Source organism: Streptomyces sp. NRRL WC-3605 (genome assembly GCF_001509795.1).
GTDB lineage: Bacteria > Actinomycetota > Actinomycetes > Streptomycetales > Streptomycetaceae > Streptomyces > Streptomyces viridochromogenes.
Genome location: NZ_LLZN01000063.1, coordinates 1 through 115,343, shown reverse-complemented (window position 1 = coordinate 115,343; position 115,343 = coordinate 1). Strand labels below are relative to the sequence as shown.

General features: G+C 71.6%; 97 protein-coding genes and 2 pseudogenes (1 of these 99 running past the window's edge). 58 read left to right on the top strand and 41 right to left on the bottom strand.

Annotation, left to right across the window (positions count from 1 at the left end; genetic code table 11):
• From ADL34_RS20795 to ADL34_RS20785, 3 genes are all read left to right on the top strand, one after another.
• Positions 1 to 389: the 3' portion of a hypothetical protein gene (locus ADL34_RS20795; protein ID WP_062670456.1), read on the top strand. Its footprint begins 70 nt before the window's first position; only the last 389 of its 459 coding nucleotides appear in the window; the start codon falls outside the window, past its left edge; its stop codon occupies positions 387 to 389.
• Between the two features lie 366 nt (positions 390 to 755).
• Positions 756 to 1,079, top strand: a complete 324-nt coding sequence (locus ADL34_RS20790; protein ID WP_159038955.1) for a hypothetical protein — start codon at positions 756 to 758, stop codon at positions 1,077 to 1,079.
• A 20-nt stretch (positions 1,080 to 1,099) separates the two neighbouring features.
• Positions 1,100 to 2,053: an MFS transporter gene (locus ADL34_RS20785; RefSeq protein WP_234375061.1), complete on the top strand. Its 954-nt coding sequence runs from the start codon at positions 1,100 to 1,102 to the stop codon at positions 2,051 to 2,053.
• Here ADL34_RS20785 and ADL34_RS20780 read toward each other — a convergent pair.
• Positions 2,037 to 2,858 (bottom strand): VOC family protein, encoded by an 822-nt coding sequence (locus tag ADL34_RS20780; RefSeq protein ID WP_062670451.1) that lies wholly within the window; start codon positions 2,856 to 2,858, stop codon positions 2,037 to 2,039. The genes ADL34_RS20785 and ADL34_RS20780 overlap by 17 nt on opposite strands.
• Positions 2,859 to 3,162: 304 nt before the next feature.
• Here ADL34_RS20780 and ADL34_RS20775 point away from each other — a divergent pair, with 304 nt between their 5' ends.
• Entirely contained in the window at positions 3,163 to 4,014 is an 852-nt protein-coding gene (locus tag ADL34_RS20775) for a sulfurtransferase (RefSeq protein WP_107115687.1), read from the top strand.
• A gap of 158 nt (positions 4,015 to 4,172) precedes the next feature.
• Here ADL34_RS20775 and sepH read toward each other — a convergent pair whose 3' ends face one another.
• The 3 genes from sepH to ADL34_RS20760 all read right to left on the bottom strand — a co-directional run bounded on the left by sepH (position 4,173) and on the right by ADL34_RS20760 (position 8,170).
• On the bottom strand, positions 4,173 to 5,225 hold the full coding sequence (sepH, locus tag ADL34_RS20770; RefSeq protein ID WP_062670447.1) for a septation protein SepH: 1,053 nt from the start codon (positions 5,223 to 5,225) through the stop codon (positions 4,173 to 4,175).
• Positions 5,226 to 5,652: 427 nt separating this feature from the next.
• On the bottom strand, positions 5,653 to 6,972 hold the full coding sequence (locus ADL34_RS20765) for a D-arabinono-1,4-lactone oxidase (RefSeq protein ID WP_062670445.1): 1,320 nt from the start codon (positions 6,970 to 6,972) through the stop codon (positions 5,653 to 5,655).
• Positions 6,932 to 8,170, bottom strand: coding sequence for an MFS transporter (locus ADL34_RS20760; protein WP_062670443.1), 1,239 nt, complete (start codon positions 8,168 to 8,170; stop codon positions 6,932 to 6,934). The genes ADL34_RS20765 and ADL34_RS20760 overlap by 41 nt, the downstream gene beginning before the upstream one ends.
• 181 nt (positions 8,171 to 8,351) lie before the next feature.
• On the opposite strand from ADL34_RS20760, the gene ADL34_RS20755 reads away from it, so the two are divergent.
• The gene (locus ADL34_RS20755; RefSeq protein WP_062670442.1) at positions 8,352 to 9,479 is read left to right on the top strand and encodes a ferrochelatase; all 1,128 of its coding nucleotides are present in this window, start codon (positions 8,352 to 8,354) and stop codon (positions 9,477 to 9,479) included.
• A gap of 8 nt (positions 9,480 to 9,487) precedes the next feature.
• Positions 9,488 to 10,303, top strand: a complete 816-nt coding sequence (locus ADL34_RS20750; RefSeq protein ID WP_062670439.1) for an inositol monophosphatase family protein — start codon at positions 9,488 to 9,490, stop codon at positions 10,301 to 10,303.
• 62 nt (positions 10,304 to 10,365) lie between these two features.
• Here ADL34_RS20750 and ADL34_RS36405 read toward each other — a convergent pair whose 3' ends face one another.
• Entirely contained in the window at positions 10,366 to 10,539 is a 174-nt protein-coding gene (locus ADL34_RS36405; RefSeq protein WP_179199197.1) for a hypothetical protein, read from the bottom strand.
• A 434-nt stretch (positions 10,540 to 10,973) separates the two neighbouring features.
• Here ADL34_RS36405 and ADL34_RS20745 point away from each other — a divergent pair, with 434 nt between their 5' ends.
• The 4 genes from ADL34_RS20745 (at position 10,974) to ADL34_RS20730 (ending at position 14,535) form a co-directional block, all read left to right on the top strand.
• Positions 10,974 to 11,627 carry a response regulator transcription factor gene (locus ADL34_RS20745; protein WP_003993508.1) on the top strand — a complete coding sequence of 218 codons (654 nt, stop codon included), beginning with the start codon at positions 10,974 to 10,976 and terminating at the stop codon, positions 11,625 to 11,627.
• A gap of 6 nt (positions 11,628 to 11,633) precedes the next feature.
• The gene (locus ADL34_RS20740; RefSeq protein ID WP_062670437.1) at positions 11,634 to 12,893 is read left to right on the top strand and encodes a sensor histidine kinase; all 1,260 of its coding nucleotides are present in this window, start codon (positions 11,634 to 11,636) and stop codon (positions 12,891 to 12,893) included.
• A gap of 414 nt (positions 12,894 to 13,307) precedes the next feature.
• A complete protein-coding gene (locus ADL34_RS20735; RefSeq protein ID WP_005481602.1) occupies positions 13,308 to 13,604 on the top strand; it encodes a DUF4193 domain-containing protein in 297 nt (98 codons plus the stop codon).
• 13 nt (positions 13,605 to 13,617) lie between these two features.
• Positions 13,618 to 14,535 carry a hypothetical protein gene (locus ADL34_RS20730; protein ID WP_079034304.1) on the top strand — a complete coding sequence of 306 codons (918 nt, stop codon included), beginning with the start codon at positions 13,618 to 13,620 and terminating at the stop codon, positions 14,533 to 14,535.
• Between the two features lie 49 nt (positions 14,536 to 14,584).
• Here ADL34_RS20730 and ADL34_RS20725 read toward each other — a convergent pair whose 3' ends face one another.
• Positions 14,585 to 15,046: a DUF3093 domain-containing protein gene (locus ADL34_RS20725; RefSeq protein ID WP_062670436.1), complete on the bottom strand. Its 462-nt coding sequence runs from the start codon at positions 15,044 to 15,046 to the stop codon at positions 14,585 to 14,587.
• Positions 15,047 to 15,104: 58 nt separating this feature from the next.
• Here ADL34_RS20725 and ADL34_RS20720 point away from each other — a divergent pair, with 58 nt between their 5' ends.
• The 6 genes from ADL34_RS20720 (at position 15,105) to ADL34_RS20695 (ending at position 19,758) form a co-directional block, all read left to right on the top strand.
• Positions 15,105 to 15,689 carry a PaaI family thioesterase gene (locus ADL34_RS20720; RefSeq protein WP_062670434.1) on the top strand — a complete coding sequence of 195 codons (585 nt, stop codon included), beginning with the start codon at positions 15,105 to 15,107 and terminating at the stop codon, positions 15,687 to 15,689.
• Positions 15,686 to 16,246 carry a dUTP diphosphatase gene (gene dut, locus ADL34_RS20715; RefSeq protein ID WP_062670432.1) on the top strand — a complete coding sequence of 187 codons (561 nt, stop codon included), beginning with the start codon at positions 15,686 to 15,688 and terminating at the stop codon, positions 16,244 to 16,246. The genes ADL34_RS20720 and dut overlap by 4 nt, the downstream gene beginning before the upstream one ends.
• 1 nt (position 16,247) lies before the next feature.
• Complete coding sequence (locus ADL34_RS20710; RefSeq protein WP_062670430.1) at positions 16,248 to 17,006, top strand: DUF3710 domain-containing protein; 759 nt, start codon at positions 16,248 to 16,250, stop codon at positions 17,004 to 17,006.
• 157 nt (positions 17,007 to 17,163) lie between these two features.
• Positions 17,164 to 18,330: an alginate lyase family protein gene (locus ADL34_RS20705; protein WP_062670428.1), complete on the top strand. Its 1,167-nt coding sequence runs from the start codon at positions 17,164 to 17,166 to the stop codon at positions 18,328 to 18,330.
• A gap of 249 nt (positions 18,331 to 18,579) precedes the next feature.
• Entirely contained in the window at positions 18,580 to 18,978 is a 399-nt protein-coding gene (locus ADL34_RS20700) for an OB-fold nucleic acid binding domain-containing protein (RefSeq protein ID WP_063892338.1), read from the top strand.
• A 3-nt stretch (positions 18,979 to 18,981) separates the two neighbouring features.
• Positions 18,982 to 19,758: a DUF3159 domain-containing protein gene (locus tag ADL34_RS20695; protein ID WP_062670426.1), complete on the top strand. Its 777-nt coding sequence runs from the start codon at positions 18,982 to 18,984 to the stop codon at positions 19,756 to 19,758.
• Between the two features lie 77 nt (positions 19,759 to 19,835).
• Here ADL34_RS20695 and ADL34_RS20690 read toward each other — a convergent pair whose 3' ends face one another.
• Together ADL34_RS20690 and ADL34_RS20685 are read right to left on the bottom strand one after the other, a co-directional pair.
• The gene (locus tag ADL34_RS20690) at positions 19,836 to 20,513 is read right to left on the bottom strand and encodes a potassium channel family protein (RefSeq protein ID WP_062670424.1); all 678 of its coding nucleotides are present in this window, start codon (positions 20,511 to 20,513) and stop codon (positions 19,836 to 19,838) included.
• Positions 20,513 to 21,184 carry a potassium channel family protein gene (locus tag ADL34_RS20685; protein ID WP_062670422.1) on the bottom strand — a complete coding sequence of 224 codons (672 nt, stop codon included), beginning with the start codon at positions 21,182 to 21,184 and terminating at the stop codon, positions 20,513 to 20,515. Before ADL34_RS20685 ends, ADL34_RS20690 begins: the two co-directional genes overlap by 1 nt.
• 327 nt (positions 21,185 to 21,511) lie before the next feature.
• Here ADL34_RS20685 and ADL34_RS20680 point away from each other — a divergent pair, with 327 nt between their 5' ends.
• Entirely contained in the window at positions 21,512 to 23,560 is a 2,049-nt protein-coding gene (locus ADL34_RS20680; RefSeq protein WP_062670420.1) for an APC family permease, read from the top strand.
• Between the two features lie 148 nt (positions 23,561 to 23,708).
• A complete protein-coding gene (locus ADL34_RS20675) occupies positions 23,709 to 25,037 on the top strand; it encodes a class I SAM-dependent RNA methyltransferase (RefSeq protein WP_062670418.1) in 1,329 nt (442 codons plus the stop codon).
• A 438-nt stretch (positions 25,038 to 25,475) separates the two neighbouring features.
• On the opposite strand, the gene ADL34_RS20670 is transcribed toward ADL34_RS20675, so the two are convergent.
• Positions 25,476 to 27,056, bottom strand: a complete 1,581-nt coding sequence (locus ADL34_RS20670) for a SpoIIE family protein phosphatase (RefSeq protein ID WP_062739805.1) — start codon at positions 27,054 to 27,056, stop codon at positions 25,476 to 25,478.
• Complete coding sequence (locus ADL34_RS20665) at positions 27,053 to 27,583, bottom strand: methanogen output domain 1-containing protein (RefSeq protein ID WP_062670414.1); 531 nt, start codon at positions 27,581 to 27,583, stop codon at positions 27,053 to 27,055. The genes ADL34_RS20670 and ADL34_RS20665 overlap by 4 nt, the downstream gene beginning before the upstream one ends.
• 267 nt (positions 27,584 to 27,850) lie before the next feature.
• Here ADL34_RS20665 and ADL34_RS36160 point away from each other — a divergent pair, with 267 nt between their 5' ends.
• The 4 genes and pseudogenes from ADL34_RS36160 to ADL34_RS20645 all read left to right on the top strand — a co-directional run bounded on the left by ADL34_RS36160 (position 27,851) and on the right by ADL34_RS20645 (position 30,744).
• On the top strand, positions 27,851 to 28,255 hold the full coding sequence (locus ADL34_RS36160) for an ATP-binding protein (protein WP_062670412.1): 405 nt from the start codon (positions 27,851 to 27,853) through the stop codon (positions 28,253 to 28,255).
• A 227-nt stretch (positions 28,256 to 28,482) separates the two neighbouring features.
• Positions 28,483 to 28,839, top strand: coding sequence for an STAS domain-containing protein (locus tag ADL34_RS20655; protein WP_400093224.1), 357 nt, complete (start codon positions 28,483 to 28,485; stop codon positions 28,837 to 28,839).
• Positions 28,839 to 29,771, top strand: a complete 933-nt coding sequence (locus ADL34_RS20650) for an anti-sigma factor RsbA family regulatory protein (RefSeq protein WP_062670402.1) — start codon at positions 28,839 to 28,841, stop codon at positions 29,769 to 29,771. The genes ADL34_RS20655 and ADL34_RS20650 overlap by 1 nt, the downstream gene beginning before the upstream one ends.
• A 125-nt stretch (positions 29,772 to 29,896) precedes the next feature.
• Positions 29,897 to 30,744, top strand: a pseudogene (locus tag ADL34_RS20645) (RNA polymerase sigma factor SigF).
• A 330-nt stretch (positions 30,745 to 31,074) separates the two neighbouring features.
• Here ADL34_RS20645 and ADL34_RS20640 read toward each other — a convergent pair.
• A complete protein-coding gene (locus tag ADL34_RS20640; protein WP_062670400.1) occupies positions 31,075 to 31,314 on the bottom strand; it encodes a hypothetical protein in 240 nt (79 codons plus the stop codon).
• Between the two features lie 755 nt (positions 31,315 to 32,069).
• Positions 32,070 to 33,958 (bottom strand): annotated as a pseudogene (locus ADL34_RS20635) (amino acid transporter).
• A gap of 576 nt (positions 33,959 to 34,534) precedes the next feature.
• On the opposite strand from ADL34_RS20635, the gene ADL34_RS36740 reads away from it, so the two are divergent.
• The 3 genes from ADL34_RS36740 (at position 34,535) to ADL34_RS20620 (ending at position 38,963) form a co-directional block, all read left to right on the top strand.
• Positions 34,535 to 34,984 carry a DUF5994 family protein gene (locus ADL34_RS36740; protein WP_062670495.1) on the top strand — a complete coding sequence of 150 codons (450 nt, stop codon included), beginning with the start codon at positions 34,535 to 34,537 and terminating at the stop codon, positions 34,982 to 34,984.
• Between the two features lie 576 nt (positions 34,985 to 35,560).
• Entirely contained in the window at positions 35,561 to 37,516 is a 1,956-nt protein-coding gene (locus ADL34_RS20625) for an APC family permease (protein WP_420714272.1), read from the top strand.
• A 268-nt stretch (positions 37,517 to 37,784) separates the two neighbouring features.
• On the top strand, positions 37,785 to 38,963 hold the full coding sequence (locus ADL34_RS20620) for a PP2C family protein-serine/threonine phosphatase (protein WP_062670391.1): 1,179 nt from the start codon (positions 37,785 to 37,787) through the stop codon (positions 38,961 to 38,963).
• Between the two features lie 105 nt (positions 38,964 to 39,068).
• On the opposite strand, the gene ADL34_RS20615 is transcribed toward ADL34_RS20620, so the two are convergent.
• The 6 genes from ADL34_RS20615 to ADL34_RS20590 all read right to left on the bottom strand — a co-directional run bounded on the left by ADL34_RS20615 (position 39,069) and on the right by ADL34_RS20590 (position 45,329).
• Positions 39,069 to 39,767, bottom strand: coding sequence for an enolase C-terminal domain-like protein (locus tag ADL34_RS20615; RefSeq protein WP_324610574.1), 699 nt, complete (start codon positions 39,765 to 39,767; stop codon positions 39,069 to 39,071).
• Positions 39,764 to 41,608, bottom strand: coding sequence for a thiamine pyrophosphate-requiring protein (locus ADL34_RS20610; RefSeq protein ID WP_062670389.1), 1,845 nt, complete (start codon positions 41,606 to 41,608; stop codon positions 39,764 to 39,766). Before ADL34_RS20610 ends, ADL34_RS20615 begins: the two co-directional genes overlap by 4 nt.
• A 314-nt stretch (positions 41,609 to 41,922) precedes the next feature.
• Positions 41,923 to 43,092 (bottom strand): DUF3103 family protein, encoded by a 1,170-nt coding sequence (locus ADL34_RS20605; RefSeq protein WP_234375060.1) that lies wholly within the window; start codon positions 43,090 to 43,092, stop codon positions 41,923 to 41,925.
• Between the two features lie 210 nt (positions 43,093 to 43,302).
• Positions 43,303 to 43,581, bottom strand: a complete 279-nt coding sequence (locus ADL34_RS20600; protein WP_062670385.1) for a DUF3253 domain-containing protein — start codon at positions 43,579 to 43,581, stop codon at positions 43,303 to 43,305.
• A gap of 28 nt (positions 43,582 to 43,609) precedes the next feature.
• Positions 43,610 to 44,518 carry a PDR/VanB family oxidoreductase gene (locus tag ADL34_RS20595; RefSeq protein ID WP_062670384.1) on the bottom strand — a complete coding sequence of 303 codons (909 nt, stop codon included), beginning with the start codon at positions 44,516 to 44,518 and terminating at the stop codon, positions 43,610 to 43,612.
• A gap of 145 nt (positions 44,519 to 44,663) precedes the next feature.
• A complete protein-coding gene (locus tag ADL34_RS20590) occupies positions 44,664 to 45,329 on the bottom strand; it encodes an MSMEG_1061 family FMN-dependent PPOX-type flavoprotein (RefSeq protein WP_062670382.1) in 666 nt (221 codons plus the stop codon).
• A 135-nt stretch (positions 45,330 to 45,464) separates the two neighbouring features.
• On the opposite strand from ADL34_RS20590, the gene ADL34_RS20585 reads away from it, so the two are divergent.
• The 3 genes from ADL34_RS20585 (at position 45,465) to ADL34_RS20575 (ending at position 48,416) form a co-directional block, all read left to right on the top strand.
• Positions 45,465 to 46,391 (top strand): LysR family transcriptional regulator, encoded by a 927-nt coding sequence (locus ADL34_RS20585; protein WP_062670380.1) that lies wholly within the window; start codon positions 45,465 to 45,467, stop codon positions 46,389 to 46,391.
• Between the two features lie 286 nt (positions 46,392 to 46,677).
• On the top strand, positions 46,678 to 47,412 hold the full coding sequence (locus tag ADL34_RS20580; protein WP_062670378.1) for a HEAT repeat domain-containing protein: 735 nt from the start codon (positions 46,678 to 46,680) through the stop codon (positions 47,410 to 47,412).
• Positions 47,406 to 48,416, top strand: coding sequence for a HEAT repeat domain-containing protein (locus tag ADL34_RS20575; protein WP_062670376.1), 1,011 nt, complete (start codon positions 47,406 to 47,408; stop codon positions 48,414 to 48,416). The genes ADL34_RS20580 and ADL34_RS20575 overlap by 7 nt, the downstream gene beginning before the upstream one ends.
• Positions 48,417 to 48,444: 28 nt before the next feature.
• On the opposite strand, the gene ADL34_RS20570 is transcribed toward ADL34_RS20575, so the two are convergent.
• Together ADL34_RS20570 and ADL34_RS20565 are read right to left on the bottom strand one after the other, a co-directional pair.
• Positions 48,445 to 49,062, bottom strand: a complete 618-nt coding sequence (locus tag ADL34_RS20570) for a VOC family protein (RefSeq protein ID WP_062670374.1) — start codon at positions 49,060 to 49,062, stop codon at positions 48,445 to 48,447.
• Positions 49,063 to 49,142: 80 nt separating this feature from the next.
• On the bottom strand, positions 49,143 to 49,835 hold the full coding sequence (locus tag ADL34_RS20565; protein ID WP_234375059.1) for an SDR family oxidoreductase: 693 nt from the start codon (positions 49,833 to 49,835) through the stop codon (positions 49,143 to 49,145).
• Positions 49,836 to 50,265: 430 nt separating this feature from the next.
• Between ADL34_RS20565 and ADL34_RS20560 the strand changes: the two genes are divergently transcribed.
• The 4 genes from ADL34_RS20560 to ADL34_RS20545 all read left to right on the top strand — a co-directional run bounded on the left by ADL34_RS20560 (position 50,266) and on the right by ADL34_RS20545 (position 53,008).
• Complete coding sequence (locus ADL34_RS20560) at positions 50,266 to 50,655, top strand: cell division protein SepF (protein ID WP_062670371.1); 390 nt, start codon at positions 50,266 to 50,268, stop codon at positions 50,653 to 50,655.
• A gap of 96 nt (positions 50,656 to 50,751) precedes the next feature.
• A complete protein-coding gene (locus ADL34_RS20555; RefSeq protein WP_079034303.1) occupies positions 50,752 to 52,014 on the top strand; it encodes a biotin transporter BioY in 1,263 nt (420 codons plus the stop codon).
• Positions 52,011 to 52,361, top strand: a complete 351-nt coding sequence (locus tag ADL34_RS20550) for a nucleotide pyrophosphohydrolase (RefSeq protein WP_062670369.1) — start codon at positions 52,011 to 52,013, stop codon at positions 52,359 to 52,361. The genes ADL34_RS20555 and ADL34_RS20550 overlap by 4 nt, the downstream gene beginning before the upstream one ends.
• A gap of 176 nt (positions 52,362 to 52,537) precedes the next feature.
• Positions 52,538 to 53,008 (top strand): DUF6099 family protein, encoded by a 471-nt coding sequence (locus ADL34_RS20545; RefSeq protein ID WP_062670367.1) that lies wholly within the window; start codon positions 52,538 to 52,540, stop codon positions 53,006 to 53,008.
• Positions 53,009 to 53,046: 38 nt separating this feature from the next.
• Here ADL34_RS20545 and ADL34_RS20540 read toward each other — a convergent pair whose 3' ends face one another.
• Complete coding sequence (locus ADL34_RS20540; protein ID WP_062670365.1) at positions 53,047 to 53,232, bottom strand: hypothetical protein; 186 nt, start codon at positions 53,230 to 53,232, stop codon at positions 53,047 to 53,049.
• Positions 53,233 to 53,474: 242 nt separating this feature from the next.
• Between ADL34_RS20540 and ADL34_RS20535 the strand changes: the two genes are divergently transcribed.
• The 3 genes from ADL34_RS20535 to ADL34_RS20525 all read left to right on the top strand — a co-directional run bounded on the left by ADL34_RS20535 (position 53,475) and on the right by ADL34_RS20525 (position 58,572).
• The gene (locus tag ADL34_RS20535) at positions 53,475 to 54,398 is read left to right on the top strand and encodes an LLM class F420-dependent oxidoreductase (RefSeq protein WP_062670363.1); all 924 of its coding nucleotides are present in this window, start codon (positions 53,475 to 53,477) and stop codon (positions 54,396 to 54,398) included.
• Between the two features lie 149 nt (positions 54,399 to 54,547).
• Entirely contained in the window at positions 54,548 to 56,020 is a 1,473-nt protein-coding gene (locus ADL34_RS20530) for a 3' terminal RNA ribose 2'-O-methyltransferase Hen1 (RefSeq protein WP_062670361.1), read from the top strand.
• Positions 56,017 to 58,572 (top strand): polynucleotide kinase-phosphatase, encoded by a 2,556-nt coding sequence (locus ADL34_RS20525; protein WP_062670359.1) that lies wholly within the window; start codon positions 56,017 to 56,019, stop codon positions 58,570 to 58,572. The genes ADL34_RS20530 and ADL34_RS20525 overlap by 4 nt, the downstream gene beginning before the upstream one ends.
• Before the next feature lie 3 nt (positions 58,573 to 58,575).
• Here the strand turns inward: ADL34_RS20525 and ADL34_RS20520 are convergent, their stop codons facing one another.
• Positions 58,576 to 59,475, bottom strand: a complete 900-nt coding sequence (locus ADL34_RS20520) for an NAD(+)/NADH kinase (RefSeq protein ID WP_062670357.1) — start codon at positions 59,473 to 59,475, stop codon at positions 58,576 to 58,578.
• Positions 59,472 to 60,536: an SPFH domain-containing protein gene (locus ADL34_RS20515; protein ID WP_062670355.1), complete on the bottom strand. Its 1,065-nt coding sequence runs from the start codon at positions 60,534 to 60,536 to the stop codon at positions 59,472 to 59,474. The genes ADL34_RS20520 and ADL34_RS20515 overlap by 4 nt, the downstream gene beginning before the upstream one ends.
• A gap of 125 nt (positions 60,537 to 60,661) precedes the next feature.
• Here ADL34_RS20515 and ADL34_RS20510 point away from each other — a divergent pair, with 125 nt between their 5' ends.
• Together ADL34_RS20510 and argF are read left to right on the top strand one after the other, a co-directional pair.
• Positions 60,662 to 61,885 carry an arginine deiminase gene (locus ADL34_RS20510; RefSeq protein WP_062670353.1) on the top strand — a complete coding sequence of 408 codons (1,224 nt, stop codon included), beginning with the start codon at positions 60,662 to 60,664 and terminating at the stop codon, positions 61,883 to 61,885.
• 159 nt (positions 61,886 to 62,044) lie between these two features.
• Positions 62,045 to 63,052: an ornithine carbamoyltransferase gene (argF, locus tag ADL34_RS20505; RefSeq protein ID WP_062670351.1), complete on the top strand. Its 1,008-nt coding sequence runs from the start codon at positions 62,045 to 62,047 to the stop codon at positions 63,050 to 63,052.
• 10 nt (positions 63,053 to 63,062) lie between these two features.
• Here argF and ADL34_RS20500 read toward each other — a convergent pair whose 3' ends face one another.
• A complete protein-coding gene (locus tag ADL34_RS20500; protein WP_062670349.1) occupies positions 63,063 to 63,515 on the bottom strand; it encodes an ATP-binding protein in 453 nt (150 codons plus the stop codon).
• Positions 63,516 to 63,850: 335 nt separating this feature from the next.
• Between ADL34_RS20500 and ADL34_RS20495 the strand changes: the two genes are divergently transcribed.
• Entirely contained in the window at positions 63,851 to 64,678 is an 828-nt protein-coding gene (locus tag ADL34_RS20495) for an enoyl-CoA hydratase family protein (RefSeq protein WP_062670347.1), read from the top strand.
• Positions 64,663 to 67,023, top strand: a complete 2,361-nt coding sequence (locus ADL34_RS20490) for a bifunctional salicylyl-CoA 5-hydroxylase/oxidoreductase (protein WP_420714270.1) — start codon at positions 64,663 to 64,665, stop codon at positions 67,021 to 67,023. Before ADL34_RS20495 ends, ADL34_RS20490 begins: the two co-directional genes overlap by 16 nt.
• Positions 67,024 to 67,034: 11 nt before the next feature.
• Here ADL34_RS20490 and ADL34_RS20485 read toward each other — a convergent pair whose 3' ends face one another.
• Complete coding sequence (locus ADL34_RS20485; RefSeq protein WP_062670345.1) at positions 67,035 to 67,847, bottom strand: PaaX family transcriptional regulator C-terminal domain-containing protein; 813 nt, start codon at positions 67,845 to 67,847, stop codon at positions 67,035 to 67,037.
• A 15-nt stretch (positions 67,848 to 67,862) separates the two neighbouring features.
• Positions 67,863 to 69,476, bottom strand: a complete 1,614-nt coding sequence (locus ADL34_RS20480; protein ID WP_199835604.1) for an AMP-binding protein — start codon at positions 69,474 to 69,476, stop codon at positions 67,863 to 67,865.
• Between the two features lie 167 nt (positions 69,477 to 69,643).
• Here ADL34_RS20480 and ADL34_RS20475 point away from each other — a divergent pair, with 167 nt between their 5' ends.
• Together ADL34_RS20475 and ADL34_RS20470 are read left to right on the top strand one after the other, a co-directional pair.
• Positions 69,644 to 70,849, top strand: coding sequence for an acyl-CoA dehydrogenase family protein (locus tag ADL34_RS20475; RefSeq protein WP_062670343.1), 1,206 nt, complete (start codon positions 69,644 to 69,646; stop codon positions 70,847 to 70,849).
• Positions 70,846 to 71,244: a RidA family protein gene (locus ADL34_RS20470; protein WP_062670341.1), complete on the top strand. Its 399-nt coding sequence runs from the start codon at positions 70,846 to 70,848 to the stop codon at positions 71,242 to 71,244. Before ADL34_RS20475 ends, ADL34_RS20470 begins: the two co-directional genes overlap by 4 nt.
• A gap of 76 nt (positions 71,245 to 71,320) precedes the next feature.
• Here ADL34_RS20470 and ADL34_RS20465 read toward each other — a convergent pair whose 3' ends face one another.
• Positions 71,321 to 71,545 carry a DUF5999 family protein gene (locus tag ADL34_RS20465; RefSeq protein WP_062670339.1) on the bottom strand — a complete coding sequence of 75 codons (225 nt, stop codon included), beginning with the start codon at positions 71,543 to 71,545 and terminating at the stop codon, positions 71,321 to 71,323.
• A 237-nt stretch (positions 71,546 to 71,782) separates the two neighbouring features.
• On the opposite strand from ADL34_RS20465, the gene ADL34_RS20460 reads away from it, so the two are divergent.
• The 4 genes from ADL34_RS20460 to ADL34_RS20445 all read left to right on the top strand — a co-directional run bounded on the left by ADL34_RS20460 (position 71,783) and on the right by ADL34_RS20445 (position 77,676).
• A complete protein-coding gene (locus ADL34_RS20460; protein WP_062739804.1) occupies positions 71,783 to 72,238 on the top strand; it encodes a DUF6299 family protein in 456 nt (151 codons plus the stop codon).
• A gap of 361 nt (positions 72,239 to 72,599) precedes the next feature.
• A complete protein-coding gene (locus ADL34_RS20455; RefSeq protein ID WP_062670335.1) occupies positions 72,600 to 74,729 on the top strand; it encodes an ATP-binding SpoIIE family protein phosphatase in 2,130 nt (709 codons plus the stop codon).
• Between the two features lie 341 nt (positions 74,730 to 75,070).
• Positions 75,071 to 76,396: a hypothetical protein gene (locus ADL34_RS20450; RefSeq protein ID WP_062670333.1), complete on the top strand. Its 1,326-nt coding sequence runs from the start codon at positions 75,071 to 75,073 to the stop codon at positions 76,394 to 76,396.
• 206 nt (positions 76,397 to 76,602) lie between these two features.
• Positions 76,603 to 77,676 carry a hypothetical protein gene (locus tag ADL34_RS20445; RefSeq protein WP_062670331.1) on the top strand — a complete coding sequence of 358 codons (1,074 nt, stop codon included), beginning with the start codon at positions 76,603 to 76,605 and terminating at the stop codon, positions 77,674 to 77,676.
• 474 nt (positions 77,677 to 78,150) lie between these two features.
• Here ADL34_RS20445 and ADL34_RS34965 read toward each other — a convergent pair whose 3' ends face one another.
• Positions 78,151 to 78,567, bottom strand: a complete 417-nt coding sequence (locus tag ADL34_RS34965) for a class F sortase (protein ID WP_079034301.1) — start codon at positions 78,565 to 78,567, stop codon at positions 78,151 to 78,153.
• A gap of 217 nt (positions 78,568 to 78,784) precedes the next feature.
• Positions 78,785 to 79,624, bottom strand: coding sequence for a DUF4397 domain-containing protein (locus tag ADL34_RS20435; protein ID WP_062670486.1), 840 nt, complete (start codon positions 79,622 to 79,624; stop codon positions 78,785 to 78,787).
• 201 nt (positions 79,625 to 79,825) lie between these two features.
• On the opposite strand from ADL34_RS20435, the gene ADL34_RS20430 reads away from it, so the two are divergent.
• Both ADL34_RS20430 and ADL34_RS20425 read left to right on the top strand, forming a co-directional pair.
• Positions 79,826 to 80,428 (top strand): DUF4383 domain-containing protein, encoded by a 603-nt coding sequence (locus ADL34_RS20430; RefSeq protein ID WP_062670329.1) that lies wholly within the window; start codon positions 79,826 to 79,828, stop codon positions 80,426 to 80,428.
• Positions 80,429 to 80,433: 5 nt separating this feature from the next.
• A complete protein-coding gene (locus ADL34_RS20425) occupies positions 80,434 to 80,628 on the top strand; it encodes a hypothetical protein (protein ID WP_062670484.1) in 195 nt (64 codons plus the stop codon).
• A 4-nt stretch (positions 80,629 to 80,632) separates the two neighbouring features.
• Here the strand turns inward: ADL34_RS20425 and ADL34_RS20420 are convergent, their stop codons facing one another.
• The 3 genes from ADL34_RS20420 to argG all read right to left on the bottom strand — a co-directional run bounded on the left by ADL34_RS20420 (position 80,633) and on the right by argG (position 84,051).
• Entirely contained in the window at positions 80,633 to 82,162 is a 1,530-nt protein-coding gene (locus tag ADL34_RS20420) for a helix-turn-helix domain-containing protein (RefSeq protein ID WP_062670327.1), read from the bottom strand.
• A gap of 65 nt (positions 82,163 to 82,227) precedes the next feature.
• Positions 82,228 to 82,425 (bottom strand): DUF4236 domain-containing protein, encoded by a 198-nt coding sequence (locus ADL34_RS34960; protein WP_079034300.1) that lies wholly within the window; start codon positions 82,423 to 82,425, stop codon positions 82,228 to 82,230.
• A gap of 171 nt (positions 82,426 to 82,596) precedes the next feature.
• Positions 82,597 to 84,051 (bottom strand): argininosuccinate synthase, encoded by a 1,455-nt coding sequence (gene argG, locus ADL34_RS20415; RefSeq protein WP_062670325.1) that lies wholly within the window; start codon positions 84,049 to 84,051, stop codon positions 82,597 to 82,599.
• A gap of 271 nt (positions 84,052 to 84,322) precedes the next feature.
• On the opposite strand from argG, the gene acnA reads away from it, so the two are divergent.
• On the top strand, positions 84,323 to 87,040 hold the full coding sequence (gene acnA, locus ADL34_RS20410) for an aconitate hydratase AcnA (protein ID WP_062670482.1): 2,718 nt from the start codon (positions 84,323 to 84,325) through the stop codon (positions 87,038 to 87,040).
• A gap of 81 nt (positions 87,041 to 87,121) precedes the next feature.
• On the opposite strand, the gene ADL34_RS20405 is transcribed toward acnA, so the two are convergent.
• The 4 genes from ADL34_RS20405 to ADL34_RS20390 all read right to left on the bottom strand — a co-directional run bounded on the left by ADL34_RS20405 (position 87,122) and on the right by ADL34_RS20390 (position 95,251).
• Positions 87,122 to 88,315 carry a DUF2201 family putative metallopeptidase gene (locus tag ADL34_RS20405; protein WP_062670478.1) on the bottom strand — a complete coding sequence of 398 codons (1,194 nt, stop codon included), beginning with the start codon at positions 88,313 to 88,315 and terminating at the stop codon, positions 87,122 to 87,124.
• 347 nt (positions 88,316 to 88,662) lie between these two features.
• On the bottom strand, positions 88,663 to 89,880 hold the full coding sequence (locus ADL34_RS20400) for an AAA family ATPase (protein WP_234375058.1): 1,218 nt from the start codon (positions 89,878 to 89,880) through the stop codon (positions 88,663 to 88,665).
• Between the two features lie 81 nt (positions 89,881 to 89,961).
• Positions 89,962 to 91,332, bottom strand: coding sequence for a hypothetical protein (locus tag ADL34_RS20395; RefSeq protein WP_062670323.1), 1,371 nt, complete (start codon positions 91,330 to 91,332; stop codon positions 89,962 to 89,964).
• Between the two features lie 178 nt (positions 91,333 to 91,510).
• Positions 91,511 to 95,251: a GH92 family glycosyl hydrolase gene (locus ADL34_RS20390; protein ID WP_062670476.1), complete on the bottom strand. Its 3,741-nt coding sequence runs from the start codon at positions 95,249 to 95,251 to the stop codon at positions 91,511 to 91,513.
• Between the two features lie 417 nt (positions 95,252 to 95,668).
• Between ADL34_RS20390 and ngcE the strand changes: the two genes are divergently transcribed.
• The 9 genes from ngcE to ADL34_RS20345 all read left to right on the top strand — a co-directional run bounded on the left by ngcE (position 95,669) and on the right by ADL34_RS20345 (position 107,799).
• Positions 95,669 to 97,123: an N-acetylglucosamine/diacetylchitobiose ABC transporter substrate-binding protein gene (gene ngcE, locus ADL34_RS20385; RefSeq protein ID WP_062670321.1), complete on the top strand. Its 1,455-nt coding sequence runs from the start codon at positions 95,669 to 95,671 to the stop codon at positions 97,121 to 97,123.
• Positions 97,124 to 97,222: 99 nt separating this feature from the next.
• Complete coding sequence (locus ADL34_RS20380; RefSeq protein WP_062670319.1) at positions 97,223 to 98,152, top strand: carbohydrate ABC transporter permease; 930 nt, start codon at positions 97,223 to 97,225, stop codon at positions 98,150 to 98,152.
• 18 nt (positions 98,153 to 98,170) lie between these two features.
• Positions 98,171 to 99,106, top strand: a complete 936-nt coding sequence (locus tag ADL34_RS20375) for a carbohydrate ABC transporter permease (protein ID WP_062670316.1) — start codon at positions 98,171 to 98,173, stop codon at positions 99,104 to 99,106.
• Between the two features lie 194 nt (positions 99,107 to 99,300).
• On the top strand, positions 99,301 to 100,500 hold the full coding sequence (locus ADL34_RS20370; protein ID WP_062670473.1) for an ROK family transcriptional regulator: 1,200 nt from the start codon (positions 99,301 to 99,303) through the stop codon (positions 100,498 to 100,500).
• Between the two features lie 133 nt (positions 100,501 to 100,633).
• Entirely contained in the window at positions 100,634 to 101,734 is a 1,101-nt protein-coding gene (locus tag ADL34_RS20365) for a sugar ABC transporter substrate-binding protein (RefSeq protein ID WP_079034299.1), read from the top strand.
• Between the two features lie 177 nt (positions 101,735 to 101,911).
• Positions 101,912 to 102,703 carry an ATP-binding cassette domain-containing protein gene (locus ADL34_RS20360; RefSeq protein ID WP_055621981.1) on the top strand — a complete coding sequence of 264 codons (792 nt, stop codon included), beginning with the start codon at positions 101,912 to 101,914 and terminating at the stop codon, positions 102,701 to 102,703.
• Positions 102,700 to 103,995 (top strand): sugar ABC transporter permease, encoded by a 1,296-nt coding sequence (locus tag ADL34_RS20355; RefSeq protein ID WP_062670313.1) that lies wholly within the window; start codon positions 102,700 to 102,702, stop codon positions 103,993 to 103,995. Before ADL34_RS20360 ends, ADL34_RS20355 begins: the two co-directional genes overlap by 4 nt.
• Positions 103,996 to 104,223: 228 nt before the next feature.
• Entirely contained in the window at positions 104,224 to 106,152 is a 1,929-nt protein-coding gene (dxs, locus tag ADL34_RS20350) for a 1-deoxy-D-xylulose-5-phosphate synthase (protein ID WP_062670310.1), read from the top strand.
• A gap of 147 nt (positions 106,153 to 106,299) precedes the next feature.
• Entirely contained in the window at positions 106,300 to 107,799 is a 1,500-nt protein-coding gene (locus ADL34_RS20345) for an amino acid permease (RefSeq protein ID WP_062670308.1), read from the top strand.
• 39 nt (positions 107,800 to 107,838) lie between these two features.
• Here the strand turns inward: ADL34_RS20345 and ADL34_RS20340 are convergent, their stop codons facing one another.
• Both ADL34_RS20340 and ADL34_RS20335 read right to left on the bottom strand, forming a co-directional pair.
• A complete protein-coding gene (locus ADL34_RS20340; protein WP_062670306.1) occupies positions 107,839 to 108,210 on the bottom strand; it encodes a hypothetical protein in 372 nt (123 codons plus the stop codon).
• Positions 108,211 to 108,239: 29 nt separating this feature from the next.
• Complete coding sequence (locus ADL34_RS20335) at positions 108,240 to 109,145, bottom strand: NAD(P)-dependent oxidoreductase (protein WP_062670304.1); 906 nt, start codon at positions 109,143 to 109,145, stop codon at positions 108,240 to 108,242.
• Positions 109,146 to 109,240: 95 nt separating this feature from the next.
• Between ADL34_RS20335 and ADL34_RS20330 the strand changes: the two genes are divergently transcribed.
• Positions 109,241 to 110,257 (top strand): hypothetical protein, encoded by a 1,017-nt coding sequence (locus tag ADL34_RS20330; RefSeq protein ID WP_062670302.1) that lies wholly within the window; start codon positions 109,241 to 109,243, stop codon positions 110,255 to 110,257.
• A gap of 144 nt (positions 110,258 to 110,401) precedes the next feature.
• Here the strand turns inward: ADL34_RS20330 and ADL34_RS20325 are convergent, their stop codons facing one another.
• The 3 genes from ADL34_RS20325 to ADL34_RS20315 all read right to left on the bottom strand — a co-directional run bounded on the left by ADL34_RS20325 (position 110,402) and on the right by ADL34_RS20315 (position 115,250).
• Complete coding sequence (locus ADL34_RS20325) at positions 110,402 to 112,531, bottom strand: 3-hydroxyacyl-CoA dehydrogenase NAD-binding domain-containing protein (RefSeq protein ID WP_062670300.1); 2,130 nt, start codon at positions 112,529 to 112,531, stop codon at positions 110,402 to 110,404.
• Complete coding sequence (locus ADL34_RS20320; protein ID WP_062670298.1) at positions 112,528 to 113,754, bottom strand: thiolase family protein; 1,227 nt, start codon at positions 113,752 to 113,754, stop codon at positions 112,528 to 112,530. Before ADL34_RS20320 ends, ADL34_RS20325 begins: the two co-directional genes overlap by 4 nt.
• 215 nt (positions 113,755 to 113,969) lie before the next feature.
• Positions 113,970 to 115,250: a ribonuclease D gene (locus ADL34_RS20315; protein WP_079034298.1), complete on the bottom strand. Its 1,281-nt coding sequence runs from the start codon at positions 115,248 to 115,250 to the stop codon at positions 113,970 to 113,972.
• Positions 115,251 to 115,343: the final 93 nt, after the last annotated feature.

Genomic DNA, 115,343 nt, shown 5'->3' with positions numbered 1-115,343 from the left:
ACGGCGACGGCCCGCTGACCTCGGCCGGCCGCGACCGCGGCGCGGCCTACGCCCTGCGCATCGCCTTGGAAGCAGCCGTCGACGCGGCCCTCATGGCTGAGGAAGCCGGACTCGGCGGACTCCGCAGCATGCGCGCGAAACTGCTCTGCCTGCACCACTACGCCGGCCCCGCCCGAGCCCGCCGTGCCCACACCCTCTGGAACCGGCTCAGTGCCGCTTGCAAGTACCACCACGACGAACTCGGCCCGCCCCGCGCCCAGGTGCGACTCTGGCGGGCGGCCGTTGGAGTCCTTGTCACAGACCTCGCCGCGTGCGGAACGGCTGGGGAGTTCGCCCCGCAGCAAAGGGGCGGCGAGAATCCGCTCCCCGCAGAGGCGCCGACCCGCTGAGCTGAGCGGACGCGGACATCATAGGAAAGGCCGCCACCAGGCGTGACTCCTCTGCGCCGTGCAGCGGGGCGGTGGCTTCTTCCGTCAGCGCCGCGACCGATTCACAGACTCGTGATTGCCCTCCTGCTGTGCGAAGACCCCCTCGTCTGTGGTACGCGCACCGCATCTGGCAGGCTGCTGATCCTCCTCGCAGGAACCGCATAGGAGTGCGCTGTGGAGCTTCGACATCTTCTCGCTGTACAGGTTGCCTTGGCTGCCCTAACCCTGGCTTCCGGCTGCGCGTCCGGCGACGACGCGAGCGAGTCGCCCGGCCGTCCAGACTCTTCGTCCTCCCCGGACGGGGCGCGCCAGGCGGTGGCGGCGTATGTGGAAGCCCTGAACTCGCGCAGCGCCTCCCGGCTGATCGCCGTCGGGGGTGTGGAGGACGAGAAGTGGTCGAGGCAGGAGGCCGCGCGGATCCTCGCGGAGAGGGGCGGCCAAGGCTGGCGGATCGAGGACGTCCGGATCGAGCACGACATGGGACCGGACACCGGCTCGGCTCGGCTCAAGGCCATGGACAAGGCGGGGGAGGCCTGGCAGGACACCTTCACCGTGACCCGCGACAAGGGCGCCTGGCATCTCGTGGTCTTCACACATCAGCCCGGGGAGTCCGGTAAGGAGACCGCGGCCACCGAGAGACCTACCTCCTGAGATCCAGCAGCAGCTCGCTCATGGCGATCGGCTACCACGGCCGGACCCGGGTGCTGTCCTTCCGGATGGTGGTCCTCACCGTCGGCATCCTCGTCGGCGGCGCGCTGGCCCCGCTGCTCGCGGGTGAGGGCGACTCGGTCGGCCGGTACGTCGCCATGGCCGCCGTCCTCGGCGTCTTCACCGTCGTCTTCCAGTACGTCGGCATCGGCGGCGTCCGCGATCTGCTGCCCGCCCCGGACCTCGACCGGCCCGCCCCGGACCTCGACCGGCCGGACCCGGAACGGGCCCCGCACGGCCCGGCCCTCGCCCAGGCGCGGGACGTCCTGCGCGGCAACCGCCCCTTCCGCGTCCTCGTCTCCTGCTATCTCCTCGTCTCCACGACGACCCACCTCGTCCTCGCCGGGCTGCCGTACTACGCCCGCCACGAGCTGGACCGGCCCGGTTTCACCACGGTCCTCATGGCCGCGTTCGTCGCGCCCGCCCTGCTCACCACACCCCTGTGGTTCCGGCTGTCCCGGAGCTGGGGCAAGCAGCGCTGTCTGCTGCTGTGCCAGGGGCTCTTCGTCGCCGGGGCGCTCGGTCTCGCCACGGGGAGGGCGGCCGGACTGGTGGTCCCCGTCCTGTGCACCCTCGTGCTCGGGGTGTGCTTCGCGGGGCTCCAGCTCTTCCCGTTCTCGATGGTCCCGGACACCGTCCGCGCGGTCGGCGGCGAGACCGAACGGACCGGCGCCTACACGGGCGTCTGGACGGCGACGGAGGCGACGGGCGCCGCGGCAGGCCCCTATCTCTACTCGGCGGCCCTCGCCTTCGGCGGCTACGCGGCCGCGCGGGCCGGCGAGGAGGTCACCCAGTCCGGCGGCGCGCACACGGCCATCCTGCTCGGCTTCACGCTCCTGCCCGCGCTCCTCATGGCGGCGGCCCTCGCGGTGCAGTCCCGCTACCGGCTCGACGCCCGCTTCACGACGCCTCGTTGAGAGCGCTCGCCCTGCCCACCAGCGCGAACCGCGCCCCCTCCGGATCGGCCACCGTGGCGACGCGTCCGTGCCCGGTGTCGTGGGACGGGATCAGTGACCGTCCCCCGAGCGCGACGACCCGGTCGACCGCCGCGTCGGTGTCCGGCACGGTGAAGTACGTCAGCCAGTGGGGGCCCCGGTCCCGGGGCAGCGCGGTGCCGACGCCGTGGACGTCCGCGACGGGGCGGCCGTCGACGCTCAGGGTGACGTGGTCGGGCCCGTCGGCGCCGGTCACCTCCTCCTCGTAACCGAACACCGTGGCGTAGAACTTGGCGATGTTCTCGGACTCGAAGGTCCGCAGTTCGTTCCAGGCGGGGGTGCCGGGCACGCCGGAGACGGCCGCGCCGAGGTGGGCGGCGGCCTGCCAGATGCCGAAGACGGCGCCGGCGGGGTCGGAGCAGATCGCCATGCGCCCGGCCTCACCGGCGTCCAGCGGGCCCACCCCGACGGTACCGCCGCACATCCGTACCGACTCCGCGGTCGCGTCGACGTCGCGGGAGGCGAGGTATGGCGTCCAGGCGACGGGGAGATGGAGGTCGGGCGGCAGTTGGCCGATTCCGGCCACCTCGCGACCGTCGAGCAGCGCGCGCACATAGGGTCCGAGTTGCCGGGGGCCGGGCTGGAACTCCCAGCCGAACAGCTCTCCGTAGAACTCCTGGGTGGCGTCCGGCGCGTGCACCATCAGGCTCACCCAGCAGGGTGTGCCGGGCGCGTGCCGGGCGTGCGTCGCGCCGTTCGGGCCGGCCGACCCCCGTGCCTCGGTCATCGTCACTCTCTCCTCGGCCGCTGGCGCAGGCCGTGTCGCTTCCGCCGTCCGGACCCCCGAGCCGATGCTCGCACCACCGTGGCCGCGCGTGTCGCGGGCGCGCCGCCGCAGGACGGCCGGCGCCCGGAGGGCGCACCGTGGCGTCTGTGTGCGCGATACCGCCCGTTCCCGCGCGCGGGACGACGGATGCCGATCGGCTGTACAGCTTGTGCCCGATCCCGTACGCCTCGTGATCGGGCCTGTCCGGCGGGCAGATTAACGGGCGTGAGCCGCCGCGGCCACCCTGTGCGCGAGGATGGGGACCATGAACGCCATCATCTCCGCATCAGAACTGGCCACGGCCCTGATGGGCGACGACCCGCCGGTGCTGCTCGACGTCCGCTGGCAGTTGACGCTCGCCACGGCGTCCGGTGAACCGCCGTTCGACGGCCGGGCGGCGCACGCGGCCGGGCACATCCCCGGTGCGGTCTACGTCGACCTGGACCGGGAGTTGGCGTCCGAGCCCGGCCCGCGCGGCCGTCACCCGCTGCCGGACCTGGCCGGATTCGGACGGGCGATGCGGCGGGCGGGCGTGTCCTCGACGCGTCCCGTGGTGGTGTACGACGGCGGGCAGGGCTGGGCGGCCGCCCGCGCCTGGTGGCTCCTGGTCTGGACCGGGCACCCGGATGTGCGGGTCCTGGACGGCGGGCTGCCGGCCTGGGAGGGGCCGCTGGAGACGGCCGCACCGGCCCCGGCGGAGGGGGACTTCGAGCCGGTGCCGTCGGCGACGGGGCTGCTCGACGCGGACGGCGCCGCGGCGCTCGCGCGGTCGGGCGTGCTGCTCGACGCGCGGGCGGGGGAGCGGTACCGCGGCGAGGTCGAGCCGATCGACCCGGTCGGCGGGCACATCCCGGGTGCCGTGTCGGCGCCGACGAACGAGAACGTGGGCCCGGACGGTCGGTTCCTGCCCGCCGGTGAACTCGCCGCCCGTTTCAAGGAACTGGGCGCCGTCGAGGGCACGGAGGTCGGCGTCTACTGCGGCTCGGGCGTGTCGGCGGCCCATGAGGCGCTCGCGCTCGCGGTGGCCGGCATTCCGGCCGCCCTCTACGTGGGGTCGTGGTCGGAGTGGTCGGCCGACCCCTCCCGGCCGGTGGCCGTGGGCCCGGACCCGCAGTAGCGGCACGCGGCTCGGACATGAGCGAGGGCCGCGTCCATCCGACGCGGCCCTCACACAAAGGCGCTCACGCAAACGCGTTCACGCAAACGCGTTCACGCAAAGGCGAGCGCACGGCGGTGTTCGCACAAAGACGTTCGACGAGTGAACGCGCCCGCCCGCTACTCCTGCTTCTTCCTCCGCGTGCCGAACACGATCTCGTCCCAGCTCGGCACGGCGGCCCGGCGGCCCGGGCGGACACCGTCCGCCTCGGCCTGACGGTCCGTGGCGCCGATGAGCCGGTCGCGATGGCTGCCGACGGAGCGCGGCATGAGGACGTCCGCGTACGCGGACCCGGCCGACGCGGCGGGCGCCGGGGGCTCCTCGGCGGCCGGCTCGACCGCGGGCTCCTCCGGGTCGGGCTCGGTGGGCCGCTCCGGGACCACCAGGTCGCCGCGGAAGCTCGGCACCGCTTCCAGCAGGCTGGTCAGCGAGTCCCGTTCCTCCGTCATCTCCTCGGCCGGCTCGGACGCCTGCGCGGGCAGGCTCGGCCGCTCCAGCGCACGGTCCAGCGCGCGGTCCATCGAGCGCTCCTGGCGCTCACGCGGCAGCCGGGCGATCCGCGGCACGAACGGGAAGCTCGGCTCGGGCGCGGCGAGGTCGTCGGACTCGCCGATCAGCGAGCGCGCCTCGTCGTCGACGGCCTGGACGAGCCGTCGCGGCGGGTCGTACGTCCAGCTCGCCGAGTGCGGTTCACCCGCCACCATGTAGACCAGGAGCACTTCCCAGGTGCCGTCGTCGCGGCGCCACGAGTCCCACTGCACGGTGTCCTTGTCGGCGCCGCGCAGCAGCAGCCGCTCCTGGACGGCCTCGCCGAGCTGCGGCCCCGCCGCGTTCTCACCGGGGCGGCGCACCGGGGTCTTGCGGGCGCGCTCGGCCATGAAGGCGCGTTCGGCGAGCACGGGGCCCTCGAAGCGCCGGACACGGTCGACGGGGATGCCGGCGAGCTGGGCGACCTCTTCCGCGGTCGCACCGGCTCGTATACGCGCCTGGATGTCGCGGGGGCGGAGATGGCTCTCCACCTCGATCTCGATCTGGCCGAGGCGAGGACGGTCGCCGCGCACGGCGGCGCGCAGGCGTTCGTCGATCGGAAGGGTGTACTCCGTCGCGTCGGCAGCCTTCAGCACCAGCCGTGTGCCGTCATTGGAGACGGCCACGACACGCAGTTCGGGCATGGGGACCTCCCGGGTGGTGCCTGCCGACGTCACGTGCGTCGCTGCTTCCGCTAGTCGAGTGTGGCCTGCCCGGGTGCAGCCTGCCACAACCTTGCCGAGTTGCCCGGCGTGTCGGGCCAGGGCCCTGGATCGCCGTTATGGCACGGTTACCTATTCGCAACGCTAAGTGACGAACTCCGTCACCCTGTGCAACTAGCCCCCTCCCGGCGGTCCTTGAAGGCCACGGACGCCCAGGCGGGAGACCGGACCCAGGGCTCGCAACAGTACTCCATTCGGGCCACGTGCGTGGATTGGCACGCCGCCCAACTTCTGGCAAGAAGCGTGACTCGGCCGTCCGTTGAGCGCTTCGAGGATCTTGGACGTGGCGTACTTCACGCAATGCGCAGAAACGGAGGCGAATGGTCTCCTGTGGTGCGGTTGCCCCCGGTCAGGGCCCCAACACCCGGCGCAGGTAGTCGTTCTGGAAGAGGCGGCCGGGGTCCAGGCGGTCCCGCAGCGCGGTGAACTCGCCGAAGCGCGGGTAGACCTTCGCGAAGTACTCGGCGTCCCGTGTGTGCACCTTGCCCCAGTGCGGGCGCCCCTCGTGCGCGGTGAAGACGCGCTCGGCGGCGGTGAAGTACCGCTGGTACGGCGTGCCCTTGGCCATGTGGACCGCGATGTACGCGCTGTCGCGGCCGGACGCCGTGGACAGCGTGATGTCGTCGGCGGGGGCCGTGCGCACCTCGACGGGGAAGCTGACCCGCAGTCCCGACCCGTCGACCATGGCCCTCAGTTCGCGGAGCGTGTCCACGACGGCCGCGCGCGGGACGGCGTACTCCATCTCCACGAAGCGGACCCGGCGCGGCGATGTGAAGACCTTGTAGGGGATGTCCGTGTACGTCCGCGCCGACAGCGCCGTGCTGGAGATCCGGGCGATCGCCGGGATCGCGGCGGGTGCCGCGCGGCCCGCCCACTGGGCCGCCTGGAAGACGCCGTTGGAGAGGAACTCGTCCTCGAACCACCCCTTCAGCCGGGAGACCGGCTGCTCGGGGCCCGCGCTGCGGTTGTTGCGCTTGGTGTTGGTGTTGCCGGTGTGGGGGAACCAGTAGAACTCGAAGTGCTCGTTCTCGGCCCACAGTTCGTCGAACTCGGCGAGCACCCGGTCGAACGGCATCGGTTCCTCACGGGCCTGGAGCAGGAAGACAGGCTCCACGGCGAACGTGATCGCGGTGACGATCCCGAGCGCGCCCAGGCCGATCCGGGCCGCCGCGAAGACCTCCGGGTTCTCCCGCTCGGAGCAGCTGAGGACCGAGCCGTCCGCCGTGACCAGTTCCAGGCCCCGGATCTGGGCGGCGATCGACCCCGACTCGCGGCCGGTGCCGTGGGTGCCGGTGCTGGTGGCGCCGGAGACCGTCTGCTCCATGATGTCGCCCATGTTGGTGAGGGACAGGCCCTCGCGCGCCAGGGCCATGTTGAGCCGCTTCAGCGGAGTGCCGGCCTCCACCGTGACCGTCATGGCCTCCCGGTCGATGCGCCGGATACCGGTCAGCAGATGGGGACGCACCAGCACGCCGTCGGTGGCAGCGATGGACGTGAAGGAGTGGCCGCTGCCGACCGCCTTCACCTTCAGGCCGTCCTCGGCGGCCCGGCGTATCGCCCCGGCCAGTTCCTCCACCGACGCCGGAGCGACCTCCCGCGCGGGGCGCGCCGCCACATTGCCGCCCCAGTTACGCCACGTGCCGTTCTTCGCGCTCGCCGTGCTGCCCAACGGTGCCTCCCCGACGTGGCGCCGGCCTGCTGAGCCGGCGGTACCCCAGGAAACCGACCGCGACCGCGACGGCCCCGGACACCGCCGGGACCACGTACCCGGCGCCCGCTCCGGCGGCGTCGATCACCCAGCCGGCCACGGACGAGCCGAGCGCGACGCCGACCGCGAGCCCGGTGCTCACCCAGGTCATGCCCTCGGTCAGTTGCGCGCGTGGTACGTGCTGCTCGATCAGCGACATGGTCGTGATCATCGTGGGAGCGACGGCCATGCCGGCGACGAACAGCGCCACGGCCAGAAACGGCAGGTTCCCGACCAGTAGGAGGGGGATCATACTCACGGCCATCGCGCATATGCCCAGCAGCCAGCGAGGTTCGGGCGCCCCCTTGAACCGCAGCAGCCCGAAGACCAGGCCCGCCCCGCAGGAACCGGCCGCGTACAGCGCGAGCACCACGCTCGCCGCGCCCTTGTGCCCCTGCTCCTCGGCGAAGGCGACGGTGACCACGTCGACGGCGCCGAAGATCGCGCCCGTCGCCACGAAGGTGGCCACGAGCACCTGGAGTCCCGGCGCGGCCAGCGCGGTGCGCCCGCCCCGGCGTTCACGTGGGTGCGGCGCGGGCTCGGTCTCCCGCTGCGCGGTCAGCCAGAAGACGCCGACGGCCAGGAAGCAGCCGGCGAGCAGCGGCCCTGCCTCCGGGAACCACGCCGTGGACAGCCCGATGGAGATGATCGGCCCGAAGATGAAGCACACCTCGTCGATCACCGACTCGAACGAGTACGCGGTGTGCAGCTTCTCCGTTCCGCCGTACAGCGCGGCCCAGCGGGCCCGGACCATCGCCCCGACGCTGGGCACGCAGCCGATGCCGACGCAGGCCGCGAACAGCACCCAGTCCGGCCACGAGAAGTGAGCGGCGACCAGCAGCAGGGCGGCCGCCGCGAGCGCGAGCAGCGTGGCCGGGCGCAGCACCCGCCGCTGCCCGTGCCGGTCGACCAGGCGGGAGACCTGGGGGCCCGCCGCGGCGGCCGACAGCGCGATGGTCGCCGACAGGGCGCCGGCCAGGCCGTAGCGCCCGGTCAGCTGCGACACCATCGTGACCACGCCGATGCCCATCATCGACAGCGGCATCCGCCCGAGGAGGCCCGCGCTGGTGAAGCGCTTGCTGCCGGGAGCGGCGAACAGGGCGCGATAGGGGCTCGGCACGGCGGACTCCGGGCGGGCGGGAGCAGCTGACGGCGGCGGCTCGGCGGACGGAAAGGGTCTCGACACCGGTACGGATGTCCGACACGACGTACGAGTTAGGTGACCCTAACGTACTCGTCCGGCTGAGCCGGGCACCCGGTCGGCTGCCCCGCTGTCCGTACCGGATGACAGGATCGACCCCATGCCAGATCCGCGTGATGCCAGCCCTTACGACGCCCTGCTCCTGCTCTCCTTCGGCGGCCCCGAGGGCCCGGACGACGTGATCCCCTTCCTGGAGAACGTCACCCGCGGCCGGGGCATCCCCAGGGAACGCCTGAAGGAGGTCGGCGAGCACTACTTCGGGTTCGGCGGCGTGAGCCCCATCAACGCCCAGAACCGCGCCCTGCTGGACGCCCTGCGCAAGGACTTCGCCGACCACGGACTGGACCTGCCGGTCTACTGGGGCAACCGCAACTGGGCCCCGTACCTGACGGACACCCTGCGCGAGATGGCCGCCGACGGCCGCCGCCGCATCCTGGTCCTCGCCACCAGCGCCTACGCCTCCTACTCGGGCTGCCGCCAGTACCGCGAGAACCTCGCCGACGCGCTGGCCGCCCTGGAGGCGGAGGGCACGGAGCTCCCGCGGATCGACAAGCTGCGGCACTACTTCAACCACCCCGGCTTCCTGGAGCCCATGATCGACGGCGTGGTCGCGTCCCTCGCCGACCTGCCCGAGGGGGTGCGGGCCGGCGCCCACATCGCCTTCTCGACCCACTCGATCCCGCTGTCGGCGGCCGACACCTCCGGCCCGGTGGAGTCGCACGGCGACGGCGGCGCGTACGTCACGCAGCACCTGGACGTGGCCCGCACGATCGCCGAGGCGGTCCGCGAGCGCACCGGCCGGGACCACCCGTGGCAGCTCGTCTACCAGTCCCGCTCCGGCGCCCCCCACATCCCGTGGCTTGAGCCCGACATCTGCGACCACCTCGAGGAGCGGCACGCGGCCGGTGTCCCCGCGGTCGTGATCGCGCCCATCGGCTTCGTCTCCGACCACATGGAGGTCCTGTACGACCTGGACACCGAGGCGAGGGCCAAGGCGGAGGAGCTGGGCCTGCCGATGCGCCGCTCGGCCACCGTCGGCGACGATCCGCGCTTCGCCGCCGCGATCCGCGACCTCGTCCTGGAGCGGGCGGCCGTCGAGCGGGGCGCGGAGGTCAGGCCCTGCGCCCTCGGCACCCTCGGCCCGAGCCACCATCTGTGCCCTGCCGGCTGCTGCCCCGCCCGCACCCCCAGGCCCGCCGCGGCCGGTGCCGACAGCCCCTACGCATGAGGAGCCCCGTGACCGACGTCCAGCCCTCGGACCTGCTCGCCCTGGCCCGCGAGGCCGCCCGCCGCGCCGGTGACCTGCTGCGCGACGGGCGCCCGGCCGACCTCGCCGTCGCGGCGACCAAGTCCAGCCCGATCGACGTGGTCACCGAGATGGACATCGCGGCCGAGAAGCTGATCACCGACGTGATCTCCGGCCACCGCCCGCAGGACGGCTTCCTCGGCGAGGAGGGCGCCGCCACGGAGGGCACCAGCGGCATCCGCTGGGTCATCGACCCCCTGGACGGCACGGTCAACTACCTCTACGGCCTGCCGACCTGGTCGGTCTCCATCGCCGCCGAGCAGGACGGCGAGACGGTCGCCGGGGTGGTCGCGGCGCCCATGCGCGGCGAGACGTACCACGCGGTGCGCGGCGGGGGAGCCTGGGCGACGGGCCCCTGGGAGGGCGAGCGCCGGCTCACCTGCCGTCCCACGGCTCCCCTGGAGCAGGCGCTGGTGTCGACCGGATTCAACTACGTCAGCGAGGTCCGCACCCATCAGGCCGAGGTGGCCCGGCGCCTGATCCCGCTGCTGCGGGACATCCGGCGCTCGGGCTCGGCCGCGATCGACCTGTGCGATCTCGCGGCGGGCCGCCTGGACGGCTACTACGAGCGCGGGCTGAACGCCTGGGACGTCGCGGCGGGGGACCTCATCGCCCGGGAGGCGGGCGCGGTGACCGGTGGCCGCCCCGGTGAGCGCCCCTCACGGGATCTGACGGTGGCGGCCACACCCGGCGTCTTCGAGCCCCTCCAGCGGCTCCTGGAGGACTTCGGCGCCTGGCACGACTGAGCCGCCCGCACGCGCGAGGGCCCCGGTGCTGGATTCACCGGGGCCCTCGTGTGCCGAGGCGGTCAGACCGTGGTCACGCCGACCTCGACGCCGTGCTCGGCCGCGAGGCGGCGCAGGTCGTCGAGCTCTCCCTGCTCGACCTCGACGAGGAACTCGTCGCCCTCGTCGCGAGCCCGCGTCAGGTCGGACTCGGTCGCCTTTATGCGCTGCAGAAGTCCTGCGGTGAAAGCGTCCATGCTGCGCCCCCTCGTCCTGGGTCGTGGGTCGGTGGCACGGGGGTGTGCCGTCGGAAGGGGCGATCACGTCTCCAGTAGATGCCCAGCGCTGCCCGAGCCGGGCGGCGACGGTGCCGGACACCCACCACCACTCTGCGGAAGCGGATCATCCCGTACCGCACGTGGTGCGGCACAAGCAGAGCGTGATCGCGGGGTGTACATGCCGTCCTCCCCCTGCCGTCTTTCTCGGAAACCTCAACCCGCGCGAAAAATCTGGCATTCCCGCGCCGGTGCCCCGTCTTCCCTGGTCTCGCGCCGGCCCCCGTCGCCCCGCACCCGTCTTACCGCCGACTTATGGCCGAAAAGGGCAGGATGGAGGCCTACGGACCCGACCACACCCCTGCCCGCGCGCGCCGCCGCGCGCTACGCGGGTGGACACAGGAAGGACAAGCGACGTGCGCGTACTCGTCGTCGAGGACGAGCAACTGCTCGCCGATGCGGTGGCCACCGGACTGCGCCGGGAGGCCATGGCCGTCGACGTCGTGTACGACGGTGCGGCCGCCCTGGAGCGCATCGGCGTCAACGACTACGACGTGGTCGTCCTCGACCGCGACCTCCCCCTGGTGCACGGCGACGACGTCTGCCGCAAGATCGTCGAACTCGGCATGCCCACGCGCGTGCTGATGCTCACGGCCTCCGGCGACGTCAGCGACCGGGTCGAGGGCCTGGAGATCGGCGCCGACGACTACCTTCCCAAACCCTTCGCCTTCAGCGAGCTGATCGCACGCGTCCGTGCCCTGGGCCGCCGCACCAGCGTGCCGCTGCCGCCCGTCCTGGAGCGCGCCGGCATCAAGCTGGACCCCAACCGCCGCGAGGTCTTCCGCGACGGCAAGGAGGTGCAGCTCGCCCCGAAGGAGTTCGCCGTCCTGGAGGTGCTGATGCGCAGCGAGGGAGCCGTCGTCTCCGCCGAGCAACTGCTGGAGAAGGCGTGGGACGAGAACACCGACCCGTTCACGAACGTGGTGCGCGTGACCGTCATGACCCTGCGCCGCAAACTCGGTGAGCCGCCGGTGATCGTCACCGTGCCCGGCTCCGGCTACCGGATCTGACCGGCGATGGCAGCGACACCCGCACCGCCCGCCGCGCCACCCAAGCCGACGTGGGACCCGCGCAAGCCGGACCAGCCCTTCCCGTGGCTGCGCCCGACGATCCGCATACGGCTCACCCTGCTGTACGGCGGCATGTTCCTGATCGCCGGCATCCTGCTGCTGTCGATCATCTATCTGCTGGCCGCCCAGGCGCTGCGCACGGGCAACGAACCACTGTTCAAGATCGTCCAGTTCCAGGGCCTCAAGATCACCAGCAACAACTGCCCGGGGATCTCGTCGCTCAACTCGTCCGGCGACCTGTCGCTCGCCGAGTTCAACGACGCGATCAACGCGTGCATGGACCACGAGCGCAAGGCCGCCCTGGACAACCTCCTCAGCCGCTCGCTGCTGGCCCTGCTCGGCCTCGCCGTGATCGCCTTCGCGTTCGGCTACGCGATGGCCGGCCGCGTGCTCTCGCCGCTCGGCCGGATCACGCGCACCGCCCGCGCGGTGGCCGGCTCGGACCTGTCCCGCCGTATCGAGCTGGACGGACCGGACGACGAGCTGAAGGAGCTCGCCGACACCTTCGACGAGATGCTGGAGCGGCTCCAGCGGGCCTTCACGGCCCAGCAACGCTTCGTCGGCAACGCCTCGCACGAGCTGCGCACCCCGCTGGCGATCAACCGGACCCTCCTGGAGGTTCACCTCTCCGACCCGGGCGCGCCCGTGGAGCTCCAGCAGCTCGGCAAGACGCTGCTGGCCACCAACGAGCGCAGCGAACAGCTCGTGGAGGGCCTGCTCCTGCTCGCCCGCAGCGAGAACCAGATCGTCGAGCGCAAGCCGGTGGACCTCGCGGAGGTGGCCGAGCAGGCCGTCGACCAGGTCCGCGCGGAGGCCGACGCCAAGGGCGTGACGATCCGCGGCGAGCACAGACCCGCGGTCATACAGGGCAACGGCGTGCTGCTGGAGCGGATCGCGCTGAACCTGGTGCAGAACGCCGTCCGGTACAACGTGCCGGAGGGCGGCTGGGTGGAGGTCGCCACCGAGGTCCGGCACGGGCAGGCGGTGCTCGTCGTGACGAACACCGGGCCGGTGGTGCCGGCGTACGAGATCGACAACCTCTTCGAGCCCTTCCGGCGGCTGCGCACCGAGCGCACCGGCAGCGACAAGGGCGTGGGCCTCGGGCTGTCCATCGTGCGGTCCGTGGCCCGGGCCCACGGCGGGCACATCGCGGCGGAGCCAAGGGAGGGAGGTGGTCTCGTGATGCGGGTGACCTTCCCGGTCTGAGAGCATGTGCACCGACACGGGCCGACACACGGCACTCCGTGGGCTTGTTCGCTTTGCGCGGAATTTTCACACCGCCCCGGAAGGGAACCCGTGTGTGATCGATCACAAGGACGGTTTTCCGGCCATCTACTGTCCGTGATCATGTGACCGGTCGGAAAGCCGGGAAAATCCGGGTTTTCGGGGGTCCTGATCACGGGAAGTACACGGTGAGATGCCTTTGAACAGCGGCAATCGGACCGTGTACGGTCCCGTTCGCCATCCAAGCCGATCACTCTTGAGGAGTCCGGTTGGGTGTCGATTGAGTAACAGACCTTGATGTGAGGCAAAATCTCCGCCTCGGGTCGGGCACAAGTCCGGCCTCTCACGCGTTACGTGCGCTGGAGACACCGCAGACACCCAGAGGGGGAGAGCGACATGGCAACGGATTACGACACCCCACGCAAGACCGACGACGACGTCGATTCGGACAGCCTTGAAGAGCTCAAGGCCAGGCGTAACGACAAGTCGACCTCCGCAGTGGACGTCGACGAGTTCGAGGCCGCGGAAGGCCTGGAGCTTCCCGGAGCGGACCTCTCGAACGAGGAGCTGGCCGTCCGGGTCCTGCCCAAGCAGCAGGACGAGTTCACCTGCATGAGCTGCTTCCTGGTCCACCACCGCAGCCAGTTGGCCCGCGAGAAGAACGGCCAGCCGATCTGCCGCGACTGCGACTGAGGACGGGTCGGGCATGACCGGCTCGACCCCTCCTCGGAAGCGCCGCTTCCTGCGGGGAGCGGACCCCGGGCCGTCCGACGGCCCGCACGGCGCGCGTGACGGCGAGCGGGGCTCACCCGACCAGGGAGCCTCGCTCGATCCGGCGCCCGCCCCTGCTGTGCCCGACCCGGTGCGGGCTTCCGCGACCCGGCGCCGGGCGGCGGTGATGCGGGAAAGGGCCGCGCAAGGCGTCCGCAAGGGCGGCAGCCGCGCCCGAGCCGGCATCGGATACCTCGCCGACCGCCTCATCGAGTACGCCCCGCGCATCCCCGTACGCGACCTCGCGACACTGCGCCGCCAGTTCCCGGGCCTCGGCCCCGAGCAGCTCGCGGACAAGCTCGTGGCGGGCGCCGCGAACGCCAGTTCCACGGTCGGGGCCGGCGTCGGTGCCGCGGCGATGCTCCCGGTGCCGCCCGCGATGCCCACCGAACTGGCCGCCGAGATCACCGGCGTGGCCGCCATCGAACTGAAACTGATCGCCGAACTGCACGAGGTGTACGGCGTACGCCCGCCCGGCGGCCTCCGGGAGCGCAGCACCGCCTATCTGTCCTCGTGGACCGAGGAACGCGGCATCGACCCCCTCAAGCCCGTCACGATCAACGCGGCGCTGGGCGGCCAGATGAAACGCGAACTGCGTCAGCAGATCATGAAGCGCATGGTGCGCAACCTGCCGAACCTGATGCCCTTCATGGTCGGCGCCGCCGTGGGCGCGGTCATGAACCGCCGGGACACCAGAAAGCTCGCGGCACGCATCCGCGCCGACCTGCGCAAGGTCCGGGTGCCCTGGGAGGAGTTGCCGCAACTGCCGCCGCTGGAGCGGCCGGAGCAGCCCCTCGACCTGGACGAGATCCTGCCCGAGCGCGGCCACAAGGGGCTGGGCGGCCCGGCCTGAGCCCCCGGCGCGGCCGGCCGGTCAAACTTCCGCCTCCCGGAGGCAAAATCTAGGCCGCGGCCCGTGCCGTCCGGATCGCGTCCGCCAGCCGCTCCGGCTCCCGCGTCGACAGGTACAGGTACGGCGTCGGGTCCTCGGGGTCGGTGACCTCGACGCGCAGGGCCGTCGGGATGTAGGCCCGCAGCAGCAGGAAGGCGCGGGTGTCGGCCTTGTACGTCCGCCAGGCGCGCGCCTCCTCGCGGTCCAGGATCTGCGCCTCGCCGAGCGCCCGTACCGGGATCCGGGCGTCGCCCGCGATCAGCGCGTCGCCCACCACCCGGATGCGGACCGAGCCGTAGGAGCTGGCGACGACCGCCGCCGCGGCGGTGCCGCCGGCCAGGCCGACGAGCATCGGCAGGGTGCCGAACGGCAGCAGGATCAGGGCCAGGGAGAGCCCCACCAGGAACGAGACCAGCCACCACGAGCGTGGGGCGGTGAGACGTTCTTCGTACGGGGTGGCGGAGAGCTGCATGGATCCAAGCTTGGCACGGTGTCGGGACTCGGCCGACGCGCGGGTAAGGTCTGCGCCTGTGAGAGGTACTTCCCCAGCTCTTCAGCCTCCGGCCGACGCCGTGGAACCCGTACGGCACCCGGAGGCTCCCGCGCCCGGCGAGCTCCTGGGCGCGCACTACGGCGAGTGTTTCGGCTGCGGCGGCGAGCAGCCGCACGGACTGCATCTGGAGGCACGGGCGGGGGACGGCGTCAGCATCACCGCCGAGTTCACCGTGCAGCCCGCCCACCAGGGCGCCCCCGGCCTCGCGCACGGCGGCGTCCTCGCCACCGCGCTCGACGAGACCCTCGGCTCGCTGAACTGGCTGCTGCGCACGATCGCCGTGACCGGACGTCTGGAGACCGACTTCGTGCGGCCGGTCCCGGTCGGCACGGTCCTGCACCTGGAGGCGGAGGTGACGGCGGTCGCGGGCCGCAAGATCTACTCCACCGCCACCGGGCGGATCGGCGGCCCCGGCGGCCCCGTGGCGGTCCGCGCGGACGCCCTCTTCATCGAGGTGAAGGTCGACCACTTCATCGACAACGGACGCCAGGAGGAGATCCAGGCGGCCATGAACGACCCGGACCAGGTGCGCCGGGCCCGCGCCTTCGAGGTGAACCCGTGAGCCGCGCCCCCCTGGACGTCCTCATCCGGCGCGTCGATCCGGACGTACCGCTTCCGGCGTATGCGCACCCCGGGGACGCGGGCGCCGACCTGCGGACCACGGAAGGCCGCGAGCTGAAGCCGGGGGAGCGGGCCGTGCTGCCCACCGGGGTGTCCATCGCCCTGCCCAAGGGGTACGCGGCGTTCGTGCACCCCCGCTCCGGGCTGGCCGCCCGCCTCGGTGTCGCCCTCGTGAATGCCCCGGGGACGGTTGATGCCGGGTACCGTGGGGAGATCAAGGTGATCGTGGTGAATCTCGACCCGCGCGAGTCCGTGCGGTTCGAGCGCTTCGACCGGATTGCCCAACTGGTTGTCCAGCAGGTCGAGAGGGTTCGCTTCCAGGAGGTCGCGGAGCTTCCCGATTCGGCACGGGCCGAGGGGGGCTTCGGGTCCACCGGCGGTCATGCCGAGGTGGGCGGCGAAAGCGCCACAAGCGATACAGGCGATGGGGCCGCCGTTGGCGGCGCTACGGGTGGGAATCGATACGCTTCGGTCGTATCCGACCGGGAAGGACAGTGACGTGTTCGGACGTCGCAAGAAGAAGGGTGCCGCCGAGGACGCGGCCGGCGAGCCCGAGCAGGTCGTCGACATCGACACCGACGCGGACGACGACGGCACGCGCGAGCGCGTACGGCTCGAGCCGGGACCGCGTCCCGACGGGCCGTGGGACAGCTCCGAGGTGAGGGACCCCGGCGAGGGCCGAGTGGACCTGGGCGGCCTGTTCGTACCGGGCGTCGACGGCATGGAACTGCGCGTGGAGGTCGCGGGCGACGCCATCGTCGCGGCGACCGTCGTGCTGCGCGACAGCGCCATCCAGCTCCAGGGCTTCGCCGCCCCCAAGCGCGAGGGCATCTGGGGCGAGGTGCGCGAGGAGATCGGCTCGGGCATCACCCAGCAGGGTGGCATCGTCGACGAGGTCGAGGGCCCGCTCGGCTGGGAGCTGCGGGCCCAGGTGCCGGTGCAGCTGCCGGACGGCACGGGCGGTTTCCAGGTCGTGCGGTTCGTCGGTGTGGACGGCCCCCGCTGGTTCCTGCGCGGGGTGATCTCGGGCCAGGGCGCGGTGCAGCCGCAGGCGGCCGGCCTGCTCGAGCAGATCTTCCGGGACACGGTCGTGGTCCGCGGCGAGGGCCCGATGGCCCCGCGCGACCCGATCGTCCTCAAGCTGCCCGACGACGCCCAGATGGTCGCCGAAGGCGTCCAGCAGGAGGAGGCGGGTTCCCGCTTCTCCGGCGGCATGGGCCAGCTCCAGCGCGGACCGGAGATCACCGAGGTCCGCTGAGTCGGAGATCAGTCGAGGGCCGTACCCCCGGGGGTGCGGCCCTTTCTCATGCGTGAACCCTTGACGCCCTATTGGTCTGTACCTACCGTCTCGGCTCAGCGCGCCTGTTCATAAAGGCGCTTCGCGTTCACATACGAGAACGGAAGGCCCCCCACGCATGCGCAGAACCGCTCTCCTCGCCGTCGCCGCCGCCCTGCTCGCCACCGCCCTCACCCGGCCCGCCGGCGCCGCCCCCACGACCTTCGTCCACCCCGGAGTCACCGTCTCCCAGGCCCAGTTGGACTTCGCCCGCTCCCAGGTCCAGGCCGGCGCCCAGCCCTGGAAGGGCGCCTACGACCGGATGATGGCGAGCAAGTACGCGGACCTCAACCGCGCCCCCAAGCCCCGTGCCGTCGTCGAGTGCGGCTCGTACTCGAACCCCAACAACGGCTGCACGGACGAGCGCGAGGACGCCATCGCCGCCTACACCCAGGCCCTCGCCTGGTACGTCACCCGCGACGAACGGCACGCCCGCAAGGCCATCGAGCTCATGGACGCCTGGTCCGCCGTGATCAGGGACCACACCAACAGCAACGCGCCCCTCCAGACCGGCTGGGCCGGCTCCTCCTGGCCCAAGGCCGCCGAGATCATCAAGTACACCTACGGCGGGGGATGGGCGAACTCCGGCCGGTTCGCCACGATGCTGCGCACCGTCTACCTGCCCGAGATCATCAACGGCTCGAACTCCAACGGGAACTGGGAGCTGTCGATGATGGAGGCCGCCGTCGGCATCTCCGTCTTCCTGGAGGACAAGGCGTCCTACGACAAGGCCATGGCGAAGTTCCGCACCCGCACCGCCGCCTACGTCTACCTCGCCTCCGACGGCGACCTGCCGAAGACGGTGCCCAGCCAGAACCTGAACACCCGCGACAAGATCGTCGATTACTGGCAGGGACAGGGCACGTTCGTCACCGGCCTCACCCAGGAGACCTGTCGCGACCTCACCCACACCGGATACGGCATCTCCGCGATCTCCCACGTCGCCGAGACCAGCCGCATCCAGGGCCAGGACCTCTACGGCACCGACGTCGGCGAGCGGCTGCGGCACGCGCTCGGCTTCCAGGCCAAGTACGAACTCGGCGCCGCCGTGCCCGGCTCGCTGTGCGGCGGATCGCTGCACCTCGGCCTCGGCCCCGTCACCGAGGTCGGGCACAACGCCCTGGCCAACCGGCTCGGCCACGCCATGACCAACACCGAGGCGCTGAACCAGCGCAACCGGCCCTCCGGCACCAACAACCTGTTCGTCGCCTGGGAGACCCTCACCCACGGCGACAACCCGGCCTGACCACCCCCCACGGGTGGCGGCGGTGGCGTCGGCGTCGCGTCAAGGACGCCGCCGCCGCTTCACCCGGCCCCCAGCGCCCTCGCCGGCCAGGCCGGGGCGCAGTGGTCGACCGCGGCCCGGGAGTCCCCGACGCGGCGTTGGAGGGCGTCCTCGGGCCCTTCCAGCGGTACGGCGACGCCCCGTGAGCATCGTCACCGGGCCGGGGGCGGGCTATCGGTTCGGGAAGCCGGGCCCGGTACGCTTCAAGACATGACTGCTGTTCCTCGATCGGAAAAGGCGGTGGGCCGGTTCCGGCGCATGCTCGACCGGCTCTCCTCGTCGCAGGAGGACCTGGAGTCCGAGGAGCTGCGTGAGGACGCCGAGACCGCCGGATGCACCAGGATCGGTGACTGCCGGGACCGCCAGATCGTGACGGTTACTGGTACCTTGCGCACGGTCACCCTGCGGCCGCGCGCCGGAGTCCCGGCGCTGGAGGCCGAGCTGTTCGACGGCACGGCCGCGCTGGACGTGGTGTGGCTCGGCAGGCGCTCCATAGTCGGGATAGAGCCCGGACGCCGGCTGATCGCATCCGGCAGGATCGCCATGAGCCGGGGCCGCCGGGTGCTGTTCAACCCGAAATACGAACTGAGACCCCTCGGACGGGAGTAGCCGGTGACGTCGCTCGACAAGCCGACCGAAGACACCACCGCAGACGCCGGGCACGACTCCCGCGCGGTGACGGAGGCCGCGCTGTTCGAGGCCTTCGGCGGCATGCGCGGCATGATCGAGACGGTCCTGCCGGGCCTGCTCTTCGTCACGATCTACACGATCGACAAGAACCTGCACATGTCGGCCCTCGCGGCCCTCGCCGTGTCCGTCGTGCTCGTCGTGGTGCGCCTGGTGAAGCGGGACACGGTCAAGCACGCCTTCAGCGGCGTCTTCGGCGTGGCCTTCGGTGTCGTCTTCGCGATGATGACCGGCAACGCCAAGGACTTCTACCTGCCCGGCATGCTCTACACGCTGGGCCTCGCCCTCGCGTACATCATCACGACGCTGTGCGGTGTCCCCCTGATCGGGCTGATCCTCGGACCGGTGTTCAAGGAGAACCTCTCCTGGCGTACCCGCAACCCCGGCCGTAAGAAGGCGTACGCCAAGGCCAGTTACGCCTGGGGCCTGATCCTGCTCGCCAAGTGCGCGATCCTCTTCCCGCTGTACTGGTGGGCCGACACCACCCAGCTGGGCTGGGTGCTGGTCGCCCTGAAGATCCCGCCGTTCCTGCTGGCCGTCTGGCTGACCTGGGTGTTCCTGGCGAAGGCCCCGGCGCCGATCGACGTCTTCGCGGAGATGGAGGCGGCCGAGAAGGCCGAGGAGGAGCGCCGGGCCGCGACGGCCGCCGAGGCCGGCGAGCCCGGCGAGATGACCGGCGGACGGCACCGCCGCGAGGTCTGAGACCCCGGGTACCGAGACGAACGGAGGGCGCCCCGCGTGTGCGGGGCGCCCTCCGCCGTCGTAGGGGAGGCCGGTCGTCAGCCGGCCGCGTCCTCACGGCGGACCGACAGCAGGTCCTCCAGCTGCTCCTCACGGGCCTGCGCGGCCACGAAGAGGAGCTCGTCGCCCGCCTCCAGGGAGTCCTCCCGGGACGGGGTCAGCACCCGGGTGCCGCGGATGATCGTGACCAGGGACGTGTCCTGGGGCCACTCCACGTCCCCGACCTGTGTGCCGGCCAGGGCCGACTCCTCCGGCAGGGTCAGCTCCACGAGGTTGGCGTCGCCGTGGCTGAAGCGCAGCAGACGCACCAGGTCGCCGACGCTCACCGCCTCCTCGACCAGGGCCGACATCAGACGCGGGGTGGAGACCGCCACGTCCACGCCCCAGGCCTCGTTGAACAGCCACTCGTTCTTCGGGTTGTTCACCCGGGCGACGACCCGCGGGACGCCGTACTCCGTCTTCGCCAGCAGGGAGACGACCAGGTTGACCTTGTCGTCGCCCGTCGCGGCGATCACCACGTTGCAGCGCTGCAGCGCCGCCTCGTCCAGCGACGTGATCTCGCAGGCGTCGGCCAGCAGCCACTCCGCCTGCGGGACGCGCTCCACCGAGATGGCGGTCGGCGCCTTGTCGATCAGAAGGACCTCGTGCCCGTTCTCCAGCAGTTCGCCCGCGATGGAACGGCCCACCGCACCGGCACCGGCAATGGCGACCCTCATCAGTGACCGCCCTCCTCATCGGGACCCTTGGCGAACGCCGCCTCGACCTTGTCGACCTCGTCGGCGCGCATCATCACGTGCACCAGGTCGCCGTCCTGCAGCACCGTCTGCGAGGTGGGCAGGATCGCCTCACCGAGGCGGGTCAGGAACGCCACCCGCACGCCCGTCTCCTCCTGGAGCCGGCTGATCTTGTGGCCCACCCACTCCGGGGAGGTGTGCACCTCGGCGAGCTGCACGCCGCCGGTGGGGTCGCGCCACAGCGGCTCGGCCCCCGAGGGCAGCAGCCGCCGCAGCATCTGGTCGGCGGTCCAGCGGACCGTCGCCACGGTCGGGATGCCGAGGCGCTGGTAGACCTCGGCGCGCCGCGGATCGTAGATCCGGGCCGCGACGTTCTCCACGCCGAACATCTCGCGGGCCACGCGCGCTGCGATGATGTTGGAGTTGTCCCCGCTGGAGACGGCCGCGAAGGCGCCCGCCTCCTCGATGCCCGCCTCGCGCAGCGTGTCCTGGTCGAAGCCGACGCCGGTGACCCGGCGCCCTCCGAAGCCAGGGCCCAGCCGGCGGAACGCGGTGGGGTCCTGGTCGATCACTGCGACCGTGTGCCCTTGCTGCTCCAGGGTCTGGGCCAGAGCGGAGCCCACCCTGCCGCACCCCATGATGACGATGTGCACGGTCCTACCCCGCACTCCTCGATAGGCGTCCGACTTGCGTGAACGTGGCGCTCATATCTCTTCTCTCGAATCGCCGGGCAACAGGCGCGGTCCGGTCGCAGACCGCTGGGCAACATCATGCCGGGCTTTCCCGCCGATGATCCCCCGCGGTTCGCATCGTGGGCTCAGCGGCCCCCGTGCCGGGGTCCCGCCCGCACCCACGCTCCAAGGTAACGTCCGGATTCCGCCCCCCGGACCACGGCGCGGACGCAGGTGACGGCGGTGCGCCGCGCACGGCGATCCCCCGGATGTGCTCCGCCCCCGGCCATGGGCATACGATTCTCTGTTGTGTCCAAACTGACCGACGTGCCCAAGCGGATCCTCATCGGGCGCGCCCTGCGCAGCGACCGGCTGGCGGAAACGCTCCTGCCGAAGCGCATCGCCCTGCCCGTGTTCGCTTCCGACCCGCTGTCCTCGGTTGCGTACGCGCCGGGCGAGGTGCTGCTCGTCCTCTCCATCGCGGGGGTGTCGGCCTACCACTTCAGTCCCTGGATCGCCGTCGCGGTCGTCGTGCTGATGTTCACGGTGGTCGCCTCCTACCGGCAGAACGTCCACGCCTACCCGAGCGGCGGCGGCGACTACGAGGTGGCCACCACCAACCTCGGCTCCAAGGCCGGGCTCACGGTCGCGAGCGCCCTGCTCGTCGACTACGTCCTGACCGTGGCCGTGTCCATCTCCTCCGGCATCGAGAACCTCGGCTCGGCGATCCCGTTCGTCGTCGAGCACAAGGTCGAGTGCGCGGTCGCCGTGATCCTGCTGCTGACCGTGATGAACCTGCGCGGCGTCAAGGAGTCCGGCGGGCTCTTCGCCATCCCGACGTACGTGTTCGTCGCCGGCGTCTTCATCATGATCGCGTGGGGCGCCTTCCGCGGGATCGTCCTCGGCGACACCATGCGGGCACCCACCTCGACGTTCGAGATCAAACCCGAGCACCAGGGACTCGCGGGCTTCGCGCTCGTCTTCCTGCTGCTGCGCGCCTTCTCCTCCGGCTGCGCCGCGCTCACCGGCGTCGAGGCGATCTCCAACGGCGTCCCGGCCTTCCGCAAGCCGAAGTCGAAGAACGCCGCGACCACGCTCGCCATGATGGGCCTGCTCGCCGTCACCATGTTCTGCGGCATCATCGCGCTCGCCATGGTCACCAAGGTCCGCATGGCCGAGAACCCGGCCGTCGACCTGATCAAGGACGGGGCCGCGGTCGGCTCCGGCTACGTGCAGAACCCGGTCATCACCCAGGTCGCCGAGGCCGTCTTCGGCAAGGGCACCTTCTTCTTCCTGGTGCTCGCCGCGGCCACCGCCCTCGTGCTGTTCCTGGCCGCCAACACCGCCTACAACGGCTTCCCGGTGCTCGGCTCGATCCTCGCCCAGGACCGCTACCTGCCGCGCCAGCTGCACACCCGCGGCGACCGGCTCGCCTTCTCCAACGGCATCGTGCTCCTCGCCGGCGCCGCCGCCCTCCTCGTCTGGGTCTACGGAGCCGACTCCACCCGGCTGATCCAGCTGTACATCGTCGGCGTGTTCGTGTCGTTCACGCTCAGCCAGATCGGCATGGTCCGGCACTGGAACCGGCTGCTCGCCACGGAGAAGGACCAGGCCAAGAGGCGCCACATGGTCCGCTCCCGCGCGATCAACACCTTCGGCGCCTTCTTCACCGGCCTGGTCCTCATCGTCGTCCTCGTCACCAAGTTCACCCACGGGGCCTGGGTGGCCCTGCTCGGCATGGTCATCTTCTTCGGCACGATGACCGCGATCCGCCGCCACTACGACCGCGTCTCCGCCGAGCTCGCCGCCCCCGACGAGCCCAGCGACGACAGCGCTCGGCCGTCCCGGGTGCACTCGGTCGTCCTGGTCTCCAAGATCCACCGTCCCGCGCTGCGCGCCCTGGCCTACGCCAAGCTGCTGCGCTCGGACACCCTGGAGGCGCTCAGCGTCAACGTCGACCCGGCCGAGACCAAGTCGCTGCGCGAGGAGTGGGAGCGGCGCGGCATCGACGTACCGCTCAAGGTCCTCGACTCGCCCTACCGCGAGATCACGCGGCCGATCATCGAGTACGTGAAGGGGCTGCGCAAGGAGTCCCCGCGCGACGCCGTGTCCGTGATCATCCCCGAGTACGTCGTCGGCCACTGGTACGAGCACCTGCTGCACAACCAGAGCGCACTGCGTCTGAAGGGGCGGCTGCTGTTCACCCCCGGCATCATGGTCACGTCGGTGCCCTACCAGCTCCAGTCCTCCGAGGCGGCCAAGCTGCGCGCCCGCAGGCGCGGCGAGTGGAACGCCCCCGGGTCGGTGCGGCGCGGACCTGCACACGAGCGGCCGAAGGAGCCCGAGACCCGGAAGTGACGGGCCGGGACGAGCAGCCCGGGACCCGGACCTGACCGGGCCGGGACGAGCAGCCCGCGGACGCACGTAGACTGGTGGGCTGTTGTCAGGCCCACCGGGAGCCGCGCGCCCGGGCCGTAACCCCCACTCGATCTGGAGTCACCCCACCATGCAGGCAGAAGAGAAGAAGTCGCTGGTGGGGGAGGAGTACGAGGTCGAGATCGGCCCCGTCGCCCACGGCGGGCACTGCATCGCCCGCACCGACGCCGGCCAGGTCCTGTTCGTCCGGCACACCCTGCCCGGCGAGCGCGTCGTGGCCCGGGTGACCGAGGGCGAGGAGGGCGACCGCTTCCTGCGCGCGGACGCCGTGGAGATCCTCACCGCGTCCAAGGACCGCGTCGAGGCGCCCTGCCCGTTCGCCGGCCCCGGCCGCTGCGGCGGCTGCGACTGGCAGCACGCCAAGCCCGGCGCCCAGCGCCGGCTCAAGGGCGAGGTCGTCGCCGAGCAGCTCCAGCGGCTCGCCGGGCTGTCCCCGGAGGACGTCGGCTGGGACGGCACGGTGATGCCGGCCGAGGGCGACAAGCTGCCCGCCGGACAGGTGCCCCAGTGGCGCACCCGCGTGCAGTACGCCGTCGACGCCGAGGGACACGCCGGACTGCGCCGGCACCGCTCGCACGAGGTGGAGCGGATCGACCACTGCATGATCGCCGCCGAGGGCGTCAGCGAGCTGGGCATCGAGAAGCGGGACTGGTCCGGCATGGCGTCGGTGGAGGCCATCGCGGCGACCGGCTCCCAGGACCGGCAGGTCATCCTGACGCCCCGGCCGGGAGCGCGCCTCCCGATCGTCGAGCTCGACCGCCCGGTCTCGGTGATGCGCGTCGGCGATAAGGACGGCGGCACGCACCGGGTGCACGGCCGCCCCTTCGTCCGCGAGCGCGCCGACGGCCGGACCCACCGCGTCGGCAGCGGCGGCTTCTGGCAGGTCCACCCGAAGGCCGCGGACACCCTGGTGACGGCCGTCATGCAGGGCCTGTTGCCCCGCAAGGGCGAGATGGCCCTCGACCTGTACTGCGGTGTGGGCCTCTTCGCGGGCGCCCTCGCCGACCGCCTCGGCGACAAGGGCGCGGTCCTCGGCATCGAGTCCGGCAAGCGCGCCGTGGAGGACGCCCGGCACAACCTGGCCGACTTCGACCGGGTCCGCATCGAGCAGGGAAAGGTCGAGGCGGTCCTGCCGCGCACCGGCATCACCGAGGTCGACCTCATCGTCCTGGACCCGCCCCGCGCGGGCGCCGGCCGCAAGACCGTCGAGCACCTGGCGTCCCTGGGCGCCCGCCGCATCGCCTATGTGGCCTGCGACCCGGCCGCCCTGGCCCGGGACCTGGCGTACTTCCGGGACGGGGGGTACCGGGTGCGGACGCTGCGGGCGTTCGACCTGTTCCCGATGACGTCGCACGTGGAGTGCGTGGCAATTCTCGAGCCTGCTACAAAGGGGCTCTGACCGGCAGATTTCACAGGTTGCTCAAGCGCGTTCGGGTGCGCTCGACGTGTTCCTCGAAATGCACGATGTGGAACGTGTCCTGGTGCCGGGGGGTGGGTTTGACCTGTGGCTTCGTGGGAGGTCTCGCGAGGTGATGGACGCGTTTTCCTCGGTCCATGGAGGTGGAGGGGAAACCGTCCCGACGCTCGTTTGACGCTGCTTCCGACGGACCATCAGGTGGGTGGCACGCGGGCTGCCTGGTCATAACTGGCCCCGACTTACTCGTCTGCGACTGCTCTGTCCCGCGTCGGGGCAGCCGGCCCGCTCCCCGTCGGGACGGCCTCCGCCCGCGACAGGACAGGGGCGAGGTCCACCGGCCGCCACGATCAAGACCGGCCCGCGTTAACAACGCTCGTGATCAATACACCCAGGCCCTGCTCTCGCTGAGCGGAGACGCGCTCAGGAGGGTGAGGGGAAGCGGGCGGCGAGCAGGGCGCGGTCGTCGGGAAACGCCGCTTCGGGCTGGTGGTGCAGGAACCGGTCGCACAGCTCGGTGATGCTCAGGCCGCTGGTGGTGTGGGCGAACTCGGTCAGCCGTTCCATTCCTATGGCGAGGTCCTCGCGACGGCGCTCGATCAGGCCGTCGGTGTACAGCAGCAGGGTGTCGGTCTCGGTCACGGTGGTGTCGGCCTGCCGGTAGCGGACGTTCCGGATGGGGCCGAGAGGCGGGGAGGTGGCGCGGTCGAGGTAGGCGCTGGTGCCGTCGGAGTGGATGAGCAGCGGCGGCGGATGGCCTGCCCTGGCGTAGGTCAGGGTGCATGTCCGGCGATCGAAGACCAGGTAGCAGGCGGTGGCCATGCGGTTCGGATGGTAGCGGCCCAGGAAGGTGTTGAGCTCGTCCAGGACGGCGGCGGGGTCGGTGCCGCAGCGCGGCACGATGTTGCGCAGGGCGGCGGTGATCTGTGCCATGACGGTGGCTTCGCGCAGTCCGTGACCGGCGACGTCGCCGATGCTCAGGCCGATGTGATCGGAGTCCACGTCGTAGACGTCGTACCAGTCGCCGCCGACCGACAGCAGGTCACTGCCCGGGGCGTAGCAGGTGGCAGACTCCAGACCGGGCAGCTGTGGCAGCTGGGGCAGCAGACTGAGCTGCAGGCGTTCGGCGACCCGGTGCTCGTGCTCGTGCAGCCCGGCCCGGCGCAGAGCCTGGGCGATCTGCTGGGTGACCGCTGTCACATGCTCGGGAGCGGTGGCGCTGAGCGAGCCGTAGACGATCAGCATGCCCAGGTGGACGCCGTCCGCCTCCAGGGACAGGGCCAGGGGAACCGCGTCCGCGGCGTCACGAGTGAGCGGGCCGTCCGAGGAAGAGGGCCGGTCCAGGTCGGTCCAGCCGCCCGCGCCGACCGGAAGGCCGTTGTCCTCCGGCTGTAGGGGCGGTACCAGCCGTGACGAGTGCAGATAGAGCTCCGCCGCGGTGGCCCCCAGGGCTGCCGGTGCCACCTCGCTGACAGCGCGGGAGACCTCCGCGAGAGTGATCGCTCCGGCCAGGGCGGCGGTCAGGTCGTACAGGTGCTGCAACCGGGCACGGGCGGCCTGTTCGGCGGCCAGCAGCCGCGCTCGGTCCACTTCGGTGGCCCGACGGAAGGCCACCTCCTGGTTCAGTGCCTCCACCTGCTGGCTGAGCACGACGAACCGGTCCGACGCCCCGGCCTCGACGAGATGCAGCTGCAGAGCCGGCTGTGGGCCGTCCCACCACGTGGCCCGCGCCCCGTGACAGCGGAAACGCCGCGTGCGGCCGTCGGCGTCCTTGAGGACCAGCGCGCCGGGCACGGGACTGCCGCTGCGCAGCCATACAGCCAACTGCTGACGCAGCTGCGGGGTGTCGTCCGGCCGTAGATCGAACACGCTGGTGCCCGGGCGCAGCCGGTCGTCACAGCGGACGGCCGCCGGGTTGGCGGCCAGCACGCGGCCGTCGGCCCCGCACAACAGCACCGGATGGGGCAGCGGTCTCGTGATGGCCCGGAAGAGGCCAAGGGTCATGGAGCCACAGCCCGGTCGCCGAAGTACTCACGGCCACTCACCGTCTCGATGTCCACGTCGGGCACCAGGTGCACCACCACCCGGCAGCCCGCGTCGCCGCGCGCGATGGTCTCCTCCAACACCACCCGCGCGTAGCCCAGATTGCGGGCGGCGACAGTGCCGAAGACGTTGGACGTCATCATGCACATCGACTCCCGGCCCACCACCTTCTCCGCGAACGGGCACACCCGGTTGCCCAGCACGATCTTCGTCTCGTCGTGCTCGATGACGTGGAAATCACCCCTGATACGGCGCTTGAGGTCCACCAGCGCCTCGGCGACCTGCTCACCCGTGAGACGGTCGGTTCCCAGTGCCTTGAGGTACATCTCGTCGATCTGCGTGCCGACGGCCTGCCCCACCAGGCTGACGTAGCCCGACGCCTCCTCCAGACCGATCACCGACTCCAGCGACGTCGCCAGCTCACGCACCAGAGTGCGCAGGAACACATCACGGTCCAGCGGAATCTCCACATCCGCAATCTGTTCCATGCCGGCTCCCTCGTCCTCGGGCCACGGTGGCCGCGCGACCGGCGTGGCCTCGTGTCGTGTGCGGGAAGATTCTGCCAGCGCACTCCAGTCCGCCACCACCAGCCCCGTCGACAGCGGTGATCAACCCTTCACAGGATCAGTCCGTCACCCGACGGACACAGATGGTTCACCACGCAGGCAGGGGTAACCCGACAGACGACTGCGACCGGCTGTACGCGGCGCCAGCCGCCGGCAGAGCAGGGCCGCCACCCTTGCTGGAGGAACCTCGTGAACGGCGAACCGACCATCCCATCCTGCGAGTCGCGCTTCCCCGCTGTTACGGCGAGCATCGCGGCCGCCCGGCACTGGGTCCGCGACTGCGTGAAAGGTTTCGGCGGTCCGCTGCACCAGCACCGGATGATCCAGACCGCCGAGCTGCTCGTCTCGGAACTGATCACCAACGCCATCCGCCACGGCGTCGGCCCACCCCTGATCCGGCTCACCTGGAACGGCCGGCTGCTGCGCATCGCGGTCAGCGATGACAGTGACAGCTGGCCGCGCATGCGTGCCACCAAGAACACCGAGCCTGGCGGCTTCGGCATGCAACTCCTCGAGCGGCTCGCGCACCGCTGGGGCGTCACCCCGTGCCACCCCGGCAAAACGGTCTGGGTGGAACTCAGCCTCGCTCCCTGAGCTCGCCCTACCGGCCAAGCCTGAGTTGGCAGGGGCGCCGCTACAGGAGGACACACGTACTCGGTCGCACGAGCCCCACCAGCTCACGTCATCGGACCCGCGCAGGTCAGGCCCGGCCCGGATCTCTCGCGTGGCCGGACTGGGCGTCCGCCGTGCCTGACCGGGTATCGTGAAGGCGATCGATACGAGCCGCCGTGCGGCCGAGCCCGGGGAACTGGGGGCAAAGCGTGGATGTCGCACCCGGCATGGGCGGGCCCTCCGCCGCGCCGCCACGTGAGGCGGTACTGCAGATCGATCCGTTGCCCGACAGTTCGGGGCTGTGGGCGATCGGGGAGATCAGCATGAACACACGGACAGTCTGGCAGCAGGCGCTGCAGCAACTGGTCGAGCGTGACACAGACGTGCATCACGTCGATCTGTCCCGGGTGCGATTCGTGGATGTGGCCGGCGTGACGGACCTTGCGGTCACCGCCCAGCGTCTCCCCGAGGGACAGCGCATCGTACTTCACCGGCCTCCGGCGCAGCTGCCGCGCATCCTCGAACTCTTCTGGCCCGGGCTTGCCGTGATCGAGGTGGCCGCGTGATGACCACAGTCACCTCGCACGAGCCGTTCGTGCACCCGGCGCTCTTCTACGAGGGAACCGACCAGTACGTCGCGGGAACGGTTCCCTTCCTGCGGGAAGGGCTGGACGCCGGTGAGCCCGCAGCCGTCGCAGCTCCGCCGGATCGTTTGGAGCTGATCCGCGAGGGGCTCGGTGAGCGAGCGGCACAGGTCCGCTTCATCGACATGACCCAGGCCGGCCGCAACCCGGGCCGCATCATCCCCAACGTGCTGCGCAAGTTCGCCGACGCCCAATCCGGCGCCCGCCGGGTCCGTATCATCGGCGAGCCGATCTGGCAGGGCCGTTCCGCCGACGAGTACCCGGCGTGCGTCCAGCACGAGGCGCTGATCAATGCCGCTTTCACCGGACGCGCGGTGACCATCCTCTGTCCCTACGACGCCGGGCGACTAGAGCAGCAGGCTCTCGGCGACGCCCTGGCGACCCACCCGGTCGTCATCGGCGCCGACGGTGAGAGGCAATCCACCGCCTACAGCCCCGAAGAGATCATTGCTCGCTACAACGAGCCCCTGCTCGCGCCACTCGATGCCGCGGCCTGTACTTTCGCCGCACCGACACTGCCCGAGACTCGCGACTTCGCCGTGTCCCGGGCGCGGGCCCTGGGCGTGTCCGGCGTGAGCCTGGGCGACCTGGAACTCGCGGTGGCGGAGCTGACCACCAACAGCGTCGTCCACGGCGCCGGCTCGGGGACGCTGCGGGTCTGGGCCGAGAGCGACCGCATCGTCTGCGAGGTCCACGACGGCGGACAGCTGACCGATCCGCTGGCCGGCCGCCGCCCGCCGAATCCCACGCAGCCCGGCGGCCGCGGACTCCTGCTGGTCCACCAACTCGCCGACCTCGTCCGTGTCCACACCGGCCCCGACGGCACCACCATTCGCTGCTACCTCCCCAGCTGACACGACCAGGTAGCGAGCCTGCTCAACACAGCACAGGTATAGGTGCGGGAAAGCGGGGTATCCGGTGCGCCGTCGGCCGTTTTGCAGGCGGTAGCGGTCGGCTCGAACTTTGGGAGGGGCACAGCATGGCGCTCATGAGCATTCCGGCGGCACTGGACGCACGAACGAGCGAGCTGCCGGAGGTCGCCGACCCCTCCCGGGTTGCGCCCAAAGACGCTCGCCAGCTCTCCAAGCTGTTCTTCGAACAGCTGACGGTCCTGGAAGAGGGCACGCCCGAGTACAGCTACGCCCGCAGCACACTGATCGAGATGAACATGTCCCTGGTCCGGTACGCGGCCGGTCGTTTCCGCAGCCGCGGCGCGGAAGAGATGGAGGACATCGTCCAGGTCGGCATGATCGGCCTGATCAAGGCCATCGACCGGTTCGAGCTGACGCGCGAAGTGGAGTTCACCTCCTTCGCGATCCCCTACATCGTGGGCGAGATCAAGCGGTTCTTCCGCGACACCACCTGGGCCGTGCACGTGCCGCGTCGGCTGCAGGAAGCCCGCGTCCAGCTCGCCCGCGCCACCGAGGAATTGCGCAGCCGGCTCGGCCGCACCCCCACGGTCAAGGAACTGCGGAGCTGATGAGCCTGCCCGAGGACGAGGTACGGGAAGCCCGACTTGCCGCCAACGGCTACAACTCCTCCTCCCTGGACGCCGCGATCGGCGGCAGCGAAGACGGCGAGAGCGCTCTGCAGGACTTCATCGGCGCCGAAGACCAGTCGCTGGAACTGGTGGAGGACTTCCACACCCTCGCCCCGCTCCTCGCTGAACTCGACGAGCGAGACCGGCAGATCATCCACATGCGGTTCGTGGAGGAACTCACCCAGGCCCAGATCGGCGAACACCTGGGCGTGTCCCAGATGCACGTCTCCCGACTCCTGTCACGGACCCTGGGCCGCCTGCGTGAAGGCATGCTCACCCAGCGCTGAGGCCACCGGAAAAAGCGACGCCAGGTCCGCAAAGGCCCCCGATGGACCTCGGCCAGAACCGGGCGGCTGCGCTGCCGTCGAGGTGGGCGGTTGCCGAAGTCGGCCGATGAAGACGCCGGACGAAATGTGGATGATCACGCGCACGGAGACAGGGGCTCTCGGTAGCTCGGGTATGCAGATTCCGACCGAGAAGTGGGGGGAGGCCCCGGTGTCCTTGTTGCACGTGTCCGAGCCGGTCCGGTTCACCTCGGCTGCTACGGCCACCACTCCCGATGCCCGGTCCGGCCCAGCAGGCCGGACCGGGCATCGGGGTCATAGGGACTGCCTGGGTCACGCCTCGGCCACTTGGAGCAGCCAGCTGACCGGGATGTCGTCCTCGGTGTCGCTCGCGCTCTTCCTGACGCGGCCGATGGCGATCTTCTGCGTACTCGTCGGGAGCTTCGCGCCGTTGTGGACCCGGCCGCCTGCCTGCGTGACGTTCAGGTCCACGGCGGCGCTCCAGTTGGAGCCGTCGTGCCAGTTCACCTTGATCTTCGCATCCCCCCAGGCGGAGCCGAAGCTGATCCACATGTCGCCCGACCAACCGGCCTGGTTGGCCGCCGGGACGGCCAGGACGATGCCTGGAAGTTCGCCATTCAGTGCCCCTTGCCTGTCGCTGCTCCGGTGCCGCGGGACGCGACGCCGCACCGCAGCCCGCAGACCACGGCGCGAACCACGCTAGGGACGCATTCAGGTCCCATCCTCAACTCCTGCGGCAAAATCACCAGTTGAGGGGTAGTGCAAGCATGCCCAGCTCATCCGCTCCGCTCCTGCGCTCCCGGATGCCCCCTGCTGCACCCCAGGGAGCGGCTGACCCCTTCGGCCGTCGGACGGGGCCCAGGGGCTTCTACGGAAGCGGATCTTGGTCGTGGATGATCACGCGTCGTGGGACACGGTGATCTGACGAGCCGCCAGCGAGCGCGGCTGGGACTGTTGTTGCCGCAAGGCATCAAGCCGGGCCGTCCACCGGTATGGACGCGGCGGCAGCTGATAGACGGCATTGGGTGGCGACCCCGGACGGTTGCGCCCTGGCGGGCGGGATGCGCCGGAACGATACGGGCTCTGGGGCCGGGTCTATGATCTGTTCCGCCGCTGGCAGCGGGATGGCACCTGAGCTCGGATCGTCACCCCAGCTCCAGGCCGACGCGCAAGCCAAAGGCCCTGATCACCTGGGACGTGAACGCGGCTCCACCTTCTGCCGGGCTCACCAGCACGCCGCCGGCGGTGAAAGGGGGGCCTGTGAAAGGGTGTCGTCCGTGCAGGCGAGGCGTGTGCGGCATTTTGTGTCAGCCGGCGTGCACGCGCGGGCGGCGTGGGGGTCCGGTTCCGCCTCGCGCAGCACCTCGCGGGTGACCGGGGCGACCTCCCCCTGGCCGAAGAGGAAGAAGCGCAGGAAGTTGGCGAAGGGGTTGCCCTCGGTCCATTCGAAGTAGATGTGCGGGGTGCGGCCGGTCGTGTCGCGGACGTGCAGGAGCAGCGCGGCCAGGCCATTGGGTACGGAGGACGACTCCAGGGTCAGGACGCGGTAGCGGTTGTGCATGACCTCGCCGCGCGCGACCAGACCGGCCTCGAACTCGGACGGATCGGTCACGGTGACCTCGACGAAGACGAAGTCCTCCTGATCGGGCAGGTCGTTGTCGTTGCGGATCTGCTCGATCTTGTCACGGTACTCGGCCTTGTCGCGGGCAGCGGGCTCGTTGGCGATGAACCGGATCTTGCGGCTGGCGATGTCCCGGACGAATCGTTCCGCCATTTCGTCGAGGTGCACGTCGGTCACGCGCAGCTCGAAGGCGCGCATCAGCCGCGAGAGCAGGGAGATGAGGATGATGCCCGCGATGAAGCAGGCGCCGATCTTCACACCGTCGGGGCGCTCGATGACGTTGACGACGGTCGTGTAGACGAAGACCACCGAAATGACACCGAAGCCGAGGGTCCAGTTCCGCTGGCCCGCCTTGCGGGCGGCGATGGTCACCGCGATCGCGGCCGAGGTGATCAGCACGAGGACGCCGGTGGCGTAGGCGCCGCCCTGGGCGTCGACGTCGGCGTCGAAGATCCAGGTGACCAGGAAACCCACCAGCGTGAAGACGATGACCATGGGCCGCACCGCGCGGGCCCAGTGCGGAGCCATGCCGTAGCGCGGCAGGTAGCGCGGCATCAGGTTGAGCAGGCCGGCCATCGCGGAGGCGCCGGCGAACCACAGGATGCAGATCGTCGAGATGTCGTAGACCGTCCCGAAGGCGTTGCCCAGGTAGTCGTGCGCCAGATACGCCAGGGCACGGCCGTTGGCCTTGCCGCCCTCCTCGAACTCCTTCTCCGGGATCAGCAGCGTGGTGATGAAGCTGGTCGCGATCAGGAAGCAGCTCATGATCAGTGCGGCGGTGGTGAGCAGCTTCTTCGTGTCACGGATGCGGCCCGTGGGCTGCTGCTCGGTGTCGCCGGGGTCGCCTTTGACGTGAGGCATGACGGCGACGCCGGTCTCGAAGCCGGACATGCCGAGCGCCAGCTTGGGAAAGACGATCAGTGCCATGCCGATCATAATGAAGACGTTGCCGTGCTCGGCGGTCAGCGCGTTCGACCAGTCGGTGACGACGTGCCCCTCGGTGACGACGTGGTAGAAGCCGACGATCACCACGACCGCGTTGAGTCCGAGGTAACTCGCCACCAGGGCGACGGCGACGCCGATGGCCTCCAGGAAGCCCTTGAGGAACACCGCCCCGAGTAGCGCGATGAGGATCATCGTGATCAGGACCTGCCGGTCGTGCAGGGCCTCTTCGAGGTGCGGATTCTCGATGAGGTGGGTCGAGGCGTCCGCGGCGGACAGCGTGATGGTGATCAGGAAATCGGTGGCGGCGAAGCCCAGCAGGGTCAGCACGAACAGCTTGCCCTTCCGGAAGGGCAGCAGCCGCTCCAGCATCGCGATCGAGCCCTCGCCGTGCGGGCTCACCTCCGCCCCCCTCCGGTACACCGGCAGGGCGCCCGCCAAGGTGACGATCACCAGCACGACGGTCGCGATCGGCGACAGCAGACCGGCCGCGAGGGCGGCGATGCCCGGCTGGTAACCGAGAGTGGAGAAGTAGTCGACGCCGGTCAGGCACATCACGCGGTACCAGGGCTAGCCCTTGTCCTCCAGCTGGGACTCCGGGCGGGGGCCCACCTTGCCCTGGTCCTTGCCCATGTCGGACAGGCCCTACAGCATCCAGGCACGCAGCTGGTGCTGTGGGTGTTCGGTGGTGGCCATCGGCCTGCTCCTGATGTGCTCCGCGGCGTGAGGTCCGGCCATCACGCGGACGGCTTGAACAGCGTAAGCAGAGAGTGACGTCCGGGCCCGTGGATGTACGGCGCAGGTCCGTCAGGATCCCGTTAAGAGTTGCCGTGTGAACGGCCTCGCGGGGGCGGGAGGACGTACCTGCGGGGCCTTCCTCGGCGCTGAGCCGATCGTGTGCCACAGGGCGCCCCGCGGCGTGCCTGGTGAACGGTCCTGCGGCGGAGCCGGCCGGCCGCCGGCCGGAATCGAACCGCTGGACCGCCACGCAGACCCGCAGCCGGGACGCGAGTGGATCAGGATGAGTGCCAGGGCAGCCGTTGGCCTGCCCCGAGGTCTCGACGAGTGGGAGCTTCCGGGCTGGAGGCACCCGGCGCTGCCGGGGAGTAGCCTGAACGCACTGAGGGCTTTCGCACACCGGACCACTACTGATCCCGTCCCGCACCGGGCGGTCATCGACAGGCAGTGTCCGGAGACAGGTTGCACGCCATGCCCGTGACTACCGCGCACAGTGCGCCGTCCGTCGAGCCCTACCGGACCACGTCGGTCCGCCTCGCTCTCCGGCATGTGACTTCTTCCTTCACCCCAGCCGGCCCGGACGGCGCCTGGTGGCCGCGCACGCACGACCTGGCGTCCGAGCTTCGCGAGCTGGCCAATGTCCTCGACCCTCTGTGGGGACGGATCACCCACGTCGCAGCCAACCCCCGTCACTGGTCTCACGTCCCGCGTAGCACCGTCCTCGTCAACGACCACGACGTGAGGATCGACTGGTTCGCCCCTGGCCTGGACCCTCACCGGATTCTTCTGCAGTCCTACTCCACAGGCCGATGGGATCTCCTCGTGGTACCGCCTGGGACCTTCGCGCCGGCAGCCGCTCGGCTGATGGCCGCGGCGAGCGCGGGGCCTGAGGGCCTCCGCCGGCCGTGGCCGCGCCGATGACGGTGTGACGAGAACCGCGACCTGCTCTTCCCGCTGTCCCGCTGTCCCGGGGACCGCCGACCGCGCGGCATGCGCCCCGTAGGCAGCACGTCCCGCCATGGCCGGTGGCCCTCCGGGGGAGCCACAGCCGCAGGGCGGTCAGGGCCACGTCGTAGGTGGTGACGGGTAAGACGAGCGGACGCCGACGACAGGACGGCGAGGCGATGGCGAGCGTGCCGAGTGTCCACCCCTGGACCCGGCGCGCGGTCGGCTGGAAACGCCCCCTCAGCTCGAGCGCGGTCCGGCACCAGCCCCGCAGCCTGTGCCGACCAGTACCTGGACGTGACCGACGCCTTCCGGACGGCCATCGACAGTCTGGAAGGCGAGGCGGCGCAGTAAGGGGCCCCGTCGGCCGCCCACTCCTGGCAGCCCACCGAAGCTCGATCCACTCCCGGGGCCTCGGTACCGGGGCGGGAGTCGGCAGGGCGCATACTCGGTGATCGTCGCGCCGGAGCCAGAGCGGTGGCTTGCGGCGATCGTTCCGACCGTCAGGATGAAGAGGGCATGGGGGATATGAGCGAGGTGAGCAGGCCGGTGATGCCGGAGACGGTGGACAGTCCCGCGCTGCGGGCGCAGCCGACCGGTGCGGCGGCGCGGTGGCTGCTGCGGCACCGGGTGCAGCCGGTGGGGCCGGCGGCCGGTGAGAGTCATGCCGAGCCGCATGCCTGGTGGAAGGTGATGTGCCTGACCGGCGTGGACTACTTCTCCAGCCTGGCGTACGTCCCGGCGATCGCTGCCCTTGCGGCGGGGGCCGTGTCGCCTCTGGCGACGTTGCTGATCGTGGCGCTGACGTTGTTGGGGATGCTGCCGATGTATCGCCGGGTGGCCAGGCAGAGCCCGCACGGTGCGGGGTCGGTGGCGATGCTGGAGGACCTGCTGCCGTTCTGGTGGGGCAAGTTGTTCGTGCTGGTCCTGCTCGGCTTCGTGGCCACCTCGTGGATCATCACCATCACCCTGTCCACGGCGGACGCCTCGGTGCACGTGGTGGAGAACCCCTTCTTCCCCTCGGTGCTGCACGGCCATGAGGTGGCCCTGACGGTGGTGCTGCTGCTGATCCTCGGCGGAGTGTTCCTGCTGGGCTTCAGCGAAGCGGTCAAGGTGGCCATCCCTCTGGTGGCGGTTTTTCTCGCCCTCAACGCCGTCGTCATCGGCGTCGGCGTGGCCCACGTGCTCACCGATCCCGACGCCTGGTCGGCGTGGACCGGATCCCTCACCGACCTGGGCGGCTTCGGTGATCTGGTCGGCCCTGCGCTGCTGGCGTTCCCCCTGCTGGTGCTGGGCCTGTCCGGCTTCGAAACCGGTGTGAGCATGATGCCGCTGGTGGCGGCCGACGGGGCAGACGAGGAACAGCGCCTGCAGGCCCGCATCCGCAACACCCGCAAGCTGCTCACCGCCGCCGCGCTCATCATGAGTGTCTACCTGCTGGCCGCCAGCTTCGTCACCACCGTCCTCATCCCCGAGGACGAGTTCAAGGCCGGAGGCGCCGCCAACGGCCGTGCCCTGGCCTGGCTCGCGCACGAGCACGTCGGTGAGGCGTTCGGCACCGTCTACGACATCAGCACCATCCTCATCCTGTGGTTCGCCGGCGCCTCCGCCATGGCGGGACTCATCAACATCGTGCCCCGCTACCTGCCCGACTACGGCATGGCCCCCGAATGGGGACGCGCCGTGCGCCCGGTCGTCCTCGTGTACACCGCGCTGTGCATCATCATCACCATCGCCTTCGACGCCGACGTCGACAAGCAGGCCGGCGCCTACGCCACCGGCATTCTGGCGATGATGGTCTCCGGAGCCTTCGCCGTCACCGTCTTCGTCGCCCGCAACCACCGACGCGCGGCCACCGTCGGCTTCACGCTGCTCACCGCGGTCCTGCTCTACGCACTGATCGCCAACATCGTCGACAAGCCCGACGGCATCGCCATCTCCGGGTTCTTCATCCTCGGCATCGTCGTCGTGTCGCTCATCTCCCGGATCTCCCGCACCACCGAACTGCGCGCCGACCGCATCGTCTTCGACGAAGCCGCCCGCCACTTCATCACCGACACCCTCGCCCACGACCAGTCCATCAACATCATCACCAACCGCCGCCAGGCCGGCGACGCCGCCGAGTACAGCGCCAAGGAACGCGAACAACGCGGCACCAACCCGGTGCCGGGCCCGGCCGACGTGCTCTTCCTCGAGATCGACGTCGTCGACCCCTCCGACTTCAGCGACACCCTCACCGTCCACGGCGTCGAAGTGGACGGCCACCGCATCCTGCGCGCCCAGGCTCCGGCAGCGCCCAACGCCATCGCCGCCATTCTGCTGGCCCTGCGGGACGCCACCGGTGTGCGGCCGCACTGCTACTTCGCCTGGGCCGAAGGCAGCCCCCTGGTCCACATGTTCCGCTACTTCCTCCTCGGCCGCGGCGACACCGCCCCCGTCACCCGCGAGATCATCCGCAGAAACGAACCCGACCCCGACCGCCGCCCCGGCATCCACGTCGGCGACTGAGCCCGTCGTCCGTGGCCCTGGACAGCGAGGACCGGACAGGGACGGATGACGCCGCCGCCTGCCTGAGGCGGCGGCGCCCCGTGCCGCTGCCGGAGACGAATCGGTTCGCTGCGCGCCCGGCGTGACCACCGTGCCGGCGGCGCACGGATTGACGCCTGCCGCGCGGGTCCCGAAGCTGGTAGAGGGGCCGGTGGAAGGGACCGTGGTCGTGAGCGGTGGGCAGAGCGGACTTACCCGGCTCCTTACGGCGGCGGAGAGAGCGGCGCCGGTGGACGCCGTCGCGGTGGTCGCCGAGGACCTGAGGCGGCGCTTCTCGGCCGCGAGAGTCTCGTTCCTCATCGTCGACCTGACGGGGAAGGCGGTGGCGCGGCTGACGGCCGCCGTGGGTGTGGGGGGCGGACGGGAAGCGGAACGGATCGCCCTGCACGGCACTGCCTACGAGCAGGTGATCCGCACCCAGCGGTTGTATCAGGAAGCGACTGGAGAAGGACACCGAGTGATCGTTCCGGTCACCAACCGGGGGGACGCGATCGGACTGCTGGAACTGCTCCTGCCCGCCCATCCCGGGGCCGACGTTCTCGACGAGGTCGGGGAGTCCGCCCACATCCTGGCCTACGTCGTGATCGCCAACGGACGCTTCACCGACCTCTACACCTGGGGCAAGCGCTCCCGGCCTCCCACGTTGGCAGCCGAGATCCAGTACCAGCTGCTGCCCCAGTCGTTGTCGTGCGAGGCCGCGCAGTTCACGCTGTGCGGGAGCTTGGAGCCCTCGGAGGACCTCAGCGGCGACACCTTCGACTACGCGCTCGAACGCGACACCCTGCACGTGTCGGTGACCGACCCCATGGGCCACGACATCGCCTCCGCTCTGGCCGCCACGGTGCTGGTGGGCGCCCTGCGCGGGGCCCGCCGCGCAGGAGCCGACCTGGCCGAGCAGGCTCACCAGGCGGACCGGGCCCTGGCCGACCAGGGTCACGGTCACGCCACCGGGCAGCTGCTGCGTATCAACCTCCACACCGGTCGCGCCCAGCTCGTCAACGCCGGCCACCCCTGGCCGCTGCGCATGCGCGAGGGGGCCGCGCGAACGATCACATGCGAGGTCGACCATCCCTTCGGGCTGGCAGTGCCCGTGCCCCACCCCTACCGGGTCCAGGACCTCGATCTACGCCCGGGGGACCGCTTGCTCATGGTGACCGACGGCATGCTCGAACGCCACGGAGAGGCGGTCGACCTGCCGGCCCTGCTGGAACGCACCCGCGATCTGCATCCGCGGGAGGCGGCGGGTACACTGACGTCCGCGGTCCGGGACGCGGCCGGGGGCCGGCTTGCGGATGACGCCACGGTGATGTGTCTGGACTGGCACGGTCCTGAGCAGACCCTGCGGAACGTCAGCTCCGGTGCCGACACTCGGCGGGCTTCAGCCAGCCGTGTCCATCGACAGTCATGACCATGACCTCTCTCGGGAAAGGAACTCGGTCGGCGTCGGCGATCAGGGGGTAGTCGCGCAGCGCCCAGGGGCTGTCCGCGCGCGGATCGGGGTCGTAGGGGCGGTTCAGGCGGTGGTGACGCCGAGGCCGGCCATCGCGGACGCCACGCGCACCGCCTGCTTGCGGGTGTAGCCGCCGTTGGCGTCGACGTACACCTCGGCATCGTCGCCCACGGTCCGCCGGGTCAGCGCGACGCGGTGCAGGTCGCGGGTCTCGCGCCGTCCCCAGGACTCGGCGACCTTGATCTTCACGCGGTCGACGCCCTGCTCGCTCCAGCCGCGCAGCTGCCGTTCGAGCTGGGCGTCGTCGTACGGGGTGAGGCCGCCGCTGCCGTACACCGCGACCTCCTCGCGGGCCGCGCCGAGCAGCCGGACCAGGGGCAGGTCGAGCAGGCGTGCCTTCAGGTCCCACAGGGCCGTGTCGACGGCGGAGACGGCTCCGGCGGCGATCCCGGGCCGGCCCGCGTTGCGCAGGGCCCGGCTCATCCGGTCGTTGGCGGCGGGCACGGCGAAGGCGTCGTGCCCCACGACGAGACCGGCCAGTTCGTGCTCGACGACGGACGCGACGGCCGGGGAGCCGTAGGTGTAGCCGATCCCCGTGCGCCCCTCCGCACCCGCCTCGACCAGCACCATCGTCGTCGCGTCCCAGCTCAGGGTGGCATCGCCGCCCGGCAGGTCCGTGGGGACCCGGTACACGGAGACGGCCAGCCGCTCCACCCGGGGCCCGTCGCCGCGCGCCCCGTCCGGTGGTGCCGCCCTGGTCACGGGGTCCCGGCGCCGCTGTCCTGTTCGCCGGCGCCGGGGCGGTCGTCGCGGTGCCGGCTGCCCGGCAGCATCTCCTGCACCTTGGCCTTGAGCCCCTGCTTCACCATGGACCCGCGGTCGCTGTCGCCCTTGAGGACCGCGAGTGCGGCGGCCTCGATCTGGTCCAGGGAGGCGTGCGGCGGGATCGGCGGCACGGCCGGATCGGTGCGGAAGTCGATGACGAACGGCCGGTCGGCGGCGAGGGCCCGGTCCCAGGCGGCCTCGACCTCCTCGGGCTTCTCCACCCGGACACCGTCGAGGCCGATGTTCCGGGCGATGTCCGCGTACGGCAGATCGGGGATGTGCTGGGACTCCTCGAACTGGGGGGCGCCGGACATGGCGCGCATCTCCCAGGTCACCTGGTTCAGATCGCCGTTGTTCAGCACGGCCACGATCAGCCGCGGATCGGACCACTCCCGCCAGTACTTCGCGGCGGTGACCATCTCCATCATGCCGTTCATCTGCATCGCCCCGTCCCCGACCAGGGCGATCGCGGGCCGGTCCGGGTGGGCGAACTTCGCGCCGATCGAGTACGGCACACCCGGGCCCATCGTGGCCAGGGTGCCGGACAGGGAACCGCGCATCCGGCCGCGCAGCCGCAGATGGCGGGCGTACCAGTTGGCGGCCGAGCCGGAGTCCGCGGAGATGATCGCGTCGTCGGGGAGCCGGCCGTCCAGGGCGTGGACGACGTACTCCGGGTTGACCGGATCGGCGCTCACCGCGGCCCGCCGCTGCATGACCTCCCACCAGCGCGCGACGTTCTTCTCGATCTTCTCCTGCCACGCCCGGTCTTGTTTGCGGTGCAGCTTGGGCAGCAGCCGGCGCAGGGTCTCGCGGGCGTCCCCGACCAGGTTGACCTCGTTGGGGTAGCGCAGACCGATCATGTGCGGGTCGATGTCGATCTGCACGGCCCGTGCCTGGTCCAGCTCGGGCATGAACTGGGTGTACGGGAAGCTGGAGCCGATCATCAGCAGGGTGTCGCACTCCTGCATCAGCTCGTACGAGGGCCGGGTGCCCAGCAGCCCGATGGAGCCGGTGACATAGGACAGGTCGTCGGGCAGGGCGTCCTTGCCGAGCAGGGCCTTGGCCACGCCCGCGCCCAGCACGTCCGCCAGCCGCTCGACCTCCTCCCGCGCTCCGCGGGCGCCCTGCCCGATCAGCACGGCGACCTTCTCCCCGGCGTTCAGCACGTCGGCGGCCCGCTGCACGTCCTCCTCGTCCGGGACCGGCGCGTACCGGCCCAGACCGAGGCTGGAGGGCACCATCTTGAAGGCGTGCGTGGGCGGGCTGTAGTCCAGCTCCTGCACATCGGCCGGGATGATGACCGCGGTGACGGTCCTCTCGGCGTACGCGGTGCGGAAGGCCCGGTCGATCAGGTTCGGCAGCTGCTCGGGGACCGTGGCCGTCTCGCAGAACGCCGAGGCGACGTCCTTGTAGAGGCTCGCGAGGTCCACTTCCTGCTGGTACGAACCGCCCATGGCACTGCGGTTGGTCTGCCCCACGAGGGCCACCACCGGCACGTGGTCGAGCTTGGCGTCGTAGAGCCCGTTCAGCAGGTGGATGGCACCGGGACCGGAAGTGGCCGCGCAGACACCGACCTTGCCGGAGAACTTCGCGTAGCCCACGGCCTGGAACGCGGCCATCTCCTCGTGCCGGGCCTGGACGAACTTCGGCCGGTCGTCCGCCCGTCCCCAGGCCGCCAGCAGGCCGTTGATGCCGTCGCCCGCGTAGGCGAAGACATGCTGGACGTCCCACTCCCGCAGCCGCTGCAGGACGTGGTCGGACACTTTGGTGCTGGCCATGCCGCGCTCCGTTTCGATCCCGCTGTCGGACGACCGTCCCGTGCGCCCGGACCGTGCACAGGGGCGCGAGGGACGTTTCCTGGGTAACCGCGCGGCTACCCGCGAAACGTCGGCGGGGCGCTGCCGGCGCCCGTGCGGGGAGGCCGGGGCGATCCGGCGGCTACAGCCTGCCCGGGATCGGCCGCGAGCCGGTCCTCCGCCAGGCCGGTGCCGACGAGGACGGCGACGACGAGGACGGCGACGACGTACCGGGACCGGGCGGCAGGCGGCCGCGGTCGGGTGGCCCGGCCCCCGAGGGGGCCGGGCCCTAGGGGTCAGAGGGCGGAGACGTAGTAACGCTCCACCGTCATCCGCGCGTTGGCCGAGGCGCCCACGCGGGTGCCGGTGGTCTCGCGGGCCAGGGTGTAGAAGGAGTCGACGTAGTCCGGGTCGTCGGTCCACCACGAGGTGGGCATGGCGTCGACGATCGCGTCGACCAGCGGGATGTACGCACCCTGGTCGGTGATCGTCAGCAGGACCGCCGCGAGCGCCTTGGCCAGGGAGGAGTAGTTGGTGTCGCCGTCGTCCTCCATGAGGACGGCGTCGGCCAGGTTGTACTTGTAGTTCGACCAGTTGACCAGGATCTGGCCCGGGTAGTAGGTCGTGTTCGCGTCGTCCACGTACGGCATGGTGACCGTGTCGACGCGGACCTTCCCGTCCGTGCCGAAGCCGGTGACCAGGCCGAACATCTCCGCGTCGCCCTTGAAGAAGGGCTCCTTGACGTCCGCCACACCGATCGACGTGATCCGCGTCGTCCAGAAGCCGGAGTCCGCGGCCGGCGCCGACGCCGAGTCCGCCGCCGATGCCGACGGGGTGGTGGTCGCGTCCGGACGGGACAGGCCCCGGGCGGCCAGCTCCCTGTCGATGACCTTCAGGCCCGCGGTCAGCGCCGTCTGCCCGTCGACGCCGACGACGTAGACGGGCCGGTCCGGCGCCTTGGTCGCGTCCAGTTCGTGTGCCCTGCCCGCGCTGTCGTAGGCGACGACGACCTCGGCGTCCTCGTCCGGCGCCGACGCGACCAGCGGGGTGGTGCGGGCGAGGCCGGCCGCGTTCACGGACGGGCCGGTGAGGCTCACCCGCAGCAGGGACGGCACGTCCTTGCCGAGCCCCTTGGCGCGGGCGACGTCCGTCTCGGCCCCGGTGAGGGTGCTCCGGAACGCCTTCACGGACGCGGTACGGGACTTCGCCGTCAGGGCCAGCAGGTCCACGTCCTCGTCGGCCAGCGTCGCCGCCGCGACCTGCTCGCGCCAGGCGGGCTCGGCGAGCGTACGGGCGAACGCGCGGGCCGTCGTGTCCTCGATCGAGGCGACGGGCGAGTCGCCGGCGCGAGGGGCCGGTGCGGCGGGGGCGTCGGCCGCCCTCGCGGTCCCCTGAAGGGTGGTCAGGGCCAGCCCGCTCAGCGCGAGCGCGGTCAGAGCCGCGCGGAGCCGTCTCTCAGCGAACAACTTGTCCTCCATACAAGGGCGTTGCCCGGGTGGGGGCATGCCGGAAGTACCGCCGTACGGCGCACGGCGGTCGTGCTCGTGCGAGTGCGGCTTCAGTGTGGAGGCTCTTCGTCTACGCGGATAGATGGCTGGGCGGCGATTCATGGCCAAAGGTGGTCGAGTGCCGGGAAGATTCCGGCGGACGCGCCCTGGCACAGGGGGCCGGCGACCTCACCAGCCCGCCGCGCGCCGGATGCGGAGGGGGCCGCGGGCCTCGTCCTCCGTGACGGGCTCACCGCCCTGGGTGACCTCGACCCTGCCCTCCGCCGCCAGCCGCCAGGCCGCCCGGCGGGCCGGTTCCATGAGGGCGCGCCAGCCCGCGTCGTCGCCGTCGTACGCGTCGCGCGCGGCGTCGGACGGGCAGATCGAGGACGTGGCCGCACGGCACTCCAGCAGGCCGACGATGGCCCGCTCCAGCCGCTGCTCGAGCTGCCGGTCCGTCTCCGTCACGCTCTCCAGTGTGGCACCGCCGCGTCCGTCACAGGTCGAGGGTGAGCGCGGCCGACCGGGCCCGGGAGACGCAGGTGTACATCCGGCCGGGCGGCGCGCCGATGTCGTCCCGGTGCTCCGGCTCGCCGTCCAGCACGACGACCTCGCAACTGCCGCACACCCCTTCCCGGCAACCGGACGGCACCTGGAACCCCGCGTGGTCCAGCGCGTCCAGCAGGGAGGCCTCCGCCTCGACGCGGACGTCGCGTCCGGAGCGGGCGCAGCGTACGTCGAAGGGCTGGTCCGGCGCGAACTCCTTCGGCGTCGGCCGGAACCGCTCGACGTACAGGCGCTCCGGCGGGAACAGCGCCTCGGCCGCGTCGAGCATCGATGCCGGGCCGCAGCAGTACACCAGTGCCCCGGGGCCCAGTGCCGCCGCCTCCGCGGCGAGGTCGGGGCGGCCGAACTCCTCCGTGGCGTGGACGCGGACCCGGTCGCCGTGCGTCGCCCGCAGGTCGTCGGCGAACGGCATGGTGGCCCGAGACCGGCCGACGTAGAGCAGCCGGGCCGACGCCCCCGCCGCGACGGCCGCCGTCAGCATGGGCATGAGGGGCGTGACCCCGATGCCGCCCGCCACGAACAGGTACTCCGGCGCCGGCCGCAGGGGGAAGGTGTTCCGGGGCATCGAGACTTTGAGCGCGTGCCCCTCGCCGAGGTACAGGTGGATGTACTCCGAGCCGCCCCGGCTGAGCCGGTCGTGCCGGACGGCGACGCGGTACGTCTCCGGGTCGTCCGGATCGCCGCACAGCGAGTACTGCCGGGTCAGCCAGTTCGGCAGGGACAGGTCGATGTGCGCGCCGGGCTCCCAGGGGGCCAGCGGGCCGTCGGCGCCCCGCAGGCGCAGGGACACGACGCCCCGGGCGACCGGTTCGGCCTGGTCGAGGATGGTGCGTTGCATGTGGGACCTCCTAGGGGGTGTGTTGTCGCCGCACCTCGCCGCGTTGTCGTCGGTTGCCATGGCTCCGCCATGGCGCCCTCCTCCGCCTTGCGATGCACGGCACCAGACCCCGCTCCCTGATCCGGCCCGATCCAAACGAGAGGCCCTAGTACAGGTGCCGGTAGTCGTGTTCGAGCATCTCGGTCAGCACCGTCGGGTCGGCGTCGACCTGCATCTGATCGGCGGCGATCTCCCCGATCGACGGCAGTTCGGCGGCCAGGGCCTGGCTGGCGGGATCCCACATCCGGGAGCGGATCAGCGCGCGGCCGCAGTGGAAGAAGACCTCCTTCACGTCCACCACGACCGCCAGCCGGGCCTCCTTCCCGTCGACGCGCATCCGGGCGAGGATCTCCGGATCGTCGGTGGGGTAGGCACGGCCGTTGACCCGCAGCACCTCCCGCATCCCGGGGACGACGAACATCAGCCCGATCCCGTCGTTCTCGGCGAGATTGCGGAAGGAATCGGCGAGATTGTTGCCCGGCCGGTCGGGGATCGCGAGCGTGCGCGCGTCCAGCACCTTGACGAACCCCGGGTGGTCGCCGCGCGGCGAACTGTCGGGGAGCCCGGCCGCGTCCGCGGTGGCCATGGCCACGAAGGGGGAGTGGGCGATGAAACGGCGTGCGTGGTGGTCGAGCCGGTCGTGGTTCTTCCGCTTGACCAGTTCCCCGGGCTCGCCGATCCGGGCACGTACCTCCGCGAAGGTCATGCGCCGCGGGCGGCGGCCCGGGGCGACGGAGCCGTCGCCCGCCGCCGGGACGTCACGAGTGATCATTCAGGTCGCCTTCCAGTCGCTCCCGACACGCCCCCCGCTGAGCGGAAGGGGGTTGTCCTCGACGGTAGGAGCGACAGCCGATTCCGACCAGTGCAACCTTGATACAGACCCTTTCCGATCCTGATAATCGACTACGTGGACCACGTCGATCTGAACCTCATCGAGGCGCTGGACGCCCTGCTCGCCGAGAACAGCGTGACCAGGGCGGCGGAACGGCTGCACACCTCGCCCCCGGCCATGAGCCGCGCCCTGGCCCGGCTGCGGCGGGCCTTCGGCGACCCGCTCCTCGTACGGGCCGGACGCGACCTCGTCCCGACACCCCGGGCCCTGGAACTGCGCGGCGAGGTGCACGCGGTCACCAGCCGCGCCCGCGCCCTGTTCGCGCCGTCGGCCACCGCCGACCCACGCACCGCCGTCCGCACCTTCGACCTGCAGGTCGGCGACATGCTGTCCACGACGTTCATCCCGCGCCTCCTCGACGACCTGCGGGCCGAGGCGCCCGGCATCTCCCTGCGGCTGCGCCCGGAGAGCCTGGAGGACAGCCCCGCCCTGCGCGAGGGCATGGTCGACCTGGAGGTCGGGATCGTCCGGCAGGGCCACCCGGAGATCCGCTCCGAGACCCTGCTCACGGAGACGCTCACCGGCGTCGTACGCCCGGACCACCCCCTCGCGAGGGCGCGGACGGTGACGGCGCGGAGGTTCGCCGCCGCCGACCACGTCGTGGTGTCCCGGCGCGGCCGGGCGCACGGCCCCATCGACGAGCGGCTCGCCGAGGCCGGGTTGAGCCGGCGCGTGGTCGCGGTGGTCCCCAGCGTGGCGACCGCCCTGTTCCTGACCCGCGAGACCGACGTCGTCGGCGTCGCCCCGGCCGGACTCGGCCGGTCCATGCTGCGCACGCTCGGACTGCACACCTTCCCGATCCCGCTGGAACTGCCACCCCTGACCGTCGGCATGGCGTGGCACCCGCGCAACGACCACGACCGCACCCACCAGCTGCTGCGCGACCGCACCCGCCACATCATGACGACGGCCTGGGACGGGTCCGCAGACGTCACCCTTTGAGCCAGGTCACGGCCTGAGGCGCCGCGGGGCCGCCGTCACCGTCAGGGACGTCACCCCCGTCTCGTGGTGGACAGGCCGGGCATACGCCTCGCCGGTGGCCGGGACCCGCCCGATTTCGTGGCTCACCCGCCTCGTGGCTCACCCGCCTCGTGGCTCACCGAGCGGGCGCTCCGCCGCGCCGGCGGCGGAATCCGCCGTGGTCGCCGGCGGACGTGCGCGGAGGTCACCGCACCCGTCGCGCGGACCGTCGGCCTTGACCTTGACACCGTGACAAGGTGTCCCCTGGGTGCAGGAGGTGGTCCCGATCGACCCGACACACACGACCCCGCACACCGCCCGCCTGACCGTCGCCCTGGGCGCCGACGACCCGTCGGTCCGGCTCAAGGCGGCCCTGGCCGCCGGTTCGTCTCCCGACCCCGGCCTGCTGGACGCCCTGGTCGAGCGCTGCGCGGTCGAACCGGACTTCTTCGTACGGGACATGCTGTCCTGGGCCCTGACCCGCCTGCCGTCCGGGCCGGTGCTGGCCCGGGTCCGCGGGGAACTCGACGCCGACCGTGCCCAGGCGCGCGCCCAGGCCCTGCACACGCTCTCCAAGATCGGCGACAGGAGCGCCTGGACCTGGATCCCGCGCCCGCTGCTGCACGACCCGGACGACGAGGTGGCACGGACCGCCTGGCGTGTCACGGTCGCCCTCGCGCCGGACGACGAGGAGACCCGGGCGGATCTGGCCGGTGAACTGGTCCGGCAGCTCGGCCGCGGCGACCGGGCCGTACGGCTGAGCCTGAGCCGCGCGCTCATCGACCTCGGGGACGTGACCAGGCCCGTCGTGGAGCGGGCCGCCGCGGACCCAGAACCGGCGGTCGCCACGCACGCCGCCGCCACCGAAGTGCTCCGCGAACGGCCGGATACCGGCTTCGACGCGGCGGTGGACGAGGCCCGGCGGATCGTCGCCCTCGGCCCCGAGAGGGCCGCACGGCCAGCCCCGGCCCCGACGGCCGCCCAGGGGACCGGCCCGTGCTGATCGGTGAGGTCGCCCGCCGCTCCGGGGTGAGTGCGCGGATGCTGCGGCACTACGACGCCCTCGGGCTGGTGCGGCCCACCGGCCGGACCGTGGGCGGCTACCGCGAATACTCCGCCGAGGACGTCCGCCGGATCTTCCACGTGGAGAGCCTGCGCTCCCTCGGCCTCTCGCTCCAGCAGGTCGCGCAGGCGCTGCGGGACCCGGACTTCACCCCGGCCGCCCTGGTCGGCGACCTCATCCGCTGGACGCAGGAGCGGCTGGACCGGGAACGGGAACTGCTCGAACGGCTCCGCGCCATCGACGCCTCGGCGCCCGCGGACTGGCAGGACGTCCTCGGTGTCGTCGCCCTCCTGCACGGCCTGGACTCGCCCGACGCGGCGCGCCGGCAGCAGGCCGTCCTCGCCCGGCAGGACGACGTCCCCGTCCCCGCCGAGGTGCTGGCCAAGGCCGTCCTGGCCGAGCCCGACCCGGTGGTGTCGGGTGCCCTGCGCTGGGCGCTCGCCCGGGCCGGCGACGCGGGAGTGAGCGCCTTGACCGCCGCCGTGCGCGAGGGGGAGCCCGCCGTCCGGCGGCGGGCCGCGCGGGCGCTCGCCGACCTGGCCGAGGTCCCCGAGGCGGCGGCCGCTCTACGGGAAGCACTCGCCGACCCCGATCCGGCGGTCCGCCGCCCGGCCGCCCTCGCGCTGGGCCGGCAGGGTGAGACCGCGGCCGTACCCGTGCTCGTCGCCATGGTGGTCGACGGCGTCAACGACGTCGACGCGGCGGAGATCCTCGGCGCACTGTCCGAGGACCCGGCGTGCGCCGCACGCGCCCTGACCGCCCTGACCGGCGAACTCACCGCGCCCGGCGCCGACTCCGCGACCCGTGTCCGTCTGATGCAGGCGCTCGTCGAACTGCCCGGGCCCGGCGTGCGCGAGGTCCTGGGCCGGTTGTCCCGGGACGACGACCACGCCGTCGCCCGCGTCGCCGCGGCCTTCGCAGGGCTGCTCGACGAACGGTCCTGAGCGCGGGACCCGTGGTCACGTGGTCACGTCACTGCGGGAGTTCCGCTCCCGACTGCTCGGCGACCATGTACCGGGCGTACCAGTCCGGCCAGTCGGGGTCCTCCGCGCCGGTGCGCGCCTCGTGCTCGCCGTGTGCGGCGGCGGCCCGGCGCAGGGCGCCCGCCAGGTCGTCGGCCGACGCGTACGCCGTGGTCGCGGGGTCCAGACGGCCCGGCAGCCGGGTGGTGATCTCCTGGAGCACGTACCCGTTCCCGTCGGGATCGCTGAACGACAGGAAGGAGCCGTAGCTGCCGCGCTGCGGGTCGGGGCCCGGCACCCGCGCGTCCGTGCCGCCGTGGTGGAAGACGCCCCCGGCGTCGTGGAAGATCTCGCTCGGGTCGGCGCCGTGGCGTTTCAGCTCGGTGTGGGCCGCCTCGATGTCGTCGACCACCAGGTGCAGACCGCGTGCCGTGCCGGGTGCCTGCTCGGTCACGTTGGTGCCGAAGATGACCGACGCCGGTGAGCCCGGAGGGGTCATCTGCACCACCCGGAACGTGTCGTCCGTGGGCACGTCCGCGTCGAGCCGCCAGCCCAGCGCCGTGTAGAAGTCCTTCGCCCGGTCGACGTCGGACACCGGCACCACGACGACCTCGAGTTTCATGTCCATGCTGTGGGGCTCCCGTCTCGGAGGGCGACGGCACGGACGGACGACGGTCGCGTCCGGCCGTACGCGGTACGCCGTACGTCTCAGTGCGCGACGAGCTGCTGACCGCCGTCGATGTCGTAGGTGGCGCCGGTGAGGGCGCCGTTGGCCATGATGTGCAGCGCGAGGGAGGCGATGTCGCCGGGTCCGACGACCCGCCCGATGGGCAGTGTCCGGCGCAACTCCTCGCGGCGCGCCTCCAGTTGCTCCCCCAGGAGGGACGCGGACAGGGGCGTGTCCACGAAGCCGGCGGCGAGGAGGTTCACCCGTACCGGGGCGATCTCCACGGCCAGGTTCGCCGCCAGCGCGGGCAGGGCCGCGGTGAGCGCGCCGATCACGGCCATGCCGGGGCCGGGGCGGCGGGCACCGGTCCCGCCGATGAACAGCAGCGTCCCGCCGGGCCTGACCTTGTCCCGGCAGGCCCGCCCCGCCGCGAGCAGCATCGCCAGCCGCCCGCCGAAGTCCCGTCCGCCCGCGCTCAGGTCGAGATCGGCGAGCGGTGTGTACGAAGGGCTGCCCGCCGTCACCAGGACATGGTCGACCTGTCCGGGCAGGTCCCGCAGGAACCCCTCCAGACGGTCGGCGTCCATCGCGTCGAACGCGGCCGTGCTCAACGGCTCCAGCTCCTCGGCCGCCCGCTCCAGACGCCCGGGATCGCGGGCCGTGAGGATCACGTCGCCGCCGGCCGCCCGCACCTGCCGGGCGGTCTCCAGGCCGATGCCGGAACTGCCGCCCACGACCACGACGGTCTGCCCGGCGGGCCCTCCTGACACTGGGGAAACCGCTTCCGCCTCGTCGCTCGCTGTCACAGGAGTTCACCGCCGTCCCTACGTCCGAAACGAGCCAGAAGCAGCGCGCATACCCGGGTGGTCCGTGTGTTCGCTGGACTTTCCCGCCCATACCCGGGCGCTCCGCCACGGACTGCCCGGCCCGAGCCATCAGTCTGACACCCGTCCGGCGGAGTCGCACGCGGGCCGGGCAAGGGTCCGGGCACTCCGGGTACCCGTGCCGGGCCGCCCGTCCCGGCGCCGACGCCGACGCCCTCCGGGCCCGGCCGGAACGGGCCCGATTCGGTCGCGGGCCGTGTCGGTGTTGGGCCGAACGGGTGACTTGGCGTAAGAATTGGCTGGTGCAGGCATTGAGGGCGAGTCAGGTCGGGGTGAGCCGGTGAACAGCTACGACGTCACCGATGAACAGTGGGCGGGGCTCGCCCAGGTCGTGCCTTTGCGAGGGCGTGACGCCTGGCCGTCGGCGGTGGACCACCGTGCGATGCCGGAGGCGGTGACGGAGCCGCGCCGGCGTTTCGTCGTCCTGCGGGTCAACGTGTTCGGGGACGCCCGCGAGGTCGCGGAGACCCTGATGGCGGGCATCCCGGTACTGCTGGACCTGACGAGCGCCGAGAACGAGGTCGCCAAGCGGGTCCTCGACTTCAGCACGGGCGTCGTCTTCGGCCTGGGCAGCGGTATGCACCGCGTCGACCGCAACGTGTTCCTGCTGACCCCGCCCGGCACCGAGGTGAGCGGACTGATGGAGACGGCCGGCGTCCCCGGCGCGTGAGACACCGCGCCCGCGGCGCGGTGCCGTACCCCTTTCGTAGGAAGCCCGCGCGGGTGGAACGGTTCGCCTGAGGACGGCGGCTCTACGGTCCCCGACATGGGCCTTTCCTCTGTCTCCGGTGCCGTGTCCGTGCCGCCCCAGGGCCGTCGGACGGGGGTCGCGGCACACCGGCCGGGACCGTCGCCGGCAGCCGATCCCGCCGAGGAGCATCTCGCCGAGGAGCATCCGGGCGACGGCCCGCCGGACCCGCCCCGGCCCCACGTCGTCGAGCTGCGGCTGTCCGCCTTCGCCGGGCACCGCAGGGCCGTCTTCCCGCTCGGCCCGTGCACGTTCTTCGTGGGACCCAGCGGGTCCGGCAAGACGACCGCGCTGCGGGCGTACGGGGCACTGGCCGCGCTCGCCGGCGGCCGCACCGTCGAGGAGGCGTTCCCCGACCCCACGGCCTGCGTCCCGGAACGGGCACGCCCGGACGCCCAGCGGCGGCGCGGCTTCCGGATCGGCTGCACCGCCGACGGCCCGGAGGGGCCGGTGCGGCTCGACGTGGCGGTGCAGGCGGAGCCCGAACCGCGCATCGTGGGGGAGCGGTTGACAGCGGGCGGTGTCGTCCTGCTGGAGACGGCCCTGCGCGATCCCGGCCGGCGCAGCGTGCAGGCAGCCTGGCACACGGCCGGGCAGACCCCGGTGACGCGGGCCCCGCTCCCGGACGACCGGCTCGGCACCGCGCTGCTGCCCCTGCGGGTGGCCGGCACCACCGACGGACAGCGGCGGGTCCTCGCCGCGGCCGAACAGCTGGTGGTGGCCCTGCGCTCGGTCTTCGCCTGCGACCCCCGGCCCGAGCGGATGCGGGCCGAGGTCCCGGTCGGCTCCGGCCGGCTGCTCAGCGGCTGCGACAACCTCGCCGACGTCGTGTGGCGCACGCGCTCCGAGTGCACACGACGGCACGCCCGGCTCGTCGCCGCCGCCCGCGCCGGATGCGCCGGCCCGGTGACCGACGTCGCCGCCGAACTGCTGGCCGGCGGGACGGTCCGGGGGCTGCTCGACCGGGGTGACGGCGTCCGCACCCCGCTCGGCCGGCTCGGCCACGGCGAACTGCGCTACCTCGCGCTGTCCCTGGTGCTGCTGACCGGGCCCGGCGTCCTGGAGGTCGACCCGGTGCGCGAGGTGCCCGTCGCCCTGCAGACGCTGGGTGTCCTCGCGGACGGCCTCGACCGCGGCCTGGACCCCGTGCAGCGCGCGGAGCTGACCGGCCTGGCGGCCCGCATGGGGGCGCGGGGGCACATCCGGCTGGTGGGGTCGGTGAGCGACCCCTCGGGCCTCGGGGAGACGGACGGCGTGACGGTGGTACACCTGGAGCCGTGACCGAACCTCTTGATGTCGCCGGACTCCAGCGCAGGCTCGTGGAGTTCGCGGCCGCGCGCGACTGGCAGCCGTACCACACGCCGAAGAACCTCGTCTCCGCGCTCGGCGTGGAGGCCGCCGAACTGCAGGAGATCTTCCAGTGGTTGACCCCGGAGCAGTCCGCCCGGGTCATGGACGACGCCGGTACGGCTGCCCGGGTGCGGGACGAGGTCGCGGACGTGCTGGCGTATCTGCTCCAGCTGTGCGAGGTGCTCGGTGTCGACCCGCTCGCCGCGCTGGACGCGAAGATCGACCGGAACGAGCGGAGGTTCCCGCGCCCCGGCGAGGTTCCCCCGCCCGCTGAGTAAATAGTTCCACTTTCACTCTCCGTGGTGATGCGGTGCTCCGTATCCGAAAAGTTGTCCGCAGATTTCCGTCTTCCTCTGGCTTTTCGTCTCAACGCCCTTCACTCTGGGTAATGAACAGGTGAGTTCGGAGTTCAGGTGGACGTGTGGGCAGCGCGTCCAGACGGACGGGGACTGCGATGGACGCGGTGCGGCTGATCGTGAACAGCAGGCGAGCGCTGGCGGGAAGCGGCGGCGCGCCGGACATCATGACCGAGGTGTGGCAGGCCCAGGCGCTCGCGCAGGCCATCGGCAGTCGGCTCGCCGTCTACGGGCCGCCCGAACTGCGCGGGGAGGCCATCGGGTTGACCGAGCTCGCGGGCCGCGGCTGCGGCGTCCTGGAGATCCCGGACCTCGCGGAGGGTGCGTTACGCGCCGCCCAGCTCACCGAGCTGGGCGACGCGCGGCAGGCCCTGATGAACCTCGGCAGCCTGCTGGGCGAGGCCGGGATCGCGCTGGTCGGCGTGGCCAGCTCCGCCGACGACGAGACGACGTACTGGCGCTGTATGGAGGCCATCGACGCCGCCGACGAATCCCGCGACCGGGTCCTGGAGATGCTCCGCAGACTCGCGGACCGCGACGAGGTCCTGGCGGAGAGGGAGGCAGGCTGATCCCGCAGGGGCAACGCAGCCGGGACCCGAAGGTTCCGTCAGGTGGTCCCGTCCTCCGCCCCCGGTGGCACACTCCGGAGTGCGGCCCCCGTCGCCTGGAGGTCGGCGTCCAGTGCCGACAGGTCGGCGTTCAGGGCCGCCATCAGTTCCTCCATCTGCTCCAGCAGCCCTTTCGGGCGACCGGTCCCCCCGCCACCCGCCGGTGGCTCGAACTCCTCGGACACGACGGCCTCCTCCGGCCCGCGGCCCCCCCAACGGCAGTGGGCCGACACAGGACACCCCGGCGCCGGCGGGCCGGTGAGGGAGCCGGGCGGTCCGGCTCCGACCGGGCCAACGATCATCGTCCGGGCCGGTCACCGGCAGGGCGGCGGACGTCCACGGCACCGACGGGATTCACCCGACCGTGGCACGGGAGGGCGCGGGGCCCCGGGCGGCCGGAGCGCGCGCGGGCGTGCAGGATGGGGGCATGGATCTCCGCATCTTCACCGAGCCCCAGCAGGGGGCGACCTACGAGACGCTGCTGACCGTGGCGAAGGCCACCGAGGACCTCGGGTTCGACGCCTTCTTCCGCTCCGACCACTATCTGAAGATGGGCGATGTGGACGGCCTGCCCGGCCCCACCGACGCCTGGATCACGCTCGCCGGCCTCGCCCGCGAGACCCGGCGCATCCGCCTCGGCACCCTGATGACCGCCGGCACCTTCCGGCTGCCCGGTGTGCTCGCCATCCAGGTCGCCCAGGTCGACCAGATGTCCGGCGGACGCGTCGAACTCGGTCTGGGCGCGGGCTGGTTCGAGGAGGAGCACAAGGCGTACGGCATCCCCTTCCCGAAGGAGAAGTTCGGGCGGCTGGAGGAGCAGCTCGCCATCGTCACGGGCCTGTGGGAGACCAAGCTCGGCGAGACCTTCGACTTCCGGGGCGAGTACTACACGCTCACCGACTCGCCCGCCCTGCCCAAGCCCGCCCAGGACCGGATCCCGGTGCTCATCGGCGGCCACGGCGCCACCCGCACGCCGCGCCTCGCGGGCCGGTACGCCGACGAGTTCAACATGCCGTTCGCCTCCATCGAGGACTCCGAGCGGCAGTTCGGCCGGGTGCGCGAAGCCGTCCGCGCCGCCGGCCGCCGTCCCGAGGACCTCGTCTACTCGAACGCCCTCGTCGTCTGCGTCGGCAAGGACGACCAGGAGGTCGCCCGCCGCGCCGCCGCCATCGGCCGCGAGGTCGACGAGCTCAAGGCGAACGGGCTGGCCGGGTCGCCCGCCGAGGTCGTGGAGAAGATCGGCCGCTACCAGGAGGCCGGCTCGCAGCGGATCTACCTCCAGGTGCTCGACCTGCACGACCTGGACCACCTGGAGCTGATCTCCGCGCAGGTCCAGTCGCAGCTGTCGTAGCGGCACCACGGACACCGCGTCCGCACGCCCCGGGGAACGACGGGTCCCCGGGGCGTCGTCGTGCGCCCGAAATTCCCGGGTGCCGTCGGCGCCCGCTCGATACGGTGTGCGTATCCGCAGTTCAGACCACTACGTCAAGGTCATCCACCGTGTTCCTGACCCTCACCACCACCGGCACCCCGGAGCGCCCGGCCACCGATCTCGGCTACCTGCTGCACAAGCATCCCGAGAAGGCGCAGGCGTTCTCCACCTCGTTCGGCACGGCCCACGTGCTCTACCCGGAGGCGGACGCCGAGCGCTGCACCGCGGCGCTGCTGCTGGAGGTCGACGCGGTGGCGCTGGTCCGGCGCGGCAAGGGCAAGGGACGGGGCGGCGCCCCCGACGCCGCGCTCGCGCAGTACGTCAACGACCGTCCGTACGCGGCCTCCTCGCTGCTGGCCGTGGCGCTGAGCGCGGTGTTCTCCAGCGCGATGCGGGGCGTGTGCACCGCCCGCCCGGAGCTGCCCGACCGTCCGCTGCCGCTGCGCGTCGAGGTGCCGTCGCTGCCCGCGCGGGGCGGCGCCGCCCTCGTACGGCGTCTGTTCGAACCGCTCGGCTGGGACGTCTCCGCCGAGCCGGTGCCGCTGGACGAGAGGTTCCCCGAGTGGGGCGACTCGCGCTACGTCCGGCTCGTCCTTCAGTCGGCCACGCTGACCCTCGCCGAGGCCCTGCGGCACCTGTACGTGCTGCTTCCCGTCCTCGACGACGCCAAGCACTACTGGGTCGCCCCCGACGAGGTCGACAAGCTGCTGCGCGCCGGTGAGGGCTGGCTGCCGGACCACCCCGAGCAGAAGCTGATCACCAGCCGCTACCTCTCACGCCGCTGGTCCCTGACCCGCGCGGCGATGGAGCGGCTGGAGCTGGTCCGGCTCGCCGAGACCGACGACAGCGAGGTCGAGGAGATCGACAACGCGGTCGCCGAGGAGACGGAGGCCGAGGAGAAGCCGGCCCCGCTCGCCGTGCAGCGCCGCGAGGCCGTCCTCACCGCGCTGCGGGCGGCCGGCGCCACACGCGTGCTCGACCTGGGCTGCGGGCAGGGCCAGTTGGTGCAGGCGCTGCTCAAGGACCCGGCGTACACCGAGATCGTCGGCGTCGACGTGTCCGTGCGGGCGCTCACGATCGCCGGGCGGCGGCTGAAGCTGGACCGGATGGGGGAGCGGCAGGCCGCGCGCGTGAAGCTCCTCCAGGGCTCCCTCGCCTACACCGACAGCCGGCTCAAGGGGTACGACGCGGCCGTGCTCAGCGAGGTCGTCGAGCACGTCGACCCGCCCCGGCTGCCCGCCCTGGTGTACGCGGTGTTCGGGGCGGCCCGCCCCCGCACCGTCCTCGTGACCACCCCGAACGTCGAGTACAACGTCCGCTGGGAGAGCCTGCCCGCCGGGCACGTCCGGCACGGCGACCACCGGTTCGAGTGGACGCGCGAGGAGTTCCGCGCCTGGGCCGGGGCCGTCGCCGAACGGCACGGCTACGGAGTGGAGTTCGTACCGGTGGGACCCGACGACCCCGAGGTGGGGCCGCCGACGCAGATGGCCGTGTTCGTACGTGACGTGACCGACGGGAAGAAGGAGGCGAAGGCCGCATGACCGGGACCGGCACCGAGACCACGAACGGGCGGGTCCTGCCCGTCACCGACCTCTCCCTCGTCGTCCTCGTCGGCGCCTCCGGCTCCGGCAAGTCGACGTTCGCCCGCCGGCACTTCAAGCCCACCGAGGTGATCTCCTCCGACTTCTGCCGGGGCCTCGTCGCCGACGACGAGAACGACCAGAGCGCCAGCCGGGACGCCTTCGACGTCCTGCACTACATCGCGGGCAAGCGCCTGGCGGCCGGCCGCCGCACGGTCGTCGACGCCACCAACGTGCAGCAGGACGCGCGACGGCAGCTCATCGAGCTCGCCAAGCGGTACGACGTGCTCCCCATAGCCATCGTGCTCGACGTGCCCGAGGAGGTGTGCGCCGAGCGCAACGCGGCCCGCACCGACCACGCCGACATGCCGCGCCGCGTCATCCAGCGGCACATCCGCGAACTGCGCCGCTCCCTGCGGCACCTGGAGCGCGAGGGCTTCCGCAAGGTGCACGTCCTGCGCGGCACCGACGAGGTCGAGCACGCCACCGTCGTCACCGAGAAACGCTTCAACGACCTCACCCACCTCACCGGACCGTTCGACATCATCGGCGACGTGCACGGCTGCGCGTCCGAACTGGACGCGCTGCTCGGCAAGCTGGGCTACGGGGACGGCGCGCACCCCGAGGGCCGCACCGCCGTCTTCGTCGGCGACCTCGTCGACCGCGGCCCGGACAGCCCCGGCGTCCTGCGGCGCGTGATGGGCATGGTGAAGTCGGGCCACGCGCTGTGCGTGCCCGGCAACCACGAGAACAAGTACGGCCGTTTCCTCAAGGGCCGCAACGTCCAGCACACGCACGGACTCGCCGAGACGATCGCGCAGATGGAAGGGGAGAGCGAGGAGTTCCGCGCCGAGGTCCGGGAGTTCATCGACGGGCTCGTCAGCCACTACGTGCTGGACGGCGGAAGGCTCGTCGTCTGCCACGCCGGTCTGCCCGAGAAGTACCACGGCCGCACCTCCGGACGGGTCCGCTCGCACGCCCTGTACGGCGACACCACCGGTGAGACCGACGAGTTCGGGCTGCCGGTGCGCTACCCGTGGGCGGAGGACTACCGGGGCCGCGCGGCCGTGGTGTACGGCCACACCCCGGTCCCCGAAGCGACCTGGCTGAACAACACCATCTGCCTGGACACCGGTGCCGTCTTCGGCGGCAAGCTGACCGCGCTGCGCTGGCCGGAGCGCGAGCTGGTCGACGTACCCGCCGAGCAGGTCTGGTACGAGCCGGCCAAGCCGCTGCGCACCGAGGCGCCGGGCGGGCAGGACGGCCGTCCGCTCGACCTGGCGGACGTGCACGGACGCCGGGTGGTGGAGACCCGTCACCACGGGCGGGTCGCGATCCGCGAGGAGAACGCGGCGGCGGCCCTGGAGGTCATGAGCCGCTTCGCCGTGGACCCGCGGCTGCTGCCGTACCTGCCGCCGACCATGGCGCCCACGGCGACCTCGGCGGTCGACGGCTACCTCGAGCACCCGGCGGAGGCGTTCGCGCAGTACGCGGCGGACGGCGTCGAGCGGGTCGTGTGCGAGGAGAAGCACATGGGCTCGCGGGCCGTGGCCCTGGTGTGCCGCGACGCCGAGGCGGCGCGCCGGCACTTCGGCGTGGAGGACGGCGTGACCGGCTCCCTCTACACCCGCACGGGCCGCCCGTTCTTCGACGACCCGGCGATGACGGAGTCGATCCTGGACCGGCTCCGCACGGCCGCCGGCGAGGCCGGCCTCTGGAGCGAGCTGGAGACCGACTGGCTGCTGCTCGACGCCGAGCTGATGCCGTGGTCGCTGAAGGCCGCCGGGCTGCTGCGCTCGCAGTACGCGGCGGTCGGCGCGGCGGCCGGAGCGGTGTTCCCCGGTGCGCTCGCCGCGCTGGAGGGCGCCGCCGGGCGGGGCGTCGACGTCTCCGCGCTGCTGGCCCGCCAGCGGGAACGGGCCTCGGACGCGGCCGCGTTCACCGAGGCGTACCGCCGCTACTGCTGGACGACGGACGGCCTGGACGGCGTGCGCCTCGCGCCCTTCCAGCTCCTCGCGGTCCAGGGCCGCAGCCTCGCCGCGCTCCCGCACGACGAGCAGCTCGCGCTCCTCGACCGGCTCGTGGAGCACGACGGGAGCGGCCTGCTGCGGACCACCCGGCGCCTGTACATCGACACCGGTGACCCGGAGTCGGTCCGGGCGGGCGTCGACTGGTGGCTGGAGATGACGGGGCGCGGCGGCGAGGGCATGGTCGTCAAGCCGCTCGGCGCGGTGGTGCGCGACGGGCGGGGCCGGCTGGTCCAGCCCGGCGTCAAGTGCCGCGGACGCGAGTACCTGCGGATCATCTACGGTCCGGAGTACACGCGCCCGGAGAACCTGGAGCGGCTGCGCAACCGGTTCCTGAACCACAAGCGCTCCCTCGCCCTGCGCGAGTACGCGCTCGGTCTGGAGGCCCTGGACCGGCTGGCCGGGGGCGAGCCGCTGTGGCGGGTGCACGAGGCGGTGTTCGGGGTGCTGGCGCTGGAGTCGGAGCCGGTCGACCCGCGGCTGTGACGTTCAGCCGGCGAGGCGCAGCCGGTCCGGGCACACCCCGACCCGGACCGTCTGCCCCCACGTCAGCTCCACGGCGTCCGACTCCATGCCGTCCCCGAACGCCACCAGCCGTTCGGACTCGACGGTCAACGTGAGCCGCCCCGCGGCGGCCAGTTCCCCCGCCACCAGGGACGTCCCGGTGGCGGGGGACGGCCATGCCTCCCGCACGAACCACAGCAGGCGCTCCTCCGTCGGGGAGGGCAGCGCCGGCCGCCCTCCCCGCTCCTGCCACACCGACCGGAGCCAGCCGGTCGCCCCGGTGCCCGTCCCGACGATCACCCCGGACGAGGCCTGGGCCTCGACGACACCCCCGTCGTCCTCCAGGCCCAGGCGGTAGCGGGCCGTCTGGTGTCCGGCGGCGCCCAGGTAGATCTCGTTCAGCGCCACCAGGCGCTGGGTGTCGTCGGTGACGGCCTCGACCATGGTCAGCTCGTCGCAGCGGGCCGTGCGGGCCTGCGTGGCCGCCAGCAGGGCCGCCGCGTCGCTCGGGCGGTGCCGCACCAGCACACCGGGGTTGCGGCCCGGGTCGGAGTCGATGCCCACCACCGGCTGCCCGGCGAGGTACTTGGCGACGTTCGCGACGAGCCCGTCCTGCCCGACGACGACCACCACGTCCTCCGGCGCGAACAGGAAGCGGTCCAGGTCGGCGCGCTCCACCCGGGCCTGCCGCCAGGTCAGCGGGATCGCCGCCGCCACCTCGGCCAGCGCCCGGCGGGTGCGGTGGTGCCGGTCCGCGATCTCCTCGATGTCCCGGCCGCGCGAGGAGAGGAAGAAGGCGGCCTGGCCGTGCGTGCCGTGCCGGGCCACCAGCTCCTCGTACTCGGTGGTGCGGTGGACGAGGACCACCCGGGGCGCGAGGCTCACTCCCGCGCTCCCAGCCGGCTGAGCAGCCCGGTCAGCAGATCCGGCGTCACGGTCACGCTGTCGATCCGCGGCAGGTTCTCCGCCAGCCGGGTCCCGGTGAGCGCGTGCAGGGTCGCCACGTCCACGTCGGCGTGCACCCGCAGCCAGGCCGCCTGGGCCTGCGCCCGCGCCTCGCCGACCTCGCGCGCCCCCTCGGCCTCGGCCTTCGCGAGCCGCACGGACCGGGTGGCCTCCGCCTCCGCGAGCCGTACGGTCCGGGCCGCCTCCGCGTCCGCGAGCCGTACCGTGCGGGCCGCCTCCGCCTCGGCGCGCACGGCGTCAGCGGCGGCGCCCTCCTCGGCCTCCCGGCGGGCGTTGGTGCCGCGCTGGTCGACCAACTGCTCCTCGCGGCGCGCGAGTTCGATCTGGCTGGCCAGCTCGTTCTCGGCGATCGCGCGCTCCCGCTCGACGGCCACCGCCCGCCGTTCGTACGTCGCCCGGTCCGCCTCCTGCTGGATCTGCTCCCGGGCCGGGGTACGCAGCGCCCGCTCCACCTCGGGCTCGGGGCGCAGGGCCACCACCCGCACGGCGACGACCTCGATGCCCGTCTCCGGCAGCCGGGGCTCCCCGGCCAGTCCGGCCGCGATCCGCTCCCGCACCGCGCTGACCCCGTCGGCCAGGGCCGCCGCCAGCGGCGTACGGGCCAGGACGTCCAGGGCGTGCTGCTGGGCCGTCTCCGTCAGGAGCGTCCCGAGCTGCTCCAGCGGGGCGCCCCGCCAGACGCCCGTGTCCGGGTCGATGGAGAAGTCCAGGCGGGCCGCCGCGACGGCGGGGTCGCTGATCCGATAGGTGACGGTCGCCTGCACGGCCACGTCCTGGAAGTCGGACGTGCGGGCGTGGAACGTCATCGCCAGTTCCCGGTCGTCGACGGGGACCTCGGAGAGCGCGGCGGTCAGCGCCCGGTACCAGAAGCTGAGGCCGGGGCCGTCGTGCAGCAGCTTTCCGCCGCGGTGGTGGCGGACGTGCGCGGTGGGCGCACCGCGCAGATGGCGCCAGCCCAGGCGCCGGGTGATGTCGGCCATGAAGCCTGCCCCCTCTTTCTCGTCATGACGACGATAAGCGCTCCCGCCACTTGTCGTCAAGAGGACGAGAAGAAGTCCTGCGTAAGGAGGGGGTGAACGCGGGCCTCTTTGGCCAGGATGGAGGCATGGGACTGCATGTCGACTCCGAGGCCGGGCGGCTGCGCCGCGTCATCCTTCACCGGCCCGATCTGGAGCTCAAAAGGCTCACCCCCAGCAACAAGGACGCCCTGCTCTTCGACGACGTGCTCTGGGTGCGCCGGGCGCGCGCCGAGCACGACGGGTTCGCGGACGTGCTGCGCGACCGGGGGGTCGAGGTCCACCTGTTCGGCGACCTGCTCACCGAGGCCCTGGAGATCCCGGCGGCCCGGAAGCTCGTCCTCGACCGGGTCTTCGACGAGAAGGAGTACGGGGTGCTCGCCACCGACCACCTCCGTGCCGCCTTCGAAGGGCTGCCCGCGCCCGAGCTCGCCGAGGCGCTCGTCGGCGGCATGACCAAGCGCGAGTTCCTGGACGCCCACGCCGAGCCGATCTCGGTGCGCTTCCACGTCATGGAGCTCGACGACTTCCTCCTCGCGCCGCTGCCCAACCACCTGTTCACCCGGGACACCTCCGCCTGGATCTACGACGGCGTCTCCGTCAACGCGATGCGCTGGCCCGCCCGGCAGCGCGAGACCGTGCACTTCGAGGCGATCTACCGGCACCACCCGCTCTTCCGGGACGAGGACTTCCACGTCTGGTCCGAGGGGCAGGCCGACTACCCGTCCACCATCGAGGGCGGCGACGTCCTGGTCATCGGCAGCGGCGCGGTCCTCATCGGCATGAGCGAGCGCACCACCCCGCAGGCCGTCGAGATGCTCGCCCACAAGCTGTTCGCCGCCGGGTCGGCCCGTACGATCGTCGCCCTCGACATGCCCAAGCGGCGGGCACTGATGCACCTCGACACCGTGATGACCCAGGTCGACGGAGACGTCTTCACCCAGTACGCCGGCCTCGGCATGCTCCGCTCCTACACGATCGAACCGGGCGCCGCCGACAAGGAGCTGAAGGTCACCGACCATCCGCCGGAGCACATGCACCGCGCGATCGCCGCCGCTCTCGGCCTCAGTGAGATCCGTGTGCTGACCGCCACCCAGGACGTGCACTCCGCCGAGCGGGAGCAGTGGGACGACGGCTGCAACGTGCTGGCCGTCGAGCCCGGAGTCGTCGTCGCCTACGAGCGCAACGCCACCACCAACACGCATCTGCGCAAGCAGGGTGTCGAGGTGATCGAGATCCCGGGCAGCGAGCTGGGCCGGGGGAGGGGCGGCCCGCGCTGCATGAGCTGCCCCATCGAGCGCGACGCCGTCTAGGCGGGGAGGCGGACGGGCGGGGAGGCGGACGGGCGCGTGGGCAGACGGGCGGGCGGGGTGGTCGTGACGGCTCTATCGACGTAGGGGTCGCCGTATATTAATTCTGAAGGTCGTATAGACTTTCACTGTCTACGTTTCCCGCATCTCTGGAGCGCCCCCATGGCGACTGTCCCGACCGCCCTCGCCGGCCGCCCCTTCCTCAAGGAGCTCGACTTCACCCGGGAGGAGTTCCTCGGGCTCGTCGAGCTGGCCGCCGAGCTGAAGGCGGCCAAGAAGGCCGGGAACGAGACCCAGTACCTGCGCGGCCGGAACATCGCCCTGATCTTCGAGAAGACGTCGACGCGCACCCGCTGCGCCTTCGAGGTCGCCGCCGCCGATCAGGGCGCCTCCACGACCTACCTGGACCCCACGGGCTCCCAGATCGGCCACAAGGAGTCCGTGAAGGACACCGCGCGGGTCCTCGGGCGGATGTACGACGGGATCGAGTACCGGGGGGACAGCCAGGCCAAGGTCGAGGAGCTGGCCGCGTTCTCGGGCGTGCCCGTCTTCAACGGCCTCACCGACGACTGGCACCCCACCCAGATGCTGGCGGACGTGCTCACCATGACCGAGCACTGCGCCGAGCCCGTGAACGGTATCGCCTTCGCCTACCTGGGCGACGCCCGCTTCAACATGGGCAACTCCTACCTGATCACCGGCGCCCTGCTGGGCATGGACGTCCGGATCGTCGCCCCGCAGGCGTACTGGCCGGCCGCGTCGGTCGTCGAGCGGGCCCAGGAGCTCGCCGCGGTCAGCGGAGCCCGCGTCACCCTCACCGAGAAGGTCGACGAGGGCGTCCTCGGCGCCGACTTCGTCGCCACCGACGTCTGGGTGTCCATGGGGGAGCCGAAGGAGGTCTGGGACGAGCGGATCGCCGCCCTCGGCGCCTACGCCGTGACCATGGACGTGCTGCGGGCCACGGGCAACCCGGACGTGAAGTTCCTGCACTGCCTGCCCGCCTTCCACGACCTCGGCACGAAGGTCGGCCAGGAGATCTTCGCGTCCCACGGCCTGTCGTCCCTGGAGGTCACCGACGAGGTCTTCGAGTCGGAGCACTCGGTGGTCTTCGACGAGGCGGAGAACCGCCTGCACACGATCAAGGCGGTCCTGGTGGCGACGATGGCCTGAGCGCCCCTGGTCAGTGCGGCCGGCGCTGGGCCGGCACGACCGGCAGCCGGAACCAGACCGCCTTGCCGGACGCCGTCGGGCGGTGGCCGCACGACGAGCTGAGCGCCCGGATCAGCAGCAGGCCCCGGCCGTGCTCCTGCCACGGGTCGGGTTCCTCCACCAGGGGCCGCGTCAGATGGCCCGGCGGCGCCGGGTCCGGGTCGTGGACCTCGACCTGGCAGCCCGACGGGTGCAGGTCCACCACCAGCTCTATCGGGCCGTCCCCGGGTGTGTGCTCCACGGCGTTCGCGACCAGCTCCGCCGTCAGCAGCTCCGCGGTGTCGCTGTCCGCCGCATGCTCCAGATCCGCCAGCGCCGTACGGACCAGGGCGCGCGCGACCGGCACGGCCGCGGCGGTGTGCGGCAGTGCGACACGCCAGGAGGCGGAGGGCAAGGGGCGATCGTGCAAGGCGGGTCCGTTCATGAGCAGGCTGTCCTGCTTTCAACCTTATGAATGGTACGGCGCCGTCCGTCCGAGCGTCCGGCGGGCACCGCCCGGGGCCATCGCCCCGGCTGCTGGGCGGCATACCCAGGCCGGCGCCCGCCCTCGCCGGGGGAGCCCCGCCGTTACACGCGCGTCGACGAGTCGTGACGGATGTGACAGCCGCAGGTCACGGCCCGTCGCCGCGGAGTGCGCCGGAACGCCTTATCGCGCGGTCGTGACGACGGTCAAAGACAGGTGATAACTTCGGGAGTGAGCTCGAAGGGGTGAGCTCACCGAGGCAGTGCCCGCCGTCCGCCCTGGGGAGGCCGCACGTCATGAGTCCCTTCACCGGCTCCGCCGCCCGCACCTCCGACTGGGAGCATCTGCGGGTCGAACACACCGACGGAGTCGCCACCGTCACCCTGGCCCGCCCCGACAAGCTCAACGCGCTCACCTTCGGCGCCTACGCCGACCTGCGCGACCTGCTCGCCGAACTGTCCCGGGAGCGGGCCGTGCGCGCCCTCGTCCTGGCCGGCGAGGGCCGCGGCTTCTGCTCCGGCGGCGACGTCGACGACATCATCGGCGCCACCCTCTCCATGGACACCGCCCAGCTCCTCGACTTCAACCGCATGACCGGACAGGTCGTCCGCGCCGTACGCGAGTGCCCGTTCCCGGTGATCGCGGCCCTGCACGGCGTGGCCGCCGGCGCCGGCGCCGTCCTCGCGCTGGCCGCCGACTTCCGGGTCGCCGACCCCAGCGCCCGGTTCGCCTTCCTCTTCACCCGCGTCGGCCTCTCCGGCGGCGACATGGGCGCCGCCTACCTGCTGCCCCGCGTCGTCGGCCTCGGACACGCCACCCGGCTGCTGATGCTCGGCGACACGGTCCGCGCCCCCGAGGCCGAGCGGATCGGCCTGATCAGCGAGCTGACCGAGGAAGGGCGGGCCGACGAGGCCGCCCAGGCCCTGGCCCGCCGCCTGGCCGACGGCCCCGCCCTCGCGTACGCCCAGACCAAGGCGCTCCTCACCGCCGAACTGGACATGCCGCTCGCGGCGGCCGTCGAGATGGACGCCTCCACCCAGGCCCTCCTCATGAACGGCGAGGACTACGCCGAGTTCCACGCCGCCTTCACCGAGAAGCGGCCTCCCAAGTGGCGGGGGCGGTGACCGTGGCCGTCCAGAACAGCCCCCTGCGGGTCGCCGTCGTCGGCGGCGGCCCCGGCGGCCTCTACGCGGCGGCGCTCCTCAAGCGCCTCGACCCCGCCCGCCAGGTCACCGTCTGGGAGCGCAACGCCCCCGACGACACCTTCGGCTTCGGCGTGGTCCTCTCCGACGAGACCCTCGGCGGCATCGAGCACGCCGACCCCGTGGTGCACACCGCCCTCCAGGAACACTTCGTCCGCTGGGACGACATCGACATCGTGCACGCCGGCACCCGCCACACCTCCGGCGGACACGGCTTCGCCGCCCTCGGCAGGAAACGCCTCCTGCAGATCCTGCACGACCGGTGCCGCGACCTCGGCGTCGAGCTCCGGTTCCGCTCCGAGGCCCCGGACGTGGACCGGCTGGCCGCCACCCATGACCTCGTCGTCGCCGCCGACGGTGTGCACAGCACCATCCGCGACACCTACAGCCATGTGTTCCGCCCCCATGTGGCCACCCACCGCTGCCGCTACATCTGGCTCGCCGCCGACTTCGCCTTCGACGCCTTCCGCTTCGAGATCGCCGAGACCGAGCACGGCGTGATGCAGCTGCACGGCTACCCCTATTCCCGCCCGTCACCCGACCGCCACCCCTCGACGAGGCCCTCCGGGCCACAGGATCAATCCGGCGCCTCGACCGTCATCGTCGAGATGCGCGAAGAGGTCTGGCGGGCCGCCGGGTTCGACGAACTCGACGAGCAGGAGTCCGTCGCACGCTGCGCCAAGATCTTCGCCGACGCCCTCGGCGGACGCACCCTGAAGTCCAACAAGTCCGCCTGGACCAGCTTCCGCACCGTCGTCAACGAGCACTGGTCGCACGGCAACGTCGTCCTCCTCGGGGACGCCGCCCACACCGCCCACTTCTCCATCGGCTCCGGCACCAAACTCGCCGTCGAGGACGCCCTCGCGCTCGCCGCCTGCCTGACCGAACAGCCCGACGTCCCCGCCGCGCTCGCCGCCTACGAGGCCGAACGCAAGCCCGTCGTCGCCTCCACACAGCGGGCCGCCCGCGCCAGCCTCGAATGGTTCGAGAACATCGGCCTCTACCTCGACCAGCCGCCCCGCCAGTTCGCGTTCAACCTGCTCACCCGCAGCCGCCGCGTCACCCACGGCAACCTGCGGCTGCGCGACGCCTCCTTCACCGAGGCCGTGGAACGCGACTTCGGCTGCCCACCGGGCACACCCCCCATGTTCACCCCGTTCCGGCTGCGCGGACTGACCCTGCGCAACCGCGTCGTGGTGTCCCCGATGGACATGTACTCCGCCACCGACGGCGTTCCCGGCGACTTCCACCTCGTCCACCTCGGCGCCCGCGCCCTCGGCGGCGCCGGCCTGGTGATGACCGAGATGGTGTGCGTCAGCCCCGAGGGCCGCATCACCCCCGGCTGCGCGGGCCTCTACACCGGCTGGCAGGCCGAGGCGTGGAAGCGCGTCGTACGGTTCGTGCACACCCAGGCACCCGGCACCGCCATCGGCGTCCAGCTCGGCCACAGCGGCCGCAAGGGCTCGACCAAGCTGATGTGGGAGGGCATGGACGAGCCGCTGGACGAGGGCAACTGGCCCCTGGCCGCCGCCTCCCCGATCCCGTACCGGCCGGACTCCCAGACCCCGCGCGAACTCACCCGCTCCCAGCTCACCGACATCCGCGAGCAGTTCACGGCCGCCGCCTGGCGGGCCGCCCGCGCCGGCTTCGACCTCCTCGAACTGCACTGCGCGCACGGCTATCTGCTCTCCGGCTTCCTCTCCCCGCTCACCAACCGGCGCACCGACGCCTACGGCGGCTCCCTCGACCGCCGGCTCCGCTTCCCGCTGGAGGTCTTCGACGCCGTACGAGCCGTCTGGCCCGAGGAACGGCCCATGACCGTCCGGATCTCCGCCACCGACTGGGCCGAGGGCGGCACCGGCGCCGAGGACGCCGTGGACATCGCCCGCGCCTTCGCCCAGCACGGCGCCGACGCCATCGACGTCTCCACCGGGCAGGTCGTCGCCGACGAGCGCCCCGAGTTCGGACGGTCCTACCAGACGCCGTACGCGGACCGGATCCGGAACGCCACCGGCCGCCCGGTGATCGCCGTCGGCGCCATCTCCTCCTGGGACGACGTCAACTCCCTGATCCTCGCCGGCCGCACCGACCTGTGCGCCCTCGCCCGTCCCCACCTGTACGACCCGCACTGGACGCTGCACGCCGCCGCCGAGCAGGGCTACGACGGTCCGGGAGCCGTCTGGCCGGCCCCCTACCGGGCGGGCAGCCGCCGCCCGCAGACCGGCCGCACCGACGCCCCGAAACCCCGGCTCACCCTGGACGGCTGAGGAACGGGGCCTCACAGACCGGCGTACACGGCCCCCGCGTCCCGCAGCCGCTCGTGCAGCCCGCGGAAGACGGCGGCCGACCGCGCGCCCGGCCAGTCCGGCGGCAGCAGCCGCGCGGGCAGCCCCGGATCGGTGTACGGCAGGTGCCGCCAGGAGTCCAGGGCGAGCAGATAGTCGCGGTACGCCTCCTCCGGATCGGTGTCCGCCCGCCGCTCCCAGGCGCGCAGCACGCGCGCGTGCCGGTCGAGGAACGCCTCGTGCTCCTTGGCGATCGCGGCCAGGTCCCACCAGCGGGCGACGGCCTCGGCCGTCGGCGTGAAACCGAGATGCTCCCCCCGGAAGAAGTCCACGTACGCGTCGAGCCGCAGCCGCTCCAGGCTGTGCCGGGCCTCCTCGTGCAGCCGGGCGGGCGCGATCCACACACCCGGCGCCGCCGTGCCGAAGCCGAGCCCCGCCAGCCGGGAGCGCAGCACATGCCGTTTCTGCCGCTCCGACTCCGGCACCGAGAACACCGCGAGCACCCAGCCCTCGTCCTCGGGCGGCGCGGTGGCGTAGATACGGCGGTCGCCGTCGTCGAGCAACTGCCGCGCCTCGGACGACAGTTCGTACCCCGCCGCGCCCCGCTCCGTCCGGGCCGGCAGCAGCAGGCCGCGCCGCTTCAGCCGGGACACCGAGGAGCGGACGGAGGGCGCGTCGACGCCCACCGCCGCCAGCAGTCTGATCAGCTCGGCCACCGGCAGCGGGCCGGACACATGGCGGCCGTAGGCGCCGTAGAGCGTGACGATGAGAGACCGTGGTGCATGCTGGTCGGACACGTTGATCATCTTAGGTCGTACGGATCACTGCCGGTCGCCGGGCAGGTCACCGGCACCGCGCAGCCGGAACCTCTGGAGCTTGCCCGTCGCGGTGCGCGGCAGCGCGTCCAGGAAGACGATCTCCCGCGGGCACTTGTACGGCGCCAGCTCCGCCTTGACGAACGCGCGCAGCGCCTCCGCGTCCGGGCGCGCCCCCTCCCTGAGCACGGCGTACGCCACGACGACCTGGCCGCGTGCCTCGTCGGCGCGCCCCACCACGGCCGTCTCCAGTACGTCCGGGTGCCGCAGCAGGGCCTCCTCGACCTCCGGTCCCGCGATGTTGTACCCGGCCGAGATGATCATGTCGTCGGCGCGGGCGACGTACCGGAAGTAGCCCTCGGCGTCGCGGACATACGTGTCGCCCGTGACGTTCCAGCCGTGACGCACATAGTCGCGCTGACGGGGGTCGCCGAGATAACGGCAGCCCACCGGGCCGCGCACGGCCAGCAGCCCCGGCTCCCCGTCCGGCACCTCCCGGCCCTCGGCGTCGACGACCCGCGCCTGCCAGCCGGGGACGGCGACCCCGGTCGTCCCGGGCCTGATCCGCTCGTCGGCCGCCGAGATGAAGATGTGCAGCAGCTCGGTGGCACCGATGCCGTTGATGACGCGCAGCCCGGTCCGCTCGTGCCAGGCCCGCCAGGTGGCGGCGGGCAGGTTCTCACCGGCGGAGACACAGCGCCGCAGCGAGGAGACGTCGTGCCCGTCGAGCGCGTCGAGCATCGCCCGGTACGCCGTCGGCGCGGTGAACAGCACGGACACCCGGTGCTTGGCGATCGCCGGCAGCAACTGCTTGGGCCCCGCCTGTTCCAGCAGCAGGGCACTGGCGCCCGCCCGCATCGGGAAGACCACGAGCCCGCCCAGCCCGAACGTGAACCCCAGCGGCGGACTGCCCGCGAAGACGTCGTCCTCATGGGGCCGGAGCACATGTGCGGAGAAGGTGTCGGCGATCGCGAGCACATCCCGGTGGAAGTGCAGACAGCCCTTGGGCCGCCCGGTGGTCCCGGAGGTGAAGGCGATGAGCGCGACGTCGTCGGCGGCGGTGTCGGCGGCCGGGTACGGCGTGCCGGGCGCGGGCCGGCGCAGCAGGTCGTCGGGGCCGTCACCGCCGTACGTCGTGATGCGCAGCCCCGGCACCTCGGCCTTGGCGAGGTCGTCGACGGCCCGGACGTCGCACAGCGCGTGCCGGACCTCGGCGATCTCGCACATGGTCCGCAACTCGTGCGGCCGCTGCTGGGCCAGCACCGTGACGGCCACGGCGCCCGCCTTGAGCACCGCCAGCCAGCATGCCGCGAGCCAGGGCGTGGTGGGGCCGCGCAACAGGACCCGGTTGCCCGGGACGACCCCGAGCTCACCGGTGAGCACATGCGCGAGCCGGTCGACATGGGCGCGCAGTGTGGCGTACGTCCATGTGTCGCCGGCCGGGGTGTGGAACACGGGCCGGTCGCCGTCCGGCCCCGTCAGCAGCTCCGCGGCGGCGTTGAGCCGATCCGGGTAGTGCAGCTCCGGCAGGTCGAAGACGAGCTCCGGCCACTGGTCGGGCGGGGGCAGATGGTCCCTGGCGAAGGTGTCGACGTGCGCGGAGCGGTGCAGACCGGCCATGGCGGTTTCGCCCCCTTGCCTCGTGGGCTTCGTGTGGGCTCGCACCAGGAGCGTATCGTGTTGGTGACGGCAGTCAATGGGGCGCGATATCGTCGAGAGACCCGTCGCGAGGGTTCGTCGGGTCCGTCGAGAAGGGTCCGCCGGGGGCGGCCCGCAGGAGGTCGGCAATGCCCGCATTCTCGCTCGATCCACCACAGACCACCTGGTGCGCCGAACTGCGCACCCTGGCCGCCGAACGGCTGCGCCCGCTCGCGGAGAAGGGCGAACCCGGGCACGTCAACCGCGCGCTCGTCGCCGAACTCGGGCAGCTCGGGCTGCTGGAGCGGCTGTTCACCTCCGGCGCCGTCGACCTGTGCCTGATGCGCGAGTCCCTCGCCTACGCCTGCACCGAGGCCGAGACCGCGCTCGCCCTCCAGGGCCTGGGCGCCCACCCGGTGCACGCCCACGGCACCCCGGCCCAACGGGACCGCTGGCTGCCCCGGGTGGCCGAGGGCACCGCGATCGCCGCCTTCGCCCTGAGCGAGCCGGCGGCCGGCTCGGACGCGGCGGCCCTGGAACTACGTGCGGAGGCAGGGCTGGAGGAGGGGCTGGCGGAAGGGCTGGTGACGGACCCGCTCCCGGCCGAGTCCGCACCGGCCGCCGAACCCGACGGCACCGCGCGCTGGCGGCTCACCGGCGAGAAATGCTGGATCTCCAACGCCCCCGAGGCCGACTTCTACACCGTCTTCGCCCGCACCACGCCCGGCGCCGGCGCCCGCGGCGTCACCGCCTTCCTGGTCCCCGCCGACCGCCCCGGCCTCGGCGGGACGAGCCTCGACATGCTGTCCCCGCACCCCATCGGCGCCCTCACCTTCGACGCCGTGCCCGTCACCGCCGACGACGTGCTCGGCGAGATCGACCGCGGCTTCCGGGTCGCCATGGGCACCCTCAACCTGTTCCGGCCCAGCGTCGGCGCCTTCGCCGTCGGGATGGCCCGCGCCGCCCTCGACGCGACGCTCGCCCACACCGCCGAACGGGACGCCTTCGGCGGCAAGTTGAAAGACCTGCAGACCGTCGCCCATCAGGTCGCCGAGATGGCCCTGCGCACCGAGGCGGCCCGCCTCATGGTGTACGCGGCGGCCACGGCGTACGACGAGGGCGCCGAGGACGTCCCGAAGCGGGCGGCGATGGCGAAACTCCTCGCCACCGAGACCGCGCAGTACGTCGTCGACCAGGCCGTCCAGCTGCACGGCGCCCGCGCCCTGCGCCGCGGCCACCTGCTCGAACACCTCTACCGCGAGGTGCGCGCCCCGCGCGTCTACGAGGGCGCCAGCGAGGTGCAGCGCGGCATCATCGCCAAGGAGCTCTACGCCGGCAGGGAGGCCGCCCAGTGACCGCTGAGCGCGTGAATCCGCCCGACCTGTCCCCGCCCACGGGTTTCTCGCACGCGGTGGTCGCCACCGGCTCGCGCGTGGTGTTCCTGGCCGGCCAGACCGCGCTCGACGGCGACGGGAAGGTGACCGGACGGACGCTGCCGGAGCAGTTCGAGCGGGCGCTCGGCAATCTGCTGACGGCGCTCGCGGCGGCCGGCGGGACCCCGGCCGACCTCGCCCGCGTCACCGTGTACGCCACCGACGTCGCGGACTACCGCGACCGGGCCGCCGAACTGGGCCGCGTGTGGCGGCGCCTGGCCGGGCGCGACTACCCGGCGATGGCGGTCGTCCAGGTCGTCCGGCTCTGGGACGAGCAGGCGCTGGTGGAGCTGGACGGGTTCGCGGTCCTGCCGTAGCTGTTGTCGTTGTAGCCGCCGTAGCCGCCGTAGCCGCCGTAGCTGGTGTGGCCCCGCACCACACCGGAGCGTCGGCTCACGCGGCCTGCGCCAGGCGGGCGGCCGGAACCCGGAGCGGCGCCACCACACTGCCGTCGGGCAGCAGGGCACCGCTGTCGTCGAACACGATCGAGCCGTCGCACAGCAGGCTCCAGCCCTGCTCGGGGTGTTCCGCGACCACATGTGTGGCCGGCACGTGTGCCGTGACCATATGTGCGGTGCCGGACTGGGCGGACGGGCACGAGGATCGGTGAGAGCACATGGCGCACCTCCACATGGACCGGACGAGCCGTGGGGGCTGTCCGTGTGGTTCGACCATGCGCCCACCGCGCCCGCGCCGGAACCGTCCGGCGCGAACCGTGACACCGCGCGGACAACTCCCTGACCGCCCCGCGACGGTCGGGGCGGACTCGCCACCGAAGGGGTGACGATCACGTCCTCCGACCCACGCGCCGGGTACGAGTGGAACGCCCCACTCCGCCCACCGGGAGGTCATCCCATGCCCCTGCGCCCCGCGCTCGCCGCCACCGCCGGCGCCGTCCTGCTCCTGCTGGCCGCCGCGCCCTCGGCCCCGGCCGCCGACACCGACTCCACCGCCGATGTGAAGGAGTCCGTGACCGTCGACAAGAAGATCCGTCTGGCCTCCGACGGCACGGTCACGGTGTCCGGCACCTACCGCTGCGCCGACGCCGAGGGCCCCGTCTTCGTCAGCGCCTCCGTGGCCCGCAGGAAGCCCAACACCCGCCACGCCATCGGCGGCACCCTCGCCGAGTGCGACGGCAAGAAGCACCGCTGGGTGAACGAGGGCACCCCCACCCCGTCCACGCTCAAGACCGGCAAGGCGGACGTCGAGGCCACCCTCGTCGAGCTGCGCCCCGTGGGCCTGCTGGGCGGGCTGCCGCTGCCGTACTTCCACGCGAAACTGAAGAAGAACGCGACCCTCGTGAAGGCCTGAGGGCCGCCGCCCCACGCGTCGCCCCCCGCGCCGCCCCCGCGCCCCCTCCACACGGCTCACCGCGCCGCGCCTGCCGAACCCGGGGGCGCGGCGCGGGCCGGGAGACACCCCGGGCCGGGAGACACCCCGGGCCGGGAGACACCCCCGGAGCGGGGGAGCGAGGGTGCGGGCTGCGGGGAAGCAGGAAGGCGGCGGAGCAGGAACGCGGCGGCGCAGGAACGCGGCAGAGCCTGGCCCACGCCCGCTCCACCCCCCTGAACACCCCGCAGGGCCGATCGGACGCGCCCGGTCCGGCGACCCGGGCCGTCCACGTGCCACCCCCGGTCTGAGACGGCGGCCCGGGCGGCGTACCGTCGTCTTTGTGGATTCCTCGGCCGGCCAACTTCTCGCGCGAGCGGCACAGGAGCTCAGGCGGCGCGCCGGTGAGCTCTCCGCCGAGGTGGAACAGTGCCTGCGGCGCGAACTCCCGGCCCTCTACGACGCGCCCGACGTGGCCCGCGTCGTCTCCCAGAACGTCATCGACCACATCTCCGCCGCCCTCTCCGGCCTCGAACACGAGATCGAAGCGAGCCGGATCGAGCTGCCGGCCGCCGACACCGCCCGCTCCCTGGGGCTGGCCCGCCACGGCACCCCGCTGAGCACCGTCCTGCGCGCGTTCCGCCTGGCCCAGGGCATCGTCAACGACCGGCTCCTGGAGGAGCTGCCCCGGCTCAGCGGTGATGCCCAGCAGGTCAGCGAGGCGGCCCGGGCCCTGACCGCCATGTCGACCACCTATGTGGACCGCGTCTCCGAACAGGGCGTGGAGGCGTTCCAGGAGGAGCGGGACCGCCGGCTGCGCTGGCGGTCGAGGATGGTGAACGAGGCGAGCATGCGCATCGGCACCACCCTCGACATCGACCGCACCGCGCAGGAACTGGCCGACCTCGCCGCCGAACGCTTCGCCGACTTCGTCACCGTGGACCTCCTCGACCCCCTGCTGCGCGGCGAGGACGCCGCCGTCGAGACCCCCTTCGTGCTCCGCCGGATGGCCCAGGGCCCCGCGGACGCCGAGGGCCCGGAACCGGTCGTCCGCCCGCAGGAGATCCACCGCTGCCACAACGGCTCCGCCACCGAGCGCGCCCTGGCCACCGGGCGGCCCTCCCGGCACCAGCACGACCGGTCCGAGGACCCACGGAGCGTCCACTCCACGATGGTGGTACCGCTGCGCGCCCGGGGCACCACGCTGGGTCTCGCCGAGTTCCACCGCTGCGGCACCCCCACCCGCTACGACGACGAGGACCTCCTCCTCGCCGAGGAGATCGCCGCCCGCGCCGCCGTCGCCGTCGACAACGCCCGCCGCTACACCCACGCCCGCGCCACCGCCCTCACGCTCCAGCGCAGCCTCCTCCCGCGCAACGCGCCCCTGCAGTCGGCCGTGGACGTCGCCTACCGCTATCTGCCGGCCGGCTCGGACGCCGGGGTCGGCGGCGACTGGTACGACGTCATCCCGCTGTCCGGCGCGCGGGTGGCCCTCGTCGTCGGGGACGTCGTCGGCCACGGCATCCGGGCCGCCGCCACCATGGGCCGGCTGCGAACCGCCGTACGCACCCTGGCCGACATCGACCTGCCGCCCGACGAACTCCTGACCCATCTGGACGACGTCGTGCTGCGCCTATCCGCCGAGGAGGGCGGGGACCAGGACGGCCCCAACGACGGCGACATCGGCGCCACCTGCCTGTACGCCGTCTACGACCCGATCTCGCGCCGCTGCACCCTGGCCCGGGCCGGCCATGTGCCCCCGGCCGTGGTGGTCCGCGAGGGCCGGGCGGAACTCCTCGACCTGCCGCCGGGCCCGCCGCTGGGCCTAGGCGGCCTGCCCTTCGAGACGGTCGAGGTGGACCTGCCGGAGGGCAGCCTCATCGCCCTTTACACCGACGGCCTGATCGAGGCCCGCGCCCACGACGTCGAGGGCGGTCTCGCCGCCCTGCGGGAGGTCCTCGCACGGCCCGCGCCCAGCCTGGACGCGGCCTGCGACGCCGTCCTGGAGGCCCTGCTGCCCTCCACCAAGCCGGACGACGACATCGCCCTGCTCCTCGCCCGCACCCGCGCCCTGGGCGCCGACCGCGTCGCCACCTGGGACCTCGAGCCCGACCCCGAGGAGGTCGCCCGGGTGCGCGGTGCCGTCTCCAGCCAACTCGCCGCCTGGGGACTCGGCGACATCGACTTCATCGCCGAACTGGTCGTCAGCGAGCTGGTCACCAACGCCATCCGCTACGGCCGCCCCCCGATCAGCCTGCGCCTCATCCACGACCGCGCCCTCCTGCTGGAGGTCTCCGACGCCAGCAGCACCACCCCGCACCTGCGCCGGGCCCGCGTCTTCGACGAGGGCGGCCGCGGCCTCCTCCTGGTCGCCCAGCTCGCCGAACAGTGGGGCACCCGCCACGCCCGCCGCGGCAAGACGGTCTGGGCCCAGCTGAGCGAGTCGGCGGAACTGCCGCTGCCGATCCTGTAGTCAGATCAGGCGCCACGCAGAGGCGTCCGACCCGGCCACCGACCTCACGGCGGGGACCCTGCGCACGGCCTGCTACGTGATGATCACCCGCGCGCGGGAGCGGCTGGTCGTGGGCCGGCAGTGGAGCCGGATGCCGCGGCACCTGGAGAGGCTGGACGCGTGGACGCACAGAGGGTGACGCGACAGCCGGCGCCATCGCCGGTGAGCGGAGTGAGTACCCGAATCCCTCACGGCCCGATGTGTCGTGAGTGGCCTGCACACGCTGCGGTGTGAGAGCGCGAGGATCTACCGTTCTGTTGGACGTCAGCCGTGGGCTGGCGTGGATTGATTGAGGGGGGACGATGATCGACTATCGCAAGGAAACAAACATTCCGGTCTGGACGCTGGCGACACGTGATGTCCAGGTGCCCGCGGTGATCGGACGCGGGCCGATGACAGCCGAGCGGCTGGCCGAACTCCGGGGCGTGCTGGCCGCGTTGGCCGAGCAACCAATCGCGACGCTCGAGGCGCACCCGCTTCCGGACAAGCTCGACCGCAGCCAGGGCATCCCGCTCGACGCCGCCAGCCCGTTGGCGCAGCACCTGTCGCAGCTCATCACCGAGTCGGCGAAGGCCTCCGCCGTGGCCTCCAAGGCGACGGCTTCCGGCGAGTTCCTGTGCCGCGTGGTGGTCCCGGCCAAGGTCGCCGAGGAGTTCGGGCAGGGGCTGGTTCGCTGGATGGTGCCCAAGGCGTCGACGGGGAGCGGGTTCTACGGCGCTCTCGTGCACTCGACGACGGGCCAGATCGCCGCCAAACCGATCCTCGTGCCGGTCAGCGGAGCGGCAGCGGCGGGCACGGTCGGCGGTGCGGGTGCGACCGCCGGTGCCGCGGCGGCCGGTGGAACGCTGCTCACCGTAGCCGCGCCGCTCGTGCTGATGGCGGTGGCCGTCGGGGTGAGCGCGCACGCCGACCGCAAACGGCAGCAGGCCATCGAACGTATCACCGACCTGCTGGAGCAGATCCAGGCCGATAGGCTCGACGACGAGCACAGTGCGCTGAACGGCTGCCGTGCCGCCATCGACAAGGCCACGGCCATCCTGCTCGACCAGGGCAGGCTCGGCGTCTCACTGGGACTCGACTCAGCGGTGCACACCATCGACACGGCGCTCAGCAAGGCCGACATCCGTCTGACCCGTTGGCGCGCCGCGCTCGGCAAACTGCCCGACGGCGAGTCCGTCGAGATCGGCACCCTGAGCGAGTCGTTCCCCGGCGTGGACGAGCCCGGCGGCATCTTCCGCTCGCACCTGCAACTCGCCTCACTTGCCGTTGCGTTGAAGCGACGCGTCAACGTTCTCCAGGCGGTCGAACGAGCCCAGAGCGAGCCCGACAATCTGTTCGAGAACTTCACTCGCGCCCTCAAGGACGACGAGCAGCGTCTCAACGAGCTGGAAACCGGCATCGCCGGCGTCCTGTTGCGCCTGTCGTCCCTGGAACTGGCACGCCCGAGCGGCAAGCGCCCTGTTTTCACGACCGGTGAGGTCGACCGGCTCCTGCGCGCGGCGTACCAGATCCGCAGCCTGGGCGACGGCGTCGCACTCGACGGCCGCCCGACAGACCTGGCGATCGAGATCGCCCGCGAGCGGGACGGCTCGGTGGTGGTGTTCCCGGCGCTGCCCGTCCAGCTGTAGACCCGTGATGTCGAACAGCGCCGCCCGGACGGTCTTGCCGCCGGTGAGGGCGGTGACGAGGGGCAGGCTGCGTCCGCCGGTGGGGAGCGGGTCGGGCTCCGCCCGGCAGGGAGGCGGAGGGCGTCGCTGCCCTCGATGTGGAGCCGGTGGAGGCGGGAGACGCGAAGGGGCGGGGGCTGTCAGTGGTGGGTGGCAGGATCACCGGCATGGCGTTCGAACGGACTACTCCGCCGCGGCCTGTCGACGTGACCGCGGTCTTTCCCGAACTGGCTCCGCTGGCCCGTCCCGCCGTCCGGCTGCATCCCCGCCCGGGATCGCCTTCGGTCCGGGACAGCTCGGTCGGGGGCCCGTTGCTGTGGCCGGCCAGGGAACCCTGGCCGCACTGCGAGGACGCGCACCTGCATGGTGACAGCGGATTCCGCGAGTCACCGGCAGAGATACGGCTCGACAGGCACCGGCGGGCCCAGCGGTATGGCGACCCCTACGGCCCCTCGTTCACGCCCGAGGAGGTGGCGGCCCTGGAGCGGAAGGCTGCGCGGCTCGCGGAGCGGCTGGAAGCCGGCCCGCCAGAGCCCGAGGAGTGCCCGGTCCCCCTGCTGCCCGTGGCCCAGCTGTATCTGCGCGACGTGCCCCTGCTGCGGCCGCCCGCAGGGGCCGATCTGCTCCAGATCCTCTGGTGTCCCTACGACCACGAGCCGAACTGGAAGCCCGCGACCGCGCTGTTCTGGCGGTCCGCGGCCTCGGTCGTCGACGTCCTCGACGCGCCACCGGAACCGTACGAGGCCAACTACCCGGGCTACGTGCCGGAGCCGTGCCTGCTGGCACCGGAGGCGATCACCGAGTATCCCGACAGCCTCGATCTGAGCCCGGAGCTGAGGGAGGCGGTGGGGGACTGGAGCAGATGGCAGGCGGCCGGCGCGGACCTGGACGACTCCTACGAGGAGTATCCGGTGGAGTTCTACGACAGCGACCTGGCCGACGCCCCCGGCTGGAAGGCCGGCGGATGGCCGCCGTGGGGCCGCACCGACCCGTACCCCCGGTCCTGTGCCGTCTGCGAAGCGCGGATGGTCCCGCTGCTGACCATCGCCTCCTTCGAGTGGGACGGCAGTACGCACGGCTGGGCCCCGTACGAGGACCGGGCCGCCGCCCATGCAGGCGCCCACATCGCCGGTCTGTCCCCCGCGCAGCCCACGAGGGTGGAGGTGGGCAGCGCCGACAACATGCAGCTCTACGTCTGCCCGGCCTCCCCCGAGCACCCGCACACCGACCTGATCCAGTGAACGGCCCGCTCCAGGGCGGACGTGAACGTGCGCAGGCGCGAGCCGGACCCCGTACAGCCGAGCGAGCACACGGGGGCTGTTACGCGCGGTAGGCGGACCGGCGCCGCAGGGCAGGCCCGCGGCCTGCCCTGCCCGCAACCACCGGACGAGCGGGACGCCGGTGGCCAGGACGAGCACGAGGAAGCCCTCTCGAGCTCCCGCGCCGGCTGACCGGGCGCTTCGTCGCACGGATGCCCTCCGAACGGGAGACGGGCGGCCCGGGTGCCACCTGGGGTCCGGGAGTCCGTCGGACTCGTGCAGGACCTCCCGCGTGATGTGCCGCCACACCCGCTCGGGCGGCGCCGCCGGCAGGTCCGAGGTCTGGGCACCGCGCGCGGCGGCCACCACGCGGATCATCCGGTCCAGTTCACGGCGGCAGCCTGGACACGACACGACCTGCCGCAACACGAGCCCTTCGCACGGGAGGCGACGCCGTCACTCGCGCACCGGCTCCGCCGTGACGACGAGGTTGGCCTGGTAGCCGCCGCGCTCGGGCTCGAACGGCGGTGCACAGGTGATCAGCGTGAGGACGGGATCGCCGGTTCGGCGGAACGCCGAGGGCGGCAACTCGTCCTTGGGCACGGTGGCGCGCGAGACGACGCGGTAGACGACCGGCGCGGCCTCCGCTCGCCGGACCTCGACGCCATCGCCGCGCCGTACGTCGTAGAGCGCGGCGAACTCGCCGAGGTCGCCCGTCTCGCCGTCCACGTGCCCGACGAGCACGGCCGACCCCTCGGGGCTGCCGGGCGCCGGGCCGAAGCGGTACCACCCGGCCATGGAGGGGTCGTCGGGGACGGTCATGTCTCCCCGCTCGGTCACGCCGACCGGCTGAACGCGGGCGTCGAGGCCCACGTCCCGAACCTGGACGCGCTCCGGCGGCGCGGCCGCGGCGGTGCCGGGCGGTGACTCGGTACTGCTCGGCGCCGGGGCCGTCGCCGCTCGCTGCCGCGCGGGCGCGGACCCGAAGTCGGGCGGTGCGGGTGCGGGCTCCGACGGCCCGCACGAAACGGCGAGGACGGCTGCCACAGCGGCAGCCGCCGTCGCCGGTCCGGTCAGCCGTCGGGCGGTGTCAGCCACGCCGGCCGGCGACCCGGCGGGCCACCATGACGCCCGTCAGAGTGATCGCTCCGGCCGCCGCGGCCCACGCGAGCCACTGGTCGGAGGAGTTCGGCGTGACGGCGGCACCGCTGACGCCGGCATGCGCCCCGTCGGGCATCGTCTCCATGCCGCTGAACGTCTGGGTCGCCAGCGCCAGGTTCTTGTCCGCGGCGCTGCCCCAGGCGTAGACGATGTTGCTCGTGCCCTCCTTGAGGTCGAGGTCGGCCGGGCCGATGGCCACGGTGTCGGTGCCGGCCAGGACGACGTCGGCGTTCACGGTGCCCGCGTCGACGGCCGCGCTGTCCTGGTTCGGGTTGGTCAGGTCGGTGAAGACGGGCTGTCCGCCGGCGCGTACGTCGACGGCGGGCGCCGCCGCGACATGGCGCACGGTCAGGCGTGCCTTGCCCGCGTCCACCTTCGAGACGTCGTTGACGAACGCCGTCAACTCCGGCTTGCCGTTGGCGGAGAGGTGTGCCGCGACCGTGGCGTTGCCGCCTTCGGACACCTTCACCTGCTTCTCCAGGGCGGGGGTGCCGTCGGGGTTCTGACCGGCTTCGAAGATCTCGATGTCGTAGGTCCCCGCCTTCAGGGACTGCGGATCGGTCACCGTGCCGGGCTTGAAGTCGCTGAGCAGCTTGTCGCCGTTGGCGTAGACGTCGACCGTCATGCCGGGAATGCCGTGGAAGACGGACACCATGCCGGTGTCCTGTGCCTGTCGAGGAGCAGCCATGGCGGCGGGTGCGGTCACGCCGAAGGCCAGAGCGCAGGCTCCGGCCGATGCGGCGACGGCGATGGTGGTCCGGGAGGTCATGCGGATCATCCCTTCATAGGGCTTATGTCTGCTGAGGTCTCACAGGGGCTTCGCTGCCGGGGGGTGCCACGGATGCGCCGGCGCGACCGGTTTCTCTGCCGTGCGCGCGGGGACGAGGGGAGTCGTTCGCCGAGAGACGGATTCGCCGGTCCGCATGACCCTCGCCGCATCCAAAGCCGACATAGGGTCCGAAACAGGGTTATGAAGCTCAGGGACGAACTGCCCGTCGATCACCATCTCGCCACCGTCTACCGCTACGGCGCAGGCTTCTGCGGCGTCGTCCTGCTGGTCTTCGCGGGACTCGGCTTCGCCGACGCGCTGAGCCCGTTCGACACGGCCGGCGACACGATCGCCGGTATGACCACCAACGTCGCCCTCAGCGCCATCTCCGCCGTCGTCGGTCTCGCGCTGCTCGGCGGCGCGGTCATCGGCGGCAACTTCGCCTCGACCCTCAACATGACGGTCGGCGCGCTGTTCGTGCTGAGCGGTTTCGCGCACGTCTTCGTCCTGGACCGCCCGGCCAACATCCTCGACTTCGGCATGACGAACGTGATCTTCAGCTTCGTCATGGGGCTGATCATCGCCACGTTCGGGATGTACGGCCGGGTCTCCAGCAAGCTGTCCCACGACAACCCGTACTGGCAGCGCCGGCACCCGGAGCAGGCGGCACGCGAACGCGAGGCGGCCGCCGCCCTACCGGTCTCAGGGAGGGGGCGGCACCTGCTCCCCGTCACACAGGGTCCCGAGGGCACCGGCGACGGGCGGGCGCCAGAACGGCGCCCGCCCGCGAGAGGAAAGCGGTGAGCAACGTGACCGAACCACTCAGCAGGCCGACCGAGACGCCTCCCGTCGAGGGCTCGACCGCCGAGGCGCACGAAGAACGTCCGGACGGCGGCGTCTGGGAGCACCCCTACATCTGGCTGGGGCTGGTCGTGGCCGGATCCCTGATCATCGCCGGGTTCTTCCTGCTCCGCTTCCTCGACCTGACGGCATCGGTGTTCTGAGGACTCAGATGTCCCGGAAGATCTCGATCTGCGCCCCGATCGAGTTCAGCCGCTCCGCCAGGTCCTCGTAACCGCGGTTGATGACATACACGTTGCGCAGCACGGACGTGCCGTCCGCCGCCATCATCGCCAGCAGCACGACCACGGCGGGGCGCAGGGCCGGCGGGCACATCATCTCGGCGGCGCGCCAGCGGGTCGGGCCCTCCACCAGGACGCGGTGAGGGTCCAGGAGCTGGAGGCGGCCGCCGAGGCGGTTGAGGTCGGTCAGGTAGATGGCGCGGTTGTCGTAGACCCAGTCGTGGATGAGGGTCTTGCCGGACGCGGCGGCCGCGATGGCCGCGAAGAACGGCACGTTGTCGATGTTCAGGCCGGGGAACGGCATCGGGTGGATCTTGTCGATCGGCGCCTCCAGCTTGGAGGGGCGGACCGTCAGGTCGATCAGCCGGGTACGGCCGTTGTCGGCGAAGTACTCGGGGGTGCGGTCGTGGTCGAGGCCCATCTCCTCCAGGACCGCCAGCTCGATCTCCAGGAACTCGATCGGCACCCGGCGCACCGTCAGTTCGGACTCCGTCACCACGGCCGCCGCCAGCAGGCTCATCGCCTCTACCGGGTCCTCGGAGGGGGAGTAGTCGACGTCGACGTCGATCGTCGGCACGCCGTGCACGGTCAGGGTCGTGGTGCCGATGCCCTCGACCCGGACGCCGAGCGCCTCCAGGAAGAAACAGAGGTCCTGGACCATGTAGTTGGAGGAGGCGTTGCGGATGACGGTGACGCCGTCGTGCCGCGCGGCGGCGAGCAGCGCGTTCTCCGTCACGGTGTCGCCGCGCTCGGTCAGCACGATCGGCCGGTCGGGCCGCACGGACCGGTCGACCATGGCGTGGTACTGGCCCTCGGTCGCCGCCACGTCCAGGCCGAAGCGGCGCAGCGCGATCATGTGCGGCTCGATGGTGCGCGTACCGAGGTCGCAACCGCCCGCGTAGGGCAGCTTGAAGTGGTTCATGCGGTGCAGCAGCGGGCCGAGGAACATGATGATCGACCGGGTGCGCACGGCGGCCTCGGCGTCGATCGCGCCCATGTCCAGCTCGGCGGGCGGCACCAGTTCCAGGTCGACCCCGCCGTTGATCCAACGGGTGCGCACGCCGATGGAGTTGAGGACCTCGAGGAGGCGGTAGACCTCCTCGATCCGGGCGACCCGGCGCAGTACTGTGCGCCCCTTGTTGAGCAGAGAGGCGCACAGCAGCGCCACACAGGCGTTCTTGCTCGTCTTGACGTCGATGGAACCCGACAGCCGACGTCCGCCGACGACCCGGAGGTGCATCGGACCGGCGTATCCCAGGGACACGATCTCGCTGTCCAGGGCCTCGCCGATACGGGCGATCATCTCAAGGCTGATGTTCTGGTTGCCGCGCTCGATGCGATTGACGGCGCTCTGAGAGGTGCCGAGCGCCTCGGCGAGCTGCGTCTGTGTCCAGCCACGGTGTTGCCGGGCGTCACGGATGAGCCTGCCGATGCGTACGAGGTAGTCGTCTGCCATGAGGCTGAGGCTATCTCACATATGAGATGGCACCTCTCAGGGGGGTCCATTCGGGTGACGGCCTGTCAACGCCCCCTGCTGGTACGGGTGCGCCGCCATCCGAAAGGTCCGGGCAAATCCATTGATGTCGTACGACGTCCGGTACTGCTGTGGGTGTGTCGCGGGCCGTTCTTGCCACCGGTGGTGATGGACCAGGAGCGGCGGTTGATGTTGAGCCGTACGCCCGGAAGGATCCGGAAGCTCTTGCGGAACGTGAGGGGCATGCGTGCCTCCCTTTCCAGTCGGTTGCCAGTCGGTCAGGTGCTCACCCGCTTACCCCGACTTCGCGCGCTGAGGCATGTCAAGTGCGGCGGAGGCGCGCACGCGAAGGGGCCCGGTACGACGCGCGCTGCGTCGTACCGGGCCCCTTCGAGGTCCGTCCTCCGGTGAAGCCGTCAGTCCGTGCCGGACTCCATCGCGGCGCGGTCCAGCAGCGCGTCCTCCTCGGACACCTCGCCGCGCGACGCGATGGCCTCGGCGCCGCCCTCGGGCAGCTCCGGCATGGTGCCGATGAGGCCGGTCGCGGCGGCCTGGGAGGCGCCGATGGTGGGGCTGCCGGTGCCGATCAGGCCGAGCCCGACGTACTGCTCCAGCTTGGCGCGCGAGTCGGCGATGTCGAGGTTGCGCATGGTCAGCTGGCCGATGCGGTCGACGGGGCCGAAGGCGGAGTCCTCGGTGCGCTCCATGGAGAGCTTGTCCGGGTGGTAGGAGAACGCCGGGCCCGTGGTGTCGAGGATCGAGTAGTCCTCGCCGCGCCGCAGCCGCAGCGTGACCTCGCCGGTGATCGCGGCGCCGACCCAGCGCTGGAGCGACTCGCGGATCATCAGCGCCTGCGGGTCCAGCCAGCGGCCCTCGTACATCAGCCGGCCGAGGCGCCGGCCCTCGTTGTGGTACTGGGCGAGGGTGTCCTCGTTGTGGATCGCGTTGACCAGGCGCTCGTACGCGGCGTGCAGCAGCGCCATGCCCGGCGCCTCGTAGATGCCGCGGCTCTTGGCCTCGATGATCCGGTTCTCGATCTGGTCGGACATGCCCAGGCCGTGCCGGCCGCCGATGGCGTTGGCCTCCATCACCAGGTCGACGGCGGAGGCGAACTCCTTGCCGTTGACGGTGACGGGGCGGCCCTGCTCGAAGCCGATCGTCACGTCCTCGGGGGCGATGTCGACCGACGGGTCCCAGAACCGGACGCCCATGATCGGCTCGACCGTCTCGATGCCGGTGTCCAGGTGCTCCAGGGTCTTGGCCTCGTGGGTGGCGCCCCAGATGTTGGCGTCGGTGGAGTACGCCTTCTCCGTGGCGTCCCGGTACGGCAGGCCGTGGGCGACCAGCCACTCCGACATCTCCTTGCGGCCGCCGAGCTCCGTCACGAAGTGGGCGTCCAGCCACGGCTTGTAGATCCGCAGGTGCGGGTTGGCGAGCAGGCCGTAGCGGTAGAACCGCTCGATGTCGTTGCCCTTGTAGGTCGAGCCGTCGCCCCAGATCTGGACGTCGTCCTCCAGCATCGCCCGCACCAGCAGGGTGCCGGTGACGGCACGGCCCAGCGGCGTCGTGTTGAAGTACGCGCGTCCGCCGGAGCGGATGTGGAACGCGCCGCAGGTGAGCGCGGCCAGCCCCTCCTCGACGAGGGCCGCACGGCAGTCGACCAGGCGCGCGACCTCGGCGCCGTAGGTCTTGGCGCGGCCGGGCACCGACGCGATGTCGGGCTCGTCGTACTGGCCGATGTCGGCGGTGTAGGTGCACGGGACGGCGCCCTTGTCGCGCATCCAGGCGACCGCGACCGACGTGTCGAGACCGCCGGAGAAGGCGATTCCGACCCGTTCACCGGTGGGCAGGGAGGTGAGGACCTTGGACATAGGAAGAGTATGCATCATCTCGCATGGTCATGCAATGCGGGCCTGCGTGACCCGGGGCGCGCGGGCTCGCCGCGCCCCGGGCATGACCATCCGGGTCTCATGTACTAGAGTTATCTCGACATCGAGATATCTGCCGAGGTGCACCGCAGCCGTACGGCGCGACCGGTCTCACGGTAAGGGTTACCTAACTTAGCCTTACCTTAGCGGATCGGCCGACAGGCCGTCGCGGCAGGATCGTGGTGGTACGCGCACATCAATGAAGGAGACTGTCGTGTCGGCGAACAGCTTCGACGCCCGCAGCACGCTGCAGGTGGGCGACGAGTCGTACGAGATCTTCCGGCTGGACAAGGTCGAGGGCTCCGCGCGCCTCCCTTACAGCCTGAAGGTGCTGCTGGAGAACCTCCTCCGCACCGAGGACGGCGCGAACATCACCGCCGACCACATCCGCGCCCTGGGCGGCTGGGACTCCCAGGCCCAGCCGTCGCAGGAGATCCAGTTCACGCCGGCCCGCGTGATCATGCAGGACTTCACCGGCGTGCCCTGTGTCGTGGACCTCGCGACCATGCGTGAGGCCGTCAAGGCCCTCGGTGGCGACCCGTCGAAGGTCAACCCGCTCTCGCCGGCCGAGATGGTCATCGACCACTCCGTCATCGCGGACAAGTTCGGCACGTCGGACGCCTTCAAGCAGAACGTCGACCTGGAGTACGGCCGCAACAAGGAGCGCTACCAGTTCCTGCGCTGGGGCCAGACCGCCTTCGACGACTTCAAGGTCGTCCCCCCGGGCACCGGCATCGTCCACCAGGTGAACATCGAGCACCTGGCCCGCACGGTCATGGTGCGCAACGGCCAGGCGTACCCGGACACCCTCGTCGGCACCGACTCGCACACCACCATGGTCAACGGCCTCGGCGTCCTCGGCTGGGGCGTCGGCGGCATCGAGGCCGAGGCCGCCATGCTCGGTCAGCCGGTCTCCATGCTGATCCCGCGCGTCGTCGGCTTCAAGCTGACCGGTGAGCTCACCCCGGGCACCACCGCCACCGACCTCGTGCTGACCATCACCGAGATGCTCCGCAAGCACGGCGTCGTCGGCAAGTTCGTCGAGTTCTACGGCGAGGGTGTGGCGGCCACGAGCCTCGCCAACCGCGCCACCATCGGCAACATGTCGCCGGAGTTCGGCTCCACCGCCGCGATCTTCCCGATCGACGCCGAGACCATCAACTACCTGAAGCTGACCGGCCGCTCCGAGCAGCAGCTCGCGCTCGTCGAGGCCTACGCCAAGGAGCAGGGCCTCTGGCTGGACCCGAAGGCCGAGCCGGACTTCTCCGAGAAGCTGGAGCTCGACCTCTCCACGGTCGTCCCCTCCATCGCCGGCCCGAAGCGCCCGCAGGACCGCATCGTCCTCGCGAACGCCGCCGAGCAGTTCAAGCAGGACGTCCTCAACTACGTCGACGTCGTGGACGAGGCGGGCAAGGAGTCCTTCCCGGCCTCCGACTCCCCGGCCGTCGCCCCGAACGGCGCCCCGTCGAACCCGGTTCCGGTGACCGCCCCCGACGGCACCACCTACGAGCTGGACCACGGTGCGGTGACGGTCGCGGCCATCACCTCCTGCACCAACACCTCCAACCCGTACGTCATGGTCGCCGCCGCGCTCGTCGCGAAGAAGGCCGTGGAGAAGGGCCTGACCCGCAAGCCGTGGGTCAAGACGACCCTCGCCCCGGGTTCGAAGGTCGTCACCGACTACTTCGACAAGGCGGGCCTGACGCCGTACCTCGACAAGGTCGGCTTCAACCTCGTCGGCTACGGCTGCACCACCTGCATCGGCAACTCCGGCCCGCTGCCGGAGGAGGTCTCCAAGGCCGTCAACGACCACGACCTCGCGGTCACCTCGGTCCTCTCTGGCAACCGCAACTTCGAGGGCCGGATCAACCCCGACGTCAAGATGAACTACCTGGCGTCCCCGCCGCTGGTCGTCGCGTACGCCCTCGCCGGCTCCATGAAGGTGGACATCACCAAGGAGGCGCTGGGTGTCGACCAGGACGGCAACCCGGTCTACCTGAAGGACATCTGGCCCTCCGAGGCCGAGGTCAACGACGTCGTCGCCAACGCCATCGGCGAGGACATGTTCTCCAAGTCCTACCAGGACGTCTTCGCGGGCGACGCCCAGTGGCAGGCCCTGTCGATCCCGACCGGCGACACCTTCGAGTGGGACCCGGAGTCCACCTACGTCCGCAAGCCCCCCTACTTCGAGGGCATGCAGATGGAGCCCGCGCCGGTCACCGACATCAGCGGTGCCCGCGTGCTGGCCAAGCTGGGCGACTCGGTCACCACCGACCACATCTCCCCGGCCGGCGCCATCAAGGCCGACACCCCGGCCGGCAAGTACCTCACGGAGCACGGCGTCGAGCGCCGCGACTTCAACAGCTACGGCTCGCGCCGCGGCAACCACGAGGTCATGATCCGCGGTACGTTCGCCAACATCCGCCTGCGCAACCAGATCGCGCCGGGCACCGAGGGCGGCTACACCCGCGACTTCACCCAGCCCGACGCGCCGGTGTCGTTCATCTACGACGCGTCGCGCAACTACATCGAGCAGGGCATCCCGCTGGTCGTCCTGGCCGGCAAGGAGTACGGCTCCGGCTCCTCCCGCGACTGGGCCGCCAAGGGCACCGCGCTCCTCGGCGTCAAGGCCGTCATCGCCGAGTCGTACGAGCGCATCCACCGCTCGAACCTCATCGGCATGGGCGTCCTGCCGCTCCAGTTCCCCGAGGGCCACACCGCCTCGTCCCTCGGCCTGACCGGCGAGGAGACCTTCTCCTTCACCGGCGTCGAGGAGCTGAACGACGGCACCACGCCGAGCACGGTCAAGGTCACCACCGACACGGGCGTCGAGTTCGACGCGGTCGTCCGCATCGACACCCCCGGTGAGGCCGACTACTACCGCAACGGCGGCATCATGCAGTACGTCCTGCGCAGCCTGATCCGCAAGTAGGCGGCACGGCACGGCAGTCGAGGGCCGCATCCCCGGGAGACGGGGATGCGGCCCTCCGCCGTACCGGCCGGCCCACCGGTCTCAGCCGATGGTGACGACCCGCGCCCAGGCCGGCGGGGCGTCCGGCACGTAGTCCGGGTCGTTCTCGTTCACGGCGCGGACCGGACGCGGGAACAGCCCGACGACCGTACGGCAGGGCGGCTGCTCGGACGGCCAGGGCGTCTGGCCGTCCGTCAGCGCGACGACCACGTCCGGGCGGGGCCGCGAGCGCAGCGCCCGCGCGAAACCGGACCGCAGATCCGTGCCTCCGCCGCCGATCAGCTCCAGGGACTCGGCACGGCAGATCGGCACGGCGATCCCGGCCGCCGCGTCGCAGGAGATCACCGAGACCAGATCGCGCCGCCCGCCCACGGCCCGCGCGATCGCCGCCACCTCCAGCAACGCGCCGCCCAGCTCGGCGTCGCTCACCGACCCCGAGGTGTCGATCACCACGCACACCCGGGGCGGGGTGCGGCGCAGACTCGGCAGCACCACCCCGGGGACGGCGGTCGAGCGCCGGGACGGACGCCGGTAGCTGTGGTTCTCGCCCGCCCCCGGCGCCCCGGCCGCCGACCGCACGGCCGCGCCCAGCAACTGCCGCCACGGCTGCGGCGGATGGAACGCCTCGTCCGCCCACCGCCGCCATCCCTGCGGGGCCTCGCCCGGGCGGCCCTTGATGCCCTCGGCGACCCGGAAACGCACCGCGTCCCGCTGCTGCCGGGTCAGCCCGTCAGCGCCCTCGGGTCCGAGCTCCCACGGCCGTGCCTCGCCGTCGGCGCCACCCCCGCAGTCCAGCCAGGACAGGTCCGAGGCGAGCCCCGTCATCGAGGACGTCCGCAGGTACTCCTCCATCAGCAGCCCGTTGGGCAGCCCCAGCAGCGACGGCAGCACCGCGCCGGACGGCCGGAGCAGGCCGTCGCCGTAGATGTCGTCGTTGATCTCGAAGTCGGCGGCGATGTTCCGGCGCAATCGTTCGCCGGGCCCGTACGCCTCGTTCTCGCGCGCGTGGCGCAGGCCGCGCTCATGGTGGTCCCGGAGCAGATGGGAGACCTCGTGCACCCAGACGCCCGCCAGCTCCTCCACCGGGGTGCGGGCGACGAAGCCGGGGGAGACGTAGCAGCGCCAGTACGCGTCGACCGCCATCGTCGGCACCGAGCGGTCCTCCACCACGTGGAGCGCGAAGAGCGCGGCGGCCAGATAGGGCCGGACCTCCACCGCGTGCAGGCGGGCGGCCATCAGCTTGTCCCGGTCCAGCGGCAGTCCGGGTGAGTCGTCCGCGGGGCGGGGCCCGGCCGGGACCGTGGGGACGGTGACCCGTGGCGGGCGCGGCGCCGGGGGCGGGGCCATCGGCCGCGGCACGGGCCGCGCGGCACGCGCGCCCCTGGTCTTCGCGGCGGGCCCGGTGCCCGCGCCCGCGGTCTCGGCCGTACGGTCGGTGTGCGCGCCCGTGGTCTTGGCCGCACCTGCGGTGCCCGCGCCCCCGGTCTTCCCCGCACCTGCGGTGCCCGCGCCCCCGGTCTTCCCCGCACCTGCGGTGCCCGCGCCCCCGGTCTTCCCCGCACCTGCGGTGCCCGCGCCCCCCGTCATCGCCTCACCTGCGCCGCCCGTGCGACCGCTACCGACCGCTCCGCACGCTCGGACAGGCCGACGATCGACGCCAGCCGTTCCACCGCCGCCGGCACCGCCCAGTCGTCGCGCCGCACCGCGGCCAGCGCCTTGGCCGGGGCCACCAGCAGATCCGGCGCCCCCGTCTCCAGGGCGCGGACCAGCACCGCCCAGGCCGCCTCCCAGCGCTCCCGCTCCGGGCGGGCCCCCACGGCGGCCACCACCGCCTCCAGCGCGGCCTGCCTGAGGTCGCCGCGCTCGGGCAGCTCGGCCTTCCCGGGGTCGGCGAGCAGCAGTTCCGGGTCCGGCAGGTCCATCCGGTCGAGGTGGGCGAGGAGTTCCAGACCCGGCCCGTCGCCCACCGCGCCCCGCACCAGCAGCGCCAGCACGTCCCGGGACACCCCGGCCGCCGTGCCGAAGGCCAGCAGGGTCAGCGCGGCCTCCCAGCTCCGGGGCGAGGGCCAGGCCCCGCCGCGCCGCGTCTCGCTGCTCGGCAGACGGTGGATCAGCGTGGGCCGTGCTTCGAGGAAGCCGCACACAGCGCGCCGGGCGAGCGCCACCGCCTCCGGCAGCCGCTCCGGGTCCAGCCGGGGCAGCTCGGCGCGGGGCCAGACCCCGCCCAGGCCGCGCACCACCACATCCTTGTCGTGCACCCAGTACAGGTGGACGAACCGGTTGGCCAGCGGAGGGCTCAGCTCCCACCCGTCCGCCGCCGACGCGCGCGGGTTGGCGGCGGCCACGATCCGTACGCCGGGCGGCAGTTGCAGGGCGCCGACCTTGCGTTCCAGGACGACCCTGAGCAGCGCGGCCTGCACGGCCGGGGTCGCGGTGGACAGCTCGTCCAGGAAGAGCAGGCCCCGCCCGGCCCGCACCAGCTCCACGGCCCACTGCGGCGGCGCCATCGGCACCCCGCGCACCGCCGGGTCGTCGCCCACGATGGGCAGGCCGGAGAAGTCGGTGGGCTCGTGGACGCTGGCGATCACCGTGGTCAGCGGAAGGTCGAGGGACGCGGCGAGCTGGGTGAGTGCCGCGGTCTTGCCGATGCCCGGTTCGCCCCAGAGCAGGACCGGCAGATCGGCCGCGACGGCAAGGGTGAGCGCTTCGAGCTGCTCATCGGGGCGCGGCTCGGTGGTCGTGGTGCGAAGGAGCGTCAGAAGGTCCTCGGCGAGGGCGAGTTGACGGTCGACGGAGGGCATGAGGGCAGGGAAAGTCATGAGCATCACCAGATGAGTCGAGTCGGGAAGGGGGGACAGCCGCGACGGCTGAACGGAAGAGGGTCAGGCGGCCAGGCCGGTACGCGGACGCGCCCGGTTGCCGCGCTTCTGGCGCCAGACGGCAGGCGTCCGCCGGCCGAACCGGGGCGCGCCCGCCTCGGCCCCGCCACCGGCGGCGGGGTGCTCGGGGACGAGTCCCGCGCGGAACAGCCCGTGCGCCACACGGCGGGTCAGGGCCGACTCCAGCTCCTCCCGGAGCGGCCCGTCCCGCAGGACGGCGCCGGGACCGAGCAGCCCCTCGACGACGGCCAGCGCCCCGGCGACGTCACCGTGCCGCAGCCGCTCCCGCACCGCGGGCAGTTGCTCGGGGCTGCGGTGCACGGCGTCGATCGCCCGCAGACAGGGCAGGGCGGGGCCGCCGAGCGCGACCAGCAGTTCCTCTCTGCGCACTTCGACGGGGTCGTGGTCGACGGCGGTCAGCACCCCGTCGCGCAGCGCGATCCGGTGCACCTCGCCCCGGCACTCCACCCGATGCGGATCGGCGGCCTCGGGAGCCGGGCGGCGCTCCGGTGCCGTACCGGACGCAGGGAGTGCCGCGGCGACCAGCGGATGCAGCCGGTCCGCCGTGATCAACCCGGCGCGCAGCAACTCCAGATCCGGCAGGACCCGTGCCGCCGCCTCCGGCAGCACCGGAAGCGCGGCCACGTCCCGCGCGGGCAGCGCGAGAGGCCGTACGCCGGGCACGTGGCTGTCGTCGGGTGCGACGAGTTCCAGTACGGCCCGGTCGCGTGTGCCCAGCCGCACGGTGAACGCCCCGCGCGGGCCCAGCCCTTCGGTCCGCAGCAGCAGTTCGCCCTCTCCGGCCCAACTCCGCCTGGCCCAAGGGGAGTCGGGGTCGTCGCCCCGGCCGAAGCGGCGCGCCAGCTCCCCAGTGCGCCCGGCGTCCCACAGATGCCGGTGCAGATCGAGCCGGAATCGCCGGTCCGGGTGCGGGTGCGGATGGTGCTCCCAGGAGGGCCCGCCGCCGGACCCGTCCCACAGGGACAGCGACACCCGCTGTCCGGCGTCCGCCCAGGCGGGCGGCGTACGGACCACGAGGTGCAGGGAGCCCGGGTAGCGGGCCAGGGAGAGGGTGAGGCCGGGGCGGAGCCGTCCGTCGGGGGCGATCCGCGGCATGTGCCAGCGCAGCAGGTCCGGCGCCAGCCGGCGCAGGTCCGCGCGGAGACGGGCGGCGAGGTCGGTGCCGTGGCGGGTGCGCACGGCGCGCAGATCGAGATCGACGTCGACGCGGGCGGCGGCACAGGCCCCGGCCCAGTCACCGGCGAGACGCCGCGCGGTCGCGGTCTCGATCATGGACGGTGGCACGGCGTACTCGCGTACGCGCTGCCACATCGACAGGCGGGTCGGAATCGCGGGCGCGAAGTGAGGTGCCATCAGCACTCACCTTGCGCGGACGATTCCCCCAATCCACGAGAGGAGAAGTTCTTCATCGCGCGCATCATAGGCACGGCGTTCGCGATCTGTCACCAGCGATACGGGCGGGGCCCAGGACACGCACAGGGTGCCGGTCCGGTCGGACCGACACCCTGCGTCTGTGTTCCGCGGAGCCCGCTCAGCCGAGCAGTTCGACCTCCGCGAGGGTCGCCTCACCGGTGAGGACCAGGCGGTACTTCGCGTACGTGCCCGGCGACTTCACCGAGAAGGCCCGGGTCTGCCGGTCCCAGGTGAAGGTCTCCCCGGAGCGCTCGTCCAGGGTCTTCCACTTGGTGCCGTCCTTCGACGCCTGGAGCTTCCAGCCGGCCGGTGCCTTCGTCCGGTCCGACGGCGACGTCAGGGTGTACTGCACGGCCTTGGCGGCCTCCGCCACCGGCAGGTCCACCGTGGTGACGGCCGCCTCGGTGGCCGAGGTGTCGTCGAACAGCGCGCCCTCGCCCTTCAGCAGGTCGGCGCGGGGCGTGGGCACCTTGTCGTCCTGCGCGATGGAGACGGGCGCCGCGTTCTTGCCGGTGCCCCACGAGGACGGCTTCGACCCCATGTCGAACTCCAGGACAGCGCCCTTCGCGATCACCGAGTGGGGGAGCGACGTCGACTTCCACGGCACGCCGTTGACCCGCAGGCCCTGGACGTAGACGTTGCGGGCGCTGTTCTTCGGCGCCTTCACGACCAGCTTGCGGCCGTTCTCCAGGTGGATCGTCGCCTTTGTGAACAGGGGCGAACCGATCGCGTACTCGCCGCTGCCCATCACCAGCGGGTAGAAGCCCAGCGCGGAGAACAGGTACCAGGCCGACTGCTCGCCGTTGTCCTCGTCGCCGTGGTAGCCCTGCCCGATCTCGCTGCCGACGTACAGCCGCGACAGCACCTCGCGGACGTTCTTCTGCGTCTTCCAGGGCTGACCGGCCGCGTTGTACATGTAGTTCACATGGTGCGCGACCTGGTTGGAGTGCCCGTACATGCCCATCCGGACGTCCCGCGCCTCCGTCATCTCGTGGATGACGCCGCCGTAGGAGCCGACGAAGTCGGGCGAGGCCGTCTCCGGGGTGGCGAAGTACTCGTCGAGCTTGTCCGCGAGACCGCCGCGGCCGCCGTAGAGGTTCGCGAGGCCCCGGCTGTCCTGGGGCGCCGTGAACGCGTAGCCCCAGCCGTTGGTCTCCGTGTAGTCGTGGCCCCACACGCGCGGGTCGTACTTCGAGGACTCGACCCGCCAGTCGCCCTTGGCGTTCCGGCCCTGGAAGAAGCCGGCCTTCGCGTCGAAGAGGTTGACGTAGTCCTGCGCGCGGTTCAGGAAGTACGCGGACTCCTCCTTGTACCGCTTGTCGCCCGTCTTCTTGTAGAGCGCCTGGCCCATCTTCGCGATGCCGTAGTCGTTGAGGTAGCCCTCCAGCGCCCACGACAGGCCCTCGTGCGTCTCGGTGCTGGTGTAGCCGAGGAAGGGCGAGGTCGCCATGCCCTTGCGGCCCACACCGGACGACGGCGGCACCACGGTCGCGTTCTTCACGGCCGCGTCGTACGCCGACTTCGCGTCGAAGCCGACGCCCTTGACGTACGCGTCCGCGAACGCCACGTCCGAGGAGGTGCCCGTCATCAGGTCCGCGTAGCCCGGCGAGGACCAGCGGGAGGTCCAGCCGCCGTCCTTGTACTGCTGCACGAAGCCGTCGACCATCTCGCCCGCCTGGCCCGGCGTGAGCAGCGAGTACGCCGGCCAGGTGGTGCGGTAGGTGTCCCAGAAGCCGTTGTTGACGTACACCTTGCCGTCGACGATCTTCGCCCCGGTGTGCGTCGGGGTGTCCGGATTCGGCATCTTCGAGAACGGCGACGCGTACTGGTACTTCGAACCGACCTTCTCGAAGCCGGAGTTCGGGTACAGGTACAGCCGGTACAGGCTGGAGTACAGCGTGGTCAGCTGGTCCGGCGTCGCGCCCTCGACGGTCACCTTGCCGAGCAGCTTGTCCCACTGCCGCTGGGCGCGCGCCTTCACGGCGTCGAAGGAGGCGCCGTCGACCTCCTGGCGCAGGTTGTCCTTGGCCTGGTCGATGCTGATGAGGGACGTGGCGAGCCGCAGCGTCACGGTGCGGTCGTCCCCGGCGTCGAAGCGCAGGTGGCCCTTCACCCCGCTCGAGGCCCCGTCGGTCACCGGCTTGTCGAAGGTGCCGTAGACGAAGAGGCGGGTCGCGCCCGTCGACAGCCCGGACTTGACGTCCGAGTAGCCGGTGACGACGCCGTTCTCCTTGTCGAGGGTCAGCCCCGCCTGGTCGGTGACGTTGTCGAACAGGACGCTCGCGTCGTCACCGGGGTAGGTGAAGCGCAGCACCGCCGCGTGGTCCGTCGGCGCCATCTCCGCCTTCAGCCCGTTCTCGAACCGCACCCCGTAGTAGTACGGCCGCGCGGTCTCGTTCTCGTGCCTGAACGCGAGCGCGCGTGCCGAGCGCCCGGTGTCGGGGGTCCCGGAGGCGGCCGACGGCATCACCTGGAACGTCTGCCGGTCGCCCATCCAGGGGCTCGGCTCGTGGCTGGCGCTGAACGCCTGGATCGTCGGCAGGTTGTCCGCGTTGTTCGCGCGGGCGTAGTCGTACAGCCAGCTCAGAGACCCCGCGTTGGTCACCGGGGTCCAGAAGTTGAAGCCGTGCGGCACGGCGGTCGCCGGGAAGTTGTTGCCCCGCGAGAAGCCGCCGCTCGACAGGGTGCCGCGGGTGGTGAGCGCGTAGTCGGACAGGTGCGCCTTCGGCTTCTCGGGCGCGACCTCCTTCAGCGCCACGTCGTCCAGCCAGCCCCGGAACTTCGCCGGGCCCTTGGGGGAGTCGTACGCCACCAGGATGCGGTCGACGGTCTTGCCGCGCGCGACCGAGCCGATCCGGGAGACGACGTTGTTCCACTGGTTGACGTACAGCACCTTGGCCGCGCCCTGACCGCGCGGCGAGAGGGGGAAGCCGTGCTGGTCGGCGGCGCCGAGGTCGCTGAGGTAGGTGCCGTCGGTGAAGGCCAGGTCGACGGAGACGTTCGTGGCGTCGTAGTCGCGGTCGCCGTCCGCCATCGACGGGAAGACCCGGTACGACAGCTGGGTGTCGCGGCCGACGGCCACGTCCACGTCGTAGACCTTGTTGTACGAGTAGCCGCGCCCGTCCGCCGTGTGCCGGCCCGCGTAGCGCAGGGCCCGCTTGCCGGTGAAGCCGGCGCCCGCCTTGGCGGTCGGCGAGCCGCTCGGGCCGCGGTCGACGAGGGAGAGCATGTCCTGCGGCACGGGGCCGTCGTCGCCGCCCGTGGAGAACTGGACGTCGGCGAGCTGCAGGACGCCGGAGGCACCGTTGTTCTTGGTGATCTCCAGCCGGAAGTGCTTGTACTCGGCGGGCTCGGCGAGGTCGTACGTCTTGGTCTGGAACCGCTCGGAGAAGGTCTGGCCCGAGCGGGTGTCGACCGTCTTCCACTCCTTGCCGTCGGAGGAGCCCTTCAGGGTCCAGTCCCGCGGGTCGCGCTCGGCGAAGTCGTTCGCCGACGTGAGCGCGTACTTGGTGATCCTCGCCGGCTTGTCGAGGTCGAACTCCGCCCAGCCGGTGGCCTCGAACACCAGCCACTTGCTGCTGGACTCGCCGTCGGCGAGGTTCTCCTTCACCTCACCGGCGCCGGAGTTCTCCCCGTTCGCCCGGACATCCGTGACGTGGTCGGTCACGTTGCCCGGGATGCCACTGCTGTATCCGCCGTCCACCCCCGAGGCGCGTTTGGCGCCCCCGGGACCGGTGTCGACGGTATTGAGCCAGTCGGGTGCCGGGTCGTCCGCCTCGAACGACGACGCGAACTCCCGGTCGGCCGCCGCGGGCGCCTGGGGCAGGGCCACCGCCGCGCCCTGCGAGCCCACGGTCAAAGCGAAGGCGGTCGCCGACACGACCGCCGTACCCCATCTGTGACGAGCTCTCTGCTGCTTCAACAGGTACCCTCCCTGCGCGCGGGACAACGTTGTCAAATTCGCTGCGCAAGGACCAGTAGTGGCTCAAGTGGCTGGCATTGTCAAGGGTGTTGAGTGTGCCGTTCGGGGCTTATGGCGTGGATTTTTCCGGCAAGCCTCGCACAGGCCCCGCATATTTCCGCGAGGTCTCAACTCGGAAAAGACCACCGGTGAACCTTGCATTCGATCTTGCTCCGCTGGCGGGAAGTGGACTATACCTGTCGGCACTTCACCACAAGATTCCGCACTTCCTGCACGACCCCAGCTTGACCCGATCGCGGTGCCGGGGAGGATCCGGTTCACCGCCTGAGTCCTGGAGAAGGCGAGGACTTGAGCATGGGATCCACTTCTGCCCAGAATCCCGAGAACGACGGCAGTACCGCGGGAGTCGGCCGCCGCGATCTGATCAAGCGGTCCGCCGCACTGGGTCTGATCTCCGTTCCGACCATGAGCTTCCTGTCCGCGTGCGCGAGCGGCGGCGGGGACGACAACGGCAACGACTCCGAGGGCGAGACGTCCAAGTCGAACCCGTTCGGAGTGAAGGACGGCAGCAAGCTCGACGTCGTCATCTTCAAGGGCGGCTACGGCGACGACTACGCCAAGGCCTGGGAGGCCAGCTTCAAGAAGAAGTGGGGCGTCACCTCCGTCCACACCGGCACCCAGGAGATCACCGGCAAGCTCCAGCCGCGCTTCAACGCGGGCAACCCGCCGGACATCGTCGACGACTCCGGCGCCCAGCAGATCCCGATCGACGTGCTGTACAAGAACGGGCAACTCGTCGACCTCGCCGAGGTCCTGGACGCCCCGTCCGTGGACGACCCGGCCAAGAAGGTCCGCGACACCCTGATCCCGGGCACGCTCGACGCCGGCATGCAGGGCGGCAAGGTCGTCGCGCTGAACTACATCTACACGGTGTGGGGCCTGTGGTACTCCGGCAAGCTCTTCAAGGAGAAGGGCTGGACGGCACCGAAGACCTGGGACGAGTTCCTCACCATCTGCAAGGAGGCCAAGGCCGACGGCATCGGCGGTCTCGCGCACCAGGGCAAGTACCCGTACTACATCAACGTGGCCATCATGGACCTCATCGCCAAGACCGGCGGTCTGGACGCCATGAAGGCGATCGACAACCTCGAACCCAACGCGTTCGTGGGCTCGGAGGCGGCGACCGCCGCCGTCGAGGCCATCTACGAGGTCGTCGAGAAGGGCTATCTGATGCCCGGCACGAACGGCCTGACCCACACCGAGTCCCAGACCCGCTGGAACCAGTACAAGGCCGCCTTCATCACCAGCGGTTCCTGGCTGGAGAACGAGCAGCTGAAGACGACGCCGGACGACTTCGACATGAAGTTCCTGCCGATGCCGCTGCTGCCCGACAGCAAGCTGCCCTTCGAGGCGATCCGCGCCGGCTCCGGCGAGCCGTTCATCATCCCGTCCAAGGCCAAGAACCTCGCGGGGGCCAAGGAGTTCATGCGGATGATGCTGTCCAAGGAGTGGTCGACGCTGTTCGCCAAGGAGGCGAACTCGCTCACCATCCTCAAGGACGGCGTCGACTCCGGCGTCCAACTGCGCCCCGGCACCCAGTCCACCGTCGAGGCGTCCAAGGCGGCGGGCACCAACACCTTCCGGTACCTCTACACCGAGTGGTACAGCGAGATGGGCACGGCCATCGAGAACGCCTCCAACGAGCTCATGGCCAAGCGCATCCAGCCCAAGGAGTGGCTGAAGCGGGCCCAGGCGGCCGTCGACAAGCAGGCCAAGGACCCGGAGTCCAAGAAGAACCACCGGGACTAGTCGCACCGGCCCCGCGGGGTGCGGGTGACGTGCGCGTCACCCGCACCCCGCCGGGGCGTCGCCGCAGCGCCGTCGGGAACACAGGGCAGGAAGACGCCAATGCGTAAAGGGCAGTACCGGTTCGTCGCGGGATTTCTGTTCGCTCCCGTGGCCATCTACGTGACGTTCGTGATCTGGCCGTACATCCAGACGTTCGGGTACTCCCTGACCGACTGGAAGGGGCAGTCGCAGACCTTCAATTTCGTCGGCCTCGACAACTACACGGCGTTGTTCCAGGACGACGTCTTCATGGGAGCCATCTGGCACAACATCCTGTTCCTGATCTTCATCCCGGTCAGCACCATCCTGATCGCGCTGTTCTTCGCATTCATGCTGAATGCCGGCGGACGCAGCAGGTCGGGAGGGGTGTCCGGGGTCGCCGGCTCCAAGTACTACCGCGTCGTCTACTTCTTTCCGCAGGTGCTCTCACTGGCGATCATGGCGGTGCTCTTCGGGGCCGTCTACCGCAGTGACGGCGGCGGCATGCTCAACGGTCTCCTGATCAAACTCGGACTGGTCTCCGAGACCAGCCCGGTGGAATGGCTCAACGAGCCGAACATCGTCCTGTGGGCCCTTCTGGTGGTCGTCGTCTGGCACGGTGTGGGCTTCTATCTCGTGCTGTTCTCCGCCGCGATGCAGTCCATTCCGCGGGACATCTACGAGGCGGCGCTCATCGACGGCGCCGGCCGTGCGCAGTCCTTCTTCCGCATCACGCTGCCCCTGCTGTGGGATTCCGTGCAGACCGCGTGGGTCTATCTCGGAATCGCCGCGATGGACATGTTCATCCTGGTCTCCACGATGACGTCCGGGGACTTCGGCGGCGGCCCCGACCACCACAGCGAGGTCATGGCGACCGTGATGATGCGGAACTTCCAGCTGTACGGGAGGAGCGGCTACGCCTGCGCGATGGGCGTCGTGATGCTCGTCCTCACCCTGATCGTGTCCGTGTTCACGCTGCGTGCCACCCGCCGCGAGCGCATCGAGTTCTGAGCGGGAGAGAAGACGACGATGAGCGCACCCCTCAAGGAGACCCCCGCCGCGAGCGGCACGGTCCCGGCCCAGTCCTCGGTCCGCAAGAACCCGGTCCGCCCCGGCGATCAGCGCAGCGAAGGCGTCGTACTGAACGTCTTCTCGCACGGCTTCCTCGCCCTGTGGGCGCTGCTGATCGTGCTGCCGCTGCTGTGGCTGGTGCTCAGCTCCTTCAAGACCGACGCCCAGATCGGCGGCTCCGCCTTCGGCTGGCCGCAGAACTGGTCGCTGGACGTCTTCTCCCGCGCCTGGGAGAAGGGCATCGGCGACTACTTCCTGAACACCGTCATCGTGCTGGTCTTCTCGGTGCCGTTGACGATGCTGTTCGGCTCGATGGCGGCGTACGTGCTGGCCCGCTACGAGTTCTGGGGCAACCGTTTCCTGTACTTCTTCTTCGTCGCGGGCGCCATGTTCCCGGTGTTCCTGGCGCTGGTGCCGCTGTTCTTCATGGTGCGGCGCCTCGACATGCTGAACACGTACCAGGGGCTGATCCTGGTGTACGTCGCCTACTCGATGCCGTTCACCGTGTTCTTCATGCACTCCTTCTTCCGGACGCTGCCCACGGCCGTCTTCGAGGCGGCGATCCTGGACGGGGCCTCGCACAGCCGGACCTTCTTCCAGGTGATGCTGCCGATGGCGAAGCCGGGTCTGCTGAGCGTCGGCATCTTCAACACCCTGGGCCAGTGGAACCAGTTCATCCTGCCGACGGTCCTCATGCAGCCGCAGAGCGGCGACGACCCCGAGCGCTACGTCCTGACCCAGGGGCTCATCCAGCTCCAGCAGCAGCAGGGCTACGCCTCCGACCTCCCGGTCCTCTTCGCCGGCGTGACCATCGCCATGATCCCGATGCTGATCGTGTACCTGTCCTTCCAGCGGCAGGTGCAGGCGGGTCTCACGTCCGCGACTCTGAAGTGAAGCACGGGTAGCGCTCCGGAGCCGAGCGTGCGCACGCCGTTCCCCGCCCAGGGAGCGGCGTGCGCCGCTGTGTGCACGTACCCGGATCCGGTTCAACCTCTTGACGGGAGGCGACCCGAACGGCTCAGCTTAGAGTTCACTAGTTGGACACGAACGGGGCCTCACCGAAGCGGTCCCGCGCGCAGGAGGTCGTCGTGGAGACTCCGGGGTCGCAGTCGTCGCTGCACCGAGCCAACCTGGAACGGGTGGTCCGGGCCGTTCGGCTGGCCGGATCACTCACCCAGGCCGAGATCGCGAGGACCACGGGTCTGTCCGCGGCGACGGTCTCCAATATCGTCCGGGAGCTCAAGGACGGCGGAACGGTCGAGGTCACGCCCACGTCGGCGGGCGGGCGCCGGGCCCGCAGCGTCTCCCTGAGCGGGGACGCCGGCATCGTCATCGGCGTCGACTTCGGGCACGCGCACCTGCGGGTGGCGGTGGGCAACCTCGCCCACCAGGTGCTGGCCGAGGAGTCCGAGCCGCTGGACGTGGACGCCTCCTCCGCCCAGGGCTTCGACCGCGCGGAAGAGCTGGTCAACCGGCTGATCGCGGCGACCGGCGTGGACCCCTCCAAGGTCGCCGGGGTGGGCCTCGGCGTGCCCGGCCCGATCGACGTCGAGTCCGGCACCCTGGGCTCGACGGCCATCCTGCCGGGGTGGACCGGCACCAAACCCGCCGAGGAGCTGCGCGAGCGGCTCGGCGTGCCCGTGCACGTCGACAACGACGCCAACCTCGGCGCCCTGGGCGAGCTGGTCTGGGGCAGCGGGCGCGGGGTGCGGGACCTGGCGTACATCAAGGTCGCCAGCGGCGTCGGGGCCGGCCTGGTCATCGACGGCAAGATCTACCGGGGGCCCGGCGGCACCGCCGGGGAGATCGGGCACATCACCCTGGACGAGTCCGGCCCGGTCTGCCGCTGCGGCAACCGCGGCTGCCTGGAGACCTTCGCGGCCGCGCGCTACGTGCTGCCGCTGCTGCAGTCCTCCCACGGCACGGATCTGACCATGGAGGGCGTCGTACGCCTGGCCAGGGACGGTGATCCGGGCTGCCGCAGGGTGGTCGCCGACGTCGGCCGGCACATCGGCAGCGGCGTCGCCCAGCTCTGCAACCTCCTGAACCCGAGCCGGGTCGTCCTCGGGGGCGACCTCGCGGAGGCCGGTGAGCTGGTCCTGGGGCCCATCAGGGAGTCCGTGGGGCGCTATGCCATCCCCAGTGCCGCACGCCAACTGAGCGTGCTTCCAGGGGCCCTTGGAGGCCGTGCGGAGGTGCTCGGCGCCCTTGCTCTCGCGCTCAGCGAGATGGGCGATTCGACCCTTTTGGACAGCACTCTGCACGCGGCTGCCCCCGTCTTCACTTAGAGAACGGATGGCACCGTTGCCAACCCGTTAAGGATTTACTTCTTGACGTCGCACGTGTGGCCGAGTTGACTTCCAGCCACCTCGGCCGCAACGTCGCGGCCTCGTCAGGGAGGTTTCTGAAGTGAACACGCGTATGCGTCGCGCCGCTGTTGCCATCGCCGCTGGTGCGATGGCCGTCTCGCTGGCTGCCTGTGGCAGCGCCGAGGAAGCGGACGGCGGCAAGGACTCCACCGCCTCGTCCGCCAAGAAGGGCGACGACATCAAGGTCGGTCTGCTGCTCCCCGAGAACCAGACCGCTCGTTACGAGAAGTTCGACCGCCCGCTGATCGAGCAGAAGATCAAGGAGCTGACGAACGGCAAGGCCAAGGTCGACTACAACAACGCCAAGCAGGACGCGAACCTGCAGGCGCAGCAGGTCGACACCATGATCACCAACAAGGTGGACGTCCTCATCCTGGACGCCGTCGACGCCAAGGCGATCAAGAACTCGGTCCAGAAGGCCGTGGACGCCGGCATCAAGGTCGTCGCGTACGACCGCCTGGCCGAGGGCCCGATCAGCGCCTACACCTCGTTCGACAACGTCGAGGTCGGCAAGACCCAGGGCGCGGCCCTCCTCGAGGCCCTTGGCGACAAGGCCAAGGACGGGGAGATCGTGATGATGAACGGCTCCGTCACCGACCCGAACGCCGCCATGTTCAAGAAGGGCGCGCACGAGGCCCTCGACGGCAAGGTCAAGGTCGGCAAGGAGTACGACACCAAGGAGTGGAAGCCGGAGAACGCCAACGCCAACATGGAGGCGGCGATCTCGGCCCTCGGCAAGAAGAAGATCGTCGGCGTCTACTCCGCCAACGACGGCATGGCGGGCGGCATCATCACCGCCCTGAAGGCCGCCGGCATCAAGGTCCCGGTCACCGGCCAGGACGCCGAACTCGCCGCCGTGCAGCGCATCATCACCGGTGAGCAGTTCATGAGCGTCTACAAGCCGTACGCCCCCGAGGCCAGCGCCGCCGCCGAGATGGCCGTCGCGCTCGCCCAGGGCAAGTCGCTCGACTCCATCGCCAAGGACAAGGTCGACAGCGACAGCCAGAAGGCCGTCCCGTCCGTCCTCGTCCCGGTCACCTCGCTGACGAAGGCCAACGTCAACGACACCGTCATCAAGGACGGCGTCTACACCGCCGACGAGATCTGCACCGGCAAGTACAAGGCCGCGTGCGACGAGCTCAAGATCGGCTAGTCGAGTCCCCTCGCGTGTGCGGGAGTTCGTCACCGGATTCCCGCACGGGGCATGACTGCTCTCGACTCCTCCGGCGCCCCGCGCATCATTCAGCCCCGCAAGCTCGGCGCGGGGCGCCGGACGGATCCCCCCAAATCTCTCTGCACAACCCTTCCGCCGGGTCAGGCGGCGAAGGAGATGGTTCACGTGTCCGCTACGCCCGTGCTGGCGTTGCGCGGGGTCTCCAAGCGGTTCGGTGCCGTTCAGGCGCTCACCGACGTAGAGCTTGAGGTCCACGCCGGTGAAGTGGTCGCCCTGGTGGGCGACAACGGCGCCGGAAAGTCCACGCTGGTCAAGACGATCGCCGGCGTGCACCCCATCGATGAAGGCGTCATCGAATGGGAAGGCAAGGCCGTGTCGATCAACCGGCCGCACGACGCCCAGGCCCTCGGCATCGCGACGGTGTACCAGGACCTCGCGCTGTGCGACAACATCGACGTCGTAGGCAACCTCTTCCTGGGCCGCGAGCTGAAGAAGCGCGGCATCCTGGACGAGGTCGAGATGGAGCGCCGCTCCCGCGAGCTGCTCCAGACCCTCTCGATCCGCATCCCCAGCGTGCGCATCCCGATCGCCTCGCTCTCCGGCGGTCAGCGCCAGACCGTGGCCATCGCCCGCTCCATGCTCGGCGAGCCCAAGCTGGTCATCCTCGACGAGCCCACCGCGGCCCTCGGTGTCGAGCAGACCGCCCAGGTCCTCGACCTGGTCGAGCGGCTCCGCGAGCGCGGCCACGCCGTCATCCTCATCAGCCACAACATGGCCGACGTCAAGGCCGTGGCGGACAAGGTCGCCGTGCTGCGGCTCGGCAAGAACAACGGCGTCTTCGAGGTCAAGACGACCTCGCAGGAGGAGATCATCTCCGCCATCACCGGCGCCACCGACAACGCCGTGACCCGCCGTGCGGCGCGCACGACCGGGGAGGTTTCCAAGTGAGCACCGACAAGACCTCCACCGCGGCCACGGACGAGCACGAGGTCGTCAACCCCGAGGCCGCCGCCGCCGCGGTGACCGCGGTCGACCCCCGCCTGCTCGTGCAGGAGCAGGGCCTCGCCGGCTACATCGGCGAGTTCCGGCGCAAGATAAAGGCCGGTGAGCTCGGCTCCCTGCCGGTCATCCTCGGCCTGGTCGCCATCTGCATCATCTTCCAGAGCCTGAACTCCGCGTTCCTGTCGGCGCAGAACATCAACGACATCACCGTCACGATGGTCGGCACCGGCATGATCTCGGTCGGCATCGTGTTCGTGCTGCTGCTCGGTGAGATCGACCTGTCCGTCGGCTCCGTCAGCGGTGCCTCCAGCGCCATCGCCGCCGTCCTCGCGGTGAACCAGGGCTGGCCCGAGTGGGCAGCCGTGCTCTTCGCGATCGCGTGCGGTGCCGCCATCGGCGCGGCGCACGGCTTCTTCTTCGCGGTGCTGGGCGCCCCCGCCTTCGCCGTGACCCTGGCCGGCCTGCTCTTCTGGCTCGGCTTCATGCTCCAGACGCTGGGCGAGAACGGCACGATCAACCTCGACAGCGACGGCCTGATCGGCAAGCTCACCACGTACTTCTTCTCGGACGTGGCGGCCGCCTACGGCCTGGCGGCGGTCGTGACGGCGCTGTTCTTCATCAGCTCCTTCCTGGGCAACCGCCGCCGCGAGGCCGCGGGCATCCCGTTCCGCCCGCTGAGCGACACGATCATGCGGACCGCCCTGCTGGGCGTCGTCTCCTTCGCCGCGGCGATCATGTACAACCAGTACAAGGGCCTGCCGCTGGCCACGGTCATCTTCCTGGTGTTCCTGGTCGGCACGGACTTCCTGCTGCGCCGCACGTCGTACGGCCGCAAGATCTTCGCGCTCGGTGGCAGCGTCGAGGCCTCGCGCCGTGCCGGCATCAACGTGACCGCCGTGCGCATCTCGGTGTTCGCGATCTCCGGTGGCTTCGCGGCGATCGGCGGCCTCTTCCTGGCCTCCAAGATCGCCTCCGCCAACCAGAGCGCCGGTACCGGTGACCTGCTGATGAACGCCATCGCGGCGGCCGTCATCGGTGGTACGTCCCTCTTCGGTGGTCGCGGCCGCACCTGGAACGCCCTCCTGGGTGTCCTGGTCATCGTCTCGATCCAGTACGGCCTCCAGCTGGAGTCCATCGCCGAGCCGGTGAAGTACATGATCACCGCCGGTGTCCTGCTCACCACGGTCGTGATCGACTCGATCACCCGCAAGACGCAGAAGACCGCGGGCCGCGCATAGGGGTTACGCGGTAGCGCCCAGGGGCGCGGGTGAATCGGCGGGTACCGGTCCGTTGTGGCTGGTCGCGCCGTTCCCCGCGCCCCTTCGCGGCGTCGTGGCACAGGGCGTCACGAGGTGGAGCCGAATGCGTGACGCGCCTGGCCGGGGCCGGGAACCTTCCGCCGGAGCGGAACATTAGACTCGACAAGCCCGGCAACAGCTCGACCGCTCTACAGCAAGGAGGCACGGGTGCCGCTGCTGACCCGCATCACGGGACCGCGCGATCTGGACCGGCTCACCCCTGAGCAGCTGGTCCAGCTGGCAGAGGAGATCCGGACCTTCCTCGTCGAGGCCGTTTCCAAGACCGGCGGCCACCTCGGCCCCAACCTCGGCGTGGTCGAGCTGACCATCGCCCTGCACCGGGTGTTCGAGTCGCCGAAGGACAAGGTCCTCTGGGACACCGGCCACCAGTCCTACGTGCACAAGCTGCTCACCGGCCGTCAGGACTTCAGCCGCCTGAAGATGAAGGGCGGCCTGTCCGGCTACCCCTCGCAGGCCGAGTCCGAGCACGACGTCATCGAGAACTCGCACGCGTCGACCGTCCTCGGCTGGGCCGACGGCCTCGCCAAGGCCAACCAGCTCAGGAAGCGCGAGGACCACGTCGTCGCCGTCATCGGCGACGGCGCCCTGACCGGCGGCATGGCCTGGGAGGCGCTGAACAACATCGCCGAGGCCAAGGACCGCCCCCTCGTCATCGTCGTCAACGACAACGAGCGCTCCTACGCGCCCACCATCGGCGGCCTCGCCAACCACCTGGCGACGCTGCGCACCACCGACGGCTACGAGCGCTTCCTCACCCGCACCAAGGAGATCCTCGACCGCACCCCGGTCGTCGGCAGGCCCCTCTACGAGACCCTGCACGGCGCGAAGAAGGGCCTGAAGGACTTCATCGCCCCGCAGGGCATGTTCGAGGACCTGGGCCTGAAGTACGTCGGCCCGATCGACGGCCACGACATCGAGGCCCTGGAGTCGGCCCTCGCCCGCGCCAAGCGCTTCGGCGGCCCGGTCATCGTGCACTGCCTCACCGAGAAGGGCCGCGGCTACCAGCCCGCCCTCCAGGACGAGGCCGACCGCTTCCACGCCGTCGGCAAGATCCACCCCGACACCGGACTGCCGATCGCCTCCTCCGGCGCCGACTGGACGTCCGTGTTCGGCGAGGAGATGGTCAAGCTCGGCGAGGAGCGTGACGACGTCGTCGCCATCACCGCCGCCATGCTCCAGCCGGTCGGCCTGGACAAGTTCGCCAAGAGGTTCCCCGAACGGGTCTACGACGTCGGCATCGCCGAGCAGCACGGCGCGGTCTCCGCGGCCGGCCTGGCCACCGGCGGGGTGCACCCCGTCTTCGCCGTCTACGCCACGTTCCTCAACCGCGCTTTCGACCAGGTCCTCATGGACGTCGCCCTGCACAAGTGCGGGGTCACCTTCGTGCTCGACCGGGCCGGCGTCACCGGCACCGACGGCGCCTCCCACAACGGCATGTGGGACATGTCGATCCTCCAGGTCGTCCCCGGCCTGCGGCTCGCCGCCCCGCGCGACGCCGACCAGGTGCGCGCCCAGCTGCGCGAGGCCGTCCAGGTCGAGGACGCCCCGACCGTCGTCCGCTTCTCCAAGGGAGCCGTCGGCCCCGCCGTGCCCGCCGTGGGCCGTGTCGGCGGCATGGACGTGCTGCGCGAGCCCGGCACCGACCGCCCGGACGTCCTGCTGGTCTCCGTGGGCGCCCTCGCGCCGATGTGCCTGGAGATCGCCGGTCTGCTCGACCGGCAGGGCATCTCCACCACGGTCGTCGACCCGCGCTGGGTCAAGCCCGTCGACGAGGCCATGGCCCCGCTCGCCGAGCGGCACCGCGTGGTCGTCACCGTCGAGGACAACAGCCGCGTCGGCGGGGTCGGCTCGGCCGTCGCCCAGGCCCTGCGGGACGCGGGCGTCGACGTCCCGCTGCGCGACTTCGGCATCCCGCCGCGCTTCCTCGACCACGCCTCGCGCGCCGAGGTCATGGCGGAGATCGGTCTGACCGCCCCCGACATCGCCCGCCAGGTCACCGGTCTGGTCTCCAAGCTCGACGGCCGGTTCGACCGCACCGCGGCCGAGGCCGACGCCGTGGAGTCCGCGCGCGACTGACGGGTCCTCACAGGTCCGAACGGGCCGGTTTCGCCGCCGACAGGAGTGGTGAAACCGGCCCATCTGTGTGAAATTGCTCGCGCCGGGGCAGGCGTACCACGCCCCCTTTCGATCATGTCGGGGACGGCAAGCGTGGGAGGTAAGACCGTGAGCAGCACACTCTTCCGGACGAAGAGAGTCGAGCAGTCCATCCGCGACACCGAGGAACCCGAGCACGCGCTCAAGAAGTCCCTCTCCGCGCTGGACCTGACCGTCTTCGGCGTCGGCGTCATCATCGGCACGGGCATCTTCGTGCTCACCGGCACCGTCGCCAAGGACAACGCAGGGCCCGCGGTGGCCCTGGCGTTCGTCGTCTCCGGCATCGCCTGCGCGCTGGCCGCCCTGTGCTATGCCGAGTTCGCGTCCACGCTCCCCGTCGCCGGGTCGGCGTACACCTTCTCGTACGCCTCCCTGGGGGAGCTGCCCGCCTGGATCATCGGCTGGGACCTGGTCCTGGAGTTCGCGCTGGGCACGGCGGTGGTGGCCGTCGGCTGGTCGGGCTACATCCAGTCCCTGATGGACAACGCGGGCTGGGAGATGCCGGCGGCCCTCGGCAGCAGGGAGGGCGCCGACGGCTTCGGCTTCGACATCCTGGCCGCCGCGCTCGTCCTCGTCCTGACCGTCATCCTCGTCATCGGCATGAAGCTGTCGGCGCGGATCACGACCCTGGTCGTGGCGATCAAGCTGGCCGTCGTCCTGACGGTGATCATCGCCGGCGCGTTCCTGATCAACGCCGACAACTACGACCCGTTCATCCCGAAGAGCCAGACCGTGGAGGCCGAGGGCAGTCTCCAGGCACCACTGATCCAGCTGATGTTCGGCTGGGCGCCGTCGAACTTCGGCGTCATGGGCATCTTCACCGCGGCCTCCGTCGTGTTCTTCGCCTTCATCGGCTTCGACGTCGTGGCCACGGCCGCCGAGGAGACCAAGAACCCGCAGCGCGACATGCCGCGCGGCATCCTCGGCTCCCTCATCATCTGCACCACCCTGTACGTCCTCGTGTCGATCGTCGTCACGGGCATGCAGAACTACACCAAGCTCTCCGTCGACGCGCCGCTCGCCGACGCGTTCAAGGACACCGGGCACCCCTGGTACGCGGGCTTCATCAGCTTCGGCGCCGCCGTCGGCCTGACGACGGTCTGCATGATCCTGCTGCTCGGCCAGACCCGGGTCTTCTTCGCCATGAGCCGGGACGGACTGCTGCCCCGCTTCTTCTCGCACGTCCACCCGCGCTTCAAGACCCCGCACCGCCCGACGATCCTGCTGGGCGTGCTCATCGCCATCCTCGCGGGCTTCACGCCCCTGACCGAGCTGGCGGCGCTGGTGAACATCGGCACCCTGTTCGCCTTCGTGGTCGTGGCCATCGGCGTGATCATCCTCCGCAAGACCCGCCCCGACCTGCACCGGTCCTTCCGCACCCCCTGGGTGCCGGTCCTGCCGATCCTGTCGGTGTGCGCCTCGCTGTGGCTGATGATCAACCTGCCCGCCGAGACCTGGGTCCGGTTCGCCATCTGGATGGTCGTCGGCTTCGCCGTGTACTTCCTCTACGGCCGCACCCACAGCCGTCTCGCCCGCGGCGAGGAGGAACCCGCGGCCGGCGTGAAGTAGGAGGCGGTACTGCGTTCGGGGCCGCGTACGGCAGCCCGGCTACGGCCGGACCGTACGCGGCCCCGTCACGTCCGCCCCCGCCGCCGCCACCCGCCGCCGCAGCTCCCGGTCGGCGGTCACCACCAGCACGGGCCGCCCGGCCGCCCGCTCCACCAGCGCGACCACGTGGTCGTCCCCGCTCCCGGCGGCGGACTCCACGCGCACCCCCGGCACGCTCTCCACGCCCCGGGCCGCCCCCTCCACCACCAGCACGATCTCCACCGGCCCGGCGTGCCCCGGCAGCCCGTCCGCCACCAGCCGGTCCCGCAGCCGTTCCGCGGCGCCGCGGCGGTCCCGCCACCAGCCGTCGGGCACCGACCCGACGACGTTCGCGGCGTCGACGATCACGAGCAGGGGAAGGTCCTCGTCCATGGGGCCCAGGGTCGCACGGCGCCCGACCGCTACTTCCCGTCCCCTCCCCGGCGAACCTCTTCCGGGAAGCTCGCGAAGTACGCCGCCGCCATGTCCTCGTCGCCGTGCCCCTGCGCCTCCGCCCGGGCGAACCGCTCCGCGCTCGCCGCCGCTACGTCCAGGCGGGCGCCGTGGCCTTGGGCCGCCTCCACGATGAGCCGCGCGTCCTTGGCCGCCGTGCGGACGGCGAAGGCGGCCGGGGTCAGGCCTCCGTCCAGCACCACCCCCGTCTTCGCCCGCAGGTACCCCATGTCGAGCGGGCCGCCGTCGATCACCTCGAAGAACCGCTGCGGGTCCACCCCGAGGACCTTGGACAGCGCCAGCACCTCACCGGCGGCGTTCGTCACCGCCAGCACCCAGCTGTTGGCGACCAGCTTCAGCCGGGTCGCGGTGCCCGCCCCGCCGTCCTCGCCGGTCCACACCGTCCGGGACCCCACGGCGTCGAACACGGTCCGCACCACCGGCCGGCTCTCGTTCGGGCCCGCCGCCAGCACGGTGAGCGTGCCGGCCTCGGCGGGCTCCCGGGTGCCGAGCACGGGGGCGTCGTAGAAGACGAGGCCGTGGTCGCGCGCGAAGCCGGCCAGGTCGGCGATCCCCTCCAGACCGGCGGTCGTCGACTGCACCCACACGGCCCCGGCGCGCAGGGCCGGCGCCGCCTCCCGCATGACCTCCAGCGTCGCGGGCCCGTCGTACAGCATGGTGAGCACGACATCGGCGTCCCGGACCGCCTCGGCGGGCGTCCCGGTCACCAGGGCCCCGTCGGCGGCCAGCGGCTCGGCCTTGCCCCGGGTGCGGTTCCAGACCCGGACGGTGTGCCCGGCCTTCACGAGGTTACGGGCCATCGCGGCCCCCATGATCCCGGTACCCAGGACACTCACGGTGAACTTGTCGGTCATGACGTCGACTTCCTGTCTCGGTACGGATGGTGCCGTGATCCAGCTTGCCCGGGGGCGGCGCGTTCCGCCGTGCGGCTCCCGCATAGGGTGATCCGGTGAACGGCGACTGGCTCATCCGCGGCCGTGACGGCCGCCTCAGCGTCTATCTGCCGACCGACGAGGCCGTCCTGTGCCGGGCGGAACTGGGGCCTGGCGGCCCGTGGGGCCCCGCACGCCGGATCGGCGGCGAGCAGAGGCTCCGCCCCGGCCCCGCCCTCGGGCACGGCGCCGACGCCTACACCCATCTGGCCGCCTGGCGTCCCACCAAGCCGGGAGAGTCGGGCCTCGTGCACTCCACGCACTTCAGGCCCCGGCTGGCCGCGCTCGACTGGGTCCCGATCGGCCACCCCGACGGCAGCGGCGACCGTACGGGCCTGCCCGCCGTCACCGTCGACGCGCAGGGCCGCGCCCATGTGTTCGTCCGCAACAAGGCGGGCGGCGTCGGCATGCGCGCGCAGAAGCAGGCGGGCGGCTGGGGAGCCTGGCACGACCTCAAGGGCCGGGACGTCCACGAGCAACTGGCCGCCGTGGCGGGGGAGTCCGGTCTCGTCGAGCTGTACGCGGCCGTCCCCGGAGCCCTGCTGCACTGGCGGCAGGAGGAGCCGGGCGCCGTCCCCGTCCTCCAGGAGGCGCTGGAGACCTCCGTCCGGACCGGCACCCTGTACGCCCTGGCCACCTCGATGGAGCACACCACGCTCTACTACGCCGAGGAGTCCGGCGATCTGTGCGCCTGGCGTCCCGGCGCCAAACCGGTCACCGTCCTGCCGTCGGCCGGGCCCGGCCCGGTGTCCGCCGTCCGCTGCGTGCTCGACGGCCACGACTGCACGGTCCTCGCCCAGCGCTCGGCGAGCGGCCGCGTCGCCTTCGCCGCGTACCCGACGGAACAGGAGTCCGCGGGGGCGTGGTGGACCGAGTCGGGACCGCAGCTCCCGGCGGACGCGGTGGTGGCGCTGGCGCTGGACGAGGAGGAACGGATCGTGGCGGCGACCTTGTCACCGTCGACGGGCCATCTCCTGCTGACGGGGCGCAAGGACGAACCGGGACTGGCACTCGAAGCCTGGCGGCAGGTCTGAAGGCGCCCCATGAGCCGGGGCCGACTCCTGGCGGGCGGCTGCCGGTCGTTCGTGGTTGTTCGCGCAGTTCCCCGCGCTCCTGCGATACGCCGGTGCCCCGTACACCAAGAGATGTACGGGGCACCGGCGTTCAGCTCGGAACGCCTAGGCAGGGACGGAAGCGACGCCCGGCTCCAGGAACATCTTGCCGTTCACGCGCTCGGAGACACCCTCGCGGTCCAGGTACGGCGTGATGCCGCCCAGGTGGAAGGGCCAGCCGGCGCCCGTGATCAGGCACAGGTCGATGTCCTGGGCCTCGGCGACGACGCCCTCGTCGAGCATGAGCCCGATCTCCTGCGCGACGGCGTCCAGGACGCGGTCGCGGACCTGCTCCTCGGTCAGGACGACATCGCCCTGCTTCAGCAGCGCGGCGACCTCCGGGTCCAGCTCCGGCTTGCCGGAGTCGTAGACGTAGAAGCCGCGCTTGCCCGCCTTGACGACGGCCGCGAGGTTCGGGGAGACCGTGAAGCGGTCCGGGAAGGCCCGGTTGAGGGTCTCCGAGACGTGCAGACCGATCGCGGGACCGACCAGCTCCAGCAGGACGAGGGGAGACATCGGCAGGCCCAGGGGCTCCACCGCCTTCTCGGCGACCTCGACCGGCGTGCCCTCGTCGATGACGTTCTGGATCTCGCCCATGAAGCGGGTCAGGATGCGGTTCACGACGAACGCCGGGGCGTCCTTCGTCAGCACCGCGGTCTTCTTCAGCTTCTTGGCGACGGCGAACGCCGTGGCCAGCGAGGCGTCGTCGGTCTTCTCGCCGCGGACGATCTCCAGCAGCGGCAGCACCGCGACCGGGTTGAAGAAGTGGAAGCCGACGACCCGCTCGGGGTGCTTCAGCTTCGACGCCATCTCCGAGACGGAGAGGGAGGAGGTGTTGGTCGCGAAGATGGCGTGGGCCGGGGCGACCGCCTCGACCTCCGCGAACACCTGCTGCTTGACGCCGATCTCCTCGAACACGGCCTCGATGACGAAGTCCGCGTCGGAGAAGCCCTCCGCCTTGTCCAGGACACCCGTCACCAGCGCCTTGAGGCGGTTGGCCTTGTCCTGGTTGATCCGGCCCTTGCCGAGCAGCTTGTCGATCTCGGCGTGGACGTAGCCCACGCCCTTGTCGACGCGCTCCTGGTCGATGTCCGTGAGGACGACCGGGACCTCCAGGCGGCGGAGGAAGAGCAGGGCGAGCTGGGAGGCCATCAGACCGGCGCCGACGACACCGACCTTGGTGACCGGGCGGGCCAGGCTCTTGTCCGGGGCACCGGCGGGGCGCTTGCCGCGCTTCTGCACCAGGTTGAAGGCGTAGATGCCGGAGCGCAGCTCGCCACCCATGATCAGGTCGGCGAGCGCCTGGTCCTCGGCGTCGTAGCCCTTCTGCAGGTCGCCGTCCTTGGCGGCGGCGATGATGTCCAGGGCGCGGTAGGCGGCCGGGGCCGCGCCGTGCACCTTGCCGTCCGCGATGAAACGGCCCTTGGCGACGGCCTGGTCCCAGGCCTCACCGCGGTCGATCACCGGACGCTCGACCTTGATCTCGCCCTTCAGGACGGACGCGGTCCAGATCAGCGACTGCTCCAGGAAGTCCGCGCCCTCGAACAGCGCGTCCGCGATGCCGAGTTCGTAGACCTGCTTGCCCTTGAGCTGCTTGTTCTGGTTGAGGCTGTTCTCGATGATCACCGAGACGGCCTTCTCGGCGCCGATCAGGTTCGGCAGCAGGGTGCAGCCGCCCCAGCCGGGCACCAGGCCGAGGAAGACCTCGGGCAGCGAGAAGGCGGGCAGCGCCGCGGACACCGTGCGGTAGGTGCAGTGCAGGCCGATCTCGACGCCACCGCCCATGGCGGCGCCGTTGTAGTACGCGAAGGTCGGCACGGCCAGCTGCGACAGCCGCTTGAAGACGTCGTGGCCGCCCTTGCCGATGGCCAGCGCGTCCTTGTGCTCCTTCAGCAGCTCGACGCCCTTGAGGTCGGCGCCGACCGCGAAGATGAACGGCTTGCCGGTGACGCCGACGCCGACGATGTCGCCGTCCGCGGCCTCCTTCTCGACCTGGTCGATCGCGGCGTCGATGTTCGCCAGCGACTGCGGGCCGAGCGTGGTCGGCTTCGTGTGGTCGTGACCGTTGTCCAGGCTGATCAGGGCGAAGCGCCCGGCGCCCAGCGGCAGGTCGAAGTGGCGTACGTGCGCCTGCGTGACGACCTCGCCGGGGAACAGCTCGGCGGCGCCCTTCAGAAGCTCAGCGGTGGTGCTCACTTGTCGCCTCCGGCGTCCTTGTGGTGCGGGTTCTCCCAGATCACGGTGGCGCCCATGCCGAAGCCGACGCACATCGTGGTGAGGCCGTAGCGGACCTCCGGCTGCTCCTCGAACTGGCGGGCCAGCTGCGTCATCAGACGGACGCCGGAGGAGGCCAGCGGGTGCCCGAAGGCGATCGCGCCGCCGTACTGGTTGACGCGGGCGTCGTCGTCGGCGATGCCGTAGTGCTCCAGGAAGGCCAGCACCTGCACGGCGAAGGCCTCGTTGACCTCGAACAGGCCGATGTCGTCGATGGACAGACCGGCCTGCGCGAGGGCCTTCTCGGTGGCCGGGATCGGGCCGTAGCCCATGACCTCCGGCTCCACACCCGCGAACGAGTAGGAGACGAGGCGCATCTTCACCGGCAGGTCGTGCTCGCGGGCGAAGTCCTCGGAGGCGATGAGGGAGGCGGTGGCGCCGTCGTTCAGACCGGCCGCGTTGCCGGCGGTGACCCGGCCGTGCACGCGGAACGGGGTCTTCAGACCGGACAGGTTCTCCAGGGTGGTGCCCGGGCGCATCGGCTCGTCGGCGGTGACCAGGCCCCAGCCGGTCTCGCCGGCCTCGGCGTTGGTGCGGCGCACCGAGATCGGTACCAGGTCGGCCTGGATCTTGCCGTTGGCGTACGCCTTGGCGGCCTTCTCCTGGGAGCGCACGGCGTACTCGTCGGCGCGCTGCTTGGTGATCGTCGGGTAGCGGTCGTGCAGGTTCTCGGCAGTCATGCCCATGAACAGGGCGGACTCGTCGACCAGCTTCTCGCTGACGAAGCGCGGGTTGGGGTCGACGCCCTCACCCATCGGGTGGCGGCCCATGTGCTCGACACCACCGGCGATGGCGATGTCGTACGCACCGAAGGCGACCGAACCGGCGACCGTGGTGACGGCGGTCAGGGCGCCGGCGCACATGCGGTCGATGGAGTAGCCGGGCACCGACTGCGGCAGGCCCGCGAGGATGCCGGCCGTGCGGCCGATGGTCAGGCCCTGGTCGCCGATCTGCGTGGTCGCGGCGATGGCGACCTCGTCGATCTTCTTCGGGTCGAGACCGGGGTTGCGGCGCAGCAGCTCCCGGATCGCCTTCACGACGAGGTCGTCGGCACGGGTCTCGTGGTAGATGCCCTTCGGGCCCGCCTTGCCGAACGGGGTGCGGACGCCGTCGACGAAGACGACGTCCCTGACGGTACGAGGCACGATGGCTCTCCTCCAGGGTGCGGGATGGCACTACTGCTGCGCGACGCGCTGAGCGCGCGCTCAGAACTCATGCTACTTATGAGTAACGTAGCTGCACAGTCCTGGCGTGGGGAGCGGCGAAGGTCACACCGCCGGCCCAGCCCCGCACCCGGACGCACCGGTAGATCTTGGCGCGATCTCGCCGCACCCGCCCGTCGCCGCGCCCCGGGACGCCGCTAGGCCGACAGCGCGGCCACCAGGACCGGCGTGACCAGCTCGACCTGCCAGGGCCTGGCCCCGTGCCCGGACAGCGCCTCCGCCACCGACCCGGCGTCCACGGACTGCGGCGGTTCCCAGCACACCCGCCGCACGGTGTCCGGGGTGATCAGGTTCTCCTGGGGCATGTTCAGCCGCTCGGCCAGCGCCGACACCGCGGCGCGGGCCGTCGCGAGGCGGGCGGCGGCCGCGGGGTCCTTGTCCGCCCAGGCGCGCGGCGGCGGGGGCCCGGTCACGGGCTGGCCCGGCGCGGGCAGCTGGGCCTCGCCGAGCTCCTTGGCCCGGTCGACCGCGGACTGCCACTGCTCCAGCTGCCGCCGTCCCATCCGGTGCCCGAACCCGCTGAGCGCGGACAGCGCGTGCACGTTCGCCGGCATGGACAGCGCGGCCTCCACGATCGCCGCGTCCGACAGCACCTTGCCCGGCGACACGTCGCGCCGCTGAGCGATCCGGTCCCGGGTCTGCCACAGCTCCCGTACGACGGCCAGCTGCCGGCGCCGGCGCACCTTGTGCATCCCGGAGGTCCGCCGCCAGGGGTCCTTGCGCGGCTCGGCGGGCGGGGCCGACGCGATCGCGTCGAACTCCTGCAGCGCCCACTCCAGCTTGCCCTGCCGGTCCAGCTCCTTCTCCAGGGCGTCCCGCAGGTCCACGAGCAGCTCGACGTCGAGGGACGCGTACCGCAGCCACGGCTCGGGCAGCGGGCGGGTCGACCAGTCGACGGCCGAGTGGCCCTTCTCCAGGACGAAGCCGAGCACGCCCTCGACCATGGCGCCGAGGCCCACGCGCGGGAAGCCGGCGAGCCGCCCGGCGAGCTCGGTGTCGAACAGCCGGGTCGGCACCATGCCTATCTCCCGCAGGCACGGCAGGTCCTGGGTGGCCGCGTGCAGGACCCACTCGACGTCCGTGAGGGCCGCGCCGAGGCCGGACAGGTCGGGGCAGGCGACGGGGTCGATCAGCGCGGTGCCCGCGCCCGCGCGGCGCAGCTGCACGAGATAGGCGCGCTGGCCGTAGCGGTAGCCGGACGCGCGCTCGGCGTCGACGGCGACGGGGCCGGAGCCGGCGGCGAAGGCGGCGACCACCTCGGCGAGCGCCGTTTCGTCGGCGATCACGGGCGGAATGCCCTCGCGGGGTTCGAGCAGAGGGATCGGCGCCTTCGCTGCGGAGGCTCCGCCGTCGTCCGGAGGGCCGCCTCCGGTGGTTCGCAGTGGAGTGTCTGCTGCGGTCTCTTGGGCGTCGGTCACCTGTCAAGGGTATCCGTGTGTGGACGGCGCCTGCCGACGGAACGTTCCGTCGGCAGGCGCCGGAGGGTCGTAAACCAGTCAGCCAGGTGCGGG

Bases quoted from the DNA above. Each gene is read 5' to 3' on its own strand.
- ADL34_RS20785 (WP_234375061.1), top strand. From the start codon at position 1,100: ATGGCGATCGGCTACCACGGCCGGACCCGGGTGCTGTCCTTCCGGATG.
- ADL34_RS20780 (WP_062670451.1), bottom strand. From the start codon at position 2,858: ATGACCGAGGCACGGGGGTCGGCCGGCCCGAACGGCGCGACGCACGCC.
- ADL34_RS20775 (WP_107115687.1), top strand. From the start codon at position 3,163: ATGAACGCCATCATCTCCGCATCAGAACTGGCCACGGCCCTGATGGGC.
- sepH (WP_062670447.1), bottom strand. From the start codon at position 5,225: ATGCCCGAACTGCGTGTCGTGGCCGTCTCCAATGACGGCACACGGCTG.
- ADL34_RS20755 (WP_062670442.1), top strand. From the start codon at position 8,352: ATGCCAGATCCGCGTGATGCCAGCCCTTACGACGCCCTGCTCCTGCTC.
- ADL34_RS36405 (WP_179199197.1), bottom strand. From the start codon at position 10,539: ATGGACGCTTTCACCGCAGGACTTCTGCAGCGCATAAAGGCGACCGAG.
- ADL34_RS20740 (WP_062670437.1), top strand. From the start codon at position 11,634: ATGGCAGCGACACCCGCACCGCCCGCCGCGCCACCCAAGCCGACGTGG.
- ADL34_RS20735 (WP_005481602.1), top strand. From the start codon at position 13,308: ATGGCAACGGATTACGACACCCCACGCAAGACCGACGACGACGTCGAT.
- ADL34_RS20730 (WP_079034304.1), top strand. From the start codon at position 13,618: ATGACCGGCTCGACCCCTCCTCGGAAGCGCCGCTTCCTGCGGGGAGCG.
- ADL34_RS20725 (WP_062670436.1), bottom strand. From the start codon at position 15,046: ATGCAGCTCTCCGCCACCCCGTACGAAGAACGTCTCACCGCCCCACGC.
- ADL34_RS20705 (WP_062670428.1), top strand. From the start codon at position 17,164: ATGCGCAGAACCGCTCTCCTCGCCGTCGCCGCCGCCCTGCTCGCCACC.
- ADL34_RS20700 (WP_063892338.1), top strand. From the start codon at position 18,580: ATGACTGCTGTTCCTCGATCGGAAAAGGCGGTGGGCCGGTTCCGGCGC.
- ADL34_RS20690 (WP_062670424.1), bottom strand. From the start codon at position 20,513: ATGAGGGTCGCCATTGCCGGTGCCGGTGCGGTGGGCCGTTCCATCGCG.
- ADL34_RS20675 (WP_062670418.1), top strand. From the start codon at position 23,709: ATGCAGGCAGAAGAGAAGAAGTCGCTGGTGGGGGAGGAGTACGAGGTC.
- ADL34_RS20670 (WP_062739805.1), bottom strand. From the start codon at position 27,056: ATGACCCTTGGCCTCTTCCGGGCCATCACGAGACCGCTGCCCCATCCG.
- ADL34_RS20665 (WP_062670414.1), bottom strand. From the start codon at position 27,583: ATGGAACAGATTGCGGATGTGGAGATTCCGCTGGACCGTGATGTGTTC.
- ADL34_RS20650 (WP_062670402.1), top strand. From the start codon at position 28,839: ATGACCACAGTCACCTCGCACGAGCCGTTCGTGCACCCGGCGCTCTTC.
- ADL34_RS20640 (WP_062670400.1), bottom strand. From the start codon at position 31,314: ATGTGGATCAGCTTCGGCTCCGCCTGGGGGGATGCGAAGATCAAGGTG.
- ADL34_RS36740 (WP_062670495.1), top strand. From the start codon at position 34,535: ATGCCCGTGACTACCGCGCACAGTGCGCCGTCCGTCGAGCCCTACCGG.
- ADL34_RS20625 (WP_420714272.1), top strand. From the start codon at position 35,561: ATGCCGGAGACGGTGGACAGTCCCGCGCTGCGGGCGCAGCCGACCGGT.
- ADL34_RS20610 (WP_062670389.1), bottom strand. From the start codon at position 41,608: ATGGCCAGCACCAAAGTGTCCGACCACGTCCTGCAGCGGCTGCGGGAG.
- ADL34_RS20595 (WP_062670384.1), bottom strand. From the start codon at position 44,518: ATGCAACGCACCATCCTCGACCAGGCCGAACCGGTCGCCCGGGGCGTC.
- ADL34_RS20590 (WP_062670382.1), bottom strand. From the start codon at position 45,329: ATGATCACTCGTGACGTCCCGGCGGCGGGCGACGGCTCCGTCGCCCCG.
- ADL34_RS20570 (WP_062670374.1), bottom strand. From the start codon at position 49,062: ATGGACATGAAACTCGAGGTCGTCGTGGTGCCGGTGTCCGACGTCGAC.
- ADL34_RS20555 (WP_079034303.1), top strand. From the start codon at position 50,752: ATGGGCCTTTCCTCTGTCTCCGGTGCCGTGTCCGTGCCGCCCCAGGGC.
- ADL34_RS20545 (WP_062670367.1), top strand. From the start codon at position 52,538: ATGGACGCGGTGCGGCTGATCGTGAACAGCAGGCGAGCGCTGGCGGGA.
- ADL34_RS20535 (WP_062670363.1), top strand. From the start codon at position 53,475: ATGGATCTCCGCATCTTCACCGAGCCCCAGCAGGGGGCGACCTACGAG.
- ADL34_RS20525 (WP_062670359.1), top strand. From the start codon at position 56,017: ATGACCGGGACCGGCACCGAGACCACGAACGGGCGGGTCCTGCCCGTC.
- ADL34_RS20515 (WP_062670355.1), bottom strand. From the start codon at position 60,536: ATGGCCGACATCACCCGGCGCCTGGGCTGGCGCCATCTGCGCGGTGCG.
- ADL34_RS20510 (WP_062670353.1), top strand. From the start codon at position 60,662: ATGGGACTGCATGTCGACTCCGAGGCCGGGCGGCTGCGCCGCGTCATC.
- argF (WP_062670351.1), top strand. From the start codon at position 62,045: ATGGCGACTGTCCCGACCGCCCTCGCCGGCCGCCCCTTCCTCAAGGAG.
- ADL34_RS20500 (WP_062670349.1), bottom strand. From the start codon at position 63,515: ATGAACGGACCCGCCTTGCACGATCGCCCCTTGCCCTCCGCCTCCTGG.
- ADL34_RS20495 (WP_062670347.1), top strand. From the start codon at position 63,851: ATGAGTCCCTTCACCGGCTCCGCCGCCCGCACCTCCGACTGGGAGCAT.
- ADL34_RS20485 (WP_062670345.1), bottom strand. From the start codon at position 67,847: ATGATCAACGTGTCCGACCAGCATGCACCACGGTCTCTCATCGTCACG.
- ADL34_RS20480 (WP_199835604.1), bottom strand. From the start codon at position 69,476: ATGGCCGGTCTGCACCGCTCCGCGCACGTCGACACCTTCGCCAGGGAC.
- ADL34_RS20475 (WP_062670343.1), top strand. From the start codon at position 69,644: ATGCCCGCATTCTCGCTCGATCCACCACAGACCACCTGGTGCGCCGAA.
- ADL34_RS20465 (WP_062670339.1), bottom strand. From the start codon at position 71,545: ATGTGCTCTCACCGATCCTCGTGCCCGTCCGCCCAGTCCGGCACCGCA.
- ADL34_RS20460 (WP_062739804.1), top strand. From the start codon at position 71,783: ATGCCCCTGCGCCCCGCGCTCGCCGCCACCGCCGGCGCCGTCCTGCTC.
- ADL34_RS20450 (WP_062670333.1), top strand. From the start codon at position 75,071: ATGATCGACTATCGCAAGGAAACAAACATTCCGGTCTGGACGCTGGCG.
- ADL34_RS20445 (WP_062670331.1), top strand. From the start codon at position 76,603: ATGGCGTTCGAACGGACTACTCCGCCGCGGCCTGTCGACGTGACCGCG.
- ADL34_RS20435 (WP_062670486.1), bottom strand. From the start codon at position 79,624: ATGACCTCCCGGACCACCATCGCCGTCGCCGCATCGGCCGGAGCCTGC.
- ADL34_RS20430 (WP_062670329.1), top strand. From the start codon at position 79,826: ATGAAGCTCAGGGACGAACTGCCCGTCGATCACCATCTCGCCACCGTC.
- ADL34_RS20420 (WP_062670327.1), bottom strand. From the start codon at position 82,162: ATGGCAGACGACTACCTCGTACGCATCGGCAGGCTCATCCGTGACGCC.
- ADL34_RS34960 (WP_079034300.1), bottom strand. From the start codon at position 82,425: ATGCCCCTCACGTTCCGCAAGAGCTTCCGGATCCTTCCGGGCGTACGG.
- argG (WP_062670325.1), bottom strand. From the start codon at position 84,051: ATGTCCAAGGTCCTCACCTCCCTGCCCACCGGTGAACGGGTCGGAATC.
- ADL34_RS20405 (WP_062670478.1), bottom strand. From the start codon at position 88,315: ATGGCCGCCCGCCTGCACGCGGTGGAGGTCCGGCCCTATCTGGCCGCC.
- ADL34_RS20400 (WP_234375058.1), bottom strand. From the start codon at position 89,880: ATGCCCTCCGTCGACCGTCAACTCGCCCTCGCCGAGGACCTTCTGACG.
- ADL34_RS20395 (WP_062670323.1), bottom strand. From the start codon at position 91,332: ATGGCACCTCACTTCGCGCCCGCGATTCCGACCCGCCTGTCGATGTGG.
- ngcE (WP_062670321.1), top strand. From the start codon at position 95,669: ATGGGATCCACTTCTGCCCAGAATCCCGAGAACGACGGCAGTACCGCG.
- ADL34_RS20380 (WP_062670319.1), top strand. From the start codon at position 97,223: ATGCGTAAAGGGCAGTACCGGTTCGTCGCGGGATTTCTGTTCGCTCCC.
- ADL34_RS20375 (WP_062670316.1), top strand. From the start codon at position 98,171: ATGAGCGCACCCCTCAAGGAGACCCCCGCCGCGAGCGGCACGGTCCCG.
- ADL34_RS20365 (WP_079034299.1), top strand. From the start codon at position 100,634: ATGCGTCGCGCCGCTGTTGCCATCGCCGCTGGTGCGATGGCCGTCTCG.
- ADL34_RS20360 (WP_055621981.1), top strand. From the start codon at position 101,912: ATGGTTCACGTGTCCGCTACGCCCGTGCTGGCGTTGCGCGGGGTCTCC.
- ADL34_RS20340 (WP_062670306.1), bottom strand. From the start codon at position 108,210: ATGGACGAGGACCTTCCCCTGCTCGTGATCGTCGACGCCGCGAACGTC.
- ADL34_RS20335 (WP_062670304.1), bottom strand. From the start codon at position 109,145: ATGACCGACAAGTTCACCGTGAGTGTCCTGGGTACCGGGATCATGGGG.